Source organism: Enterobacter sp. AG326, assembly GCF_004362415.1.
GTDB classification, from domain to species: domain Bacteria; phylum Pseudomonadota; class Gammaproteobacteria; order Enterobacterales; family Enterobacteriaceae; genus Enterobacter; species Enterobacter asburiae.
The window spans coordinates 587,916-699,101 of sequence record NZ_SNXG01000002.1; the positions used below are offsets into that span (position 1 = coordinate 587,916).

Annotated in this window: 119 protein-coding genes and 1 tRNA gene (1 of these 120 cut by a window edge); 71 read left to right on the forward strand and 49 right to left on the reverse strand. The window is 54.9% G+C overall.

The genetic code is table 11. The features are described 5' to 3' along the window. Positions 1–2: 2 nt before the first annotated feature. Positions 3–90: transfer RNA gene (locus DFO52_RS09785), tRNA-Ser, on the reverse strand. Between the two features lie 232 nt (positions 91–322). On the opposite strand from DFO52_RS09785, the gene ghrA reads away from it, so the two are divergent. From ghrA to DFO52_RS09805, 4 genes are all read left to right on the forward strand, one after another. Continuing rightward, positions 323–1,261, forward strand: coding sequence for a glyoxylate/hydroxypyruvate reductase GhrA (gene ghrA, locus DFO52_RS09790; RefSeq protein WP_133550278.1), 939 nt, complete (start codon positions 323–325; stop codon positions 1,259–1,261). Positions 1,262–1,345: 84 nt separating this feature from the next. Continuing rightward, on the forward strand, positions 1,346–2,083 hold the full coding sequence (locus DFO52_RS09795) for a phosphatase (RefSeq protein ID WP_047648116.1): 738 nt from the start codon (positions 1,346–1,348) through the stop codon (positions 2,081–2,083). Between the two features lie 21 nt (positions 2,084–2,104). Continuing rightward, positions 2,105–2,659, forward strand: coding sequence for a molecular chaperone (locus DFO52_RS09800; protein ID WP_029740002.1), 555 nt, complete (start codon positions 2,105–2,107; stop codon positions 2,657–2,659). A 96-nt stretch (positions 2,660–2,755) separates the two neighbouring features. Then, positions 2,756–3,238, forward strand: coding sequence for a DUF1097 domain-containing protein (locus tag DFO52_RS09805; protein WP_133550280.1), 483 nt, complete (start codon positions 2,756–2,758; stop codon positions 3,236–3,238). A gap of 43 nt (positions 3,239–3,281) precedes the next feature. Here the strand turns inward: DFO52_RS09805 and csgG are convergent, their stop codons facing one another. Genes csgG through csgD form a run of 4 tightly spaced genes read right to left on the reverse strand, consistent with a single transcriptional unit; the run spans position 3,282 to position 5,623 of the window. Beyond that, positions 3,282–4,115 (reverse strand): curli production assembly/transport protein CsgG, encoded by an 834-nt coding sequence (gene csgG / locus DFO52_RS09810; protein ID WP_024908984.1) that lies wholly within the window; start codon positions 4,113–4,115, stop codon positions 3,282–3,284. A gap of 26 nt (positions 4,116–4,141) precedes the next feature. Further along, entirely contained in the window at positions 4,142–4,555 is a 414-nt protein-coding gene (gene csgF / locus DFO52_RS09815; protein ID WP_023311106.1) for a curli production assembly/transport protein CsgF, read from the reverse strand. Positions 4,556–4,578: 23 nt separating this feature from the next. After that, positions 4,579–4,968, reverse strand: coding sequence for a curli production assembly/transport protein CsgE (gene csgE / locus DFO52_RS09820; RefSeq protein WP_133550282.1), 390 nt, complete (start codon positions 4,966–4,968; stop codon positions 4,579–4,581). 4 nt (positions 4,969–4,972) lie between these two features. Then, positions 4,973–5,623: a biofilm master transcriptional regulator CsgD gene (gene csgD, locus DFO52_RS09825; RefSeq protein ID WP_021240790.1), complete on the reverse strand. Its 651-nt coding sequence runs from the start codon at positions 5,621–5,623 to the stop codon at positions 4,973–4,975. 764 nt (positions 5,624–6,387) lie between these two features. Here csgD and csgB point away from each other — a divergent pair. The 5 genes from csgB to ymdB all read left to right on the forward strand — a co-directional run bounded on the left by csgB (position 6,388) and on the right by ymdB (position 8,865). Further along, positions 6,388–6,843, forward strand: coding sequence for a curli minor subunit CsgB (gene csgB, locus DFO52_RS09830; protein ID WP_029739999.1), 456 nt, complete (start codon positions 6,388–6,390; stop codon positions 6,841–6,843). Positions 6,844–6,884: 41 nt separating this feature from the next. Further along, complete coding sequence (gene csgA, locus DFO52_RS09835; RefSeq protein WP_029739998.1) at positions 6,885–7,337, forward strand: curli major subunit CsgA; 453 nt, start codon at positions 6,885–6,887, stop codon at positions 7,335–7,337. Between the two features lie 61 nt (positions 7,338–7,398). Beyond that, on the forward strand, positions 7,399–7,731 hold the full coding sequence (csgC, locus tag DFO52_RS09840; protein WP_029739997.1) for a curli assembly chaperone CsgC: 333 nt from the start codon (positions 7,399–7,401) through the stop codon (positions 7,729–7,731). A gap of 164 nt (positions 7,732–7,895) precedes the next feature. Continuing rightward, complete coding sequence (locus tag DFO52_RS09845; protein WP_047648111.1) at positions 7,896–8,216, forward strand: type 1 fimbrial protein; 321 nt, start codon at positions 7,896–7,898, stop codon at positions 8,214–8,216. Between the two features lie 106 nt (positions 8,217–8,322). Then, positions 8,323–8,865, forward strand: coding sequence for an O-acetyl-ADP-ribose deacetylase (gene ymdB, locus DFO52_RS09850; protein WP_133550284.1), 543 nt, complete (start codon positions 8,323–8,325; stop codon positions 8,863–8,865). Between the two features lie 33 nt (positions 8,866–8,898). On the opposite strand, the gene mdoC is transcribed toward ymdB, so the two are convergent. After that, on the reverse strand, positions 8,899–10,038 hold the full coding sequence (gene mdoC, locus DFO52_RS09855) for a glucans biosynthesis protein MdoC (RefSeq protein ID WP_133550286.1): 1,140 nt from the start codon (positions 10,036–10,038) through the stop codon (positions 8,899–8,901). 254 nt (positions 10,039–10,292) lie between these two features. Between mdoC and mdoG the strand changes: the two genes are divergently transcribed. The 3 genes from mdoG (at position 10,293) to DFO52_RS09875 (ending at position 14,680) form a co-directional block, all read left to right on the forward strand. Continuing rightward, a complete protein-coding gene (gene mdoG, locus DFO52_RS09865) occupies positions 10,293–11,846 on the forward strand; it encodes a glucans biosynthesis protein MdoG (protein ID WP_166642356.1) in 1,554 nt (517 codons plus the stop codon). Continuing rightward, complete coding sequence (gene mdoH, locus DFO52_RS09870) at positions 11,839–14,367, forward strand: glucans biosynthesis glucosyltransferase MdoH (RefSeq protein WP_023311116.1); 2,529 nt, start codon at positions 11,839–11,841, stop codon at positions 14,365–14,367. Before mdoG ends, mdoH begins: the two co-directional genes overlap by 8 nt. An 85-nt stretch (positions 14,368–14,452) precedes the next feature. After that, the gene (locus tag DFO52_RS09875) at positions 14,453–14,680 is read left to right on the forward strand and encodes a YceK/YidQ family lipoprotein (RefSeq protein WP_029740363.1); all 228 of its coding nucleotides are present in this window, start codon (positions 14,453–14,455) and stop codon (positions 14,678–14,680) included. A gap of 6 nt (positions 14,681–14,686) precedes the next feature. Here DFO52_RS09875 and DFO52_RS09880 read toward each other — a convergent pair whose 3' ends face one another. The 3 genes from DFO52_RS09880 to DFO52_RS09890 form a co-directional block, all read right to left on the reverse strand. After that, the gene (locus DFO52_RS09880) at positions 14,687–15,061 is read right to left on the reverse strand and encodes a MysB family protein (RefSeq protein WP_133550288.1); all 375 of its coding nucleotides are present in this window, start codon (positions 15,059–15,061) and stop codon (positions 14,687–14,689) included. A 97-nt stretch (positions 15,062–15,158) separates the two neighbouring features. Then, positions 15,159–16,376 (reverse strand): multidrug efflux MFS transporter MdtG, encoded by a 1,218-nt coding sequence (gene mdtG / locus DFO52_RS09885; protein WP_032658047.1) that lies wholly within the window; start codon positions 16,374–16,376, stop codon positions 15,159–15,161. Between the two features lie 140 nt (positions 16,377–16,516). Beyond that, positions 16,517–17,443: a Kdo(2)-lipid IV(A) acyltransferase gene (locus tag DFO52_RS09890; RefSeq protein ID WP_023311120.1), complete on the reverse strand. Its 927-nt coding sequence runs from the start codon at positions 17,441–17,443 to the stop codon at positions 16,517–16,519. A 221-nt stretch (positions 17,444–17,664) separates the two neighbouring features. On the opposite strand from DFO52_RS09890, the gene DFO52_RS09895 reads away from it, so the two are divergent. Beyond that, entirely contained in the window at positions 17,665–18,714 is a 1,050-nt protein-coding gene (locus DFO52_RS09895; RefSeq protein WP_029740360.1) for a rhodanese-related sulfurtransferase, read from the forward strand. Positions 18,715–18,755: 41 nt separating this feature from the next. Here DFO52_RS09895 and DFO52_RS09900 read toward each other — a convergent pair whose 3' ends face one another. The 9 genes from DFO52_RS09900 to mdtH form a co-directional block, all read right to left on the reverse strand. Then, positions 18,756–19,334, reverse strand: a complete 579-nt coding sequence (locus tag DFO52_RS09900; RefSeq protein WP_033145193.1) for a YceI family protein — start codon at positions 19,332–19,334, stop codon at positions 18,756–18,758. Position 19,335: 1 nt separating this feature from the next. Continuing rightward, positions 19,336–19,902, reverse strand: coding sequence for a cytochrome b (locus tag DFO52_RS09905; protein ID WP_121931783.1), 567 nt, complete (start codon positions 19,900–19,902; stop codon positions 19,336–19,338). A gap of 207 nt (positions 19,903–20,109) precedes the next feature. Then, complete coding sequence (locus tag DFO52_RS09910; protein WP_032638658.1) at positions 20,110–20,223, reverse strand: YceO family protein; 114 nt, start codon at positions 20,221–20,223, stop codon at positions 20,110–20,112. 59 nt (positions 20,224–20,282) lie between these two features. Continuing rightward, positions 20,283–21,401 carry an N-methyl-L-tryptophan oxidase gene (gene solA / locus DFO52_RS09915; RefSeq protein ID WP_133550290.1) on the reverse strand — a complete coding sequence of 373 codons (1,119 nt, stop codon included), beginning with the start codon at positions 21,399–21,401 and terminating at the stop codon, positions 20,283–20,285. 116 nt (positions 21,402–21,517) lie between these two features. After that, on the reverse strand, positions 21,518–21,772 hold the full coding sequence (bssS, locus tag DFO52_RS09920) for a biofilm formation regulator BssS (RefSeq protein ID WP_008500827.1): 255 nt from the start codon (positions 21,770–21,772) through the stop codon (positions 21,518–21,520). A gap of 274 nt (positions 21,773–22,046) precedes the next feature. Beyond that, positions 22,047–22,292: a DNA damage-inducible protein I gene (gene dinI, locus DFO52_RS09925; protein ID WP_008500826.1), complete on the reverse strand. Its 246-nt coding sequence runs from the start codon at positions 22,290–22,292 to the stop codon at positions 22,047–22,049. Positions 22,293–22,366: 74 nt separating this feature from the next. Next, positions 22,367–23,413: a dihydroorotase gene (gene pyrC, locus DFO52_RS09930; RefSeq protein ID WP_033145198.1), complete on the reverse strand. Its 1,047-nt coding sequence runs from the start codon at positions 23,411–23,413 to the stop codon at positions 22,367–22,369. 126 nt (positions 23,414–23,539) lie between these two features. Next, complete coding sequence (locus DFO52_RS09940) at positions 23,540–24,100, reverse strand: lipoprotein (RefSeq protein WP_029740355.1); 561 nt, start codon at positions 24,098–24,100, stop codon at positions 23,540–23,542. Positions 24,101–24,223: 123 nt separating this feature from the next. Next, the gene (gene mdtH / locus DFO52_RS09945; RefSeq protein ID WP_029740354.1) at positions 24,224–25,432 is read right to left on the reverse strand and encodes a multidrug efflux MFS transporter MdtH; all 1,209 of its coding nucleotides are present in this window, start codon (positions 25,430–25,432) and stop codon (positions 24,224–24,226) included. Between the two features lie 236 nt (positions 25,433–25,668). Between mdtH and rimJ the strand changes: the two genes are divergently transcribed. From rimJ to murJ, 4 genes are all read left to right on the forward strand, one after another. Beyond that, the gene (gene rimJ, locus DFO52_RS09950; protein WP_008500822.1) at positions 25,669–26,253 is read left to right on the forward strand and encodes a ribosomal protein S5-alanine N-acetyltransferase; all 585 of its coding nucleotides are present in this window, start codon (positions 25,669–25,671) and stop codon (positions 26,251–26,253) included. 9 nt (positions 26,254–26,262) lie between these two features. Continuing rightward, complete coding sequence (locus tag DFO52_RS09955) at positions 26,263–26,919, forward strand: YceH family protein (protein WP_133550292.1); 657 nt, start codon at positions 26,263–26,265, stop codon at positions 26,917–26,919. 2 nt (positions 26,920–26,921) lie between these two features. Continuing rightward, positions 26,922–27,845: a Gfo/Idh/MocA family oxidoreductase gene (locus DFO52_RS09960; RefSeq protein ID WP_133550294.1), complete on the forward strand. Its 924-nt coding sequence runs from the start codon at positions 26,922–26,924 to the stop codon at positions 27,843–27,845. Positions 27,846–27,974: 129 nt separating this feature from the next. After that, positions 27,975–29,510, forward strand: a complete 1,536-nt coding sequence (gene murJ / locus DFO52_RS09965; protein ID WP_032650837.1) for a murein biosynthesis integral membrane protein MurJ — start codon at positions 27,975–27,977, stop codon at positions 29,508–29,510. Positions 29,511–29,568: 58 nt separating this feature from the next. Here murJ and flgN read toward each other — a convergent pair whose 3' ends face one another. From flgN to flgA, 3 genes are all read right to left on the reverse strand, one after another. Beyond that, positions 29,569–29,994: a flagella biosynthesis chaperone FlgN gene (flgN, locus tag DFO52_RS09970; RefSeq protein ID WP_025755834.1), complete on the reverse strand. Its 426-nt coding sequence runs from the start codon at positions 29,992–29,994 to the stop codon at positions 29,569–29,571. Between the two features lie 4 nt (positions 29,995–29,998). Next, positions 29,999–30,292: a flagellar biosynthesis anti-sigma factor FlgM gene (gene flgM, locus DFO52_RS09975; RefSeq protein ID WP_023311133.1), complete on the reverse strand. Its 294-nt coding sequence runs from the start codon at positions 30,290–30,292 to the stop codon at positions 29,999–30,001. A 93-nt stretch (positions 30,293–30,385) separates the two neighbouring features. Further along, on the reverse strand, positions 30,386–31,045 hold the full coding sequence (gene flgA, locus DFO52_RS09980) for a flagellar basal body P-ring formation chaperone FlgA (protein WP_029740350.1): 660 nt from the start codon (positions 31,043–31,045) through the stop codon (positions 30,386–30,388). 157 nt (positions 31,046–31,202) lie between these two features. Between flgA and flgB the strand changes: the two genes are divergently transcribed. From flgB to flgL, 11 genes are all read left to right on the forward strand, one after another. Then, positions 31,203–31,619 carry a flagellar basal body rod protein FlgB gene (flgB, locus tag DFO52_RS09985; protein ID WP_023311135.1) on the forward strand — a complete coding sequence of 139 codons (417 nt, stop codon included), beginning with the start codon at positions 31,203–31,205 and terminating at the stop codon, positions 31,617–31,619. 3 nt (positions 31,620–31,622) lie between these two features. Further along, positions 31,623–32,027, forward strand: a complete 405-nt coding sequence (gene flgC / locus DFO52_RS09990; protein WP_008500814.1) for a flagellar basal body rod protein FlgC — start codon at positions 31,623–31,625, stop codon at positions 32,025–32,027. An 11-nt stretch (positions 32,028–32,038) separates the two neighbouring features. After that, positions 32,039–32,749, forward strand: a complete 711-nt coding sequence (flgD, locus tag DFO52_RS09995; protein ID WP_029740349.1) for a flagellar hook assembly protein FlgD — start codon at positions 32,039–32,041, stop codon at positions 32,747–32,749. Between the two features lie 26 nt (positions 32,750–32,775). Next, positions 32,776–33,984 carry a flagellar hook protein FlgE gene (gene flgE / locus DFO52_RS10000; RefSeq protein WP_133550296.1) on the forward strand — a complete coding sequence of 403 codons (1,209 nt, stop codon included), beginning with the start codon at positions 32,776–32,778 and terminating at the stop codon, positions 33,982–33,984. Between the two features lie 20 nt (positions 33,985–34,004). Then, a complete protein-coding gene (locus tag DFO52_RS10005) occupies positions 34,005–34,760 on the forward strand; it encodes a flagellar basal body rod protein FlgF (protein ID WP_029740347.1) in 756 nt (251 codons plus the stop codon). Between the two features lie 11 nt (positions 34,761–34,771). Continuing rightward, positions 34,772–35,554 carry a flagellar basal-body rod protein FlgG gene (gene flgG / locus DFO52_RS10010; protein WP_008500810.1) on the forward strand — a complete coding sequence of 261 codons (783 nt, stop codon included), beginning with the start codon at positions 34,772–34,774 and terminating at the stop codon, positions 35,552–35,554. A gap of 57 nt (positions 35,555–35,611) precedes the next feature. Next, positions 35,612–36,310 carry a flagellar basal body L-ring protein FlgH gene (gene flgH, locus DFO52_RS10015; protein WP_024909015.1) on the forward strand — a complete coding sequence of 233 codons (699 nt, stop codon included), beginning with the start codon at positions 35,612–35,614 and terminating at the stop codon, positions 36,308–36,310. A gap of 12 nt (positions 36,311–36,322) precedes the next feature. Continuing rightward, the gene (locus tag DFO52_RS10020) at positions 36,323–37,420 is read left to right on the forward strand and encodes a flagellar basal body P-ring protein FlgI (RefSeq protein ID WP_029740346.1); all 1,098 of its coding nucleotides are present in this window, start codon (positions 36,323–36,325) and stop codon (positions 37,418–37,420) included. Continuing rightward, positions 37,420–38,373, forward strand: coding sequence for a flagellar assembly peptidoglycan hydrolase FlgJ (gene flgJ / locus DFO52_RS10025; RefSeq protein WP_029740345.1), 954 nt, complete (start codon positions 37,420–37,422; stop codon positions 38,371–38,373). Before DFO52_RS10020 ends, flgJ begins: the two co-directional genes overlap by 1 nt. A gap of 75 nt (positions 38,374–38,448) precedes the next feature. Next, positions 38,449–40,089, forward strand: a complete 1,641-nt coding sequence (gene flgK, locus DFO52_RS10030; protein ID WP_133550298.1) for a flagellar hook-associated protein FlgK — start codon at positions 38,449–38,451, stop codon at positions 40,087–40,089. Positions 40,090–40,103: 14 nt separating this feature from the next. Further along, positions 40,104–41,057 (forward strand): flagellar hook-associated protein FlgL, encoded by a 954-nt coding sequence (gene flgL / locus DFO52_RS10035; protein WP_133550300.1) that lies wholly within the window; start codon positions 40,104–40,106, stop codon positions 41,055–41,057. Between the two features lie 75 nt (positions 41,058–41,132). Here flgL and DFO52_RS10040 read toward each other — a convergent pair whose 3' ends face one another. After that, entirely contained in the window at positions 41,133–42,347 is a 1,215-nt protein-coding gene (locus DFO52_RS10040) for an MFS transporter (RefSeq protein ID WP_133550302.1), read from the reverse strand. A 109-nt stretch (positions 42,348–42,456) separates the two neighbouring features. On the opposite strand from DFO52_RS10040, the gene DFO52_RS10045 reads away from it, so the two are divergent. Then, the gene (locus DFO52_RS10045; RefSeq protein ID WP_038417542.1) at positions 42,457–43,395 is read left to right on the forward strand and encodes a LysR family transcriptional regulator; all 939 of its coding nucleotides are present in this window, start codon (positions 42,457–42,459) and stop codon (positions 43,393–43,395) included. 41 nt (positions 43,396–43,436) lie between these two features. Here the strand turns inward: DFO52_RS10045 and rne are convergent, their stop codons facing one another. Then, positions 43,437–46,565: a ribonuclease E gene (gene rne, locus DFO52_RS10050; protein WP_133550304.1), complete on the reverse strand. Its 3,129-nt coding sequence runs from the start codon at positions 46,563–46,565 to the stop codon at positions 43,437–43,439. 572 nt (positions 46,566–47,137) lie between these two features. Between rne and rluC the strand changes: the two genes are divergently transcribed. Next, positions 47,138–48,085, forward strand: a complete 948-nt coding sequence (rluC, locus tag DFO52_RS10060) for a 23S rRNA pseudouridine(955/2504/2580) synthase RluC (protein ID WP_024909023.1) — start codon at positions 47,138–47,140, stop codon at positions 48,083–48,085. Between the two features lie 66 nt (positions 48,086–48,151). Here rluC and DFO52_RS10065 read toward each other — a convergent pair whose 3' ends face one another. Further along, positions 48,152–48,736 carry a nucleoside triphosphate pyrophosphatase gene (locus tag DFO52_RS10065; RefSeq protein ID WP_133550306.1) on the reverse strand — a complete coding sequence of 195 codons (585 nt, stop codon included), beginning with the start codon at positions 48,734–48,736 and terminating at the stop codon, positions 48,152–48,154. A 140-nt stretch (positions 48,737–48,876) separates the two neighbouring features. On the opposite strand from DFO52_RS10065, the gene yceD reads away from it, so the two are divergent. The 22 genes from yceD (at position 48,877) to DFO52_RS10175 (ending at position 67,538) form a co-directional block, all read left to right on the forward strand. Beyond that, positions 48,877–49,398 carry a 23S rRNA accumulation protein YceD gene (gene yceD, locus DFO52_RS10070; RefSeq protein ID WP_014883375.1) on the forward strand — a complete coding sequence of 174 codons (522 nt, stop codon included), beginning with the start codon at positions 48,877–48,879 and terminating at the stop codon, positions 49,396–49,398. Between the two features lie 16 nt (positions 49,399–49,414). After that, the gene (rpmF, locus tag DFO52_RS10075) at positions 49,415–49,588 is read left to right on the forward strand and encodes a 50S ribosomal protein L32 (protein WP_003857964.1); all 174 of its coding nucleotides are present in this window, start codon (positions 49,415–49,417) and stop codon (positions 49,586–49,588) included. Positions 49,589–49,668: 80 nt separating this feature from the next. After that, complete coding sequence (gene plsX / locus DFO52_RS10080) at positions 49,669–50,703, forward strand: phosphate acyltransferase PlsX (RefSeq protein ID WP_059290957.1); 1,035 nt, start codon at positions 49,669–49,671, stop codon at positions 50,701–50,703. Between the two features lie 6 nt (positions 50,704–50,709). Next, a complete protein-coding gene (locus tag DFO52_RS10085) occupies positions 50,710–51,663 on the forward strand; it encodes a beta-ketoacyl-ACP synthase III (RefSeq protein ID WP_008500797.1) in 954 nt (317 codons plus the stop codon). Positions 51,664–51,678: 15 nt separating this feature from the next. Continuing rightward, entirely contained in the window at positions 51,679–52,608 is a 930-nt protein-coding gene (gene fabD / locus DFO52_RS10090; protein WP_133550308.1) for an ACP S-malonyltransferase, read from the forward strand. Positions 52,609–52,620: 12 nt separating this feature from the next. Then, the gene (fabG, locus tag DFO52_RS10095) at positions 52,621–53,355 is read left to right on the forward strand and encodes a 3-oxoacyl-ACP reductase FabG (RefSeq protein WP_008500795.1); all 735 of its coding nucleotides are present in this window, start codon (positions 52,621–52,623) and stop codon (positions 53,353–53,355) included. Between the two features lie 154 nt (positions 53,356–53,509). Beyond that, on the forward strand, positions 53,510–53,746 hold the full coding sequence (gene acpP, locus DFO52_RS10100; RefSeq protein ID WP_003857954.1) for an acyl carrier protein: 237 nt from the start codon (positions 53,510–53,512) through the stop codon (positions 53,744–53,746). Positions 53,747–53,837: 91 nt separating this feature from the next. Continuing rightward, on the forward strand, positions 53,838–55,079 hold the full coding sequence (fabF, locus tag DFO52_RS10105) for a beta-ketoacyl-ACP synthase II (RefSeq protein ID WP_133550310.1): 1,242 nt from the start codon (positions 53,838–53,840) through the stop codon (positions 55,077–55,079). A gap of 120 nt (positions 55,080–55,199) precedes the next feature. Beyond that, the gene (gene pabC, locus DFO52_RS10110; protein ID WP_133550312.1) at positions 55,200–56,009 is read left to right on the forward strand and encodes an aminodeoxychorismate lyase; all 810 of its coding nucleotides are present in this window, start codon (positions 55,200–55,202) and stop codon (positions 56,007–56,009) included. A gap of 2 nt (positions 56,010–56,011) precedes the next feature. Beyond that, the gene (yceG, locus tag DFO52_RS10115; RefSeq protein WP_047648096.1) at positions 56,012–57,034 is read left to right on the forward strand and encodes a cell division protein YceG; all 1,023 of its coding nucleotides are present in this window, start codon (positions 56,012–56,014) and stop codon (positions 57,032–57,034) included. Then, entirely contained in the window at positions 57,024–57,665 is a 642-nt protein-coding gene (gene tmk, locus DFO52_RS10120; protein WP_029739872.1) for a dTMP kinase, read from the forward strand. Before yceG ends, tmk begins: the two co-directional genes overlap by 11 nt. Continuing rightward, positions 57,662–58,666, forward strand: a complete 1,005-nt coding sequence (holB, locus tag DFO52_RS10125; RefSeq protein WP_059346487.1) for a DNA polymerase III subunit delta' — start codon at positions 57,662–57,664, stop codon at positions 58,664–58,666. Before tmk ends, holB begins: the two co-directional genes overlap by 4 nt. A 10-nt stretch (positions 58,667–58,676) precedes the next feature. After that, a complete protein-coding gene (locus DFO52_RS10130; protein WP_121931260.1) occupies positions 58,677–59,471 on the forward strand; it encodes a metal-dependent hydrolase in 795 nt (264 codons plus the stop codon). 297 nt (positions 59,472–59,768) lie between these two features. Further along, positions 59,769–61,202 (forward strand): PTS glucose transporter subunit IIBC, encoded by a 1,434-nt coding sequence (gene ptsG / locus DFO52_RS10135; protein ID WP_023311158.1) that lies wholly within the window; start codon positions 59,769–59,771, stop codon positions 61,200–61,202. Positions 61,203–61,449: 247 nt separating this feature from the next. Then, entirely contained in the window at positions 61,450–61,809 is a 360-nt protein-coding gene (gene hinT, locus DFO52_RS10140) for a purine nucleoside phosphoramidase (RefSeq protein ID WP_006809243.1), read from the forward strand. Position 61,810: 1 nt separating this feature from the next. Continuing rightward, positions 61,811–62,185 (forward strand): YcfL family protein, encoded by a 375-nt coding sequence (locus tag DFO52_RS10145; RefSeq protein ID WP_133550314.1) that lies wholly within the window; start codon positions 61,811–61,813, stop codon positions 62,183–62,185. Positions 62,186–62,195: 10 nt separating this feature from the next. Then, positions 62,196–62,843, forward strand: coding sequence for a penicillin-binding protein activator LpoB (gene lpoB / locus DFO52_RS10150; protein WP_023311160.1), 648 nt, complete (start codon positions 62,196–62,198; stop codon positions 62,841–62,843). Continuing rightward, entirely contained in the window at positions 62,824–63,648 is an 825-nt protein-coding gene (gene thiK, locus DFO52_RS10155) for a thiamine kinase (protein ID WP_133550316.1), read from the forward strand. Before lpoB ends, thiK begins: the two co-directional genes overlap by 20 nt. Before the next feature lie 11 nt (positions 63,649–63,659). Further along, positions 63,660–64,685 (forward strand): beta-N-acetylhexosaminidase, encoded by a 1,026-nt coding sequence (nagZ, locus tag DFO52_RS10160; RefSeq protein ID WP_023311162.1) that lies wholly within the window; start codon positions 63,660–63,662, stop codon positions 64,683–64,685. A gap of 34 nt (positions 64,686–64,719) precedes the next feature. Then, positions 64,720–65,262 (forward strand): alpha/beta hydrolase YcfP, encoded by a 543-nt coding sequence (ycfP, locus tag DFO52_RS10165; protein WP_008500781.1) that lies wholly within the window; start codon positions 64,720–64,722, stop codon positions 65,260–65,262. Between the two features lie 238 nt (positions 65,263–65,500). After that, on the forward strand, positions 65,501–66,805 hold the full coding sequence (locus DFO52_RS10170) for an NAD(P)/FAD-dependent oxidoreductase (protein ID WP_023335290.1): 1,305 nt from the start codon (positions 65,501–65,503) through the stop codon (positions 66,803–66,805). A 193-nt stretch (positions 66,806–66,998) separates the two neighbouring features. Further along, the gene (locus tag DFO52_RS10175; protein WP_008500779.1) at positions 66,999–67,538 is read left to right on the forward strand and encodes a glycine zipper 2TM domain-containing protein; all 540 of its coding nucleotides are present in this window, start codon (positions 66,999–67,001) and stop codon (positions 67,536–67,538) included. 59 nt (positions 67,539–67,597) lie between these two features. On the opposite strand, the gene DFO52_RS10180 is transcribed toward DFO52_RS10175, so the two are convergent. Further along, positions 67,598–68,233 (reverse strand): TetR/AcrR family transcriptional regulator, encoded by a 636-nt coding sequence (locus DFO52_RS10180; RefSeq protein ID WP_029739866.1) that lies wholly within the window; start codon positions 68,231–68,233, stop codon positions 67,598–67,600. Between the two features lie 244 nt (positions 68,234–68,477). On the opposite strand from DFO52_RS10180, the gene bhsA reads away from it, so the two are divergent. Next, positions 68,478–68,735, forward strand: a complete 258-nt coding sequence (gene bhsA / locus DFO52_RS10185) for a multiple stress resistance protein BhsA (protein WP_023616599.1) — start codon at positions 68,478–68,480, stop codon at positions 68,733–68,735. A gap of 74 nt (positions 68,736–68,809) precedes the next feature. On the opposite strand, the gene DFO52_RS10190 is transcribed toward bhsA, so the two are convergent. The 3 genes from DFO52_RS10190 to DFO52_RS10200 all read right to left on the reverse strand — a co-directional run bounded on the left by DFO52_RS10190 (position 68,810) and on the right by DFO52_RS10200 (position 74,593). Next, the gene (locus DFO52_RS10190; RefSeq protein ID WP_047648091.1) at positions 68,810–69,775 is read right to left on the reverse strand and encodes a L,D-transpeptidase family protein; all 966 of its coding nucleotides are present in this window, start codon (positions 69,773–69,775) and stop codon (positions 68,810–68,812) included. A 148-nt stretch (positions 69,776–69,923) separates the two neighbouring features. Then, on the reverse strand, positions 69,924–73,370 hold the full coding sequence (gene mfd / locus DFO52_RS10195; RefSeq protein ID WP_133550317.1) for a transcription-repair coupling factor: 3,447 nt from the start codon (positions 73,368–73,370) through the stop codon (positions 69,924–69,926). A 149-nt stretch (positions 73,371–73,519) separates the two neighbouring features. Beyond that, positions 73,520–74,593, reverse strand: a complete 1,074-nt coding sequence (locus DFO52_RS10200) for an acyltransferase family protein (protein ID WP_047648089.1) — start codon at positions 74,591–74,593, stop codon at positions 73,520–73,522. Between the two features lie 256 nt (positions 74,594–74,849). Here DFO52_RS10200 and lolC point away from each other — a divergent pair, with 256 nt between their 5' ends. The 5 genes from lolC to cobB are packed head-to-tail and all read left to right on the forward strand — an operon-like array spanning position 74,850 to position 79,788. Next, positions 74,850–76,049: a lipoprotein-releasing ABC transporter permease subunit LolC gene (gene lolC / locus DFO52_RS10205; protein ID WP_166642358.1), complete on the forward strand. Its 1,200-nt coding sequence runs from the start codon at positions 74,850–74,852 to the stop codon at positions 76,047–76,049. Beyond that, positions 76,042–76,743 carry a lipoprotein-releasing ABC transporter ATP-binding protein LolD gene (gene lolD / locus DFO52_RS10210; protein WP_010429765.1) on the forward strand — a complete coding sequence of 234 codons (702 nt, stop codon included), beginning with the start codon at positions 76,042–76,044 and terminating at the stop codon, positions 76,741–76,743. Before lolC ends, lolD begins: the two co-directional genes overlap by 8 nt. After that, positions 76,743–77,987, forward strand: coding sequence for a lipoprotein-releasing ABC transporter permease subunit LolE (gene lolE / locus DFO52_RS10215; RefSeq protein WP_029739861.1), 1,245 nt, complete (start codon positions 76,743–76,745; stop codon positions 77,985–77,987). Before lolD ends, lolE begins: the two co-directional genes overlap by 1 nt. A 53-nt stretch (positions 77,988–78,040) precedes the next feature. After that, positions 78,041–78,952, forward strand: a complete 912-nt coding sequence (gene nagK, locus DFO52_RS10220; protein WP_047648087.1) for an N-acetylglucosamine kinase — start codon at positions 78,041–78,043, stop codon at positions 78,950–78,952. 14 nt (positions 78,953–78,966) lie between these two features. Further along, entirely contained in the window at positions 78,967–79,788 is an 822-nt protein-coding gene (gene cobB, locus DFO52_RS10225) for a Sir2 family NAD+-dependent deacetylase (protein ID WP_047648086.1), read from the forward strand. A 45-nt stretch (positions 79,789–79,833) separates the two neighbouring features. On the opposite strand, the gene DFO52_RS10230 is transcribed toward cobB, so the two are convergent. Further along, positions 79,834–81,765, reverse strand: a complete 1,932-nt coding sequence (locus DFO52_RS10230) for a methyl-accepting chemotaxis protein (RefSeq protein ID WP_133550319.1) — start codon at positions 81,763–81,765, stop codon at positions 79,834–79,836. 236 nt (positions 81,766–82,001) lie between these two features. Here DFO52_RS10230 and DFO52_RS10235 point away from each other — a divergent pair, with 236 nt between their 5' ends. After that, complete coding sequence (locus tag DFO52_RS10235; protein WP_133550320.1) at positions 82,002–83,231, forward strand: HDOD domain-containing protein; 1,230 nt, start codon at positions 82,002–82,004, stop codon at positions 83,229–83,231. 46 nt (positions 83,232–83,277) lie between these two features. Here the strand turns inward: DFO52_RS10235 and potD are convergent, their stop codons facing one another. From potD to potA, 4 genes are read right to left on the reverse strand one after another with little or no spacing between them, the layout of a single operon-like run. Continuing rightward, a complete protein-coding gene (gene potD / locus DFO52_RS10240) occupies positions 83,278–84,312 on the reverse strand; it encodes a spermidine/putrescine ABC transporter substrate-binding protein PotD (RefSeq protein ID WP_121931266.1) in 1,035 nt (344 codons plus the stop codon). After that, positions 84,309–85,100, reverse strand: coding sequence for a spermidine/putrescine ABC transporter permease PotC (gene potC / locus DFO52_RS10245; protein ID WP_029739855.1), 792 nt, complete (start codon positions 85,098–85,100; stop codon positions 84,309–84,311). Before potC ends, potD begins: the two co-directional genes overlap by 4 nt. Continuing rightward, on the reverse strand, positions 85,097–85,954 hold the full coding sequence (gene potB / locus DFO52_RS10250) for a spermidine/putrescine ABC transporter permease PotB (protein ID WP_023311177.1): 858 nt from the start codon (positions 85,952–85,954) through the stop codon (positions 85,097–85,099). The genes potC and potB overlap by 4 nt, the downstream gene beginning before the upstream one ends. Next, positions 85,938–87,086 carry a spermidine/putrescine ABC transporter ATP-binding protein PotA gene (gene potA / locus DFO52_RS10255; RefSeq protein ID WP_202760904.1) on the reverse strand — a complete coding sequence of 383 codons (1,149 nt, stop codon included), beginning with the start codon at positions 87,084–87,086 and terminating at the stop codon, positions 85,938–85,940. Before potA ends, potB begins: the two co-directional genes overlap by 17 nt. Positions 87,087–87,323: 237 nt before the next feature. Between potA and pepT the strand changes: the two genes are divergently transcribed. After that, positions 87,324–88,547: a peptidase T gene (gene pepT, locus DFO52_RS10260; protein ID WP_133550322.1), complete on the forward strand. Its 1,224-nt coding sequence runs from the start codon at positions 87,324–87,326 to the stop codon at positions 88,545–88,547. 91 nt (positions 88,548–88,638) lie between these two features. Here the strand turns inward: pepT and DFO52_RS10265 are convergent, their stop codons facing one another. The 8 genes from DFO52_RS10265 to rluE form a co-directional block, all read right to left on the reverse strand. Beyond that, on the reverse strand, positions 88,639–89,760 hold the full coding sequence (locus tag DFO52_RS10265; RefSeq protein WP_047648080.1) for a cupin domain-containing protein: 1,122 nt from the start codon (positions 89,758–89,760) through the stop codon (positions 88,639–88,641). A gap of 92 nt (positions 89,761–89,852) precedes the next feature. Continuing rightward, the gene (gene phoQ / locus DFO52_RS10270; protein ID WP_029739851.1) at positions 89,853–91,316 is read right to left on the reverse strand and encodes a two-component system sensor histidine kinase PhoQ; all 1,464 of its coding nucleotides are present in this window, start codon (positions 91,314–91,316) and stop codon (positions 89,853–89,855) included. After that, the gene (gene phoP, locus DFO52_RS10275) at positions 91,317–91,988 is read right to left on the reverse strand and encodes a two-component system response regulator PhoP (protein ID WP_028019015.1); all 672 of its coding nucleotides are present in this window, start codon (positions 91,986–91,988) and stop codon (positions 91,317–91,319) included. It abuts the gene before it with no gap. Positions 91,989–92,111: 123 nt separating this feature from the next. Next, positions 92,112–93,482 carry an adenylosuccinate lyase gene (purB, locus tag DFO52_RS10280; protein ID WP_008500757.1) on the reverse strand — a complete coding sequence of 457 codons (1,371 nt, stop codon included), beginning with the start codon at positions 93,480–93,482 and terminating at the stop codon, positions 92,112–92,114. A gap of 19 nt (positions 93,483–93,501) precedes the next feature. Beyond that, on the reverse strand, positions 93,502–94,131 hold the full coding sequence (gene hflD, locus DFO52_RS10285; RefSeq protein WP_023311236.1) for a high frequency lysogenization protein HflD: 630 nt from the start codon (positions 94,129–94,131) through the stop codon (positions 93,502–93,504). A 26-nt stretch (positions 94,132–94,157) separates the two neighbouring features. Then, on the reverse strand, positions 94,158–95,270 hold the full coding sequence (gene mnmA, locus DFO52_RS10290; RefSeq protein ID WP_032657963.1) for a tRNA 2-thiouridine(34) synthase MnmA: 1,113 nt from the start codon (positions 95,268–95,270) through the stop codon (positions 94,158–94,160). A 40-nt stretch (positions 95,271–95,310) separates the two neighbouring features. Continuing rightward, entirely contained in the window at positions 95,311–95,784 is a 474-nt protein-coding gene (locus tag DFO52_RS10295) for an NUDIX hydrolase (RefSeq protein ID WP_133550323.1), read from the reverse strand. Between the two features lie 9 nt (positions 95,785–95,793). Beyond that, positions 95,794–96,447 (reverse strand): 23S rRNA pseudouridine(2457) synthase RluE, encoded by a 654-nt coding sequence (rluE, locus tag DFO52_RS10300; RefSeq protein WP_023311239.1) that lies wholly within the window; start codon positions 96,445–96,447, stop codon positions 95,794–95,796. Between the two features lie 117 nt (positions 96,448–96,564). On the opposite strand from rluE, the gene icd reads away from it, so the two are divergent. From icd to DFO52_RS10315, 3 genes are all read left to right on the forward strand, one after another. After that, entirely contained in the window at positions 96,565–97,815 is a 1,251-nt protein-coding gene (gene icd, locus DFO52_RS10305) for an NADP-dependent isocitrate dehydrogenase (RefSeq protein ID WP_032657958.1), read from the forward strand. 77 nt (positions 97,816–97,892) lie between these two features. Then, a complete protein-coding gene (locus DFO52_RS10310; RefSeq protein ID WP_029739846.1) occupies positions 97,893–98,240 on the forward strand; it encodes a DUF1304 domain-containing protein in 348 nt (115 codons plus the stop codon). Positions 98,241–98,314: 74 nt separating this feature from the next. Further along, positions 98,315–98,560: a YmjA family protein gene (locus DFO52_RS10315; protein WP_029739845.1), complete on the forward strand. Its 246-nt coding sequence runs from the start codon at positions 98,315–98,317 to the stop codon at positions 98,558–98,560. Positions 98,561–98,850: 290 nt separating this feature from the next. Here the strand turns inward: DFO52_RS10315 and DFO52_RS10320 are convergent, their stop codons facing one another. Continuing rightward, on the reverse strand, positions 98,851–100,350 hold the full coding sequence (locus DFO52_RS10320) for a cyclic diguanylate phosphodiesterase (protein ID WP_133550324.1): 1,500 nt from the start codon (positions 100,348–100,350) through the stop codon (positions 98,851–98,853). A gap of 205 nt (positions 100,351–100,555) precedes the next feature. On the opposite strand from DFO52_RS10320, the gene DFO52_RS10325 reads away from it, so the two are divergent. From DFO52_RS10325 to DFO52_RS10335, 3 genes are all read left to right on the forward strand, one after another. Beyond that, complete coding sequence (locus DFO52_RS10325; RefSeq protein ID WP_243737942.1) at positions 100,556–102,106, forward strand: cyclic diguanylate phosphodiesterase; 1,551 nt, start codon at positions 100,556–100,558, stop codon at positions 102,104–102,106. A gap of 125 nt (positions 102,107–102,231) precedes the next feature. Continuing rightward, a complete protein-coding gene (locus DFO52_RS10330; protein ID WP_133550408.1) occupies positions 102,232–103,704 on the forward strand; it encodes a sensor domain-containing diguanylate cyclase in 1,473 nt (490 codons plus the stop codon). A 284-nt stretch (positions 103,705–103,988) separates the two neighbouring features. Then, entirely contained in the window at positions 103,989–104,237 is a 249-nt protein-coding gene (locus DFO52_RS10335) for a GlsB/YeaQ/YmgE family stress response membrane protein (RefSeq protein ID WP_006174788.1), read from the forward strand. Between the two features lie 130 nt (positions 104,238–104,367). Here the strand turns inward: DFO52_RS10335 and DFO52_RS10340 are convergent, their stop codons facing one another. Then, entirely contained in the window at positions 104,368–104,466 is a 99-nt protein-coding gene (locus DFO52_RS10340) for a YoaK family small membrane protein (protein ID WP_029739841.1), read from the reverse strand. Positions 104,467–104,511: 45 nt separating this feature from the next. Further along, entirely contained in the window at positions 104,512–105,540 is a 1,029-nt protein-coding gene (locus tag DFO52_RS10345) for a sensor domain-containing diguanylate cyclase (RefSeq protein ID WP_133550409.1), read from the reverse strand. A 310-nt stretch (positions 105,541–105,850) separates the two neighbouring features. On the opposite strand from DFO52_RS10345, the gene DFO52_RS10350 reads away from it, so the two are divergent. Together DFO52_RS10350 and DFO52_RS10355 are read left to right on the forward strand one after the other, a co-directional pair. After that, on the forward strand, positions 105,851–106,105 hold the full coding sequence (locus DFO52_RS10350) for a DUF333 domain-containing protein (protein ID WP_029739839.1): 255 nt from the start codon (positions 105,851–105,853) through the stop codon (positions 106,103–106,105). Between the two features lie 80 nt (positions 106,106–106,185). After that, a complete protein-coding gene (locus DFO52_RS10355; RefSeq protein WP_023311247.1) occupies positions 106,186–106,491 on the forward strand; it encodes a hypothetical protein in 306 nt (101 codons plus the stop codon). Here DFO52_RS10355 and DFO52_RS10360 read toward each other — a convergent pair whose 3' ends face one another. Beyond that, entirely contained in the window at positions 106,492–106,836 is a 345-nt protein-coding gene (locus DFO52_RS10360) for a DUF488 domain-containing protein (RefSeq protein WP_133550325.1), read from the reverse strand. A 101-nt stretch (positions 106,837–106,937) separates the two neighbouring features. Between DFO52_RS10360 and DFO52_RS10365 the strand changes: the two genes are divergently transcribed. After that, on the forward strand, positions 106,938–107,645 hold the full coding sequence (locus DFO52_RS10365; protein WP_133550326.1) for a CTP synthase: 708 nt from the start codon (positions 106,938–106,940) through the stop codon (positions 107,643–107,645). Positions 107,646–107,677: 32 nt separating this feature from the next. On the opposite strand, the gene DFO52_RS10370 is transcribed toward DFO52_RS10365, so the two are convergent. Beyond that, positions 107,678–108,865, reverse strand: coding sequence for a CynX/NimT family MFS transporter (locus DFO52_RS10370; protein WP_133550327.1), 1,188 nt, complete (start codon positions 108,863–108,865; stop codon positions 107,678–107,680). A 99-nt stretch (positions 108,866–108,964) separates the two neighbouring features. On the opposite strand from DFO52_RS10370, the gene DFO52_RS10375 reads away from it, so the two are divergent. Continuing rightward, entirely contained in the window at positions 108,965–109,756 is a 792-nt protein-coding gene (locus DFO52_RS10375; protein WP_133550328.1) for a helix-turn-helix transcriptional regulator, read from the forward strand. On the opposite strand, the gene DFO52_RS10380 is transcribed toward DFO52_RS10375, so the two are convergent. Further along, complete coding sequence (locus tag DFO52_RS10380) at positions 109,740–110,186, reverse strand: DUF441 domain-containing protein (protein WP_059346515.1); 447 nt, start codon at positions 110,184–110,186, stop codon at positions 109,740–109,742. The two genes, DFO52_RS10375 and DFO52_RS10380, sit on opposite strands and share 17 nt — an antisense overlap. A gap of 145 nt (positions 110,187–110,331) precedes the next feature. Here DFO52_RS10380 and yoaI point away from each other — a divergent pair, with 145 nt between their 5' ends. After that, positions 110,332–110,436 carry a small membrane protein YoaI gene (gene yoaI, locus DFO52_RS10385; RefSeq protein WP_010430055.1) on the forward strand — a complete coding sequence of 35 codons (105 nt, stop codon included), beginning with the start codon at positions 110,332–110,334 and terminating at the stop codon, positions 110,434–110,436. Positions 110,437–110,457: 21 nt separating this feature from the next. On the opposite strand, the gene DFO52_RS10390 is transcribed toward yoaI, so the two are convergent. Together DFO52_RS10390 and DFO52_RS10395 are read right to left on the reverse strand one after the other, a co-directional pair. After that, the gene (locus DFO52_RS10390; RefSeq protein WP_029739834.1) at positions 110,458–110,958 is read right to left on the reverse strand and encodes a YbaK/prolyl-tRNA synthetase associated domain-containing protein; all 501 of its coding nucleotides are present in this window, start codon (positions 110,956–110,958) and stop codon (positions 110,458–110,460) included. Between the two features lie 98 nt (positions 110,959–111,056). Beyond that, a protein-coding gene (locus DFO52_RS10395; protein WP_047648072.1) for a YeaH/YhbH family protein crosses the window boundary here: on the reverse strand, positions 111,057–111,186 show its 3' end. 1,154 nt of this gene lie beyond the right edge of the window; 130 of the gene's 1,284 nt are visible here — the last part of the coding sequence; its start codon lies off the right edge, out of view; it ends in the stop codon at positions 111,057–111,059.

A 111,186-nucleotide genomic window follows, 5' to 3' on the forward strand; every position in this document is an offset into this window, starting at 1 on the left:
TATGGCGGTGAGGGGGGGATTCGAACCCCCGATACGTTGCCGTATACACACTTTCCAGGCGTGCTCCTTCAGCCACTCGGACACCTCACCATATTGTCATCCCGTTGTTGCCGGGACGGGCGCTAATGTAAGGAAAAGCCGAACTGCCGTCAACTCACTTTTTCAGTAATTTAGCGCGTTTAGACAAACTTCAGGCAACATGATTCTTAAATGTGCTGAAAGCGTCTTTTTTATCAGCAACACAGTCGCGCTATAAATTTGTTATGCTGACCGTCCAGTGAAAAAGCAAAATAAATCAGCGCAATAAAAGGCAGGAATGACTATGGATATACTTTTCTATCACCCCACGTTTGATACGGCATACTGGATCAAGGCGCTTTCGGCGGCGTTACCCGGCGCACGCGTTCGCGAGTGGAAGCGTGGCGATAATGAACATGCTGACTATGCGCTGGTCTGGCATCCTCCGGTAGAAATGCTCCAGGGCCGCACGCTGAAGGCCGTTTTTGCCCTGGGAGCCGGCGTGGATTCCATTCTGAGCAAACTGAAGGCACATCCTGAAATGCTGCCGGAAGACGTCCCCCTTTTCCGCCTGGAAGATACCGGAATGGGCCAGCAGATGCAGGAGTATGCAGTGAGCCAGGTACTGCACTGGTTCCGCCGCTTCGATGATTATCAGCTATTTAAACAGCAGGCCCACTGGGAACCGCTGCCGGATTACCGTCGCGAAGACTTTACGATTGGCATCCTCGGTGCGGGCGTGCTGGGCTCAAAAGTGGCCGAAGCGCTCGCCCCGTGGGGATTCCCGCTGCGCTGCTGGAGCCGCAGCCGCAAGGATTATCCGGGCGTAGAGAGCTTTGCCGGAACGGATGAGCTTCCGGCCTTTCTGAAAGGCACGCGCGTGCTTATTAACCTGCTGCCAAACACGCCGGAAACGGTAGGGATCATCAATAAAGCCCTGCTCAACCAGCTCCTCGATCAGAGCTACCTGATGAACCTCGCGCGCGGGGTCCATGTCGTGGAAGGCGATCTGCTGAAGGCGCTGGATAGCGGAAAGCTCAAAGGCGCCATGCTGGATGTCTATAGCCGTGAGCCGCTGCCCGTGGAAAGCCCGCTGTGGGCGCACCCGCGCGTCGCGATGACCCCGCACGTGGCTGCCGTGACGCGTCCGGCAGAAGCGGTGGCGTATATCTCCCATACCATCAGCGAAATGGAAAAGGGTAACGCGGTCACCGGACAGGTCGACAGACAGCGCGGCTACTGAGAGAAACCCGGCGTTTGCCGGGTTTTTGCTAATATTCGCCGCTGATAACTGCTATCCTTTGGAAAAACCGCAGAGGAGAGAGAGATGTATCCCGTTGACCTGCATATGCACACCGTCGCCAGCACCCACGCGTATAGCAACCTCCATGATTATATCGCCCAGGCGAAGCTTAAAGGTATTAAGCTGTTCGCGATCACCGATCATGGCCCGGACATGGCGGATGCGCCGCACTACTGGCATTTTGTGAATATGCGGATCTGGCCACGTCTGGTGGACGGCATTGGGATACTGCGCGGCATTGAGGCGAACATCAAAAATACCGACGGTGAGATCGACTGCACCGGCCCGATGCTGACCTCACTTGATCTTATTCTCGCCGGTTTCCATGAGCCGGTTTTCCCACCTCAGGATAAAGAGACCAACACCGCGGCGATGATTGCCACCATTGCCAGCGGCAATGTGCACATTATCAGCCACCCCGGCAACCCGAGGTACCCGATTGATATTCAGGCTGTCGCGCAGGCGGCAGCGAAGCACCGCGTGGCGCTGGAGATTAATAACTCCTCCTTTGTTCACTCGCGTAAGGGCAGCGAAGCCAACTGTCGCGAAGTGGCGGCCGCCGTGCGTGACGCGGGCGGGATGGTGGCGCTGGGGTCCGATTCTCATACCGCGTTTACGCTGGGTGATTTCAGCGAGTGCCTGAAAGTGCTGAATGATGTTAACTTCCCGGAAGCGCAAATCCTGAACGTGACCCCACGCCGCATGCTCGATTTCCTCGAGTCGCGCGGAATGGAGCCGATTGCCGAATTTGCCGATCTTTAATTGTGTAATGGAATCATAAAAATGAACGAGTTTTCCATCCTCTGCCGCGTGCTGGGTACGCTCTATTATCGCCAGCCGCAAGACCCGCTGTTGGTTCCGCTCTTTACGTTAATTCGCGAAGGCAAACTGGCGCAGAACTGGCCGCTGGAACAGGATGATTTACTGGAACGTCTGCAAAAAAGCTGCGACATGCAGCAGATCGCGACGGACTACAATGCGCTGTTCGTTGGTGATGAGTGCCGCGTTTCGCCATACCGTTCAGCCTGGCAGGAAGGGGCAACGGAAGCGGAAGTCCGCGCGTTCCTCTCCACGCGCGGTATGCCGCTGAGCGATACGCCAGCCGATCATATCGGTACGCTGCTGCTGGCGGCATCCTGGATCGAAGACAACGCTGGTGATGATGAGAACGAAGCCATCGAAACCCTGTTCGAAACGTACCTGCTGCCGTGGGTCGGGACATTCCTGGGCAAAGTCGAAGCGCATGCCACCTCGCCATTCTGGAGAACGCTTGCCCCGCTGACCCGCGATGCTATCGCGGCGATGTGGGATGAGCTGGAAGAAGAGAACGAAGAGTGATTTAGATCACATAAATTCTGCAACTCAACATTCCAACTTGCACGTAATGTGCTGCTGATCGCATTTCTATGGTGCGCTTCTGCTAAGATGCGCGCCATGAACATATTACTTTGTATCGCAATAACGACAGGTATTCTCTCCGGGCTCTGGGGATGGGTGGCCGTGTCTCTCGGATTGCTCAGCTGGGCCGGGTTCCTCGGCTGTACCGCCTATTTCGCCTGTCCGCAGGGGGGCGTCAAAGGGCTCTTTATCTCAGGCTGCACGCTGATGAGCGGTGTTATCTGGGCGCTGGTGATCGTGAAAGGCAGCGCGCTGGCGCCGCATCTGGAAATCCTGGGATACGTCATGACGGGTGTCGTCGCCTTTTTAATGTGCATCCAGGCCAGGCATCTTCTGCTTTCATTTGTGCCGGGAACCTTTATGGGGGCATGTGCGACCTTTGCAGGGCAGGGTGACTGGAAGCAGGTAGTCCCTTCGCTGGCGCTGGGGTTGCTGTTTGGCTATGCCATGAAAAACAGCGGTCTATGGCTGGCGTCGCGGCGGGAAAAAGCGCAAAACATCACGGCAGTGAGCGAATAAAAAAAGGCGAGATAATCATCTCGCCTTTTTTATGCGCTTCCTGTCAGGATTCCGGAGGGACTGACATATCGCGGTATTTCACCAGGATCGGGTTTTGCACGTCTGCTTTGTTTTGCAGATCCCACAGCCCGCGGTCTATACCGTCGTTAATTAAGTAGATCACGCCGGTTTCAATGGCTGACATCAGACACATCATCACCGGTTCGTTAGAGGTGTAGCCGATTTCACCTTCCAGCAAACGCTGGTAATCGATGAAGCGGAATACCCCAGCCTGAACTTCATAAGACAGAATGGTTTTGCTGGTGTTCACCGAAGAGAGCACTTCGCCTGTACTGACGTTAACCACACGCAGGTTAACGGCGATTTGGTCGAGCTGATACTGGGTATCCGCACCGATACCGAAGTAACGTGCTCCAGCACCACCCGATTTAACGTTACTTTCGTAGCCAATAATCGATCCTTCAATCATCACGTTCGCTGCTGCCAGAGATTCCAGAGGCGTTCGGTTATTGGCCGCGACGGTACCATTTTCCTGTGCGGCGCGAATGATTTTCCGTTCATTCAACAGGTTCTGAAGACCCTGACGTTCCAGCGGAATAAACCAGTGCGAATCCTTGAGCGCGGTAACCAGCATCGCGGTGGCGCTTTGCGGCACGGCCGTGGAGAAGTTACTTGCCGGGTAAGGTTTAAATTGCCCGGTTTCATCCTGAATGTTGTATACGGAGACAAATATTTTCCCCGTTGGAGCAGGTAAATGCGTTAAATCACGATAACTCTGGGCCCGAGGCATTAATGTAGGTTTTGCAGCTTCTTTAGGTGGAGCAGTTAAACAACCGCTCAATAAGCACACTGCAACAAATATCAGGAAGCGCTGCATGATCGTTGTCCTTATTTAGCTATTGTTTAAAAGTCAGTTGAATTACTTTGTAGACCGGAAACCTGAATGGTGGAGATTCTTCCGGTTTTACGATCGGTCACGTTCAACTGAAGCTGTCCGTCCGTGTTGGCGATATCAACGATAAAGTCGTTGGTCACCATCCGGCCTGGTTTACCGGTATTAATGTTGGTCAGTAACCCGCCTAAAATCTGCGACTGGATAGCCTGAGTGAAGTTATCCAGTGCGGACGGGGTATCAATGCTAAAATCCTTTAAGCTCGGATCCTTATAGGAGTTTTGCGCCTGGGCTTCGTTCAGCAGGAACGCGCCGTTATTAGGGTTACCGCCAAAGTTAGGGTTACGGAACTGAAACGTCATGTTTCCGGCCCAGCTGATGGGTGTTATCAGCATTATCGAAACAACTGCATATGCAATACGCATGACAGCCTCCGCATATCGGTTCGCTAGAACTCGTCTTTTGCTAAATCGCTGGTGCTTAATAGGGCTTTATCTATTTGCAGGCGATTAATAGCGTCTTCTGATTGTTCCAGTGCTAAGACGACGTTTTTATCGAAGTCTATTTTGGTCGGGAATAAAAACGTTTGATAAATAACGTTCTGATTAACCGTTATTGTTATCCAACTTCCCCATCGTGCACTGGGCCGCTCGTTGATTGTTATATTACCCGTATAGGTACTGTCCCATTTGTCACTGAAGGCACGGTAAAAACTGTGCCCGACCGATGAGACAGTGTGGTCTGTTAACAATCCGGGAACTTCGACCTCGACGGCCTTCAGATTCCCGGCAGCGAGCAGGAAACTCGCTGCGGCGATCCAACTCAACGTGCGCTTCATGTGATTAACGCCTGAGGTTATCGTTTGCCCACGAAACAGCCTGAGTTCGGTTTTTCACAGCTATCTTCTTGAAAAGATTATAAAGGTGCGTCTTTACCGTATTTTCGCTGATAAATAACGAACGGGCGATTTCAATATTTGAAGCACCAATGCGTAACTTGTTCAGGATCTCTTTCTCACGGTGCGTGAGCAGGGCTGACTCTGAGCTGTTATAGCGATAATTTCCGGAGTGCGTGATGAGATAGCTGGCAAGCTTTTGCGAAAAATAACATTCTCCGCGTAATATACCTTGCAGCCCCTCTACCACCCGGTCTTCTTCTTCCGTGACGTAGAACACGCCATTGATATGCGGCCAGCTTTCAATATCCCTGAAAGGATATTCATCAGGCGTATTCAACAATAGCACGCGGATATTATTGTTTTTCCTGCTTAAAATATCCTGCCAGTAATGGATAAGCTTTTTATCAGCTTCCATCATATCGAAAAGAATGATGCTGCCAGGTGCAATATCATCAAAAGAACGTTGAATATTATGCAATTTCCCGTTCAATGATAAAGATTGCTTTAAATGTTGTAATAAAGCTGTCGCTTGCAAAGAAGGTTTTGTGATCAACAGTAATGTATGACCATGTAAACTATGGACTTCATTATACATGATGAAACCCCACTTTTTTTTGGCACCTGGCAGCTGTCCTCCTGTTTAAAAGAGGACACCAGAAGTACTGACAGATGTTGCACTGCTGTGTGTAGAATCAGACCATAACCTCCACAGGGAGGTAAATATAAAACCAATTTCGTACATCTAATTTCAATCTAGCTTTTACGAAGTTTAAAGCAAGTGTTAAACGTGTAACATAATGTAAAAATCAATATTAATTTGTTAAAATCACTTGTCGTGAATCGCGATAATTGATGAGAAAGTTGTACACATAAATAGAGGTGCACAGATTTTAAAAATCATACAAATATTTTCATCTATTTGATTTTTATAATTATTTATTATTTTTGTATCGATGTAATTAAGTATGAGTTACCGATTATTTCTAAGCCCGCGAATGAGCTGCTGTCTGGCTTAAGAAAACAGGCTTCGTGTCACGCGATGAAAAAAATGATCTCCAGCCGTTACGTTTAAGCAACGCGGGATGAAGCGTGGACAGCCTTCGTCTCGATGTACAACACTTTCGCATAACGCCTTTAATAAAAAATATAAGCTGGCCTGATTAAAGTGATTTTTGATGTAAATTACGACTTTGTGGTGAGCCGATAAATAAAAATAAGCCGCGCGGGTGAGATATTTAAAATGTTTCAGCGGACATACTCTTCACCGTAACGACGCGTTAACACAGTACGAGTCGTTTTAACAAGTAACATTGTTAAAGGGTTATGGCACGATTAAATAGCCAGGTCCAGGGTGACAACATGAAAAACGCATCGTTAATTATGATGTTTACATTACTGGGTGCGCCTGGATTTGTAACCGCAGCGAATTCAGATTTGGCAAATTCTGAATATAACTTTGCGGTTAACGAATTAAGTCTTTCATCACTAAATCAGGCAGCCATTATTGGTCAACGGGGCGTTTTCAATAACGCTGAGGTTAGCCAGGACGGTTCAAGACTCTTATCCATTGTATCCCAGGATGGGGTAGGTAACAGAGCGAGAGTTGATCAATCAGGGGGTTACAATATTGCCTGGATCGATCAGAGCGGTAACGCGAATGATGCAGGTATTACGCAAGATGGATACGGTAATAGCGCGAAAATTATCCAGAAAGGGTCGGGTAATAGAGCAAATATTACGCAGTACGGTACGCAGAAAACCGCAGTTGTAGTGCAGAAACAGTCGCAAATGGCGATTAACGTTATTCAACATTAGCGCGTTGGCGACGACTTTAATCAATCCGATGGGGGTTTACCATGAAATTTCTCAAAGTGGCAGCGCTTGCAGCAATCGTAGTTTCTGGTAGTGCTATGGCGGGTTCTATTAATCAGGGCGGCTGGGGTCATGGACATGGTCATGGCGGATACAGTGGCCCAAATTCCACCCTGAATATTTATCAGGACGGTGGCGGTAACTCAGCGGTAGCTCTGCAGACAGACGCCAGAAATTCCGTTCTGAATATTAGCCAGAAAGGTGGCGGTAACGGCGCTGACGTTGGTCAGGGTTCTGATGATAGTAAAATCAACCTGTCCCAGAAAGGTTTTGGCAACAGTGCGACACTTGATCAGTGGAACAGTAAAAAATCCGTTATGAATGTTAGCCAGACCGGCGGCTTTAACGGTGCACTCGTAGATCAGACTGCTTCCAACTCGACTGTTAACGTGACCCAGATCGGCTTTGGTAACCACGCGACAGCTCATCAGTACTGATACTGAAATCTGTGCTACAAAAAAACAGGGCTGATGCCCTGTTTTTTTTCGGGAGTTCATCATGAATACCTTAATTCTCCTTGCCGCGCTTTCCAGCCAGATCACCTTCAAAACGTCACAGCAGGAAAATATGACCACCATTATTCCTCAGGTCACTCTGGCGCAGTCGTGCGATTGTCAGGTTCAGATTATTTCTTTACGAGAAGGGCAGGGGGGGCAAAGTTCTTCCCGGCAGCAAAACACACTTTTTATACCCGCTAATCAGACGATTGATTTAATGCGTCTGAGTTTAAATATTAATGCGGGAGACACGGTAAAAATCGTTGTCACCGTTTCAGACGGTAAATCGCTACATTTATCACAACAGTGGTCGCCAGCGGAACGTTCTCTATGAAAACCCATTAAATCAATAGGTTGTGAATGTGGCGGGTCTGAGCCGTTGAGCTATGCTGATATCAGGGACCAGGTCGTTATGTTCCGTAACGTGAAACTTCGTTTGCCCTAATAAATGAAGCGCGTTTACCCCTCATGGACGATTTTCATTGAGGAGTACCTATAATGAACAACTATTTTGCTCGACTCGTGGCAGGTCTGGGTCTGGTCGTTTCTGCTTTGAGTATCCCGGCTTATTCGGCCACGGTTGTTGACGGCGGTGTCATTCATTTTCGCGGTGCCATTGTCGCCGACCCCTGTGAAGTCACTCCCCAGAAGCAACAGTTTGCCATGTCATGTCCAGATAATAACCGTATGCAAACGCGTATGGTCAGCTATGAAGAGGCGCTTAACGGGAAAGTGAGCGACTCAAACGTGGCAACGCTCAATATGAAATACCTTAATCCTGAAAAAACGCTCGCGGTTGTCGAAATCCAGTATCGCTAATGCGCGCTCTCCCGCCCTGGGGTGAAAGAGGATTTTTTCTGATAGTTTTTTCTCCCGGTCTCCTCTGCGATACACTTAAGAAAATGGCGGGTTGCAGAGGGGCTTTATGAAACCGCAAATTGAAATTATTCATGGCGATATTACGACAGTACACGTCGACGTCATCGTCAATGCGGCCAATCCATCCCTGATGGGAGGGGGCGGCGTGGACGGGGCTATCCACCGGGCTGCCGGACCGCAGCTGCTGGAAGCCTGTAAAACCGTGCGCCAACAGCAGGGCGAATGTCCTCCCGGTCACGCGGTGATTACGCTGGCGGGCAATCTGCCTGCGAGAGCGGTAATTCATGCCGTAGGGCCGGTCTGGCATGGCGGGGATCACCACGAAGCGAGTATTCTGGAAGAGGCGTACCGGAACTGTCTGCGGCTGGCCGCCGACAACGGTTATAAAACGATGGCGTTTCCGGCCATCAGCACCGGCGTGTATGGTTATCCTAAGGCCGCTGCCGCAACGATTGCCGTAGAAACGGTTTACCGCTATTTGTCGTTAAAACCGCTGCCAGAGAAGGTAATTTTTGTCTGTTTTGACGACGACACCACGCATCTTTATCAGCGGCTTCTGACTCAGCGCAGACAAGAGCTGGAGAGCTGAAGCAAACGCGGCGCATCGGGTGCGCCGCGTGGTTTATGAGGCTTTTGCCTGCGGTTTTCCTGAAAAGAGGAAGCGCAGGAGCGGGATCCGCAGATGGATTTCGTAGAGTGCGATCGCCACCCCTACAACAAACACCAGCCCGGTAAAGAAGCCCAGGGTGTTGGAGGCGATGTGCGGTGTGATGTAAGCCCCGAAGAAAAGCGTTAACGGGTGATGCACCAGATAGATAAACAGTGACGCATTAACGAAGTAGGTCACGCGACTGGACTTAAAGTTCAGCAAGCGATGGCCCAGCGCGAATACCACGTTCACCATCCACAGCCCCAGCAGCATAGTGATCACGCTTTCCGTTTCATACATCCAGGCATCGCCGCTGCCGTAGCGCTGATTCAGCAGATAGGCCGCGAATGCGAGGGTGGCTCCCAGCGCGCACCACGGTGACGGGGTGACAAACAGCGACTTAAGCTTCGGATGAATAAAAGCCAGCGCGCCGATTAAAAAGAACGGAATGTAGAACAGGGACTGCATCACCACAAAATTAAATAACCCGTCGCTCAGAATCGGCGGGTAGACGATAAGCAGCGTCCGTCGCACGGCGGCATAGGCAATACCCAACAGCAAGAAGAGCACTGACAGTTTGCCCATCGTAACGTTGGCGAAGAAGGTGTCGGCTTTTGTACTCAGATGGCGGCGCAGGCGGCTGAAAATCAACAGGCTCACCGTTGTGAGCACCACCAGCACCAGCAGGAACCACAGGTGAGACACCAGCTCCCAGACCAGCGTATTGTACTTTTCATACAGCGACAGATTCGGCCAGTTCTCCGCTTTGCCTTTGACGTATTGCAACATAATGAACTGAGGCAGCGTCAGCAGTGGAATTGCGGTCAGCATGGGGATCCCCACGCGTTCTACACGCACTTTCCACCAGCGTTTGAGAGGGTATCGCAGAAACAGCATGTAAGAAAAATACCCGGATATGACGAAGAACACCTGCATACGGAAGGCGTGAATAAAGTCATTAAACAGCGTCAGCCACCAGGAGGGCATCTGGCTATTCACATGCCAGGTGTGGCTGGAGTAAATCAGTGAAATGTGAAAGGGGATCCCCAATAGCATCAGCCAGGCCCTGATCGAGTCGAGGAAATATTCACGTTCTGTTGGTGTTGTGCTCATATAACGTTGTGCATTCTCAGACTTTTCGTCTTATCCCTAAGACTCATAATGGTTACATTCGAAGCCAACCCTACACCAAGACCGACACCCTGTCTCCAGGATAAGCACGCAAAGTGAATAGCGGGTTCTTTCATTTGCTTAATCCATGAGCCAGCAGCTGAACAAAGCAGTGATAATGTTGTCGGATTGCCTGAGTTTCCATTAAAATGGATCGGATCGATATAAGCACACAAAGGGGGAAGTGCTTACTTATTATGAAACATAAACCACAGATGATGAAAATGCGTTGGTTGGGTGCTGCAGTGGTGTTATCACTGTATACCTCATCGGCACTGGCCTTTAACATCGACGATGTCGCAAAACAGGCAAAATCGATGGCAGGCAAGAGCTACGAAGCGCCGAAAAGTAACTTGCCCTCCGTTTTCCGCGACATGAAGTATGCGGACTATCAGCAGATCCAGTTCAATCACGACAAAGCGTACTGGAGCAATATTAAAACCCCGTTCAAGCTTGAATTTTATCATCAGGGTATGTACTTCGACACGCCTGTTGCCATCAATGAAGTGACGGCAACCGCGGTACGTAAGATCAAGTACAGCCCGGATTACTTCAATTTTGGCAATGTGCAACACGACAAAGATACGGTGAAAGACCTGGGCTTCGCAGGCTTTAAGGTGCTTTACCCGATCAACAGCAAAGATAAAAACGACGAAATCGTCAGCATGCTTGGAGCCAGCTATTTCCGCGTCATTGGCGCGGGGCAGGTGTACGGGCTTTCTGCGCGTGGTCTGGCTATTGATACCGCGCTGCCATCAGGTGAAGAGTTCCCACGTTTCCGTGAGTTCTGGATTGAACGTCCAAAACCAACGGATAAGCGTCTGACCATTTATGCGCTGCTGGATTCCCCGCGTGCAACCGGTGCCTATCGCTTTGTGATTATGCCGGGTCGTGACACGGTAGTTGACGTGCAGTCCAAGGTTTACCTGCGTGATAAAGTGGGCAAACTGGGCGTTGCGCCGTTGACCAGTATGTTCCTGTTTGGGCCGAACCAGCCGTCACCGGTTACCAACTTCCGCCCGGAACTGCACGACTCCAACGGTCTGTCTATTCATGCCGGCAACGGTGAGTGGATCTGGCGTCCGCTGAATAACCCGAAACATCTGGCGGTTAGCAGCTTCGCAATGGAAAACCCGCAAGGTTTTGGCCTGCTGCAGCGTGGTCGTCAGTTCTCCCGCTTTGAAGATTTGGACGATCGCTATGACCAGCGTCCAAGCGCCTGGGTCACGCCAAACGGTGACTGGGGTAAAGGCAAGGTCGAGCTGGTAGAAATTCCGACCAACGACGAAACCAACGATAACATCGTCGCTTACTGGACGCCGGATCAGCTGCCGGAAGCCGGTAAAGAGATGAACTTCAAGTACACCATTACCTTCAGCCGCGACGAAGATAAGCTGCATGCGCCGGATAACGCGTATGTGATGCAGACTCGCCGCTCAACGGGTGATGTGAAGCAGTCTAATCTTATCCGTCAGCCTGACGGTACCGTGGCGTTTGTCGTGGACTTCACAGGCCAGGATATGAAGAAACTGTCACCGGACACCGCCGTTGCCGCTCAGGCCAGCATCGGTGATAACGGTGAAATCGTTGAGAATACCGTGCGTTACAACCCGGTAACCAAAGGCTGGCGTCTGACCCTGCGCGTGAAAGTGAAAGATCCGAAACAGACCACTGAAATGCGTGCTGCGCTGGTCAGTAACGATCAGCCGCTGAGTGAAACCTGGAGCTATCAGCTACCTGCCAATGAATAATACATCTGAATATATTGATGCCATGCCGCTGACGGATATCGAAAAAGCGGCACTGCCTAAGAGCGACATCCGCGCGGTTCACACCGCGCTGGATGGTGAACATCATACGTTTTCCCGTGATGATGATACGCCGCTCGGGTCAGTCAAGGCGCGTCTGGAGCAGGCCTGGCCGGACTCGCTGGCGGAAGGGCAGTTGATTAAAGACGATGAAGGACGCGATCAGCTTCAGGCGATGCCGAAGGCTACGCGTTCCTCAATGTTCCCCGATCCATGGCGCACCAACCCGGTGGGTCGCTTCTGGGATCGCCTGCGCGGGCGTGATGTGACGCCGCGCTATCTGTCGCGCCTGACGAAAGAAGAGCAGGCGTCCGAACAGAAATGGCGTACCGTCGGGACAATCCGTCGCTATATCCTGCTGCTTCTGACGCTGGCGCAGACGGTCGTCGCGACCTGGTACATGAAAACCATCCTGCCTTACCAGGGCTGGGCGTTTATCAATCCGACGGACATGATGGGCCAGGATCTCTGGGTCTCCTTCATGCAGCTGCTGCCGTATATCCTGCAGAGCGGCATTCTCCTGCTGTTCGCGGTTCTCTTCTGCTGGGTCTCGGCCGGTTTCTGGACCGCGCTGATGGGCTTCCTGCAGCTGCTCATGGGGCGTGACAAATACAGCATTTCAGCGTCAACGGTCGGGGATGAACCCCTCAATCCCGAGCACCGTACCGCGCTGATTATGCCTATCTGTAACGAAGACGTTGACCGCGTATTTGCGGGCCTGCGTGCGACCTGGGAGTCAGTGAAGGCGACCGGCAACGCGGAGCATTTCGACGTTTACATCCTGAGCGACAGCTACAACCCGGATATCTGCGTTGCGGAACAAAAGGCGTGGATGGAGCTGATTGCAGAAGTGCAGGGCGAAGGCCAGATCTTCTACCGCCGCCGCCGCCGCCGCGTGAAGCGTAAAAGCGGTAACATCGATGACTTCTGCCGTCGCTGGGGTAACCAGTACAGCTACATGGTGGTGCTGGATGCTGACTCCGTCATGAGCGGAGACTGCCTGAGCGGTCTGGTGCGTCTGATGGAAGCCAACCCTAACGCGGGTATCATTCAGTCTTCGCCAAAAGCGTCCGGTATGGACACGCTGTATGCGCGCTGCCAGCAGTTCGCCACCCGTGTTTACGGGCCGCTGTTTACGGCCGGTCTGCACTTCTGGCAGCTGGGTGAATCGCACTACTGGGGCCACAACGCCATTATCCGCGTGAAGCCGTTCATTGAGCACTGTGCGCTGGCGCCGCTGCCGGGCGAGGGTTCGTTTGCCGGTTCTATTCTGTCGCATGACTTCGTAGAAGCGGCGCTGATGCGTCGTGCTGGCTGGGGCGTCTGGATTGCCTACGACCTGCCGGGATCGTACGAAGAGCTGCCTCCAAACCTACTGGACGAGCTCAAACGTGACCGCCGCTGGTGTCACGGTAACCTGATGAACTTCCGCCTGTTCCTGGTAAAAGGGATGCACCCGGTTCACCGTGCGGTATTCCTGACCGGCGTGATGTCCTATCTCTCTGCACCGCTGTGGTTTATGTTCCTGGCGCTGTCGACTGCCTTACAGGTGGTTCATGCCCTGACGGAGCCGCAATACTTCCTGCAACCGCGGCAGCTGTTCCCGGTGTGGCCGCAGTGGCGTCCGGAGCTGGCGATTGCGTTGTTTGCCTCCACCATGGTGCTGCTGTTCCTGCCTAAGCTGCTCAGCATCATCCTGATCTGGTGCAAAGGCTCGAAAGAGTACGGCGGTTTCTTCCGCGTGACCCTTTCACTGCTGCTGGAAGTGCTGTTCTCCGTCCTGCTGGCGCCGGTACGTATGCTGTTCCACACCGTGTTTGTGGTCAGTGCGTTCCTGGGCTGGGAAGTGGTCTGGAACTCACCGCAGCGTGACGACGACTCCACGCCGTGGGGTGAAGCCTTTATGCGCCACGGTTCTCAGCTGCTGCTGGGTCTGGTGTGGGCGGCCGGGATGGCCTGGCTGGATCTGCGCTTCCTGTTCTGGCTGGCGCCGATTGTCTTCTCGCTGATCCTGTCGCCGTTTGTGTCCGTGATTTCCAGCCGTTCAACGGTGGGGCTGCGAACCAAACGCTGGAAGCTGTTCCTGATCCCGGAAGAGTATTCCCCGCCGCAGGTGCTGGTGGATACCGATCGTTACCTGGAACAGAACCGCAGTCGCTCGCTCGATGACGGCTTCATGCACGCCGTGTTTAACCCGTCATTCAACGCCCTGGCAACGGCAATGGCGACGGCGCGTCACCGCGCCAGCCAGGTGCTGGAGATTGCCCGCGATCGTCACGTTGAGCAGGCGCTTAACGAGACCCCGGAAAAACTCAACCGCGACCGTCGACTGGTGCTGTTGAGCGACCCGGTGACAATGGCGCGTCTTCACTACCGCGTGTGGTCTGCTCCGGAGAAATACTCTTCGTGGGTGAACTACTATAAGGACGTGAAGCTGAACCCGCTCGCCCTGAAGGCGAAGTAAGTTGTTAAGAAGAGGCGGGTAAGCGAATCGCCACCCGTCAGATAAAATACCGGCTTAATCGCCGGTATTTTTTTAGAGGTTAAAGATGAGAATAATCATCGTCGTTATGATGGCATGCCTGCTCAGCGGCTGCGGCAGTATCATCAGTCGCACCATTCCAGGGCAAGGCCACGGAAATCAGTATTACCCGGGCGTGAAATGGGATCTTCGTGATTCCACATGGCGCTACCTGACCGTGCTCGATCTGCCGTTCTCGCTGATTTTCGACACGCTGTTGCTGCCGATCGATGCCAGCCACGGCCCTTACGAATAGCGTAAATTAACGCTCGTCCCACTCATCGGCAGCGGTTTGACCTTCTTCCGTATCCAGCGGCGGTTCGAGCTGAAACTCACCCTCATCCCACTCGTGCAGGGTGTTCTCTTCCAGCCATTCCTGCCGAAGTTCGATTTCGTCATAGTCGCCATCAAAGACGGCCTGCGCACCTTCACCGCTTAATATCGGTAAACATTCCCCTTCTTCACCTTCATCGGCAAAGAATTCGGCCTGCCACATAATATCCCCATCCTGCAGCACGTATTTTTGGATATTAAGCTGTTGCACGTTAGCATCTTCTTCTTCAACGCCGGGGTTGTCGGCGAGGAACTCTTCACGAGCGGCATCAATAGCTTCTTCCAGCGTGGCGTACATGGTCATTGGTGTCTCCCTGTTTTCCAGAAGGTTTCAGGGAAAGAATAGCTGAATATAAGATTCTGCAAGTATGAATGCGAAAATAAGCTATCAGGCGTTCGTCTTATTCCGTCACGGGCCGCAGCGCGCGGGATAAACTGAACCATGAATAAATGGCATTGAACAATACGACGCCCGCCGTCACGATAAAGACGGCGCGAAAACCGAAGCTGGCGGAGATCCCGGCTCCGAGCAGCGGTCCGGTGACGTTACCGATATCGCGGAATGACTGGTTGTAGCTGAAAATACGCCCGGCGATCTGGTTCGTGGAGTTGTAGACCAGCAGGGTCTGTACGGCGGGCAGCAATGCGCCGTCGGCGGCTCCCAGCAAAAAGCGCAGGACGCCCAGCTGCCATGGCGTTTGCACCATCGACATCGGGATAAGCAGCAGGACGGAAATCACCAGCGCGCAGATCAGTATTTTTTCCGGACCCACCCGGTCCCCCAGTTTTCCGAGCCTCGGGGCGCTCAGCAGCGCCGCCACGCCGGGTACGGAGGCAATCAGCCCGCTGATGAACGCAATATTGCTGACGTTACCCGCCAGGTCGCGAACGTACAGCGTCAGAATAGGGGCAATCGACCCGGTAGCCACCTGGATAATCATTGTCGTCACGAACAGGCTCAGCACCAGTCTGGGATTTTTAAGCGAGGTCAGCACTTCCCTGGCGTGGAGCATCTCTTTCTTCGCAACAGGCGTGAAGTTTTCACGAATACAGAGCAGGGTGACGATAAAGCACAGGAACAACACGCTGGCGGTGATAAAGAAAACTGGCCGCAGGCCATAGTTATCAGCCAGGAGTCCACCGGCCAGCGGTCCCAGCAGGGCACCGCTCACGCCGCCGGTTGAGAGCGTGCCCAGCGCCCAGCCGCTTTTATGGCGGGGAATTTGCGTGGCAATCAGGGCATTCGCGTTGGGAATAAATCCCCCCAGCAGGCCCAGCAGCGCGCGCAGGATCAGAAACTGCCAGACGTTCTGCGCCACGCCCATCAGCGCCATGATAATGGCCATCCCCAGCGCCGAGCGCAGCAGCATGATTTTACGTCCCTTGCGGTCGGCAAGGCCGCCCCAGAACGGTGAGGCCATCGCGGAAAAGAGAAACGTGATGCTGAATACCAGACCGGACCACATATTGAGCGCGCTGTGGCCCGTCACGCCAAGCTGTTCGACGTAGAGCGGCAGGAAGGGCATAACCAGGCTAAAGGCCGCGCCGGTAAGAAAACAGCCAAGCCACGCAACCGTGAGGTTACGTTTCCAGTTTATGGGGGCATCTGAGGGTGACATAACTATCCGCATAATGAGGTGCAGAGCACCTGAAGCATAAAGTAATAAGCCTGCTAATTATGCGCCTGGGTTATGATTGCCGCAATGAGGGGGAGCTTTTAAAGCTAAAACGGCATGCGGCCCTGAGGACCGCATGAGGATTAATAGCGGGACGGCGTGCCTTGTGGCCGCGTTTTAAAACGGCGGTGCAGCCACATGTACTGCTCGGGCGCCAGCATGATGCATTTCTCCACAACGCTGTTCATCCAGCGCGCGGTGGTTTCCGCATCGTCGAGCGGCGGCGCGAGTTCAGGCTCCAGCATCATCAGTTCATAGCCTGAACCATCCGGCTTACGGCGGGGAACAAAAGGCACGATGGCGGCTTTGGACATGCGCGCCAACATCCAGGTACCGGTCGTTGTTGCGGCCTCTTCAACGGCGAAGAAGGGGACAAATACGCTGGCCTGTGGGCCATAGTCGTGGTCGGGAGCATACCAGACCACTTCGCCGGACTTCAGCGCGCGGATCATCCCCTTCAGATCCTTACGGTCGATCATGCTTTTGTTGGAGCGCATGCGGCCGTTGGTCTGGATTAAATCGATGACCGGATTATCGTTAGGACGATAAACGCCAATGCCAGGCGCCTGCATGCCGAACATGCGCGCCCCGATTTCCAGCGTCAGGAAATGGACGCCGATCAGCAAAACGCCCGTCTGGTTGGCCTGAAGCGTATGCACCGGCTCCATGCCGGTTCCCGTCACCTCGCTCCAGCGGGCCATGCGTTTGTCCGGCCAGAACCACGCCATGCCGGTCTCCATAAGCCCCATCCCGACGGATTCGAAATTCTTCGCGACCATATCGTGACGCTCTGGCTCGCTCATCTGCGGAAAACATAGCTCAAGATTGCGGTACGCGATTCTGGCGCGACGCTTCATAAACAGTTGCGCGAAACGGCCCAGAAATTTACCCAACCGAAAAATAACAGGGTAGGGAAGCTGTACCAGAAGCCATAAAAAGCCGATGCCAAGCCAGGTCAACCAATATCGGGGATGCAAAAGGGCGGCAGTAAATTTTGGTAACTGGGTCATGTCTTTCCTGTTTTCAAACGTCCTGTTTTGCTAGTGTCTCATTTTTTGAGACGTAGCCAAAATATCTGCTTTCGAAGCGTGCACGAATACAGCAATTGTTAAGCCTGATTAATCAGGGTGTGTGAAATGTAGCGTAAATTGTGTGGATGTAAATTGGTTTTATTTGCTATATGATGCCGACCGATTTTTCATTCTCTCTAACGATTCCAGGACTGTACACCATGCCAGTGTTACACAACCGCGTGTCGAATGAGATGTTAAAAGCGCGCATGTTGGCTGAAACCGAACCGCGCACAACCATCTCTTTCTACAAATATTTCACCATCAACGATCCGCAGGCGACCCGCGATGCGCTTTATCAGGCGTTCACGGCGCTGAACGTCTTCGGCCGCGTCTACCTTGCCCGTGAAGGCATCAACGCGCAAATTAGCGTACCGGAAAGCAAAGTCAGCGCCTTCCGCGACGTGCTTTATCAGTTCGATCCGGCCCTCGACGGCTTGCGCCTGAACATTGCCCTGGATGACGACGGGAAATCCTTCTGGGTGTTGCGCATGAAGGTGCGTGAACGCATCGTGGCGGACGGTATCGACGATCCTGCGTTTAACGCGGCGGATGTCGGTGAATATCTCAAGGCTGCGGAAGTGAATGCGATGCTGGACGATCCGGATGCCGTGTTCATTGATATGCGTAACCACTATGAATACGAAGTGGGGCATTTTGAGAACGCGATGGAAATCCCGGCCGATACCTTCCGCGAGCAGTTGCCTAAAGCGGTTGAGATGATGCAGGAACATAAAGATAAAAAGATCGTTATGTACTGCACCGGCGGTATCCGCTGTGAGAAAGCCAGCGCGTGGATGAAGCACAACGGCTTTAATAAGGTCTGGCATATTGAAGGCGGCATTATCGAGTACGCCCGCCGCGCCCGCGAGCAGGGTTTACCGGTGCGCTTTATCGGGAAAAACTTTGTCTTTGACGAGCGTATGGGTGAGCGTATCTCGGAAGACGTTATTGCCCAGTGCCACCAGTGCGGCGCACCGTGCGATACCCACACCAACTGCAAAAACGACGGGTGTCATCTGCTGTTCATTCAGTGCCCGGCCTGTGCCGAGAAGTTTAACGGCTGCTGTAGCGAACTGTGCAGCGAAGAGAGCATCCTGCCGGAAGAAGAGCAGCGTCGCCGTCGCGCAGGACGTGAAAACGGCAACAAGATTTTCAATAAATCACGCGGCCGTCTGAATACCAAACTGGGTATCCCTGACCCGGAATGATAATAACGCCCGGCACTGCGAAAGCCTGCCGGGCGAATCTATTATGATTTCTGCTGTACACCTTCAACGGAAATAATCAGCTCAACGTCCTGAGACGCCGGGCCTAAATCCGTTGTGATATTAAAATCTTTCAGGTGAATTTTGCCCGCTGCTTCAAATCCTGCGCGTTTACCGCCCCACGGATCGTCACCCTGACCCAGTAATTTAGCATCAAGCGTGACCGGTTTTGTTACGCCGTTAAGCGTCAGGTTGCCGGTAATATTCAGCTTATCACCCTCTTTTTTCACTTCCGTGGAGGTGAAAGTAGCCTGTGGATATTTCCCGACATTGAGGAATTCTCCGCTGCGCAGATGTTTATCACGTTCAGCATGATTGGTATCCACGCTGTTGGTATTAATGGTCACGTTGACCTTGTCGGCGGCAGGATTTTTCTCGTCAAAGGTGAATGTGCCGTCAAAATCTTTAAAGGTACCGTACAGCCAGCTGTATCCCAGATGCTGAATACGGAAATTGACGAAAGCGTGCTGGCCCTCTTTATCAATTTTATAATCAGCCGCCACGGCGGAACCGGCGGTAAATAACAGAGATCCCAGGGCGATACCCAGCAGGTGTTTTTTCATTTTATGCTCCAGAGTCAACTGACGAGCGGCCAAGCATGCGCTTTAGCGTATCGTCTTTATCAATAAAATGGTGTTTGAGGGCGGCAAGCCCGTGCAGCACGGACAGGATCACGACGCTCCACGCAAGCCAGAGGTGAACGACCCCGGCAGTGTCAGCCTGAGCGCCCGCATCGCTGAGCGTTGCCGGAACGTCAAAAAGGCCAAAGACGCTAATCGGCTTACCGTCCGCCGTTGAGATAAGGTAGCCGCTAATCAGAATGGCGAAGAGCAGGGCATAGAGCGCGATATGCGCGGCAACTGCACCCAGGCGGGTCATTTTGCCGTGGGTCTTCGGCGCGGCGGGCGGCGGGGAAATATGTCGCCAGACCACGCGAAAAACCAGCCCCAGCATCAGGAGGACTCCAATGCTTTTATGTAACTCCGGTGCCTGATGATACCAGCCGTCGTAATAGCTGAGCGTGACCATCCAGAGTCCAAGTCCAAACATACCGTAGACGGCAACAGCAAATATCCAGTGCAAACCTATGGATATTATTCCGTAGCGCCGGGAGGTGTTACGCAGTTGCATCAGAATGTCCATTTTCATATTAACCGAAGGGTAAAAATGAACGGGAAGATGTGACATTGCAACTGAAATAATTGTCTATTGATTTTTATTTTATTTATTTCAGCGCTTTTGAACAGGATCGATAAAGGTAATTCAATGTCTTCGTGCAAGTAAAATAGAGAGTTTCAATAAAGCTAAATAAATGTCAATTATTGTCAGTCAGGGTTTTCAATAAAATACAATGTAAACAAAATCAATAATAGCCAGCAGCGCCCACAATAAGATATAGAGCATGAAGTGCTCGCGAATATTATTCATCAGAAAGCTAACGATCCTGCGCATAACGCCCCGTAATGCAGTGTGAATGAAACGGGCCCCGGAACGTCCGGAGCCCGTGCGGATTATCCGTTAAAACGCGAGAGCGAGAAGGGCGTCAGATCAAACTGCGGCGTGATGCCCTGGGCAAACTGCGCGGCGATTTCACCCAGCACGGAAGCGAACTTAAAGCCGTGGCCGCTCAGCCCGGTGATAAGCAGAGTGTTGTCATGCCCGGGCAGCGTATCAATGATGAAGTCTTCATCCGGCGTGTTGTCGTAGGTACAGGCCGCGCCATACAGCAACCCACCGACGCCCGGAAGAATCGTACGCAGGAACGAGAAGGCTTCCGAACCATCCTGTGGGAAGGCGCCAAAAGGCTTACGCTCTTCAGGGGAGGCGATCGCCTGGCCACCGTTGTGTTTACCGATTTTCAGCGCGTCTTTCTCGGAAGGGAAACCGTAGAACTGATCGCCATTCGGCAATTCGCCGGTGAATGCCGGGAATTTATTCTGTGCGCTGTAGCGACCATCCGACTGGAACCAGGAGAAGACCTTGCGCACCGGCTGGATCGGCAGTTCCGGCAGCAGGCGAGTGACCCAGGTTCCTGCGCTGACGAGCAGGCGGGACGCTGAATAGTCGCCGTCAAGAGTCGTTACCGTGACGCCATTCTCGTCATGGGTGATGGCCTCCACCGGACAGTTAAACAGCTGCGCACAGCCGGCTTTCGCGGCAAGATCGATCCAGGTTTTGATCGCCGCTTCACAATGCAGCACGCCGGAGTGGGCTTCAAAGAGGCCGATGTAATCGTTCGGGACGGTAATTTCAGGCCATCGCGCGGTAATGCCCGTTGCGTCCAGCTTCTCAACATCCAGATTATAGGCTTTTGCACTGCGTTCGACGCTGGCGAGAAAATCAGAATGAGCGGGGCCAAGGTTGATGACGCCGGTACGCTCGAAAATACGCTCTTCGGTCTGTGTCGCAAGTTCATCCCACAGCGTCTGGGCGCGAAGCACCAGCGGTACATAGCGCTCGCCTTCTCCATACGCATGGCGCATGAGGCGGGTATCGCCATGATGGCTGCCCTCCGAATGAGGAGGAAGGTGGGCATCGATCATCAGGACCTTCAGACCTGCCTGTGTTGCGTAATAACCGGCGGCGGAACCCACGGAGCCGCTACCAATAATGATTAAGTCGTATCTCATATGCATCTCGTAAACTGATGTTTTGTTAGCAGAGTAATTAACAACGCGGGGTTAGACAAGGGAGAAATAAATAAGGCACCGCGAGGGTGCCTGTAGAGAGAAAAGTGGGCATAAGCTTAGTGCCGTTTATACTCATTTTCCTGATAGTCGCCAGATTCTATTTTTGCAATACCTGCCTCTAAAATAGAAATAAACTGACGGGCGACGTCTGTTGTTAGCCACAGCGTCTGTCCAACTTCCGCTTCTTCACGGTTGAGTTGATTCGGGGTCTGGTAGTGCAAACGCAGCATCAGCGCATCGTAGCTATCTACGGTACTGATATCCCAGCCAACAAGTGGATGGGTCTGGATCACTTCACTATTCTTTTCCATTATAACCCCCTTAATGCGTGTTAGAAGACAACGGCTCTGAGGTTCAATGCATGTTTTTCTGAAAGCATCTTCAGTATACCAAGTAATAAGGGTTCCAACGGGAAAAATAAACAGGTGGCAACACATTTTTCTGCTTTTTAGGATTGTTCGAACAATAAAACACCATCTCGTTCACGATTTTTAAAGAAGATGCCGAATTAATTTGAACTTGCAGGATTTTTAGACGAAAAAAAGCCGGGGCGACCCGGCAAAAAAACACAATGAGGGAGCAGTGTTAATCTGTGATAAACCAGTCGTCTGCGCTTTCCCACGTTTCCTGCAGGATTTCGCTGATGCGATCTTTATCTTCTTTCGCAGCACCAATGACGGAGAGGTTGTTCGCCGCGGCGTAACGCACCGTTACGGCACCCGCGTTATCGGGAAAGGTGTTGTTAATACGGCGGGATAATTCGCCTGCCAGTGCATCAAGCGCGCCGGCAGGCAGAACGGTTGTTTTGGCTATGGTGACTTCAATACGCATAAATGCCCCCTGTGTAATATACTGTTTATTTATACAGGTATATTATCGGTTTGACAACAAGGGGCATTGATTTTTTAACGTTTTACCGTCCAGTTAACGGTTTCGCCCGCCAGGAATGGAATCAGCGTGTCATCCGTCAGCGCAATGGACTCCTCAACGTGGCTCGCTTTACGCTCCAGTTCGATGAAGGTGTCGTTGACCGGCAGGCCGTAGAAGCGCGGGCCGTTAAGGGAGCAGAACGCTTCAAAATGTTCGAGCGCGTTCATCTCTTCAAAGACGGTCGCGTAGCTGGCCAGTGCCGTTGGGGCGTTGAAGCAGCCTGCACAGCCGCAGCTCGCCTCTTTGCGGTGGCGGGCGTGAGGTGCGGAATCGGTGCCGAGGAACGCGCGGGAGAACCCGCTGGCGACCAGCTCGCGCAGCGCCTGCTGGTGGATGTTGCGCTTGAGAATAGGCAGACAGTACAGGTGAGGACGCACCCCGCCCACCAGCATGTGGTTACGGTTAAACATCAGGTGCTGTGGCGTAATGGTCGCGGCGATAAGATCGTTGCCGTCACGCACATACTCTGCCGCGTCTTTGGTGGTGATATGCTCAAAGACCACTTTAAGCGCGGGCAGGCGCTGGCGCAGAGGCTCCATCACGGTCTCGATAAAGCGGGCTTCACGGTCGAAGATGTCAATCTCGGCATGCGTGACTTCACCATGGACCAGCAGCGGCATGCCCAGTTTCTGCATGCGTTCCAGAACCGGCATTATGGCATCAATGCTGGTGACGCCGTGGCTGGAGTTGGTGGTGGCGTTTGCCGGATAGAGTTTCGCCGCCGTAAATACGCCTTCGTTAAACCCGCGCTCCACTTCGTTCGGATCCAGCGAGTCGGTAAGATAGCAGGTCATCAGCGGGGTAAAATCGTGTCCCGCAGGGACGGCATCCAGGATGCGCTGGCGATAGGCCATCGCGGCATCGACGGTGGTGACTGGTGGAACCAGGTTAGGCATGACAATCGCGCGGCCATAAATTTCGCTGGTATAAGGCACGACGGTTTTCAGCATATCGCCATCACGCAGATGGATATGCCAGTCGTCAGGGCGGCGGATTTTAAGAACCTGGGGTTGTGCAGTCATGGAAGCTCCGGCTTGTCAGGAATCAGTCATAAGGATGGCTGTTTTTGCCGGACACAAATCATAAGCGGAAACGTTTTCGTTTGCACACTTTTCCGTAAAAAAAAGGGTGCCGCAGCGCCCTTCAGGTTAATCGGTGAAAGGAATGATAATTTCTCCCGGTTTCACCTCTATCCCTTTTGCATATTTTTTCGCCAGAGCTTCACCCTTGCTTTTGTCTTCGCTTAAGACGTACGCGGGCTGCTGGTTAAAGTAATTTCGCAGCGACTGGTTGAGATAGGGCATCAGGGTTTGCAGAACCGGTGCCATCTTGTCCGGCGACACCTGCGCATCGACGACTTCCATCTCCTGCAGGAAAATTGCCCCTTTCTCTTTGTTGAAAACGGGCAGGGCCTTCAGCTTGAGCTTAATGTTGGCTTTCTGATTGCCAAAGAGGGATGACATATCGAGAGCCGCGTCACCGGCCAGGGTAACTTTGTTTGGCTCTTCACGACCGATCTGGCTGGTCAGGTTCGTAAGCACGATATGCGCGTCCGCCAGTCCCGGCACGCCAATGTCTTTAGAGAAATTGTTATGTTTTTCCAGCGCCTGATTAATTTCCTGTTCACTGACGGTATATTGCGTGAGCTGGTTACAGCCAACCAGCAGGCCGCTGACAACTAATGCCGCGGCAAAGACAATTTTCTTCATAGTGTTCCTCAACGAAAAATCGGCGCTTCTGTCCTGTTACGCAAGTATGTCAGTGTGAATTGGCAGAAACCAGCAGAAAAAACTGAGAAGTGGGGCGGGAGTGCCTCCCGCCCGAGGGAAAGGCTACGCGCCAGGCTCGAGCATCCCGCTCGCGCTGCGTTTCTGGCTGAACTGCCACCACAGGGCAAGGAGCGTCATAAAGCCCACCGCGCCGAGCATCATCCACGGGAGTTCGGGCTGGTTAAACGCTTTGCCGGCATCAAACAACCAGCCGCCACCGGCGTAACCTAATGCACCGCCAAGCGCCAGCCCCAGCCGGCTGAAACCCATATAGCTGCCGCGCGCACGCGCATCCGCAAGCGAGGCGCTCAACGTTTCACGGGCAGGCTCGGCGATGATTGAGCCAATATAGAACGTGCAAATCAGCGTAAACAGCTGCTGGAGAGAGTTGACCAGGCCGATCGGCATCATGCTCAGCGTCATCAGGAACAGCCCGGCCATCAGGCGATGCTCCAGACGAAAACGCCGCTCGCTCCAGCGGGCAATCGGATAGAGCAGCGTCAGGGAAAGTGCGGCTTCAATGGCGTACATCCATTTAACGGCAGCAGGCGTGCCCGCAATGTCGTTAACCATGATCGGCAGCATCAGCATGACCTGCACAGCCAGCATGTAGTATCCCGTCAGGGTCAGCACATAGGTGACAAAACGCCTGTCGCGCAGGACGCGGCCAAGCCCTTCCCGGACCGGCGCTTTGACCGTCGACAGTTTCCAGGCGGGCAGGAACAGGCCATTAAACAGCGCGCACAGAATAAAGAGCACCGCGCCCGCCGCGCAGACCAGACGGAAGTCATACTGCAGCAGCCAGCTTCCCAGCAGGGCGCCGATAACCGCCCCGGCACTGTCCTGCATCATCAGAATCGAGAAGAAACGGCCGCGGTGCTGAGGGCGAATAAGCTTCACCACCAGCGCGGTGCGCGGCGGATCGAACAGCGTGCCGCCGATACCGGAGAGGAAACAGGAGAACCAGAGCAGCCAGGGCTCCTGGGCGATCGCCATCGTGGCAAAGCCTGCCGCGCGCAGCAGCATACCGGTAACGATCATCGGTTTAGCGCCAAAGCGGTCGGCAATGGCCCCGCCAAAGACCCCCAGACCCTGCTGGACAAACTGGCGTAACCCCAGGGCAATGCCAACCATTAATGCCGCCCAGCCCATCTGATCGACAAAGCGGATCGATATCAATGGAAAAACGACAAAAAAGCCGAGCACGACCAGCATGTTATCGACGAGCAGGAAATATTTACCCAGGCTCCTGGCCTGTGATACGCGGGACATTTTCCCTCCAGGGAAAATAAGAAGGTGAGCACGCTAACATTCTGCGGTGTCGCCGCGTTTTTTCCCACCCCTGGGCGTGACAATATTTTTTTATCAAAAGGGTGCTTTGATAGAGAGTTCTCATCGAAAATAATGAAAAGAGGGCAAAATGGTATGTCACTGTTTTCACAGACGGCGCAGGCGCAGGTATAGTAAAGCTAATGGGTAAGCAGAAGTGACGGGAAGGAGTGGTATCGATGTTTGGCTATCGCAGTAATGTGCCAAAAGTGCGTCTGACAACGGACAGGCTGGTCGTTCGTCTGGTGCATGAGCGTGATGCCTGGCGTCTGGCGGATTATTACGCCGAGAATCGCCAGTTTTTAAAACCCTGGGAACCCGTTCGGGATGAGAGCCATTGTTACCCTTCCGGCTGGCAGGCGCGCCTCAGCATGATTACGGAATTTCACAAGCAGGGCAGCGCGTTCTATTTCGCGCTGCTGGATCCTGAAGAAAAAGAGATTATCGGGATCGCCAATTTTTCAAACGTGGTGCGCGGGTCGTTTCATGCCTGCTACCTCGGCTACTCCATCGGCCAGAAATGGCAGGGGCAGGGGCTGATGTACGAGGCGTTAACGGTGGCGATCCGCTATATGCAACGCACGCAGCATATCCATCGCATCATGGCGAACTATATGCCGCATAATCAGCGCAGCGGCAATTTGCTGGCGCGTTTAGGGTTCGAGAAAGAGGGTTACGCCAAAGACTATCTGCTGATAGACGGAGAGTGGCGCGACCACGTTCTGACGGCGTTAACCACCCGGGACTGGACCGCAGGTCGTTAAGGAGAAAAGATGAAGTATCAGCTAAACGGTACAGAAGCGCGCGTGATTGGGTGCTTACTCGAAAAACAGGTCACCACGCCGGAGCAGTATCCGCTCTCCGTCAACGCCGTAACCATGGCCTGCAACCAGAAGACCAACCGCGAGCCGGTGATGTACCTCAGCGAGCATGAGGTTCAGGACGTGCTGGATGCGTTGGTTAAACGCCACTATCTGCGCACCGTCAGCGGCTTCGGCAACCGCGTGACCAAATACGAACAGCGCTTCTGTAACTCCGAATTTGGCGACCTGAAGCTGAGCAGTGCGGAAGTGGCGGTCATCACCACGCTGTTGCTGCGCGGGGCGCAGACGCCGGGAGAGCTGCGCACGCGCGCTTCCCGTATGCATGAGTTCAGCGATATGCAGGAAGTTGAGCAGACCCTGGAAGGGCTGGCTTCTCGCGAAGACGGCCCATACGTGGTGCGTCTGGCGCGCGAGCCGGGCAAACGTGAAAGCCGCTATATGCATCTGTTCAGCGGCGACGTCGATGTCGCTACCGCTACCGTGGAGAGCGACGCGGGATCCTCAGCAAGTAATGACACTCTTGCCGCGCGGGTAGAAGCGCTGGAAGAAGAGGTCGCCGGGCTGAAACAGCGTCTGGATGCGTTGCTGGCACATTTGGGAGACTGACGGTGAAAAAATTACGCGTAGGCGTGGTGGGGCTGGGCGGTATCGCGCAAAAAGCCTGGCTGCCTGTTTTAGGTGCGGCGACGGACTGGACCCTGCAAGGGGCATGGTCGCCCACCCGAGAAAAGGCAGAACGTATCTGCGAAACCTGGCGCATTCCGTATGCTGCCTCTCTGCAGGATCTGGCCCGCGAGTGTGATGCGGTCTTTGTGCATACCTCAACGGCAACCCACTATCAGGTGGTGAGCGAGCTGCTCAATTTGGGGATTCACGTCTGCGTGGATAAGCCGCTGGCGGAAAATGTTCAGGATGCCGAACGGCTGATTGAGCTGGCCGCGCGCAAAAAACTGACGCTGATGGTGGGCTTCAATCGCCGCTTCGCGCCGCTTTATCAGCAGCTGAAGGCGCAGTCGGGCACGCTCGCCTCGCTGCGGATGGATAAGCACCGCACCGACAGCATTGGGCCAAACGATCTGCGCTTCACCCTTCTGGATGATTATCTGCACGTTGTGGATACGGCGCTGTGGCTGAGCAACGGTAATGCGCAGCTGAAGAGCGGTACTCTGGTGACAAACGATCAGGGGCAGATGGTCTACGCGGAGCACCACTTCGCCGTTGAGCATCTTCAGATTACCACCAGCATGCACCGTCGGGCGGGAAGCCAGCGTGAATCCGTGCAGGCGGTGACCGAGGGCGCGCTGTATGACATTACAGACATGCGCGAGTGGCGGGAAGAGAAGGGCAACGGCGTGGTGACGCTCCCGGCGCCAGGCTGGCAGAGTACCCTCGAGCAGCGCGGTTTCGCAGGATGCGCCCGCCACTTTATCACCTGCGTGCAAAATCAGACGGTTCCTGAAACGTCCGGCGAGCAGGCCATTCTGGCGCAGCGCATTGTGGAAAGGCTCTGGCGCGATGCCATGAGCGAATAACTCGCTGTAACATCTGCGGATAGTAATTCGTTGAAATCCGGTTAGACTAAGCGCCGCTTGTTGGCTTTGCCGGGTGGCGCTTACGCTAATCCGGTCTACAAATCCGTATGGTTCTGGAAATTCACGTTAATGAACTTATTAAAATCGCTGGCGGCCGTCAGCTCGATGACCATGTTTTCCCGCGTGCTGGGTTTTGCGCGCGACGCCATTGTGGCAAGGGTATTTGGTGCAGGGATGGCCACGGACGCCTTTTTCGTCGCGTTCAAATTGCCGAACCTGCTGCGTCGTATTTTTGCTGAAGGGGCGTTTTCCCAGGCATTCGTACCCATTCTGGCGGAATATAAAAGCAAGCAGGGTGAAGACGCGACGCGCGTCTTTGTTTCTTATGTCTCCGGGCTGCTGACGCTGGCTTTGGCGGTGGTGACCGTACTCGGGATGCTGGCCGCGCCGTGGGTGATTATGGTGACCGCGCCCGGTTTTGCCGATACGGCTGACAAATTTGCGCTGACCTCGCAGCTGCTGCGCATCACTTTCCCCTATATTCTGCTCATCTCGCTGGCCTCGCTGGTGGGGGCGATCCTGAACACCTGGAATCGCTTCTCTGTCCCGGCGTTTGCGCCGACGTTTCTCAACGTCAGCATGATCGGTTTTGCCCTGTTCGCCGCGCCGCACTTTAACCCGCCGGTGCTGGCGCTGGCCTGGGCGGTTACCGTCGGCGGCGTGCTGCAGCTGGCGTACCAGCTGCCGCATCTGAAAAAAATCGGCATGCTGGTGCTGCCGCGCATCAATCTCAAAGATGCCGGGGCGATGCGCGTGATCAAGCAGATGGGACCCGCCATTCTTGGCGTCTCCGTCAGCCAGATCTCGCTTATCATCAACACCATCTTTGCCTCTTTCCTTGTGTCCGGCTCGGTTTCCTGGATGTACTACGCTGACCGTCTGATGGAGTTCCCGTCCGGGGTGCTGGGCGTGGCGCTGGGGACCATCCTGCTGCCGTCGCTGTCGAAAAGCTTTGCCAGCGGCAACCATGATGAGTATTGTCGCCTGATGGACTGGGGGTTACGTCTCTGCTTCCTGCTGGCCCTGCCGAGCGCGGTGGCGCTGGGTATTCTGGCTAAACCGCTGACGGTGTCGCTCTTCCAGTACGGAAAATTCACCGCCTTTGATGCCGCGATGACCCAGCGCGCGCTGATTGCCTACTCGGTCGGATTGATGGGGCTGATCGTCGTCAAGGTGCTGGCGCCCGGGTTCTACTCGCGTCAGGACATCAAAACGCCGGTGAAAATTGCCATTGTGACGCTGATTATGACCCAGCTGATGAACCTGGCGTTTATTGGTCCGCTGAAGCATGCCGGCCTGTCGCTGTCTATTGGTCTGGCGGCCTGTCTGAATGCCGGGCTGCTGTACTGGCAGCTGCGCAAGCAGGATATCTTTACGCCGCAGCCGGGCTGGGGAAGTTTCCTGGTGCGTCTGATTATTGCGGTACTGGTGATGTCAGCCGCGCTGCTCGGCATGATGTACGTGATGCCGGAGTGGTCCCAGGGCACCATGCCTTATCGTCTGATGCGGCTGATGGCCGTGGTAGGCGTCGGGGTGGTGGCTTACTTTGCCACGCTCGCGGTGCTGGGCTTCAAAGTGAAAGAGTTTGCCCGCCGTACGGCATAAACGCCAAAAGGGGAGTTCACCTTATGGTGCTCCCCGCTGCATGATTTGTCGCCAGGCGTCAAATCGAAATCTTTTTAACTCCCGCAATACGCGCAGTCGCTGTTTGACCATCCGCACCGTACAGTCCGGTTTCTTTATGCGGTTTCAATACCTCAAGCGCCTGCTGATTACGCTCAATCTGACCTTCCAGTAGCCAGCCGTTGTGCTGGTTAAGGTCGCGCAGGTGCTGGGTTTTTTCGGTAATGGTTTGCCAGCGCTCAACAATATCGTCATTGGCGCTGCGCTTAGGATCCTGCTCAGCGCGGCGCTGCTGCTCCAGATAATCCAGCGTCGCCAGTAGCGAACTTTTATCTTCAGTAATACGCTGCAGCGCGCTGCCGTTGATGTGACCGGAAGAGAGATGCTGCTGTTCAGCGTCCATTACCGTTTTCAGGTCGTTAAGAACAACCGTCATTTGATCCAGTATTTCTGACAGTCGACTCATACGGTTAGTTACTCTGTAAGAAACTCTGTGCTTCCTGAATCAGGGCGTCAGCAATCTTGCTGGTGTCCATTTTCAGCTCACCGTTACGAATAGCCGTTTTCAGCGCTTCAACACGTTCCATATTGATATCGTTGCTGCCTGGCTGCATCAGTTTTGCCTGCGCGTCGCTCAGGGTTACGCTGGTGCTGTTGGACGTTGACGGTTTTTCCAGACGCGTTTTCTGCGCAGGAGCGTCATTCGTTTCGCGAGGTTGTACAGCGCTTACCGGCTTCAGGGCTGATGTACGATCAATGCTCATAGTGTTGTCCTCATCGAGGGTTCGCGGCGTTTGCGCCTGACATCATCATTAGTGGAATATTTATCGGCACGCGCCGCGAAATCTTTAAAAAGATTATAGGTTAATCAGAATATTCCCATCAGAATCGACGGTTCCGCTCACCACCTGGCCTGAGGACATTCTGACGCGGGCGTTTTGCGCCACCGCGGCATTGTTTAACGCTTTCCCTTCACTGTTGATGCTAAAGCCATCTCCGTTGGCCACGACCATCACCTGTTGACCCGCTTTGACCCGCCATGACTGACGCAGCATTGAGAGCTGTATCGGCTGGCCGGGGGCGACATCGCGCAGGCTGACGGCGTCCTGTGCCTGGTTCATTTCCAGCATGGTGCGTGGAGGCAGCTGATCCAGACGGCCGCGTTTTAACGTCACGCTGTTCGTCTGCAGCACGCTGCCGCGCGCAATGGGCACGGCGGCGACAACATAATTGCCCGTCGCCTGAACTGCAACCTGTAAATAGCGTTTTTCGTTGGCGCAGCGTGCCAGCACGTTCACATTTCCCCACAGCCGGGTGGTTCCCGTCACGCTGAATGACGGTTGGTCACAGGTCGGGTACAGATTCGGTGGGGTGCGCACGGTAACGTTAACCTCATCGCTAAAGCCCGCCAGCTTTTCAGCAAAAAAAGCCGTCAGCTGATCCTGTAAGCCTTCAGCCTGCACCAGAGGGCTAAACAGCAAGAAAGTTGCCGTCAGGGCACGTTTTAACGTTTGCATCGCAAGTTCCACCGTTTCCAGAGTTGAATGAATTCTACCTGCAGTGGTTTTGCATCAACGCAATAAATAGCGACGCATTTTGCGCTTATTCCGTCGATAGGGGAGACCGGGTGAGATTTAAGCTGTGAACTGAAATTTTGCCATCAGCGGAGGAGACATGCTCGATAAACTCGACGCCGCGTTACGTTTTCAGCAGGAAGCGCTCAATTTACGCGCCCAGCGGCAGGAGATTTTAGCCGCCAACATCGCTAACGCCGATACCCCAGGGTTTCAGGCGCGCGATATTGATTTTTCCAGTGAACTCAAAAAGGTGATGGAGCGTGGACGTGCCGAAGGAACGGGTGTTGCACTTGCCATGACATCCTCTCGCCATATTCCTGCTCAGGCGATGACCGCGCCAGCGACCGATTTACTTTACCGCATTCCCGATCAGCCCTCACTCGACGGTAACACCGTGGATATGGACCGGGAGCGTACCCAGTTTGCCGATAACAGCCTGAAATACCAGACGGGCCTGACCGTACTCGGCGGACAAATCAAAGGCATGATGAACGTCCTGCAGGGGGGGAACTGATAGATGGCCTTGTTGAATATTTTTGATATTGCCGGTTCGGCGTTAACCGCGCAGTCCAAACGCCTGAACGTGGCTGCCAGTAACCTGGCGAACGCCGACAGCGTAACCGGACCAGACGGCCAGCCTTATCGTGCCAAACAGGTTGTCTTTCAGGTCGATGCTGCGCCGGGCGCGGCGACGGGCGGCGTGAAGGTGTCTGATGTGGTAGAGAGCCAGGCGCCGGACAGGCTGGTGTATGAGCCGGGTAACCCGCTAGCGGATGCCAGCGGATACGTAAAAATGCCAAACGTGGATGTGGTGGGCGAGATGGTGAACTCCATGTCGGCTTCCCGTAGCTACCAGGCCAACGTCGAAGTGCTTAATACCGTGAAGAGCATGATGCTCAAAACGCTCACTCTCGGCCAGTAAAGGAGACATGCATGTCCATCGCCGTAAATGTGAATGATCCTACGAACTCGGGTGTTAATAACACCAAGAGTACGACGGGTTCTAACTCCCTCACCGGGAGCAATGCCTCCGATCTTCAGGGCAGCTTTCTGACGCTGCTGGTGGCGCAGCTTAAGAACCAGGATCCCACCAACCCAATGCAGAACAACGAACTGACCACGCAGCTTGCGCAGATCAGCACCGTGAGCGGCATTGAGAAACTGAATACGACCCTCGGTTCCGTCTCCGGGCAGATCAACAGTGCCCAGTCTCTGCAGGCGGCAAGCCTGATTGGCCACGGGGTAATGATCCCGGGCACCACGATTCTGGCGGGCACCAGCACCACCGAAGGCAACACCACAACCACCACCACGCCGTTTGGCGTTGAGCTCCAGCAGGCGGCTGAGAAGGTCACTGCAACAATCATGGATGCCAATAACGTGGTGGTTCGCACCATTGATATCGGCGAGCTGAAGGCGGGCGTTCACACCTTTACGTGGGATGGCAGCCTGACCGACGGCACTAAAGCACCAAACGGTTCTTACAAAGTAGCGATCAGCGCCAGCAACGGGACGACCCAGCTGGTGGCGCAGCCGCTGCAGTTCGCGCTGGTCCAGGGCGTGATTAAAGGAAGCGACGGCAACAAACTGGATTTGGGAACCTCTGGTTCCACCACACTCGACGAAGTTCGGCAGATTATCTAAGCCTTAACACTTATCAGGAGTAAGTCATGGCCTTTTCTCAAGCGGTCAGCGGCCTGAATGCTGCGGCCACCAACCTGGACGTCATTGGCAACAACATCGCCAACTCCGCGACCTATGGTTTTAAATCCGGTTCTGCTTCATTTGCGGACATGTTTGCCGGTTCCAAAGTCGGCCTGGGCGTGAAAGTTGCGGGCATCACTCAGGACTTTACCGACGGCACCACTACCAACACCGGTCGTGGTCTGGACGTTGCCATCAGCCAGAACGGTTTCTTCCGTATGGTCGATTCCAACGGCTCTGTGTTCTACAGCCGTAACGGTCAGTTCAAGCTGGACGAAAACCGTACGCTGGTTAACATGCAGGGCATGCAGCTGACGGGCTACCCGGTAGCGGGTACGCCATCAAAAGTCCAAACTGGTGCCAACCCACAGGCGATCACTATTCCAACAACGCTGATGGCAGCCAAGTCAACCACTACGGCATCCCAGCAGATCAACCTTAATTCTACCGATACCGCGCCAACAGTGGCATTTGATGCGACTAATCCGGATACCTATAACAAAAAAGGGACTGTGACCGTCTTTGACAGCCAGGGTAATGCGCACAACATGAACCTGTTTTACGTCAAAGATGCTGCACCCGCTAACTCCTGGAAAGTGTATTCCCAGGACGGTAGCGTGGCAGGTAGCGCGGCAACGCTGGCAACTACGCTGACCTTTGATAACAACGGTTCGCTGACCGGCGGTGGAAACATTAACTTAACGACCGCGACCATACCTGGTGCAACCCCTGCGACCTTCGCAATGAGTTTTGCTAACTCGATGCAACAGAATACGGGTGCCAACAACATTGTTGCGACCAGCCAGAACGGCTTCAAGCCTGGCGATCTGGTGAGCTATCAGATCAACGATGACGGCACCGTCGTCGGGAACTACTCCAACGAACAGACTCAGGTTCTGGGTCAGATCGTGCTGGCAAACTTCGCCAACAACGAAGGCCTGAAATCGGAAGGCGACAACGTCTGGTCTGCCTCCCAGTCCTCCGGCGTGGCGCTGCTGGGTACCGCAGGCACCGGTAACTTCGGCAAGCTGACCAACGGCGCGCTGGAAGCCTCCAACGTGGATATGAGTAAAGAACTGGTGAACATGATTGTCGCGCAGCGTAACTATCAGTCGAACGCGCAGACCATCAAAACCCAGGACCAGATCCTCAACACGCTGGTTAACCTGCGTTAAGCGGCTAACAGGAAAGCGCAATGGATCACGCAATATATACCGCGATGGGCGCGGCAAGTCAGACGCTCAATCAGCAGGCCGTTACTGCCAGCAACCTGGCAAACGCCTCAACGCCGGGCTTTCGCGCGCAGCTTAATGCGCTGCGCGCGGTGCCGGTTGAAGGGCTTTCTCTGCCAACCCGTACGCTGGTGACGGCATCAACCCCTGGCGCAGATATGACGCCAGGGCAGATGGACTACACCTCGCGCCCGCTGGACGTTGCCCTGCAGCAGGACGGCTGGCTGGCGGTGCAAACTGCCGACGGCAGCGAAGGCTATACCCGTAACGGCAATATCCAGGTGAGCGCGACGGGCCAGCTGACGATTCAGGGGCATCCGGTGATGGGGGAAGCGGGTCCGCTGACCGTGCCGGAAGGCTCTGAGCTGACTATCGCCGCGGACGGCACCATTTCGGCGCTGAACCCGGGCGACCCGGCCAACACCGTTGCACCCGTCGGACGTCTGAAGCTGGTGAAAGCGGAAGGCAAAGACGTACAGCGTGGCGATGACGGCATGTTCCGTCTGACCCAGGCGGCGCAGGCGACGCGTGGTGCCACGTTACAGGCCGATCCGAGCATCCGCGTGATGTCCGGCGTTCTGGAAGGCAGCAACGTCAAGCCGGTAGCCGCCATGAGCGACATGATTGCCAGCGCCCGTCGTTTTGAAATGCAGATGAAGATCATCAGCAGCGTGGATGAAAACGCGGGCAAAGCTAACCAACTTCTGGCTATGAGTTAACAGGACTCCTTATGATCAGTTCTTTATGGATCGCGAAAACTGGCCTGGACGCCCAGCAAACCAATATGGACGTGATTGCCAACAACCTGGCAAACGTGAGCACCAATGGTTTCAAGCGTCAGCGTGCCGTTTTCGAAGATTTGCTTTATCAAACCATCCGTCAGCCGGGCGCGCAGTCTTCTGAACAGACGACGCTGCCGTCGGGCCTGCAGATTGGTACCGGCGTTCGCCCGGTGGCTACCGAGCGTCTGCACAGCCAGGGCAACCTGTCACAGACCAACAACAGTAAAGACGTGGCAATCAAAGGCCAGGGCTTCTTCCAGGTGCAGCTGCCTGACGGGACCTCTGCCTATACCCGCGACGGTTCGTTCCAGGTCGATCAGAACGGCCAGCTGGTGACGGCGGGCGGTTTCCAGGTTCAGCCTGCGATTACCATCCCGGCGAACGCCCTGAGCATCACCATCGGACGTGACGGTGTGGTCAGCGTAACCCAGCAGGGACAGGCCGCGCCGGTTCAGGTTGGGCAGCTCAACCTGACCACCTTCATGAACGATACCGGTCTGGAAAGCATTGGTGAGAACCTCTACACCGAAACGCAATCCTCCGGTACGCCGAATGAGAGCACCCCGGGCCTGAACGGTGCGGGCCTGCTGTACCAGGGTTATGTTGAAACGTCCAACGTGAACGTGGCGGAAGAGCTGGTGAATATGATCCAGGTCCAGCGCGCGTATGAAATTAACAGTAAAGCAGTGTCGACGACCGACCAGATGCTGCAGAAACTGACGCAACTCTAAGGTGTAGCCCGGTGCGGTAAACGCCGCACCGGCTCCCTGTTTTCGAAGATGAAGGCAATGCAAAAAAACGCGGCGTTTCGTTATCCGATACTGACTGTTCTGGCTGTCACCCTCAGCGGGTGTGCTTTGATCCCGTCTAAACCATTGGTCCAGGGTGCGACGACTGCCCAACCCGTTCCTGGCCCAGCGCCAGTGGTAAACGGCTCCATTTTCCAGACCGCGCAGCCGATTAATTACGGCTATCAGCCGCTGTTTGAAGATCGCCGCCCGCGTAACGTCGGCGATACATTGACCATTGTGCTGCAGGAAAACGTCAGCGCGAGCAAGAGCTCGTCGGCGAACGCCAGCCGCGATGGCAAAACCAATTTTGGCTTCGATACCGTGCCACGCTATCTCGAAGGGCTGTTCGGCAACGCGCGTGCTGATGTGAACGCGTCCGGCGGCAACACCTTTAACGGCAAAGGCGGCGCGAACGCCAGCAACACCTTCAGCGGTACGCTGACGGTCACGGTTGACCAGGTCCTGGTTAACGGCAACTTACACGTTGTGGGTGAAAAACAGATCGCCATCAACCAGGGCACTGAATTCATTCGCTTCTCGGGCGTGGTTAACCCTCGCACCATCAGCGGCACCAACACCGTTCCGTCCACCCAAGTGGCGGATGCGCGCATTGAGTACGTCGGTAACGGCTATATCAATGAAGCGCAAAATATGGGTTGGCTGCAGCGCTTCTTCCTTAATTTATCGCCGATGTAAGCGAGGTGACCCATGTTTAAATCGATCTTCGCCGTGGCGCTTGCGCTGGTGGCAACCTTTGCCCAGGCTGACCGTATTCGCGACCTCACCAGCGTTCAGGGCGTTCGTGAAAACTCCCTGATTGGCTATGGCCTGGTGGTGGGTCTGGATGGTACCGGTGACCAGACGACCCAGACGCCGTTCACCACCCAAAGCCTGAACAACATGCTTTCCCAGCTCGGCATTACCGTGCCGGCGGGAACCAACATGCAGCTGAAAAACGTGGCCGCGGTAATGGTCACCGCGTCCTACCCGGCGTTTGCGCGTCAGGGGCAGACCATTGATGTGGTGGTCTCCTCAATGGGTAATGCCAAAAGCCTGCGCGGCGGTACGCTGCTGATGACCCCGCTGAAAGGCGTTGATAGCCAGGTCTACGCGCTGGCGCAGGGGAACATTCTGGTTGGCGGTGCGGGTGCATCCGCAGGCGGAAGCAGCGTGCAGGTGAACCAGCTGAACGGTGGACGCATCACCAACGGTGCGATCATTGAGCGTGAACTGCCGACCCAGTTTGGCGCGGGCAACACCATTAACCTGCAGCTTAATAATGAAGACTTCACGATGGCGCAGCAAATTGCCGATACCATCAACCGCAGCCGCGGATACGGTAACGCAACGGCACTCGATGCGCGCACCGTGCAGATCCGCACCTCCACAGGCAGCAGCAACCAGGTGCGCATGCTGGCGGATATCCAGAATATGGAAGTAAACGTTCCGGTTCAGGATGCGAAAGTGATCATCAACTCCCGTACCGGCTCGGTGGTGATGAACCGGGAAGTGTCGCTGGACAGCTGCGCCGTGGCGCAGGGTAACCTCTCCGTGACGGTAAACCGCTCCGCGAACGTGAGCCAGCCGAATACGCCATTTGGTGGCGGTCAGACGGTGGTGACGCCGCAAACGCAGATTGATATGCGTCAGAGCGGCGGGTCGCTGCAGAGCGTTCGCTCCAGCGCCAACCTGAACAGCGTGGTGCGTGCCCTGAACGCCCTGGGCGCAACGCCGATGGACCTGATGTCCATCCTGCAATCCATGCAAAGCGCGGGCTGCCTGCGCGCCAAACTGGAAATCATCTAATGCTGACCGATAGCAAACTGTTGACCAGTGCAGCCTGGGACGCCCAGTCGCTCAACGAACTGAAAACCAAAGCAGGTAAAGACCCGGCGGCGAACATCCGCCCGGTTGCCCGCCAAGTGGAAGGGATGTTTGTACAGATGATGCTGAAAAGCATGCGTGAAACCCTGCCGAAAGATGGGATGTTCAGCAGTGATTCAACGCGTCTCTACACCAGCATGTATGACCAGCAGATTGCGCAGCAGATGACCGCCGGTAAAGGCCTCGGTCTGGCTGACATGATTGTGAAACAGACCGAAGCCGCGCAGGGCGTTCAGCCTCAGGATCAGACGCAGCAGGTACCGATGAAGTTCGACCTGGAAACGGTGACCAGTTATCAGAACCAGGCTCTGACGCAAATGGTGCGTAAAGCGATGCCAAAAGCCACGGGCAGCGGCGATGAGCCGCTCTCCGGTGACAGCAAAGACTTCCTGGCGCAGCTTTCTCTGCCAGCGCGTCTTGCCAGCGAACAGAGCGGCGTGCCGCATCACCTGATTCTGGCGCAGGCCGCGCTGGAGTCGGGCTGGGGTCAGCGTCAGATCCGCAAGGAAAACGGCGAGCCGAGCTTCAACATCTTCGGCGTGAAGGCCACCTCCAGCTGGAAGGGGCCAACAACGGAGATCACGACCACCGAATACGAGAACGGTGCGGCGGTGAAGGTCAAAGCAAAATTCCGCGTCTACAGCTCCTATCTGGAAGCATTGTCCGACTACGTTGGCCTGCTGAGCCGAAATCCGCGTTATACCGCCGTTACGCAGGCGGCGACGGCGGAGCAGGGCGCTCAGGCCTTACAAAACGCGGGCTACGCGACTGACCCGAACTATGCACGCAAGCTCACCAGCATGATCCAGCAGCTGAAATCCATGGGCGAGAAGGTCAGCAAAGCCTATAGCACAGATATTGAAAATCTGTTCTGAAAGTTCTCAAGTCCCGGTGGAGGTTGCCGATAACCTTCAACAGGACTCGTGTCTGAACGTATAAAAGGAACCCCCATGTCCAGTTTGATTAACAGCGCCATGAGTGGCCTCAGTGCCGCGCAGTCGGCACTCAATACCGTCAGTAATAATATTTCAAGCTATAACGTGGCAGGTTACACCCGCCAGACCACGGTGCTGGGCGCATCTAACAGCACGCTGACCGGCGGTGGCTGGGTGGGTAACGGGGTTTATGTCTCCGGTGTCCAGCGTGAGTATGACGCCTTCATCACCAACCAGCTGCGCGCCGCGCAGACGCAGAGCAGCGGTCTGACGACGCGCTATCAGCAGATGTCAAAAATCGATGATGTGCTCTCCGATACCACCAACTCGCTCTCCACCACCCTGCAGGACTTCTTCAAAAGCCTGCAAACCCTGGTGAGCAACGCGGAAGACCCGGCTGCACGTCAGACGGTGCTGGGTAAAGCGAGTGGTCTGGTCAATCAGTTTAAAACCAACGATCAGTATCTCCGTGACCAGGATGCGCAGGTGAATACCGCCATCTCAAGCAGCGTGTCTCAGATCAACAACTACGCGACGCAGATTGCGAATCTGAACGATCAGATTTCCCGTCTGACCGGTGTCGGTGCGGGCGCTTCGCCTAACGACCTGCTCGACCAGCGGGATCAGCTCGTGACTGAACTGAACAAAATCGTGGGCGTGGAAGTCTCCGTGCAGGATAGCGGCACGTTTAATATCTCTCTCGGCAACGGTTACAGTCTGGTGCAGGGCAGCAAAGCCAGCCAGCTGGCGGCCGTGAAGTCCAGCGCCGATCCGGCTCGCACGACCATCGCCTACGTCGATGACGTGGCGGGCAATATTGAGATCCCCGAGAAATTTATCACCACCGGTTCTTTAGGCGGTTTACTGACCTTCCGCACGGAAGATCTGGATAAAGCGCGTAACAGCCTGAACCAGATGGCGCTGGCCTTCGCCGACGCGATGAACACGCAGCATGAAGCCGGTTTTGATGCGAACGGTGATGCGGGCGGTAAGCTGTTCAACTTTGGTTCTCCGGCGGTCCTGTCCAACAGCAAGAACGGCGGCTCGGCCGTTGTCACAGCCTCCGTGGCGGACAGTAAACAGGTCCAGGCGACAGACTATAAGCTGCAGTTTAACGGCACTGACTGGACGATCACCCGCACGTCAGACAAAACCAGCTTTACGATGAGCCCGGATGCCAGCGGCAATCTGTCGTTTGATGGCCTTAACGTCAACGTCAGCGGCACGGCAAATACCAAAGACAGCTTCACCGTGAAGCCTGTTTCCAACGTCATCATGAACATGGATCTCGCGATCAGCGACGAGTCCAAACTGGCGATGGCATCGGTGCAGAACGGCGGCGAAAGTGACAACCGTAACGGCCAGAAACTGCTCGATCTGCAAAACGGCAAAGTGGTGGGTGGGAATAAAACCTTCAACGATGCGTATGCCTCTCTCGTCAGTACCGTCGGTAGCACCACGGCGTCACTGAAGGTGAGTAGCCAGACGAAAGCCAATGTGGAAACGCAGTTAATCAAGCAGCAGCAGACCATCTCTGGGGTAAACCTCGACGAAGAGTATGGCAATTTGCAGCGTTATCAGCAGTATTACCTGGCCAATGCCCAGGTATTACAAACTGCCAGTACGCTCTTCGATGCAATTATCAACATTCGTTAAGGTTGAGGTGAACAATGCGTATTAGCACCCAGATGATGTATGAGCAGAACATGCGAGGGATCACCGATTCCCAGAGCAGATGGCTGAGCTACGGTGAGCAGATGTCCACCGGTAAGCGCGTCAACCGTCCTTCGGACGATCCTATCGCCGCGTCGCAGGCCATCGTTCTGTCGCAATCTCAGTCGCAAAACAGCCAGTTCGCACTCGCGCGTACCTTTGCAACGCAGAAGGTCTCGCTGGAAGATAACGTGTTAACCCAGGTGAACACCGCGATCTCAAGCGTGCGCGAGAAGCTGGTTTACGCCTCAAACGGCACATTAAGCGATGACGACCGTCTTTCTCTGGCAACCGATATTCAGGGGATCCGCGATCAGCTGATGAACCTGGCCAACACGACGGATGGTAATGGTCGCTTTATCTTTGCGGGATACAAAACCGAGAGCGCACCGTTTGATGCCGCGACCGGGGATTACAACGGCGGCGCAGAGGCCATCACCCAGCAGGTTGATACGGCGCGAAATATGACCATTAGCCATACCGGACAGCAAATTTTCGAAAGCATTACCAGTAATGCGGAACAGCTGCCGGGCGGTGGATATGGCGAAACAAACATGTTCAAAATCCTGGATTCTGCCATTGCGTCGCTGAAGACACCGATTGAGAACGATCCGGCTGCCGCAACGGCACAAAGCCAGGTGATTGCCAATGCGCAAATCGGCATCAAAAATTCCCAGAACAACGTCCTGACGGTCGTTGCGGATGTGGGAACCAAGATGAACGAGCTGGAAAAACTCGATACGCTGGGTGATGACCGCGCGCTGGGTCAGACCAAGCAGATGAGTGATCTGGTGGATGTTGACTGGAACGAAGCGATTTCCTCTTACACCATGCAGCAGGCGGCCTTGCAGGCGTCTTATAAAGCGTTTAGCGATATGCAGGGCATGTCTCTGTTCCAGCTGAACAAATAACATCTTGACCTCTTAGAACATGTCTTGAAACTGGGCATGTTTTACTGCCCAATCCGTCTGGATTGGGCATTTTTTTTATGCAACTTCTGCCGGTGCGGAGGCGACTCGTGCGCTTTCTATCAGACGGATTGCCAGCGCAATGACGCCACAGACTGTCGCCAGCGCGACCACGCCCGTCCAGCCGGCCAGCGAGTAGATATTGCTGCCTAACGCGGAACCCAGCGCCATCCCGATAAATACTACCGTAAAGAGCAGGGCATTGAGACGACCCCGCGCCTGCGGTTCAAGGCTGTATACCAGGTTCTGGTGAGCGACCAGACTAGACTGCAGGCCCAGGTCGAACCCGACGGCAGAGACGGCGATCAGCATCAGCTGTCCATGAACGCCCAACGCGGGCATCAGGAACATCAGAGCGAATGAGACGGTCACAAGAACTGCACCAAGCTGCGTGACTTTTCCTGCGCCGAGTTTGTCCGCCAGACCTCCTGCCAGCGGGGCAGCTAACGCACCGGCGGCACCTGCAATACCAAAACCCCCCGCGACGGCACTGCCCAGGTGATAGCGTTCCAGCAGCATGACCGCAAGCGTAGACCAGAAGGCGCTAAAGGCAATCGACAGGAAGCCCTGAGCCAGCGCCGCACGGCGCAGCGCCGGATAGCGACGCCACAGATGTTCCATTGAGCGCATCAGCGCGGGGTAGCTCAGCGTGGAGTGAATGGCAAAACGGGGAAGTACAAACCACATCATCACCCCGATGAACGCAATGCTCGCCGCCGCCAGCTGGTACATGACGCGCCAGCCAAACGCTTCGCCCACCACGCCGCTCACGGTTCTGGATAATAAGATGCCCATCAGCAGCCCGGTCATTACCGTGCCCACGGTTTTCCCCTGTTTACCTTCCGGCGCAAGAATGGCCGCGGCAGGGACGATATCCTGTGCCATGGTGGCGGCCATGCCGATGAGCAGGCTTGCCAGCAGCAGAGAATGGATCTGCCCGGTCAGGCTACAGCCGAGAAGAAACAGCGCCAGCGCCGCACTCTTTATCAGGATTAACGTCCTGCGGTCGTGGCGATCGCCGAGCGGTAGCAGGAACAGGATCCCCAGGGCATATCCCGCCTGGGTGAGCGTCGGGACCAGGCCCATTCCTTCGATACTCAGGTGAAGGTCTGCGCCCATCAGCGGCAGCAGAGGCTGGGCATAATAGATAGATGCCACGCTGAAACCTGCACCGATCGCCAGCATTAAGATTACCCAGCGGCTCACCGCATGGGCGGCGGTTGTTGTGTTCATAAGATGTTCCTCATTCGTCGTGTGAGGCTATTTTTTATCAGTACGCCTTGCGACGGTAGCGGGCCCGGTGGTAAAACGCTTATACGTTGAACGTATAAATGAAAATGCAATGAAAAGAGCTGAGCGTATAGACAGGGTGGAGTTAATGCGGACGTTTGTTCGTATTGTGGAGGCCGGTTCCCTCTCAGCGGCGGCACGGCAGCTGGCCACTACCCAGGCCACGGTAAGCAGACGGTTGCAGTCGCTTGAGACCATGCTGGGCGTGCGCCTGATATTGCGCACCACCCACACGACGCGGCTTACGGATGACGGCGAGCGCTGCTATCAGCACGCCCGTCGGGTGATTGACAGCTGGCTGGCGCTGGAAGATGAGGTGGGGCAGACGGAAGATGAGCCTGTAGGCGTTCTGCGGGTGCGCGCTCCGCACGCGTTTGGTCAGGACCAGCTTCTGAAACCCGTAACCGAGTTTTTGCAACGCTATCCGCAGCTTTCCATTGAGTGGATGCTTAACGATCGGTCGGCGGACTTCCTCGGCGATAACCTTGACTGTGCGATTCGGGTGGGCGTGGAAGTCGATCCTGCGACCGTGTCCGTGCTGCTGGCCGAAGTGCCGCGCTCGGTAGTGGCTTCACCGGCACTGCTGGCCCGTTTTCCGACGGTCAACACGCCGGAGGATTTGCAGCAGTTTCCCTGGATAGCGATTAGCTCATTCTACCAGCGCCACGTGGAGCTTTTTCACGATGCATCACCTGCCACCGCGCGGATTGCTATTACGCCACGGCTGAGCACCGACAGCCTGTATGTCGCACGCAATACGGCGCTCACCGGCCTTGGCGTGGCGGTGGTATCCAGCTGGACGGTACAGGATGATATTCGGGAAGGGCGGCTGGTGCATTTGCTTCCAGACTGGCAGCCAGCGGCGTTACCGGTGCATCTGGTTTATCCCTGGTCCCGCTATTATCCGGCACGCTTGCGGCGTTTTCTGGAGTTGATGCGGCAGGTCATGCCAGAGGTGACCGGGATGAGAAAGCCCGTGCAGCAGCCATAAAAAAAGCCGACCCTAAGGTCGGCTTTTTACTTTCAGCGTCGTTATTCGACAGACTGCGGACGCGTCGCCGGTGCAGTCGCCTGATGCGTTGCACTGTGGCCGCCTGCAGCGCCTTTACCGTCGAAGCTGAACGCCGGGCGTACCCAGTCGCTGTGACGCGGGGCTTCAGGCACGTAATCCGGCGCCGGGGCGCGCGTCATTGGTGCTGTCGCCACGTGGGCAGCGGCTGGTGCAGAAACAACCGGCTCAGGTTTCACCTCAGGCGCTTTCGCTTCTTCGACAACCGGTTCAACCTGAATCTCAACGTCCTGAACGACTTCTTCAGCGGTGGTTTCAACGAGGGTTTCTGCGATGTCTTCCACTGCGGCTACAGGTTCAGCCTCTTCAGCCACTTCCTCAGCCACCACGGCATCTTCTTCGGCGATAAGCTGCGGTGCGGCATCAACCGGCGCGGCAATCACTTCTGGATGGGTGGTTTCAACTTCCACTGCGTGAGGTGCTTCAGCTTCAACAACCTGAGGTTCAACCACGGTTGCCGCTTCAGTCGCGACAGCTTCTACCGCGGCTGCGGGTGCAATCACCTCTTCGGTTACAGGCTGTTCTTCAACAACCTGCTCCGGGCGAGCAACCGGGTAGCGGATCCAGACTTTGCCGGAGGCCATTTCTGGCGAAGCACAGGCAATGGTCAGCGGCATTGGCGACTGGGTTGGGTAACGCTCGTCACGATAGCGACGACGGCGCTGGCCGCTGACGCGCAGATGACGTGGAGAACGACGTGAACGGCGCGGCATACCGGCGTTATCACGATTTTCACCGTTATCATCCTGCTCAACGTTGCTTTCAACGACCGCTGGCAGATCAACTTTCGCCAGCTGCGTACCGGTTGCGATCTCGCTGGTTTCAACCGCGATAGCGCCTGACTCTTCGGTTGCTTCAGAGGCGAAGCGAACTTTCTGAGAAAGCTGGCGCTGCTTACGACGCGGCATTACCTGAGTGCGTTCTTCCTGCTCGCCGTCCTGCTGTTCAACAGGCTCTTCGCGGTTCAGGTTTTTGACTTCCTGCTGTGCCTGACGCTTCTCGTCGTTACGGCGACGGCTGCGTTCACGGCGCGGCTGCTGGTCGTCACGCTGTTTGCTCTTCTCAGACTCATCGCCCGCCTGCTGGCGAATTTCACGATCTTCAACGTTCGGCTGTTGTTTCTCGCGACGGTTGCGGCGGTTGTCTTCGCGTTGCTCACGGCCTTCGCCATTCTCAGAGCGGTTGTCACGGTTGTCACGACGCTCGCTGCGGTCATTACGGTCATTACGGTCGCTGCGGTCGTTACGATCGCGGCGGTTGTTCTGACGCTTACGGCGGTCCTGCTGACGCTCTGGTTTGGCCGCTTTAGGCTCTTCTTTCGGCTGTTCTGGCTGAACTTCTTCTTCAGCAAACATCTTCTTCAGCGCGCCAAAGAAGCGGCTCAGCAGACCCGGCTGTGCCGGCTGGGCCTTCGCCGCAGCTGCTTCTGGTTTCTGCGCTTCAGGTTTGGCAGCAGGTTTTTCCAGAGCTGCTTCCGGTGGCGCTTCTGGCATGATGAAGGTCGCTAACGCAGGCTGCTCTGGCAGTTTGCGCTCGGCAGGCTCTTCATCGGATGGCAGAGCCATCTCTTCTTCATGCAGCTTCGGCAGCAGGTAGCTGAGGGTGGTCGTCTCTTCGCCCTTACGCACGCGCAGCACGTGATAGTGTGGGGTCTGCATCTGATCGTTTGGCACGATGATGCAGCGAACGCCACCCTGACGTGCTTCAATCGCACTTACCGCTGCACGTTTTTCGTTAAGCAGGTAAGAGGCAACGGGCACCGGCACAATGGCGTGAACCTCTTTGGTGTTCTCTTTCAGCGCTTCTTCTTCAATCAGACGCAGAATGGAGAGGGACAGAGATTCGTTATCACGCACGGTACCGGTGCCGGAGCAGCGCGGACAAACGTGATGGCTGGACTCGCCGAGAGACGGGCTCAGACGCTGACGGGACATCTCCAGCAGGCCAAAGCGTGAGATATGGCTAATCTGGATACGCGCCCTGTCCTGACGCACCGCTTCGCGCAGACGGTTTTCAACCGCACGCTGGTGGCGAACAGGAGTCATGTCGATGAAGTCGATAACAATCAGACCACCCAGGTCGCGCAGGCGGAGCTGGCGGGCGATTTCATCAGCGGCTTCGAGGTTAGTGTTGTAGGCGGTCTCTTCGATATCGCCACCGCGTGTTGCACGTGCGGAGTTGATGTCGATAGCGGTCAGCGCTTCAGTGGTATCGATAACGATAGAACCGCCGGATGGCAGACGCACTTCACGCTGGAAGGCGGACTCAATCTGGGATTCGATCTGATAGTGGCTGAACAGCGGGATTTCACCGGTGTACAGTTTAATTTTGCTGGTGAAATCCGGACGACCCAGCGCGGCGATGTGCTGGCGCGCCAGCTCAAGCACTTTCGGGTTATCGATCAGAATCTCACCGATGTCCTGACGCAGGTAATCACGGAAGGCACGTACGATAACGTTGCTTTCCTGGTGGATCAGGAACGGAGCAGGGCGACTTTCCGCAGCTTTCTGGATGGCTTCCCAGTGCTTCAGACGGAAGCTCAGGTCCCACTGCAGCGCTTCGGCTGATTTGCCTACGCCTGCGGTACGCACGATAAGCCCCATGCCATCAGGCAGTTCGAGGCTTGCCAGCGCTTCTTTCAGCTCGGTACGGTCATCACCTTCGATACGGCGAGAGATGCCACCCGCACGCGGGTTGTTAGGCATCAGAACCAGATAGCTCCCTGCCAGGCTGATAAAGGTGGTCAGTGCGGCACCTTTGTTGCCACGCTCTTCTTTATCAATCTGAACGATAACTTCCTGACCTTCACGCAGAACATCTTTGATGTTTGGGCGGCCATGGGCGTTGTAGTTTGCGGGGAAATATTCGCGTGCGATTTCTTTCAGAGGGAGGAAACCATGACGCTCAGCACCGTAATCGACAAATGCAGCTTCAAGGCTTGGTTCAATGCGGGTGATTTTACCTTTGTAAATGTTCGCTTTTTTCTGTTCGTGTCCAGGACTTTCGATATCCAGATCGTACAGGCGCTGCCCATCCACAAGGGCGACACGCAACTCTTCTTGCTGAGTTGCGTTGATTAACATTCTTTTCATCGTAACTTACTCGTTATTCTTACATTGACGACAAAGCTGCGGGCAAGGTGACGCTTTCCGGGGTATGAACCGATGGCCTCGTGTCTGTTCACGTCGCCAACCTCACGGTTGTCGCTCGCTTAAGAGGCGCAGAGTGTCGGTTGCCTGTGTTTCATACGGAAACACAGCGCAATTATCAGGGGAATTGCCTGGGTAGAACTCTCCAGAGAACAATCCTTATACCGGGAAGTACTGCAACCCGCAGCCCGCTAACTGCCTGAAAGATCAATACGTCTTACGCCATTGCTGCGTGGATGATCGGTCAGACAAAATTGGTCATTCCGTCAACATCCTTACTTAACCAGGATTTAACACGGAAAACAGCCTCATTATTCCACTGCTCGCCGGGTTATAGCAAGATGACTTTTACCAATTATCACCCGGTTACTCACAGTTTCTTCACTTCAGAATGGCAATTGGTTTAATAACCACCAAATCGGTTGCGCGAAACCGGGAGCTGGCCGGATAAAAGTAAATATAAGCATAGAAAAATGAGTGGCGCTAATGGCTGACGATATTTAGAATCGCCAACCATGAAAACAGAGACTCCAGCCGTAAAAATGGTTGCCATCGCCGAAGATGACGCGGGGCAACGTATCGATAACTTTTTGCGCACCCAGTTGAAAGGTGTGCCAAAGAGCATGATTTACCGCATCCTGCGTAAGGGCGAGGTGCGGGTTAACAAAAAACGCGTGAAGCCCGAGTACAAACTCGAGGCGGGCGATGAAGTGCGTATTCCGCCGGTGCGCGTTGCGGAACGTGAAGAAGAGACCGTTTCACCGAAGCTACAGAAAGTGGCGGCCCTGAGCGATGTGATCCTTTACGAAGATGACCACATTCTGGTGCTCAATAAACCGTCAGGAACGGCTGTCCATGGCGGTAGCGGTCTGAGCTTCGGCGTGATTGAAGGACTGCGAGCCCTGCGCCCGGAAGCGCGCTTCCTTGAACTGGTGCACCGTCTTGACCGTGATACCTCTGGCGTACTGCTGGTGGCGAAAAAGCGTTCTGCGCTGCGTTCTCTGCATGAACAGCTGCGTGAAAAAGGGATGCAGAAAGACTACCTGGCGCTGGTGCGCGGTCAGTGGCAGTCCCATGTAAAAGTGGTGCAGGCGCCGCTGCTGAAGAACATTCTGCAAAGCGGTGAACGTATTGTTCGCGTGAGCCAGGAAGGGAAACCGTCTGAGACGCGCTTTAAGGTTGAAGAGCGCTATGAGTTTGCCACGCTGGTGCGCTGCAGTCCGGTGACCGGTCGTACCCACCAGATCCGCGTGCATACTCAGTTTGCAGGGCACCCAATTGCCTTTGATGACCGCTATGGCGACCGCGAGTTTGATAAGCAGCTGGCGGGGACGGGACTGTCGCGTCTGTTCCTGCATGCGGCAGCGCTGAAGTTTACCCATCCTAATACGGGTGAAGTCATCCGTATTGAAGCACCGCTGGACGAGCAGTTGAAACGCTGTCTTAAGGTTCTGCGCGGGTGATTTTGCTTTCCTCCCTCTCCCTGTGGGAGAGGGCTGGGGTGAGGGCATCAGGCCGCAACGTTTTAGTCACATGGTTAGTGGATTACACTCTTCTCGTCTTAACATCTGACACAAAGCAATTAGCGGTAACCCCACCAGCGCGTTGGGATCGCGTCCGTCCAGCTTGTCGAACAGCGCAATCCCCAATCCTTCACTTTTAAAGCTTCCCGCACAGTTCAGCGGACGTTCCCGGCGCACATAATCCACGATCTCTTGCTCGCTGAGATGGCGGAAGTGTACGTCGAACGGCTCGCATTCGGTTTGCAGATGACCGGTGGCGGAGTTATAGAGCGCCAGGCCGGTGTAAAAGGTCACGATAGTGCCTCGCGCACGCAGAAGCTGCTGACAGGCGTTCTCCTCCGTATGGGGCTTGCCGGTGATTTCGCCGTCCAGCACGCAAACCTGGTCTGAGCCTATAATCAAATGTGCGGGGTAACGTGCGGCCAGCGACTGCGCTTTCTCTTTAGCGAGACGCATCACCAGATGACGCGGTGATTCGCCCGGCTGTGGCGTCTCATCGACCTCTGGCGCGGCGCATTCAAACGGGATCCCGAGCTTTTCCAGCAGCATTCGGCGGTAGGGCGATGTGGAAGCAAGGACGAGATTTGGCATATTTTTATCACCAGATATAGCGTATCGATGCCAGCCATTTTAAACTACAGGCCGCAATGTGTGCGAATAATTGGCAAAAGGCAGCTCTGGTTGCCTTTTTCTTTGACTCTATGACGTTACAAAGTTAATATGCGCGCCCTATGCAAAAGGTAAAATTACCCCTGACTCTTGATCCGGTTCGTACGGCTCAAAAACGCCTCGATTACGAAGGTATCTATACTTCCGATCAGGCTGAGCGTATTGCCGAATCCGTAGTCAGTGTGGACAGTGATGTAGAATGCTCCATGTCGTTCGCTATCGACAACCAGCGTCTCGCCGTTTTAACCGGTGATGCAAAGGTGACGGTAACGCTCGAATGTCAGCGTTGCGGGAAACCGTTTGTACAGCATGTTCACACAACGTATTGTTTCAGTCCGGTTCGTTCTGACGAACAGGCTGAAGCACTCCCGGAAGCGTATGAGCCGATTGAGGTTAACGAATTCGGTGAAATCGATCTTCTGGCTCTGGTTGAAGATGAAATCATCCTCACCTTGCCAGTGGTTCCGGTGCATGATTCTGAACACTGTGAAGTGTCCGAGGCGGACATGGTCTTTGGGGAACTGCCTGATGAAGCGCAAAAACCAAACCCATTTGCCGTATTAGCCAGCTTAAAGCGTAAGTAATTGAGGAGTAAGGTCCATGGCCGTACAACAGAATAAACCAACCCGTTCCAAACGTGGCATGCGTCGTTCCCATGACGCGCTGACTGCAGTTACCAGCCTGTCTGTAGACAAGACTTCTGGTGAGAAACACCTGCGTCACCACATCACCGCTGACGGTTTCTACCGCGGCCGCAAGGTTATCACTAAGTAATCACGCGCAAGCGTGATTAGGCTTAGTGAGGATTTCCCCGTGCAAACGGGGAATTTACCGAACCAGGCTGCGACGATACCTTGACACGTCTAACCCTGGCGTTAGATGTCATGGGGGGAGATTTTGGCCCTTCCGTGACAGTGCCTGCAGCATTGCAGGCACTGAATTCTAATTCGCAACTCACACTTCTTTTAGTCGGCAATCCCGACACAATCACGCCATTACTCGCAAAAGCTGACTTTGAACAACGTTCGCGTCTGCAGATTATTCCTGCGCAGTCAGTTATTGCCAGTGATGCCCGACCCTCGCAGGCCATTCGCAATAGTCGTGGCAGCTCTATGCGGATAGCGCTGGAGCTGGTGAAAGAAGGGCGAGCTCAGGCTTGCGTCAGCGCGGGGAATACCGGCGCGCTGATGGGGCTGTCGAAATTACTGCTCAAGCCTATTGAAGGTATTGAGCGTCCGGCGCTGGTAACGGTGTTACCGCATCAGCAGAAGGGCAAAACGGTGGTGCTCGATTTGGGCGCTAACGTCGACTGTGATAGTACTATGCTGGCTCAGTTTGCCGTGATGGGATCGGTGCTGGCAGAAGAAGTCGTCGGGATCAACACTCCCCGTGTTGCGTTACTGAACATTGGTGAAGAAGAGACCAAAGGCCTGGACAGCATTCGCGAAGCGGCTGAATTGCTCAAACAGGTTCCCTCCATCAACTATATTGGTTATCTCGAAGCCAATGAGTTGTTGACGGGTAAAACGGATGTTCTGGTGTGCGATGGCTTCACCGGAAACGTCACGTTGAAGACCATGGAAGGGGTCGTGCGCATGTTTCTTTCTCTGCTGAAATCTCAGGGAGAAGGCAAAAAAAGCGCCTGGTGGCTAATTTTATTGAAGCGTTGGTTACAAAAGAGCCTGACGCGGCGATTCAGTCACCTCAACCCCGACCAGTATAATGGCGCCTGTCTGTTAGGATTGCGCGGCATCGTGATTAAGAGTCATGGCGCCGCCAATCAGCGAGCATTTGCTGTCGCGATTGAACAGGCAGTGCAGGCGGTGCAGCGACAAGTCCCTCAGCGGATTGCCGCTCGCCTGGAATCTGTATTAGCTAAAAGTGACTGAGCGTACATGTATACGAAGATTTTAGGTACCGGCAGCTACCTGCCAAAACAAGTGCGTACCAACGCCGATCTGGAAAAAATGGTAGATACGTCTGACGAGTGGATTGTCACGCGCACAGGTATCCGTGAACGTCGTATTGCCGCGCCAGACGAAACCGTGTCGACCATGGGTTACGAAGCCGCACAGCGTGCAATCGAAATGGCCGGCATTGATAAAGAACAGATTGGTTTGATCGTGGTCGCCACCACGTCTGCCACGCATGCTTTCCCAAGCGCGGCGTGCCAGGTGCAAAACATGCTCGGCATTAAAGGCTGTCCGGCGTTTGACGTCGCTGCCGCGTGCGCAGGCTTCACCTATGCGCTGAGCGTTGCCGACCAGTACGTGAAATCCGGTGCCGTTAAATATGCGCTGGTGATCGGTGCTGACGTACTGGCGCGCACCTGCGATCCAACCGATCGTGGAACGATCATTATTTTTGGTGATGGTGCGGGCGCGGTGCTGCTGGGGCAGTCCGAAGAGCCGGGTATCATCTCTACGCATCTGCATGCTGATGGCAGCTATGGTGAACTGTTGACCCTGCCTAACGCCGATCGCGTTAATCCGGACAACTCGATTTACCTGACCATGGCAGGGAACGAGGTGTTCAAGGTGGCGGTGACTGAGCTTGCACACATCGTTGATGAAACGCTGGAAGCGAATAACCTTGAGCGTTCTGCCCTCGACTGGCTGGTGCCGCATCAGGCGAACCTGCGTATCATCAGCGCCACCGCGAAAAAGCTGGGCATGTCGATGGATAACGTTGTAGTGACGCTGGATCGTCACGGCAACACCTCTGCGGCGTCGGTACCGTGCGCATTTGATGAAGCGGTACGCGATGGACGAATCAAACGGGGCCAACTGGTCTTGCTTGAAGCCTTCGGTGGCGGGTTCACCTGGGGTTCCGCGCTGGTTCGTTTCTAGTATAAGGAATAAAAAATGACGCAATTTGCTTTTGTGTTCCCGGGCCAGGGCTCTCAAACCGTTGGGATGTTGTCTGAAATGGCAGCAAACTACCCGGTAATTGAAGAGACTTTCCGTGAAGCTTCTGATGCACTGGGTTATGATTTATGGGCGCTGACCCAGCAGGGTCCGGCCGAAGAACTGAACAAAACCTGGCAGACCCAGCCAGCGCTGCTGACTGCGTCCGTTGCGCTGTGGCGTGTCTGGCAGCAGCAGGGTGGTAAAGCGCCAGCGCTGCTCGCGGGTCATAGCCTGGGTGAATACTCTGCGCTGGTGTGTGCTGGCGTGATCGCGTTTGCTGACGCGGTACGTCTGGTTGAACTGCGCGGTAAGTTCATGCAGGAAGCGGTGCCGGAAGGCACGGGCGGCATGTCTGCCATCATCGGTCTGGATGATGCTGCAATTGCAAAAGCGTGTGAAGAATCTGCTGAAGGCCAGGTTGTCTCTCCGGTAAACTTCAACTCGCCGGGCCAGGTGGTTATTGCCGGTCATAAAGAAGCGGTTGAACGTGCGGGTGCGGCCTGTAAAGCAGCCGGTGCTAAGCGTGCGCTGCCGCTCCCGGTCAGCGTGCCGTCTCACTGTGCGCTGATGAAGCCTGCTGCTGAAAAACTGGCGATTGAGCTCGAAAAAATTACGTTTAACGCACCGACGATTTCCGTTGTGAATAACGTCGATGTGAAATGCGAAACCACGCCGGAAGCTATCCGTGACGCACTGGTTCGCCAGCTCTACAGCCCGGTACAGTGGACTAAAACCGTTGAGTTTATGGCAGCGGAGGGCGTTGAGCATCTGTATGAAGTCGGCCCTGGTAAAGTCCTCACCGGTCTGACAAAACGTATTGTTGACACCCTGACAGCCTCGGCGATTAACGAGCCGGAAGCGATGTCAGCGGCACTCTCGCAATAAAAGAGGAATACCATGAGTTTTGAAGGAAAAATCGCCCTGGTCACTGGCGCAAGCCGCGGTATCGGGCGTGCAATTGCTGAAACACTGGTTGCGCGCGGCGCGAAGGTGATTGGTACAGCAACCAGCGAGAATGGCGCTCAGGCCATCAGCGAGTATCTGGGTGCGAACGGTAAAGGTCTGGTACTGAATGTGACTGAACCTGCATCTATCGAATCTGTTCTGGAAAATATTCGCGCAGAGTTTGGCGAAGTGGATATTCTGGTAAACAATGCCGGGATCACTCGCGATAACCTGTTAATGCGAATGAAAGACGACGAGTGGAACGATATCATCGAAACCAACCTGTCATCTGTATTCCGTCTGTCAAAAGCGGTAATGCGCGCTATGATGAAAAAGCGTCACGGTCGTATTATCACTGTCGGTTCTGTGGTTGGTACCATGGGAAATGCTGGTCAGGCTAACTACGCTGCGGCGAAAGCAGGTCTGATTGGTTTCAGTAAGTCGCTGGCGCGTGAAGTTGCGTCCCGCGGTATTACGGTAAACGTTGTTGCTCCGGGCTTTATTGAAACGGACATGACGCGTGCGCTGACTGATGAGCAGCGTGCGGGTACGCTGGCGGCAGTTCCGGCGGGTCGTCTTGGCGACCCTAAAGAAATCGCCAGCGCGGTTGCATTTTTAGCCTCTGACGAAGCGGGTTACATCACTGGTGAGACCCTCCACGTCAACGGCGGGATGTATATGGTTTAACCACGATGAAAAATATTTGCGTTATTAGGGCGAATGGCCTCAAAATAACGTAAAATCGTGGTAAGAACTGCCGGGATTTAGTTGCAAATTTTTCAACATTTTATACACTACGAAAACCATCGCGAAAGCGAGTTTTGATAGGAAATTTAAGAGTATGAGCACTATCGAAGAACGCGTTAAGAAAATTATCGGCGAACAGCTGGGCGTTAAGCAGGAAGAAGTTGTGAACTCCGCTTCCTTCGTTGAAGACCTGGGCGCAGATTCTCTTGACACCGTTGAGCTGGTAATGGCTCTGGAAGAAGAGTTTGATACTGAGATTCCGGACGAAGAAGCTGAGAAGATCACCACCGTTCAGGCTGCCATTGATTACATCAACGGTCACCAGGCGTAAGTGAACATCTCCAGGCGGTCATTCGACCGCCTGAGTTTTATCTTTTTTATTCCCACGAATCTCTTTTTTTATCCCTCCCTGGAGGACAAACGTGTCTAAGCGTCGTGTAGTTGTGACCGGACTTGGCATGTTGTCTCCTGTCGGCAATACCGTAGAGTCCACCTGGAAAGCTCTCCTTGCCGGTCAGAGCGGCATCAGCCTAATCGACCATTTCGATACTAGCGCCTATGCAACGAAATTTGCTGGCTTAGTAAAGGATTTTAACTGTGAAGAGATCATCTCGCGCAAAGAACAGCGCAAGATGGATGCCTTCATTCAATATGGAATTGTCGCTGGCGTTAAGGCCATGCAGGATTCTGGCCTTGAGATTACGGAAGAGAACGCAACCCGTATCGGCGCCGCTATCGGCTCCGGGATTGGCGGTCTTGGCCTGATCGAGGAAAACCATACATCTCTGATGAATGGCGGCCCGCGTAAGATCAGCCCGTTCTTCGTTCCGTCCACGATTGTTAACATGGTGGCGGGTCACCTGACCATCATGTTCGGCCTGCGTGGGCCAAGCATTTCTATCGCGACTGCCTGTACGTCTGGCGTACATAACATCGGCCAGGCCGCGCGCATTATTGCGTACGGCGATGCAGATGCTATGGTTGCGGGCGGTGCTGAAAAAGCCAGCACTCCACTGGGTGTTGGCGGTTTCGGTGCGGCGCGTGCGCTGTCTACCCGTAATGATAACCCGCAGGCGGCGAGCCGTCCGTGGGATAAAGACCGTGACGGCTTCGTGCTGGGCGACGGGGCGGGCATGATCGTACTGGAAGAGTACGAGCACGCGAAAAAACGCGGCGCGAAAATTTATGCTGAAATCGTTGGTTTCGGCATGAGCAGCGATGCTTACCACATGACGTCTCCTCCTGAGAACGGCGCGGGTGCTGCGCTGGCGATGGAAAACGCGATTCGTGATGCGGGTATTACCCCAGCACAAATTGGCTACGTGAACGCGCACGGCACTTCTACGCCTGCAGGCGATAAAGCTGAAGCTCAGGCGGTTAAGTCTATCTTCGGCGAATCTGCCAGCCGCGTAATGGTGAGCTCCACCAAGTCCATGACCGGTCACCTGTTGGGTGCGGCGGGTGCGGTAGAGTCAATCTACTCCATCCTTGCGCTGCGCGATCAGGCTGTTCCGCCAACCATCAACCTGGATAACCCGGATGAAGGTTGCGATCTGGACTTCGTTCCTCACGAGGCGCGTCAGGTTAGCGGTATGGAGTACACCCTGTGTAACTCCTTCGGCTTCGGCGGTACCAACGGCTCTCTGATCTTCAAAAAGATCTGATCCTGACGTCCCGATAGCGTTTAAAAAGGTCCGCTTGCCGGGCCTTTTTTATTAAGCCTAATCTTCTTGTCGGCTGCATGACATCCTGCCAGACTAAACGCCCACGCATAAGGAGCCACCATGTTTCTAATCAATGGCCTTGAGCAGGACACGCTGCCTGCCAGCGACAGGGCGATACAGTTCGGAGATGGTTGCTTTACGACGGCGCGCATTCTGGACGGTGATGTCTGCCTGCTGGAGGCGCACATTCGACGCCTGCAGCATGGCTGTGAAAAGCTAATGATCCCCTTTACGTACTGGGACACGTTGCGTCAGGAAATGTGCCAGCTGGCAACCGGGAAGGACAGCGGCGTACTCAAAGTCATCATCAGCCGCGGCAGTGGTGGCCGGGGTTACAGCGCTGCATCGTGCCTCAACCCAACGCGTATCCTCTCCGTTTCTGCTTATCCCGCACATTATTCTCGCTGGCGAGAAGACGGCATAACTCTGACGCTGAGCCCAGTACGACTGGGACGAAACCCGATGCTGGCCGGGCTTAAGCATCTCAACCGCCTCGAGCAGGTGCTCATTCGTACTCATCTTGAACAGACGGACGCCGAAGAGGCGCTGGTTCTTGACAGCGAAGGGTTCATTACGGAATGCTGTGCGGCTAATTTACTTTGGCGGCAGGGGGAAGAGGTGTTCACTCCGTCGCTGGAGCACGCTGGCGTAAATGGGTTAATGCGCCAGTTTTGTCTGCAACAGCTGGCACGCTCTGGCTTTCGCGTTGTCGAAGTTAGCGCAGGAGAAGCCGCGCTACAGACTGCCGATGAAGTCATCATCTGCAATGCGCTGATGCCTGTTGTACCCGTCCGTGCGTATGGCCAACAACGCTGGTCTTCGCGCGAACTGTTTCAGTTTTTAGCCCCGATATGTGAGCAAACCAGATAGTCATGAAAAAAATGTTGCGCTTTGTCCTTATCCTCATCGTTGCGCTGGGCGTCGCTGGCGGAGCTGGCGTATGGAAAGTTCGCCAGCTGGCAGACAGCAAGATCCTGGTTAAAGACGAAACGATCTTTACCCTAAAAGCGGGAACCGGCCGTCAGGCGCTGGGGGAACAGCTCTATGGCGACAAGATTATTAATCGTCCAAGGGTATTCCAGTGGCTGTTGCGCGTGGAGCCTGAGCTGTCACATTTCAAAGCCGGCACCTATCGCTTTACGCCGGGAATGACCGTCAGAGAGATGCTGCAGCTGCTGGAAAGCGGCAAAGAAGCCCAGTTTCCCCTGCGGTTTGTGGAAGGGATGCGCCTGAGCGATTATCTCAAACAGCTGCGTGACGCGCCGTATATCAAACATACGTTAAAAGACGATAGCTATCAGACGGTGGCAGAAGCACTGAAGCTTGAACATCCGGAATGGGTGGAAGGCTGGTTCTGGCCAGACACCTGGATGTACACGGCAGGCACGACCGATGTGGCTATCCTGAAGCGGGCGCACAAAAAAATGGTTGCCGCCGTAGATGCCGCCTGGGAAGGGCGGATGGAAGGATTGCCTTACAGCGATCCGAACCAGTTTGTGACCATGGCCTCGATCGTTGAGAAAGAGACGGCCGTCGCTGCCGAGCGCGATCGGGTGGCGTCAGTATTTATCAACCGTCTGCGCATCGGCATGCGTCTGCAAACCGACCCTACCGTAATCTACGGCATGGGTGAGAGCTATACCGGCAAGATCTCAAGAAAAGATCTGGAGACGCCGACGGCGTATAATACCTACGTGATTAGCGGTTTACCGCCGGGCCCGATTGCCACGCCGAGCGAGGCGTCGCTTAAAGCCGCCGCGCATCCGGCTAAAACACCGTATCTCTATTTTGTGGCTGATGGAAAAGGGGGGCATACCTTTAACACCAACCTTGCCAGCCACAATCGCTCTGTTCAGGACTATCTGAAGGCACTTAAGGAAAAAAATGCGCAGTAAATACATTGTCATTGAGGGACTCGAAGGGGCGGGTAAAACCACCGCCCGCAACGTGGTGGTGGATACGCTCAAAGCGCTTGGCGTGGCGGACATGGTATTTACCCGCGAGCCGGGCGGCACGCAGCTGGCTGAAAAGCTGCGCAGTCTGGTGCTGGATATCAAATCCGTCGGCGACGAAGTTATCACTGACAAAGCCGAAGTGCTGATGTTCTACGCGGCGCGCGTTCAGCTGGTTGAGACGATTATCAAACCTGCCCTGGCCGAGGGTAAGTGGGTGATCGGCGACCGTCACGATCTGTCGACTCAGGCGTATCAGGGCGGAGGACGCGGCATCGACCAGACAATGCTCGCAACGCTGCGTAATGCCGTACTGGGGGATTTTCGCCCCGACCTGACGCTCTATCTGGATGTGACCCCGGAAGTGGGGCTCAAACGTGCCCGCGCGCGCGGCGAGCTGGACCGCATTGAACAAGAGTCGTTTGATTTCTTTAACCGCACCCGTGCGCGCTATCTTGAGCTGGCCGCACAGGACAGCTCAATTTGTACCATCGATGCGACGCAGTCCCTGGACGACGTCACGCGCGACATTCAGCACACCATTACGCAGTGGGTGCAGGAGCAGCAGGCATGAAATGGTATCCATGGTTGCGCCCACACTTTGAACAGCTGATCGGCAGCTATCAGGCGGGTCGGGGGCATCATGCGTTACTGATTCAGGCATTGCCAGGAATGGGTGATGATGCGTTGATTTATGCCATCACCCGTTTTCTGATGTGTCAGCAGCCGGAAGGGCACAAGAGCTGTGGTAAATGCCGTGGCTGCCAGCTGATGCAGGCGGGGACGCATCCTGACTACTACACTCTTGAGCCTGAGAAGGGAAAAAGCGCGCTCGGTATTGATGCCGTGCGTGAAGTCAGTGAAAAATTGTATGAACATGCGCGACTGGGCGGTGCAAAAGTGGTCTGGCTTAAAGACGCCACGCTGCTTACCGAGGCTGCGGCTAACGCCCTGCTTAAAACCCTGGAAGAGCCGCCGGTTAAAACGTGGTTTTTCCTCTCATGCCGTGACCCGGGACGATTGCTGGCGACGTTGCGCAGCCGTTGTCGTCTTCATCACCTTGCAGTACCTCAGGAATCGTGGGCGCTGAGCTGGCTTGAACGAGAGGTGACAACGTCACCTGAGAGCGCGCTGACCGCCTTGCGCCTGAGCAGCGGCGCGCCTGCTGCGGCGCTGGCACTACTGCAGCCTGACGTCTGGTCAGAGCGAGAAACGCTCTGCCGGGCCGTGGATACGTCGCTGAACAGTCACGACTGGCTAAGTTTACTGCCTGCGCTTAACAGCGATCGGGCCGTTGAGCGTCTGCACTGGCTGGCCTCCTTATTGCTGGATGCGCTCAAAATCCAGCAAGGGGCAACGCTGCTGACCAACCCGGACGCGTGGCCGCTGGTGAATACGCTGGCGAACCGCCTCTCGGGAAAGATTCTTCACGCGATGCTCCATGAAATTTGCCAGAGCCGTGAACAGCTTTTAACCGTGACGGGCCTTAATCGCGAGCTTTTACTGACCGACCAGTTATTGCGCATCGAACATTACCTGCAACCCGGCGTCACACCGCCTGTTTCCCATCTCTGAGAGAGACATTATGTTTTTAGTCGACTCACACTGCCATCTTGATGGCCTGGATTATCAATCCCTGCATAAAAACGTGGATGACGTGCTGGCAAAAGCCGCTGCCCGCGATGTGAAATTCTGTCTTGCGGTAGCAACCACGCTGCCGGGCTACCGCTCCATGCGTGAGCTGGTGGGCGTTCGCGATAACGTGGTGTTCTCCTGCGGCGTGCACCCGTTGAATCAGGACGAGGCGTACGACGTTGAGGATCTGCGCCGACTGGCAGCAGAAGAGGGCGTGGTGGCGATGGGCGAGACCGGGCTGGACTACTTTTACACGCCGGAAACCAAATCGCGCCAACAGGAGTCCTTCCGCAACCATATTCGCATTGGCCGGGAGCTGAACAAGCCGGTTATCGTCCACACCCGCGACGCGCGCGCGGATACCCTGGCAATCCTCCGGGAAGAAAACGTGACGGATTGCGGTGGCGTACTACACTGTTTCACAGAAGACAGAGAAACGGCGGGTAAGCTGCTTGATTTGGGGTTTTATATCTCGTTTTCGGGGATCGTGACGTTCCGTAATGCCGAGCAGCTGCGTGATGCTGCACGTTATGTTCCGCTCGATCGCATTCTGGTTGAAACGGATTCTCCGTACCTGGCACCGGTACCTCATCGTGGTAAAGAGAACCAGCCCGCTATGACGAGAGACGTTGCTGAGTACATGGCCGTACTGAAGGGCGTCAGCATCGATGAGCTGGCCCGCGTGACGACGGAAAACTTCTCCACGCTGTTCCATATCGACCCCGCCCGCCTGCAATCTGTCTGATACACCTGTTTTTTTTAGGCTCGTAATTAATAAGTAAAGCGAGTAAAGTTCACCGCCTCATTTGGGGCGGTGAGGGTGTTTTTAGACACATCCGGACATGCTTTTTGTAAATAACTGAAAGTTTTTCGACCGCCTTAAGCTGAAACGTGATAGCCGTCAAACAAACTCAGAGGGAATTATTTTACTCTGTGTAATAAATAAAGGGCGCTTAGATGTCCTGTCCACGGCACGGTACTCCCCCCGGGCCAATGCGTGAAAGCGTAAAAAAAGCACAAATACTCAGGAGCACTCTCAATTATGTTTAAGAATGCATTTGCTAACCTGCAAAAGGTCGGTAAATCGCTGATGCTGCCAGTATCCGTACTGCCTATCGCAGGTATCCTGCTGGGTGTCGGTTCTGCTAACTTCAGCTGGCTGCCAGCCGTAGTTTCCCACGTGATGGCCGAAGCAGGCGGTTCTGTCTTTGCTAACATGCCACTGATCTTCGCGATCGGTGTGGCTCTGGGCTTCACCAATAACGACGGCGTTTCTGCGCTGGCTGCAGTGGTTGCCTACGGCATCATGGTCAAAACCATGGCTGTGGTTGCGCCGCTGGTTCTGCATTTACCGGCAGAAGAGATCGCCGCGAAACACCTGGCGGACACCGGTGTTCTGGGCGGTATCATCTCCGGTGCGATTGCAGCGTATATGTTTAACCGCTTCTATCGCATCAAGCTGCCTGAGTATCTGGGCTTCTTCGCGGGCAAGCGTTTCGTTCCGATCATCTCTGGTCTGGCAGCGATTTTCACTGGCGTGATCCTGTCCTTCATCTGGCCACCAATCGGCTCTGCTATCCAGACCTTCTCTCAGTGGGCTGCTTACCAGAACCCGGTTGTGGCGTTTGGTATCTACGGCTTCATCGAGCGTTGCCTGGTGCCATTTGGTCTGCACCACATCTGGAACGTTCCATTCCAGATGCAGATTGGTGAATTCACCAACGCAGCAGGCCAGGTATTCCACGGCGATATCCCACGTTATATGGCGGGCGACCCAACTGCAGGTAAACTGTCTGGTGGCTTCCTGTTCAAAATGTACGGTCTGCCAGCCGCTGCGATTGCTATCTGGCACTCTGCTAAGCCAGAGAACCGTGCAAAAGTGGGCGGTATCATGATCTCCGCAGCGCTGACCTCGTTCCTGACCGGTATCACCGAGCCGATCGAGTTCTCCTTCATGTTCGTTGCGCCGATTCTGTACGTTATCCACGCGATTCTGGCGGGCCTGGCGTTCCCAATCTGTATCCTGCTGGGTATGCGTGACGGTACGTCCTTCTCTCACGGTCTGATCGACTTCATCGTTCTGTCCGGTAACAGCAGCAAACTGTGGCTGTTCCCAATCGTGGGTGCGTGCTATGCCGTTGTTTACTACACCATCTTCCGCGTGCTGATTAAAGCACTGGACCTGAAAACTCCGGGTCGTGAAGATGCGACAGAAGACAGCAAAGCTGGCGCTACCAGCGAAATGGCTCCGGCACTGGTCGCAGCGTTCGGCGGTAAAGAGAACATCACTAACCTGGACGCGTGCATCACTCGTCTGCGTGTGAGCGTTGCCGACGTAGCGAAAGTAGACCAGCCGGGTCTGAAAAAACTGGGCGCAGCGGGCGTAGTTGTTGCAGGTTCTGGTGTACAGGCAATCTTCGGTACCAAATCCGATAACCTGAAAACCGAAATGGATGAGTACATCCGCAGCAACTAAGTTGTGACCTGGGGAGACTAAGGCAGCCGAATGGCTGCCTTTTTTATTTGTGTCTTAAAAAACGCCACTGAGACGCGAGAGCGGTCACTCTTCAGTCAGCTGATGAACATTCAGGAAAGAAATCGAGGGAGGAGGTTGAAAGGACAGGAGAAACTCGCTCATACTCTTGGATTGTGTCACACACCGATCCCGGGAGTGTGTTTACAGCGGACGCATTGCGCCAGATTAAACTAAAAAGGAAAAGGTCATGGCTGAAGAAACGATTTTCAGTAAAATTATCCGCCGCGAAATTCCGTCAGATATCGTCTATCAGGATGAACTGGTGACGGCTTTCCGGGACATTTCCCCTCAGGCTCCGACGCACATCCTTATCATTCCCAATATTCTGATTCCGACTGTAAACGACGTAAAAACCGAGCATGAAGTGGCGTTAGGTCGTATGCTGACGGTGGCAGCCAAAATCGCTGAACAGGAAGGGATTGCAGAAGACGGTTACCGTCTGATCATGAACTGCAACCGCCATGGTGGCCAGGAAGTTTATCATATTCACATGCATCTGCTGGGTGGACGTCCTCTGGGGCCGATGCTGGCACATAAAGGTCTTTGACATGCTGAAAGGGCGTATTGCAGCGCTGGTAATGGCGATGATGATTGTGGGGTGCAGCTCGCGTCCGGCGATCCCCGTGAATGATGAACAGGCGCTGGTCATGGAGTCCTCTGTGCTTGCCGCGGGCATCACGGCGCAACAGCCCGCGTTGACTATCAGTGAAATCAACTCATCTGCCTCCTCTACGCTCTTTAATGAAAGACATGAACCTGTGACGGTCCACTACCGTTTTTTCTGGTATGACGTAAGAGGTCTTGAAATGCATCCGCTGGAGGCGCCGCGCAGCGTCACCATTCCGGCCAGGTCGTCGGTAACGCTCTATGGCAGCGCCAACTATCTGGGTGCGCATAAGGTGAGACTTTATCTTTATCTCTGAGGGGTGAACCTTGATTAAAAATTTGAGCCGCTATGCGCTCGTGACAGCTTTCGCTCTGTTTCTTGCAGGGTGTGTGACCCGAACTGAACAGCCTGCGCCTGTGGAAGAGGCTAAACCGGGTACTGAACAGCCGACGCCGCCAACGCAGCAGCAGCCAACCGTGCCGTCTGTACCGTCTATTCCGGCGCAGCCAGGCCCGATTGAACATCCGGACCAGACGTCACAGCCCACGCCGCGCGTGCGCCATTACGACTGGAACGGGGCAATGCAGCCGATGGTCGGCAAAATGCTGCAGGCGCAGGGCGTGACGGCGGGCAGCGTGTTGCTGGTCGACAGCGTCAACAACCGTACCAACGGTTCGCTGAACGCGGGTGAAGCGACGGAAACCCTGCGTAATGCTCTGGCTAACAACGGCAAGTTTACGCTGGTTTCGGCTCAGCAGCTCGCGGTCGCCAAACAGCAGCTGGGCCTGTCGCCGCAGGATAGCCTCGGTACCCGCAGCAAGGCGATCGGCATTGCCCGTAACGTTGGCGCACAGTATGTGCTGTACTCTAACGCCACCGGTAACGTGAATACCCCAGCCCTGCAGATGCAGCTGATGCTGGTTCAGACAGGCGAAATTATCTGGTCAGGTAAAGGTGCGGTTACGCAACAATGACAGCACGCGTGAAGAGATTCTGACGCGCTATTTTCCTCAGTACCGCCTTATCGCGCCGCAGGCCCATTCCGGGCTTGGCGGCGCGAGTTGCATTATAGAGCAGGGCGAACGACGTCTGGTCTTGCGGCAAAATCACGACCCCTTTGCTCCTGCCTCCCATTTCCGTCGTCAGTTTCGTGCCCTGAGACGTCTTCCGTCAGATCTCGTGCCTGCCCCTCGTTTTTTCAGACAGGGCTGGATGGCCGTGGACTATCTGGACGGTGAAGTTAAAAGCGCGCTGCCTGACACGCCGGCGCTCGCGTCGATGCTGTATCATCTGCACCGGCAGCCACGTCTGGGATGGCGAACGACGTTATTCCCTCTGCTGGAACATTACTGGCAGCAAGCCCTGCCTGACAGGCGTACGACAGTATGGCTGGCAAATCTCAAGCGGCTGCGTAAAACGGGCGAGCCGCAGCCGATTCGGCTCGCGCCGCTGCACATGGATGTTCATGCCGGGAATATTGTTCATACGCCAGCGGGCATCAGGCTTATCGACTGGGAGTATGCCGGAGATGGCGATGTGGCGCTGGAGCTGGCGGCAGTCTGGACGGAGAGTGAAGCCGCGCGGCAGATGCTCATCAGGGACTATGCCCGGGTAGCGCATATTGACCCCGACGCGCTGAGGCGTCAGGTCAGACGCTGGCGACCCTGGGTCATCATGTTAATGGCTGGCTGGTTTGAAATGCGCTATCGGCAGTCCAGAGACAAACAATTTATTGCGCTGGCAGACGATGCCTGGCGTCAGTTACAAACTAAAGGATAAGAGAGGTGGATGTGGGTCCAGTCATGTTGGATGTAGAAGGGTTTGAGCTGGATGCGGAGGAGCGTGAAATTCTGGCGCATCCGCTGGTGGGTGGCCTGATCCTGTTTACCCGCAACTATCACGATCCGGCGCAGCTGCGTGAGCTGGTGCGTCAGATCCGCGCCGCGTCGCGTAACCATCTGGTGGTGGCCGTCGATCAGGAAGGCGGGCGCGTGCAGCGTTTTCGCGACGGTTTTACCCGTCTCCCGGCAGCCCAGTCATTCGCCGCGCTGCTCGGCACGGAAGAGGGTGGAAAACTGGCGCAGGAGGCCGGCTGGCTGATGGCCAGCGAAATGATTGCCATGGATATCGACATCAGCTTTGCCCCGGTGCTGGATGTAGGGCATATCAGTGCTGCTATCGGAGAGCGTTCATACCATGAAGATCCGCGTATTGCGCTGGCAATGGCGACCCGGTTCATCGACGGCATGCACGACGCAGGCATGAAAACCACCGGGAAACACTTCCCGGGTCACGGGGCGGTGACGGCGGATTCACACAAAGAGACGCCGCGCGATCCACGTCCGGAAGCGGAGATTCGCGCCAAAGATATGTCGGTTTTTCAGTCGCTTATCACCGACAACAAGCTGGATGCCATTATGCCCGCGCACGTCATTTACAGCGACGTCGACCCGCGTCCTGCCAGCGGTTCTCCGCACTGGCTGAAAACCGTTCTGCGTCAGGAACTCGGTTTCAACGGCGTGATTTTCTCTGACGATTTGTCGATGGAAGGGGCCGCGATCATGGGCAGCTACGCTGAACGCGGTCAGGCATCGCTGGATGCGGGTTGCGATATGATCCTGGTCTGCAATAATCGTAAAGGTGCCGTTAGCGTGCTGGATAACCTGTCGCCGATCAATGCAGAGCGTGTTACACAATTGTATCATAAAGGTTCATTTAGCCGTCAGGAGCTGATGGATTCGGCGCGCTGGAAGACGGTCAACGCCCGGCTTGAAGACCTGAATGAGCGCTGGCAGGCACATAAAGCCAGCCTGTAAACCCTCCCGGAAGGCGTAGCGTGGTGAGAAGACGATGATCATCTATTTACACGGTTTTGACTCAAACAGTCCTGGTAATCATGAGAAGGTGCTGCAGCTGCAGTTTATCGATCCGGATGTACGGTTGATCAGCTACAGCACGCGCCATCCGAAGCATGATATGCAGCATCTGCTCAAAGAGGTGGACAAGATGTTGCAGCTCAACGTCGACGATCGCCCGTTGATTTGCGGCGTGGGGCTGGGCGGCTACTGGGCGGAGCGGATTGGCTTCCTGTGCGACATTCGCCAGGTGGTGTTTAATCCCAACCTGTTCCCGAACGAGAACATGGAAGGCAAAATTGACCGTCCGGAAGAGTATGTCGATATTGCGACCAAGTGCGTCAGCAATTTTCGTGAGAAAAACCGCGACCGCTGCCTGGTGATCCTTTCACGTAATGATGAAGCGCTCAACAGCCATCGGGCAGCAGAGCTCCTGCATCATTACTATGAGATCGTCTGGGACGAAGAACAGACCCACAAGTTCAAAAACATCTCCCCGCATCTGCAGCGTATCAAAGCGTTTAAAACGCTGGGTTAATCAATTACCCGCATGCATCAAAGCCCGGCCGCGAAAGCGTACCGGGCTTTCTTTTTGACCAGAATTGTCTACTTTTAAGCCATCAAAACTTGATGCATATCAATTTTGGTATGACCAATGCGCCTGACGTGGTATTCTCAATGCACCTGAATGGTTTCAGTGCTGTAACCTGTTGTTAATTAAGGGTTATTTTTATAACTTTTAATTAACAATTGGTTAATAATTTGAGGGGGTCACGTTGACTACGCCATTGAAAAAGATAGTGATTGTAGGCGGTGGTGCTGGCGGGCTGGAGCTGGCTACACAGCTGGGCAAGAAGCTGGGTCGCGGTAAAAAAGCCAAAATTACGCTGGTGGATCGTAACCACAGCCACCTGTGGAAACCGCTGCTGCACGAAGTAGCGACCGGCTCTCTGGATGAGGGCGTGGACGCGCTCAGCTATCTGGCGCACGCGCGCAACCATCATTTCCAGTTCCAGCTGGGCTCGGTAGTGGACATCAACCGTGAAAGCAAAACCATCACCCTGGCAGAGCTGCGCGATGAAAAAGGGGAGCTGCTGGTTCCCGAGCGTAAACTGGCGTACGACACGCTGGTCATGGCGCTGGGCAGTACCTCCAACGACTTCAACACGCCGGGCGTGAAAGAGCACTGCATCTTCCTCGATAACCCGCACCAGGCGCGTCGTTTCCATCAGGAAATGCTGAACCTGTTCCTGAAGTACACCAGCAATATGGGTGCGAACGGTAAGGTGAATATCGCTATTGTCGGCGGCGGCGCGACGGGCGTTGAGCTGTCTGCGGAGCTGCACAATGCGGTGAAACAGCTGCACAGCTACGGCTACAAAGGGTTAACTAACGAAGCGCTGAACGTCACGCTGGTTGAAGCCGGTGAACGCATCCTGCCCGCGCTGCCTCCGCGAATTTCCGGTGCGGCGCACAATGAGCTCACCAAGCTGGGCGTGCGGGTGCTGACGCAAACCATGGTGACCAGCGCCGACGAAGGCGGTCTGCACACCAAAGACGGCGAGTATATTAAAGCGGATCTGATGGTCTGGGCGGCAGGTATCAAAGCGCCTGACTTTATGAAAGAGATCGGCGGTCTGGAAACGAACCGCATTAACCAGCTGGTAACCGAGCCAACGCTGCAAACCACGCGCGATCCTGAAATCTTTGCCATCGGTGACTGTGCCTCCTGCGCGCGTCCTGAAGGTGGATTTGTGCCGCCGCGCGCGCAGGCCGCTCACCAGATGGCAAGCCTGGTGCTGCACAACATTCTGGCGCAGTACAAGGGCAAGCCAATGAAAGCCTATGTCTACAAAGACCACGGTTCACTGGTGTCGCTGTCAAACTTCTCTACCGTCGGCAGCCTGATGGGCAACCTGATGCGCGGCTCAATGATGGTAGAAGGGCGCATTGCCCGCTTCGTGTATATCTCCCTGTACCGCATGCACCAGATTGCGCTGCACGGCTATTTCAAAACCGGGCTGATGATGCTGGTGGGCAGAATCAACCGCGTGATCCGTCCGCGTCTGAAACTGCACTAATCTTTCACTCCCTCCGGGCCCTCTGGAGGGAGTTTTTAGCATTTCATGCTGTAGATCACAGTTTGACTGCTTAAGAGTTCTCCTAAATACAATATATCTCCTCTCAACGCCCTTTTTTTGATCCTTTATCTTATTGGCGAAGCGCGGCCTCCATTGCAAAATTGTTACCAATAGCAACAAAGGAGGAAGTCCCGTGAATAAATCAATGTTGGCGGGTATAGGGATTGGCGTCGCGGCTGCGTTAGGTGTGGCTGCCGTTGCCAGTCTCAACGTATTAGATCGCGGCCCGCAGTATGCACAGGTGGTTTCTGCTACACCGATTAAAGAAACCGTGAAAACCCCTCGTCAGGAGTGCCGTAACGTCTCCGTGACGCACCGTCGTCCGGTGCAGGATGAAAACCGCATTGCCGGTTCTGTTCTGGGTGCGGTAGCGGGTGGCGTGATTGGTCACCAGTTTGGCGGCGGTCGGGGTAAAGACGTAGCGACCGTGGTCGGCGCGCTGGGTGGCGGCTATGCCGGTAACCAGGTGCAGGGCGCGATGCAGGATAATGATACCTACACCACGACTCAGCAACGCTGCAAAACCGTCTATGACAAGTCGGAAAAAATGCTGGGCTATGACGTGACGTACAAAATTGGCGATCAGCAGGGCAAAATCCGCATGGATAAAGACCCGGGCACGCAAATTCCACTGGATGGAAATGGCCAGCTGGTTCTGAATAACAAAGTGTAAAAAAGATGTTCTCTGAATTTAGCTCCTCATGCGCTCAGGCTGAGGAGCTTTTTTTTGCTTCAGATTTTCAGTAGCTCAGGCCACAGCCGCAGCGTGGTTTCGCTAATATGCTGCAGTTTTTCCAGCGTGGCCCCTTCGCGGGCGCTGATCGACATCCCCTGCAAAATACAGCTCAGGTATTGTGCCAGCAGCTGAGGGTTGCATTGCGCGGGGATTTCACCGCGCTGCTGGCGCTGAGCCAGAAAGGCGCTGAGCGTCTCTTCCTGCATGGCATGCCGCGATTTCACCGTATTGGCAATCTCTTTGGATGACGCCGCAAGAGTGGCAGAGGTGTTAATCATAAAGCAGCCCGCAGGCGTCTCTTTACTGGTGAAGCAGGTCGCGACGGCGGTGAAATAGTCGCGAAGCGCCTGTTCAACGCTTTTCTCTTCACAGAACAGCTGGGCTTCGTGTTTCGCCGCAAAGCGCGAAATGTATCTGTCCAGCACCGCCCTGAACAGCCCCTCTTTATTGGTAAATTCGGCATACAGCGTCGGCGCTTTGGCTCCGGTGGCTTCTACCAGATCGGAAAGCGAGGTTGCTTCATACCCATGTTGCCAGAAGAGAGTCATGGCCTTATCAAGCGCTGCATCCCTGTCAAACACTTTTGGTCGGCCACGGCTTTTCTTCGCACAACTCGTGACATCGGTTGTCATTTGCCGTTGGTCCTCTGTTGGTTTGGTGAATGACCATTATAAAAATAAACGCAACCCACCACCAGTGCAGAATGCTTAAAAATAAATTAATCATATATGTATGAAAAATAACAATTTTAAAATTAAGTTAACGCTCGTTATAAAATTATGTTGACGCGTGACCTGGATCACATTTATGATTTACCTATCGATCGTTAACTAAATGATTAACGACCTCCAAATTCATCTGCTAAAGGTAAACATCATGAAAAACGTAAAAACCCTCATCGCTGCCGCTGTCCTGAGTTCACTCTCTTTCGCAAGCTTTGCTGCTGTACAGGTGCAATCCACCCCTGCTGACCAGCATAAAGTCGGGACAATCTCTGCGTCTGCCGGTACTAACCTGGGTTCCCTGGAAGATCAGCTGGCGCAGAAAGCGCAAGAGATGGGTGCAAAATCTTACCGTATCACCTCTGTGACCGGTCCGAACACCCTGCACGGCACTGCGGTTATCTACAAATAAGCCGGGCATAAACCCTCATTTATGCCACTGCAATAAAAAACGCCCTGCTTAGCAGGGCGTTTTTTATTTCTGATTTACATCGGCTGCTGGACGACATCGTGATGCCGGGTGACATCGGTCGGCATGCCTGACCGGGCTTCCATCGCACGCTCCATCACCACGCTGTTGGTATTCGCATTCGTTTTGAAGCTTACCATCGCGGCATTCAGGTTAATGGGCAGCGTCTGCGGATCGTCGCCAATGTTTTTCGATAACGGCTGATGAATCTCAACCAGCCGCACGCCGCCGGGCTCTTCTGAAACTTTAATCGGCGTATTGATAATATTCACTTTGGTTCCCGGCGTAACGACGTTAAACAGCGTTTTGATATCGTCATCGCGCAGACGAATGCAGCCGGAGCTGACGCGCATACCGATGCCAAAGTCCGCATTCGTTCCGTGCAGCAGGTAGACGCCGCCGTATGCCGCCAGGCGGATCGCGTGGTGCCCCATCGGGTTATCCGGACCAGCCGGCACCACGGCAGGAAGATCGATCCCCTGGGCCTTATAGCGGGCACGAATGTTGGCCGTCGGGGTCCAGGTTGGATTCGCGCGTTTATCCGAGACGGTGGTGACCATCGTCGGCGTCAGCGTGTCGCCGCCCAGCTGACCAATACCGATAGGGTAGACCGTCACTTCGTTTTTACCCGGCGGGTAATAGTACAGGCGCAGCTCGGCGAGGTTTATCACCATCCCCTCGCGCGGGGCGTCCGGCAGGATGGTCTGTAACGGGATGGTCAGTACGCTGCCCGCGCGCGGGACATACGGATCGACGCCGGGGTTCGCCTGCAGCAGGGCCAGAAAACCGACGTTATATTTTTTGGCAATCGCTTCCAGTGAACCACCATTATTTTCAACCACATGAAAGCGGTTTTCACCCACAACCTTGCTGCCGGGAGGGGGAAGGGGCCAGGTGTTTGCCCGAGCGGGAAGCGCAACCGCGACGGTAGCTGCCAGCGCAAACAGGGTCATCCAGCGAGTAAAACGCGAAGAGGTCATCATTACCATAATCCATATTAATGATAAGGTTATTGTTTTATAAGGCGTTAAACATAATTATGGCGAATGGGTGTGTCGGGAAGATCGGGTGAAGTGCAAAGAGTTTGTAAATTGTCCCCCTGTAACGCTGGGCTAACAGGGGGAAGGAAGGTTATGCGATCGCGTTCTCTTCCAGCTGGCGCATAAAGTTACGCACCCAGTCCATACGGGTTTTGCGCTCCGTCAGCTCCTGGGTAAATTTCAGACGGGTTGGGCCATCCAGACGGAAATGCTGCGGCTGTTTTTGCAGCAGGCCGATCAGCCACATCGGGTTGACGTGATTCTTCTCGGCGAATTCAATCACGCCGCCTTTTTCATTGCCTTCGAGCTTGCGGATCCCCAGCTTTTGCGCCTGCTGGCGCAGTCTCGCGATATCCAGCAAATTTCTCGCCGGATCGGGCAGCAGGCCAAAGCGGTCAATCAGCTCCACCTTAATCTCTTCCAGCTCGTTCTCCTTCTTCGCGCTGGCGATGCGCTTGTAGAACGACAGTCGGGTATTCACGTCCGGAATAAAATCGTCCGGCAGCAGGGAAGGCATACGCAGCTCGACCTCGGTCTGCTGGCTGGTGAGATCTTCCAGCGACGGCTCGCGTCCGGCCTTCAGGGCATCAACCGCGTTTTCCAGCAGCTCCATATAGAGCGAGAAGCCGATGGTCTCCATGGAGCCGCTCTGGTCTTCACCCAGCAGCTCGCCGGCACCGCGGATCTCGAGATCGTGCGTCGCCAGCGCAAAGCCTGCGCCGAGGTCTTCCAGCGAGGCGATGGCTTCCAGACGCTTTTGCGCGTCGGTGGTCATCGCTTTCGGATGCGGCGTCAGCAGCCAGGCGTAGGCCTGATGGTGCGAACGCCCGACGCGACCGCGCAGCTGGTGAAGCTGCGCCAGGCCAAAGTGATCCGCACGCTCAATGATGATGGTGTTCGCCGTCGGAATGTCGATCCCGGTCTCAATGATGGTGGTACACACCAGCACGTTAAAGCGCTGGTGGTGGAAGTCGTTCATTACCCGTTCCAGCTCGCGCTCGCGCATCTGCCCGTGACCGATAGCGATGCGCGCTTCTGGCACCAGCTCCGCCAGCCTGTCAGCCGCTTTCTGGATGTTTTCCACGTCATTGTAGAGATAGTAGACCTGACCTCCGCGCAGCACCTCACGCAGAATAGCCTCCCGCACCACCAGATTATCGTACTCGCGGACAAAGGTTTTCACCGCCAGACGGCGCGCCGGCGGCGTGGCGATAATCGACAGATCGCGCATGCCGCTCATCGCCATGTTGAGGGTTCGCGGGATTGGCGTTGCGGTCAGGGTCAGGATATCGACGTCGGCGCGCATCGCTTTGATGCGCTCTTTATGACGCACCCCGAAGCGGTGCTCTTCGTCGACGATCAGCAGCCCCAGATCTTTCCACTTCACGTCGCTTTGCAGCAGCTTGTGGGTGCCGATCAGAATATCGATTTTGCCTTCGCTTGCCTGTTCGAGGATCTGCGTCTGTTCTTTGGTGCTGCGAAAACGCGAGAGCATCTCGATACGTACCGGCCAGTTGGCGAAACGGTCGCGGAAGTTGTCGAAGTGCTGCTGTGCGAGCAGGGTGGTCGGCACCAGCACCGCCACCTGCTTATTGTTTTCCACCGCAAGGAAGGCGGCGCGCATCGCCACTTCGGTTTTTCCGAAGCCGACGTCGCCGCAGACTAAGCGGTCCATTGCCAGCGGCTGGCACATGTCGCTCAGCACGGCGTTGATGGCCTGGGCCTGATCCGGCGTGGTTTCAAACGGGAAGCTGTCGCAGAACAGCTGGTACTGTTCTTTATCATGCTTAAAGGCGAAGCCCTGTTTAGCCGCGCGCTGGGCGTAGATATCCAGCAGCTCGGCGGCCACGTCGCGTACTTTTTCCGCCGCCTTCTGGCGCGCGCGCGCCCAGGCATCGCCGCCCAGCTTGTGCAGCGGCGCATTCTCTTCGGCACCGCCCGCGTAGCGGCTGATCAGATGCAGGGAGGAGACCGGGACATACAGTTTGGCGTCGTTAGCGTAGGTCAGCATCAGGTATTCACCTTTGATGCCGCCCGCTTCCAGCGTGGTCATCCCCTGATAGCGCCCAACGCCGTGTTCCAGGTGAACAATCGGCTGGCCCGGGTGCAGCTCGGCCAGGTTACGGATCAGCGTGTCCGGGTTGATGGTCCGACGGTTGTCCTGACGGCGGCGCGCGACGCGCTCGCCCAGCAGGTCGCTTTCGCAAATCAGCGCCAGGTTGTTGAGCGTGTCGATGAACCCGTGCTCGGCGGCGCCAATCATCAGATAACGACCGTTTCCGGTCGCTTCACTCAAACGCAGGATGCGCTTCGGCGCCACCTTGATGCGTCCCAGCAGTTCACCTAACGCTTCGCGGCGGCCTTCACTCTCAACGGAGAACACCACCGGGCCGGTGAAGGACTCCAGGAACTTACGCAGATTATCCAGCGGGGATTTCTGCTGCGCCTGAACGGCCAGGTCCGGCAGCGTCCGGAAGGCCAGGTTGGTATTGGCGGCCTTATCGGCAAGCGAATCGGTTTTAAGCTGCATGCGCGGCCAGCGCTTCAGCTCGGCGTTGAGCTCGTCGGTGCGCAGCCACAGCGCTTCCGGCGGCAGCAGCGGACGCATCGGATCAACGCCACGGTTTTCAAAGCGGGCGCGGGTTTCGCTTTCAAAGCGGCTGGCGCTGGCGTCGATATCCCCGGTGTTGACAATCAGCGTATTCGCCGGGAAGTAGCTGAACAGGGCAGGCAGCGGCTCGTTGAAGAACAGCGGCTGCCAGTATTCGATCCCGGCAGGAAGCGTGCCTTTACTGACCTGCTGATAAATATGTTCCGCGTCGCGCTTCACCTCGAACTTATCGCGCCACTGGCTGCGGAACAGCTCGATAGCGGTTTTGTCCGTGGGGAACTCATGCGCGGGCAGTAAATTGATGGACTCTACTTCCTCCAGCGTGCGCTGCGTGTCGGCGTCGAATACGCGCAGGCTGTCGATTTCATCATCAAAGAAATCCAGACGATACGGCTGGTCGCTGCCCATCGGGTAAAGGTCAAGCAGCGCGCCGCGGGTCGCGTATTCCCCGTGCTCCATCACCTGGTCGACGTGGCGATAGCCGGCACCGTCAAGCTGCGCGCGCAGGGCATCACGGGACAGGCGCTGGCCTTTTTTCATCACCAGCGCGTGACCGTGCAGATAGCTGTGCGGACAGACGCGCTGCATCAGGGTATTCACCGGCACAATCAGCACGCCGCGCTGCATGGTCGGGAGTTGATAGAGCGTCGACAGGCGCGAGGAGATAATCTCCTGATGCGGAGAGAAGCTGTCATACGGCAGCGTCTCCCAGTCGGCCAGGCTGAACACCAGGCTATCGGTGAACTGGCGAATTTCATCGTGCAGGCGCAGGGCGTTTTGCATATCCGGGGCAACCAGAATCACCGGGCCTGGATGACGCTCGGCGATTTCCGCCACCAGCGTGGCGCACGCCGCGCCCGTGAGTTCACCCAGCTGGCGCTGGTCGCCCGCTTTGACAGGTAAGGAATAACGATAGTGTTCAGGCATGGCTATGTCAGAGTCTCTTATGGATATACCAACAGTATTGGGGCATATCACTGATACGCAATGTCTTTATTATCCTCGATCGTTTTACATAAGCAAATCGTAACCGCACGGCAGGGCTAAACGCCCCCGAACCGGGGGCGGAGAGTGTATTAACGCGTTGAAGGTGACAGGGTCAGCGTAGACGGAGGAGAAAAGAAAACGTCCCCAAACAGCGCGGTAGAGATTTTACGCACCCCGAGTCCGGCAAGGGTACAGATAAGCAGGCTGGCAAACGGGTAGACCAGCACCAGGGTGAGCTCTGCCCAGACCGGCCAGTAAGCGGCATTCATCTCGCCAATCAGGAACAGGCTAAAGGCCTCAATCAGGATGCGGTGGGTGGTATAAATCGCAATGGTGTTTGAGCCAATCACGTTCAGCAGATTGTTCGGGTGAACGGCATAGCGCTGCTCAAGGCTGTAGAATAGCTTCATGATCAGCACAATCGACAGCAATGAGAGCAGCAGCGGAACGTTAGCAAACCACAGCACCACGGAGACGGCGGCGAAAGCGCCGGTTGGCAGCCAGATGCGGCGCAGGTTGACGTTTTTCATCCACGCCATCAGCTCTGCGCCATACCACGCCCCGAGGCTGTAGTAGATCATGTTGCGTACCACGCTGTTCATTCCCCACCACGGCAGCGGCAGGAAGTTAATCGCGATGCTTGCCAGCGCCAGCAGAGCCAGTACCGGCAGCTTCCAGCGGCTCAGCAGTTTACACAGCGTGAAGTAGACCACCAGAGCATACAGATACCACAGGCTGGTGCTGGCGGTGACCATCCCCAGCACAAAGCCTGAGAACGAGTCGGCGTAGGCCGCGTTCGACGAGGTCGCAAGCTCACGCTCGGGCGCCAGCCAGGCGTTCAGGTGGGTCAACGCCTGCCATTGCAGAACGCCCCACAGCGCCAGGACCCAGACAATGCTCCAGATCCGCTTGTCGAGACTGGTTCGCCAGTCCACCTCGTCAATATAACGACGGATCAGATAGCCGGAGATGAAGAAGAAGACCGGCATACGGAACGGTGCGAGATAGAGGTTAAAATAGACCCAGCATTTGGCGAGAAGGCCGGAGAGCGGATGTTGTAGCCCGATCAGATGCGGATAAAACGTGATAACCGAATGATAGATAACCACCAGGCAGATACACAGCCCTTTTATCTGGTTAATCCATAATGCTTTTTGCTTCATTGTTCGCCACTACCTTATTGCCATAAACGAACGAGCAATTGTTGTAAAACGAAGCCGGGATGTAATGGGTAACAGTCTGTATCCGGTGGTTTTTCGGAAAAGGTGGAGGTTGCGAGGTGTGTTTCCAGACAATAGCACCCTGATTTATCTGAATTTTTCGGAAGAATGATTACCAAAGCTTACTGTTTCAGTCATTTACGCTTAACGGATTCGCTTATATACTCGTGGGTCTGCTATCAGCAAACAGACGGATTTCATGTATCAACCTGTCGCACTCTTCATAGGCTTACGTTACATGCGTGGGCGCGCCGCGGACCGCTTCGGTCGTTTTGTCTCCTGGCTTTCGACTATTGGCATTACGCTTGGCGTGATGGCACTGGTGACGGTGCTTTCCGTCATGAATGGCTTTGAGCGCGAGCTGCAAAACAATATCCTGGGGCTGATGCCGCAGGCCGTTCTCTCATCATCCAACGGTTCGGTTAACCCGCAACAGCTGCCGGAAAGCGCGGCGAAGTTACAGGGCGTCACGCGCGTCGCGCCGTTGACGACCGGCGACGTGGTGCTGCAAAGCGCCCGCAGCGTGGCGGTCGGCGTGATGCTGGGTATCGACCCGGCGCAAAACGATCCGCTGACGCCGTATCTGGTTAACGTGAAGCAGTCCGATCTGGAAGCCGGAAAATACAACGTGATTCTGGGTGAACAGCTTGCCGGCCAGCTTGGCGTCAACCGCGGCGATCAGCTGCGCGTGATGGTGCCTTCTGCCAGCCAGTTTACGCCGATGGGGCGCCTGCCAAGCCAGCGTCTGTTCAACGTGATTGGTACCTTTGCCGCCAACAGCGAAGTCGATGGCTACCAGATGCTGGTTAACATCCAGGACGCTTCACGCCTGATGCGCTACCCGGCAGGGAACATCACCGGCTGGCGCCTGTGGCTCGACGCGCCGCTGAAGGTCGATACCCTCAGCCAGCAAAAACTGCCGGACGGCACCAAATGGCAGGACTGGCGCGAGCGTAAAGGCGAACTGTTCCAGGCCGTGCGGATGGAAAAAAATATGATGGGGCTGCTGCTGAGCCTGATCGTGGCCGTGGCCGCATTTAACATCATTACCTCGCTGGGCCTGATGGTGATGGAGAAGCAGGGCGAAGTCGCCATTCTGCAAACCCAGGGGCTCACGCCGCGCCAGATCATGGCGGTGTTTATGGTGCAGGGGGCCAGCGCAGGCATCATCGGCGCGCTGCTCGGCGCCGTGCTGGGGGCCTTGCTTGCCAGCCAGCTTAATAACTTAATGCCGATCATCGGCGCGCTGCTCGACGGCGCGGCGCTGCCGGTGGCTATCGAGCCGCTGCAGGTGGTCGGTATTGCGCTGGCCGCGATGGTCATTGCGCTGCTTTCTACGCTTTATCCTTCCTGGCGCGCTGCCGCCACTCAACCCGCTGAGGCTTTACGTTATGAATAAGATCCTGTTGCAATGCGACAACCTGTCCAAACGCTATCAGGAAGGCACTGTGCAAACCGACGTGCTGCACAATGTGAGCTTTAGCGTGGGTGAAGGCGAGATGATGGCGATTGTCGGCAGCTCCGGCTCGGGCAAAAGTACGCTGCTGCATCTGCTGGGCGGGCTGGATACGCCAACCGAAGGCGACGTGATTTTCTCCGGCCAGCCGATGAGCAAAATGTCCTCCGCGGCGAAGGCCGAGCTGCGCAACCGCGAGCTGGGCTTTATCTACCAGTTCCACCATCTGCTGCCGGATTTCACGGCGCTGGAAAACGTGGCGATGCCGCTGCTGATTGGTAAAAAGAAACCGGCAGAAATTAACGCTCGCGCCAGCGACATGCTGAAAGCGGTAGGGCTGGGCCATCGCGGTAACCATCGTCCCTCTGAGCTTTCGGGCGGCGAGCGCCAGCGCGTGGCGATTGCCCGTGCGCTGGTCAACAACCCGCGTTTGGTGCTGGCGGATGAGCCTACCGGTAACCTGGATGCCCGCAATGCGGACAGTATTTTCCAGCTTCTGGGCGAGCTGAACGCCTCGCAGGGCACCGCGTTTCTGGTCGTAACCCACGATCTGCAGCTGGCAAAACGCATGGGGCGTCAGCTTGAGATGCGCGACGGCCATCTGAACGCGGAACTGACCCTGATGGGAGCAGAGTAATGGCGTCACCGTTATCCTTACTCATCGGTTTACGTTTTAGCCGCGGCCGCCGTCGCGGCGGCATGGTGTCGCTGATCTCCGTCATCTCGACCATCGGTATTGCGCTGGGCGTGGCTGTGCTGATTGTGGGCTTAAGCGCCATGAACGGCTTTGAGCGCGAGCTGAATAACCGCATTCTGGCGGTAGTGCCGCACGGGGAGATCGAGCCGGTTAACCAGCCGTGGACTAACTGGAGCGATGCGCTCACCAAAGTCGAAAAAGTGCCGGGCATTGCCGCGGCCGCGCCCTACATTAACTTTACCGGGCTGGTGGAGAGCGGGGTAAACCTGCGCGCCATTCAGGTGAAAGGGGTCAATCCCGCCCAGGAAGCGCGTCTCAGCGCGCTGCCAGACTATGTGCAGAACGGCGCGTGGGCCAACTTTAAGGCCGGCGAGCAGCAGATCATCATGGGTAAAGGCGTGGCCGATGCCCTGAAGGTGAAGCAGGGCGACTGGGTATCAATCATGATCCCGAACGCCAGCGCCGACCACAAGCTGCAGCAGCCTAAGCGCGTGCGCCTGCACGTCACCGGTATTCTTCAGCTGAGCGGTCAGCTCGATCACAGCTTTGCGATGGTGCCGATGGAGGATGCGCGCCAGTATCTCGATATGGCCGACAGCGTGACGGGCATTGCCATCAAGGTGAACGACGTGTTTAACGCCAACAAGCTGGTACGCGACGCGGGCAGCGTGACCAATAACTATGTCTACATCAAGAGCTGGATCGGCACTTACGGCTATATGTACCGTGATATCCAGATGATCCGCGCCATTATGTATCTGGCGATGGTGCTGGTGATTGGTGTGGCGTGCTTTAATATCGTCTCCACGCTGGTGATGGCGGTCAAGGACAAGAGCGGCGACATCGCCGTGCTGCGTACGCTGGGGGCGAAAGACGGTCTTATTCGCGCCATCTTCGTCTGGTACGGTTTGCTGGCGGGGCTGTTCGGCAGCCTGTGCGGCGTGGTGATTGGCGTGGTGGTTTCCCTGCAGCTGACGCCAATTATCAACGGGATCGAAAAGCTTATTGGTCACCAGTTCCTGTCGGGTGATATCTACTTTATTGACTTCCTGCCGTCTGAACTGCACTGGCTGGACGTTTTTTATGTGCTGGTTACAGCACTTTTACTGAGTCTGCTGGCAAGCTGGTATCCGGCGCGTCGCGCAAGCCGAATTGATCCGGCGAGGGTATTAAGTGGCCAGTAATTACGTCATGATCTAGCGACTTTCGGGCCGCCAGGTTAAAAGAGGAATGCGTTATGTATTACGGATTTGATATTGGCGGCACCAAGATTGCGCTCGGCGTGTTTGATAAAGATCTCAGGCTACAGTGGGAAACCCGCGTACCCACGCCGCGCGAAAGCTACGACGAATTTTTAACCGCGATTGCCGCGCTGGTGGCGCAGGCCGATGAACGCTTTGGCGTGAAAGGCAGCGTCGGCATCGGCATTCCGGGTATGCCCGAAACCGACGACGGCACGCTGTATGCCGCCAACGTGCCTGCCGCCAGCGGTAAACCGCTCCGCGCCGATCTCTCTGCCCTTCTTGAACGCGACGTGCGTTTAGACAATGATGCTAACTGCTTTGCGCTCTCCGAAGCCTGGGATGATGAATTCCGCCAATATCCGCTGGTGATGGGGCTGATCCTCGGGACCGGCGTCGGCGGGGGGATTGTGATCAACGGGAAGCCAATCACCGGGCGAAGCTACATCACCGGCGAATTTGGTCATATCCGTCTGCCGGTGGATGCCCTGGAAGTCGTGGGGCGCGATTTCCCGCTGACCCGCTGCGGCTGCGGCCAGCACGGCTGTATTGAGAACTACCTCTCCGGCCGCGGGTTTGCATGGCTTTACGAACACTTCTATCATCAGAAACTTGAGGCCCCTCAAATCATTACCTTGTGGGAGCAAGGGGATGCGCAGGCGTGCGAGCACGTCGAGCGTTATCTGGATCTGCTGGCGGTGTGTCTGGGAAATATTCTCACCATCGTCGACCCGGATCTGCTGGTGATCGGGGGAGGGCTGTCAAACTTTACCGCGATTACGGAACGGTTGTCCGGGCGTTTGCCCCGACATTTATTGCCGGTTGCCCGCGTGCCGCGTATTGAACGCGCGCGACACGGGGACGCAGGAGGCATGCGCGGAGCCGCATTCCTTCATCTCACCGATTAGTTTACGAGGTTTCTATGCTGTCGCGTCGCCAGGGTCGACTCAGCCGTTTTCGCAAAAACAAACGCCGCTTGCGTGAGCGCTTGCGCCAGCGGATCTTTTTCAGAGACAGAATGATGCCAGAAGCGATGGATAAACCCAGAGTGGTGGTGCTGACCGGAGCGGGGATCTCCGCCGAGTCAGGAATTCGAACCTTCCGCGCGGCGGATGGGCTGTGGGAAGAGCACCGCGTGGAGGATGTGGCTACGCCGGAAGGCTTTGCCCGCGACCCTGATCTCGTGCAGGCGTTTTACAACGCCCGCCGCCGTCAGCTTCAGCAGCCTGAAGTCGCGCCGAATGCGGCCCATCTGGCGCTGGCGAAGCTGGAAGAGGCGCTCGGCGATCGTTTTCTGCTGGTGACGCAGAATATCGACAACCTGCACGAGCGGGCCGGTAACAAGAACATCATCCACATGCACGGCGAGCTGCTCAAGGTTCGCTGCGCCTGGAGCGGTCAGGTGCTGGACTGGCAAGAGGACGTGCTGCCTGAGGATAAGTGCCACTGCTGCCAGTTCCCGTCGCGCCTGCGTCCGCACGTGGTCTGGTTCGGCGAAATGCCGCTGGGCATGGATGAGATCTACAGCGCGCTGGCGATGGCCGACGTGTTTATTGCCATCGGCACATCCGGTCATGTTTACCCGGCGGCGGGGTTTGTCCACGAAGCGCGACTGCACGGTGCGCATACGGTTGAACTCAACCTTGAGCCAAGCCAGGTGGGCAGCGAGTTTGAAGAGAAACACTACGGTCTGGCAAGTACGGTCGTACCGGAGTTTGTCGACAAGCTGCTGAAAGGGCTGTAGCGGCAATCGCCTGAAAAGGCACCCGTCCAGCGGGTACCTTTTTATTTATGAATGGAAGAACGCCAGCGTCTTCTCGAGCGATTTAGCCTGCTCATCCAGCGAGAGCGCCGCCGCTGAGATCTGCTGAACCAGCGAGGCGTTCTGCTGGGTCGTACTGTCCATCTGGTTAACGGCGGTGCTCACCTGGCTAATCCCCCGATTCTGCTCGTCCAGCGCCTGAACGATATCGTTGATGACCAGATGCACATGCGACACCGCTTCAATCACCTGTTTCATCATCACCCCGGTTTCATTGACCAGCTCAACGCCTTTGCTTACGCGGCCCGAGGACTCGGCAATCAGCTGAGAGATCTCTTTTGCCGCGTTGGCGCTTCGCTGGGCAAGATTGCGCACTTCCCCAGCGACGACCGCGAAGCCGCGCCCCTGTTCGCCTGCCCGTGCCGCTTCAACGGCAGCATTCAGCGCCAGGATATTGGTCTGGAAGGCGATGCCGTCGACAATGCTGTTAATCTCGCCGATCTTACGCGCGCTTTCGTCAATCTCCCCGATCACCACGACCACGTCGTTTACCAGCGTTTCGCCATGCCCGGCGAGGCTTGCGGCGCGATCGGTCAGCGTGGTCGCCTTGTGGGCGTTGTCGGCATTATTTTTCACCGTGACCGAAATCTCTTCCATGCTGGCTGCCGTTTCAACAATCGCAGCCGCCTGTTCCTCGGTTCGCGAGGCGAGGTCAAGGTTGCCCGCCGAAATTTCGCTGGTGCCGCCGTGTACGGAGTGGCTGGCTTCGCTGATATTGTCGACGATGCGCTTGAGCTGCATCTGCATGGTGTGCAGGGCGTAAAAAATGCTGTGGGTATCTCCGGAACGCACCGGGATGGTGTTGTTCAGATCCCCCCGGGCAACGGCCAGGGCGATCCCGGCGGCTTCCGAAGGTTCACCCCCAACCGGACGGTCAACTTTGCGGGTAAAGATCTGCGCCATGACCAGGCTAACCGCCACGATGCTTAACACCATCATGATGATGGCTTTCAGTAAAAATGCGCGCGCTTCGGCCATCACTTCGCTGACCGGCGTGATAATGGCGAGTTTCCACGGCGTCTGGCTATTACCGACGGCGATGTCCTGCCAGGTGATAAACACGTCCTCCTTCAGCAGCGGATCGCTTACCCGGATGACGTCATGACCGGTAATCTGACCGGCGTAAGGCTTGCCTGCCGCGCGCTTGTCCGGGCTGGACACCACGTTATTACCCGCTGAGAGGAGCAGGGCGTAGCCTGTGCCGTTCCAGGGTTTAATCGCGCCGATCGTCGATTGCAGCGTGGCGAGGGAGAAGTCCGAGGTGACCGAACCCAGAAACTGACCGTCACGCATGATGGGGGCGGCAATCGAGGTGAGCATCACGTCCACGCCGTTGTAGGGATAAATATAGGGCTCGATGATCACATCTTTATGCCGTTGTTTCGGCAGCAGATAATAATCACCGCTGCCGGGCGTTTCGATGTCCGTCAGCAGGTGTAATGCCGGTTTGCCGGTGGCGTCCCGGTCGACGTAGCGGGCGTAACGCCCGGCAGGATCTTCACCGCTTTGACCGGCCCAGACGGCATCTTTATCGTCGAACGCGTTAGGCTCAAAGGCCATCGACATGGAGAGAAACTGCGGGTGAGCCGAAAGGTAGTGGATGAGCAGCTGGTTCAGGCTCTGGCGTTCGGATACGCCCGCCTCGCGCAGCGCCAGGGCGCTGTTGCCCATATCCCGGGCGGCAGTCAGGGCAGAATCCAGCTGTTTACTGACCTGCAACGATTGCACCTCGGCAATCTGGCGGATATGTTTTTTGGCCAGAACCTCCTGCTGCGCCATCCACTGCCACATCATAAAACCGATCGTTGCCGTAAAGCCCACCGTTACGGTGAGGAAAATGGACAATAGCATCAACGTCTTGACTCTTATTTTTTTTCTTCGGACCATGGCGTCTTTCATTCTCATCTCCCGTAATATCGTGCATGTCGGGCAGGCACATATTCCTTATCGGATATTTTCTCCTCTTTCTGTAGAGCGTCAGGAATATTTAATTTAAATTTTGATTCGTAAATCCAGTTAATTAGTGTGGATGCTTTTATTTTGTGCATTCAATCAAAATAGTGCTCGATAAAGCTCGTTATCGTCGTGTAGAAAGAGGATGCTAATAAATATAAAGTTGTAGAGGAGGATGGGATATGTACGGATTTATTGCGCGACAACCCATTTTTAACCCTGAGATGAAGACGGTGGCCTACGAGCTGCTCTTCAGAGATGGGATGACAAACCGTTTTCCGGATGTGTCGGCGGAATATGCCACCTCCAGGATGATCTCAGATCAGTTTTTATGCGTGCCGTCCCAGCGCATCGCCGGGGCACATACGTCGTTTATTAATTTCCCGTCGCGAATGGTCATAGACCGCAGTGGAGAAGCGCTGGATAAAGAAAGCGTGGTCATTGAGATCCTGGAAGATGCTGTGCCGGGAGCGGAGCTGCTGCAGGCCGTCAGGGAGATGAACGCGCATGGTTATCAGTTTGCGCTTGATGATTTCACGCTTGCGCCAGAATGGGATGTTTTTTTACCCTATATTTCAATACTGAAATTTGACGTCAGAAATTATACCTTAGCGCAAATTAAACAGTATCTGAAAGAGCGTAAACATTTAACCGGGCATATTAAATATCTCGCTGAAAAAATTGAGACTAAAGAGGAATTCAGCCAATACCGGGAAGAGGGATTCTCGCTGTTTCAGGGCTATTTTTTCTGCCGTCCGGAGGTCATTAAATATAAACGGCTATCGCAAAATCAGCTGGCGATTTTTCGGCTGCAAATGGAGGTCGGACGCAATAAACCCGATTTTCGGATCGTCGAGTCGTTGATTAAAACCGATCTCACCCTGTCCTATAAGATTATGCGCTACATGAAACACACCGCATTTAAACATATCGGTGCCTGTAATTTCAGTAAGTTAACCCTGAGCGAAGTGCTGAGATACCTGGGGGAAAACCAGCTGAGGCGGTTTGTTGCCGTCGTGGTCCTCGCCAGTGCGGGCAATGACACCGTCAGCGAGCTTTACCCGCTGAGCATGATGCGCGGCAAGTTCTGCGAACTGATAGCCGAGACGATGAACGAACCGACGCTGGCTGAAAATGCCTTCATGTGCGGCCTGTTTTCTCTGCTCGATACCCTCCTAGAACAGCCGATGGCCGAGTTGATGAAGCAAATTGCGGTCCCGCAGAGCGTGAGCAATGCGCTGTGCCATCAGGAGGGACGGTTAGCCGATATGGTGAGCCTGTGCCGTTACTATGAACAGCAGCAGTGGGACGAGGCTACCCGGGTTCGTAAGGCGCTGGGTCTGTCGGATGAGGAGGTGGTTGAGGCGATGAGAAAGGCGACAATCTGGGCAGGGGAGAATGCGGTCAGTTAATCCTTCCTCACGCCGTACGGGCGGCGTGAGGAAGAACGCGATACCGTTACCGGCCCGCTTTTAATTTCTGATAATACTCTTCGTAGAGACGGCTGGCGTCACCGACATCGTTCTGCCATTCACCTTTGCTGATGGTTTCGGCATCCGGATAGAGCGATTTATCGTTAGCTACCTCAGGCTTCAGCAGCTTGCGTGCTGCGAGGTTTGGCGTCGGGTAGCCAATCGTCTCGGCAACCTGTTTCGCCACGTCCGGGCGCAGCAGGAAGTTAATCAGCTTGTGCGCCCCTTCAACGTTTTTCGCGTTGGCGGGGATCGCAAGGCTGTCCATCCAGAAGATCCCGCCTTCTTTCGGCCAGACCACCTCAAGCGGCGTCCCGGCCTGACGGGCGACATACGCGGAGCCGTTCCACACCATCCCCAGATTCACTTCGCCTTCCATATACGGGTTTGCCGGGTTATCAGAGTTGAACGCCGCCACGTTAGGCATCAGCTTTTTCAGCTCGGCATATGCCGCTTCGATCTCTTTGGGATCCGTCGTGTTGCCCGAGTAGCCCAGCTTGCGCAGCGCGACCTGGAACACTTCACGCGCGTCGTCGGTTAACAGCAGGCTCCCTTTGTATTCCGGTTTCCAGAGATCGGCCCAGCTTGTCACCGTTTTCGGATCGACGGCCTCGCTGTTCACGCCAATCGCGGTTGCTCCCCAGATATATGGAATGGAGTAGTCGTTATTTGGGTCGAACGGCTTGTTGAGCATCTCAGGATCGAGGTTTGAAAAATGGGTTAGCTTCGTTTTGTCGATCTTCTGGATCATGCCCTCTTTGCGCATTTTGTCGACAAAGTAGGTGGAAGGAACGACCAGATCGTACGCGCCGTCTTTGTAGGTTTTCAGCTTGGCGTACATGGTTTCATTCGACTCGTAGGTCGAGTAGATAACCTTGATGCCCGTCTCCTTTGTGAACTGTTCCAGCAGGCCCGGCGGCACGTATTCGGTCCAGTTGTAGAAGTAGAGCGTTTTGCTGTCATCAGCGTGCGCGGCACCCATGCCAAGCACCAGCGCCGCAGCGGCGAGCATTTTTTTCATTTCATTGTCCCCTGAGATTTTGTTTTATCACGAGCAATAACCTGGCTGGCGATCACCAGAACCAGCGAAAACACCAGCAGAATGGTCGCCAGCGCGTTCACCTCCGGTGAGACGCCGACTTTCACCATTGAATAGATCTTCAACGGCAGAATTTCATAGCTCGGACCGGTGACGAAGGAGGACACGACCACGTCATCCATCGACAGGGTGAAGCTAAGCAGCCATCCGGCCGCCACTGCAGGCATCGCCAGCGGCAGGATGATTTTGCGCAGGATGATCATCTCGCTGGCACCCAGATCTTTCGCCGCCTCCAGCATGCGCACGTCGAACCCTTTCAGGCGCGCGAAGACGGTCACCACCACAAACGGCAGGCAGAAGGTGATGTGCGAGAACAGCAGCGACCAGAAGCCAAGCTGTACGCCCAGCAGCATAAACAGCACCAGCAGCGAAATGGCCATTACGATGTCCGGCGACATCATCACCACAAACAGCATGCCGCTGACAAACGGTTTGCCGCGAAAGCGATAGCGGTACAGCGCCACGGCGGTGAGCGAGCCAATTAGCGTTGCGAAGGTGGCGGAGAAGATCGCCATCGTCAGCGAGTGCTGAGCGGCCTGCAGCAGGCTGTCGTTGTTCATCAGCAGGCTGTACCAGCTGGTGGTAAAGCCCTGCCAGTTAATCCCGAAGCGTGAACTGTTAAACGAGTTCACGATCAAAATAACGATCGGGATATAGAGATAGGCATAAATGGCGGTCATAAAACCGCCGCGAAGCAGTCGACCGATCATTCGAGTTCCACCTTCTTATTCAGCAAGCGTGAGGCGCGCCAGTAGACCAGCAGCATCAGGCCCATGACCACCGTCAGCGTAATGCTGGTCGCGGATCCGAACGGCCAGTCGCGGATGTTGAGGAACTGGCTCTTGATGACGTTACCGATCAGCAGGTTTTTCGCGCCGCCCATCAGATCCGACACGTAGAACAAACCCATCGCCGGGAGCATAACCAGCAGACAGCCCGCAATAATGCCGGGCATGGTCAGCGGGATAATAATGCGGATGAAGGTCTGCAGCTTGTTAGCGCCCAGATCTTTCGCCGCCTCCAGCAGCGGTTTATCCAGCTTCTCGATGCTGGAGTAGAGCGGCATCACCATAAACGGCAGCAGGATATAGACCAGGCCGACAATCACCGCGCTCGGGGTAAACATGATGCGGATCGGCGTATCAATCACTCCCAGCCACAGCAGAAACTCGTTGAGATAGCCTTTAGTGCTGAGGAAGATCTTCAGCCCGTAGATGCGGATTAACGAGTTGGTCCAGAAGGGAACAATCAGTAAAAACAGCAGCAGGGGCCGCACCTTTTGCGGCAGGCCCGCGAGGAACCATGCGAAGGGATAACCCAGCACCAGACAGGCGAGGGTAGCAATCAGCGCCATATTGAGCGAGTGCAGCAGCACGTCAAAATAGAGCGGATCGAGCAGGCGCGCATAGTTGTCCAGCGTAAAGACCAGCGAAACGAAGCTAGCGTCGTCGCGGGTCAGAAAGCTGGTGGCAACGATCATCAGGTTGGGCAAAAAGACAAACAGCACAAGCCAACCGACGATCGTGGCAATCACCACATTCTGGAATTTACTTGTGTTCTTCATCAGCCAGCACAACCTCCCAGCTTTCTACCCAGTTGATAACCATTTTCTGGTCGAGAGAGTGGTCGAAGTCAGGGTCGTCTTCGTTAAAGAATTCGCTGACCATTACCATCTTGCCGTTCTCAAGCTCGACAACGGACTCCAGCGTCATCCCTTTGTAGTTGCGCTCGCGGATATAGCCGATTAACCCTTCGGCCTCGGTATTGCCGTGAATTTCATCAACGCGCAGATCTTCCGGGCGTAGCAGAACGTTGAGCTTTTGTCCCTTTTCGACGGGGAAAGTCACCGTGATATTGCACTCGCGTCCTTCGACGCTGGCGCGCACGCGCTGGTCGTCCAGACGCTCAATCACCGTGGCGTCGAAGATATTGATCTCGCCAATGAAGCTGGCGACAAACAGATTCTTCGGCTCTTCGTAGATTTCGCGTGGCGTGCCGTCCTGCTCGATTTTGCCGTCGCGCATCACCACGATGCGGTCGGACATGGTCAGGGCCTCTTCCTGATCGTGGGTGACGAAGACAAAGGTAATGCCAAGCTTGCGCTGCAGGGCTTTGAGCTCGTTCTGCATCTGCTTGCGCAGCTTGTAATCCAGCGCGGAGAGGGATTCATCCAGCAGGAGCAGACGCGGCTTGTTGACCACGGCGCGGGCGATGGCCACACGCTGCTGCTGGCCGCCGGAAAGCTGATGGGGTTTACGCTGGGCAAACGTCTCAAGCTGCACCATGCGCAGGGCGTCGGTGACGCGCGGTTCGATCTCCCTCGCCGGAGTTTTTTGCATCCGCAGGCCAAACGCCACGTTTTCAAACACGGTCATGTGCGGGAACAGGGCATAGCTCTGAAAGACGGTATTGACGTGGCGATCTTCGGCGGGAACCTGCGTGATGTCCTGGTTCTCAAGATGGATATGGCCGTTATCGACGCTTTCCAGCCCGGCGATAAGGCGCAGTACGGTTGTTTTGCCGCAGCCAGAGGGGCCAAGCAGCGTCAGAAACTCACCGTCATTGATGGTGAGCGTGAGGTCGGAAATGACATCTTTGCCATCAAAGCTTTTACGAATTCGTTCCAGTTGCACCAGCGGTGAACGTGAACGGGATTGTGTATTCAATTTTTGCGCTGTCCCATATAGACGCCTCAGGCAGCAGACTGAAGCGGGGTTTGTGTGTAACCACCTTGGTGACTCGTAATGAGGGCGAACATTCTACGGCAATCCCCTGCGATCGCCAATCCTTGTCACTGATTCATAAGCTACATTTATTAACGCATAACGATATAAACGGAAAATATTCTCGTTTGCGGGATAAAAGTGACCTGACGCAATATTTGCGTTTTGATGCTTATTGATAATGTTGTCACAAAAAGTGAGGGTGACTGCATGGATAAATTACTTGAGCGTTTTTTACAGTACGTTTCGCTGGATACCCAATCTAAGCCGGGTGTTCGCCAGGTGCCGAGCACCGAAGGCCAGTGGAAGTTGTTAAACCTGCTAAAAGAGCAGCTTGACGCCATGGGGCTGGTCAACGTCACCTTAAGCGAGAAAGGCACTGTGATGGGAACGCTGCCGGCAAATGTGCAGGGCGATATTCCGGCGATTGGCTTTATCTCCCATGTCGACACCTCTCCGGATTTTAGCGGTAAACATGTGAACCCGCAGATTGTGGAAAACTACCGCGGCGGCGACATTGCGCTGGGTATTGGCGACGAAGTGCTCTCGCCCGTGATGTTCCCGGTGCTGCACCAGCTGCTGGGCCAGACGCTGATCACCACCGACGGCAAAACGCTGCTGGGGGCGGATGACAAGGCGGGCATTGCGGAGATCATGACGGCGCTGGCGGTGCTGAAGGGCAAAAACATCCCGCACGGGGATATCCGCGTGGCCTTTACGCCGGATGAAGAGGTGGGCAAGGGCGCAAAACATTTCGACGTAGAGGCCTTCAATGCGCAGTGGGCCTATACCGTCGACGGCGGCGGCGTCGGTGAACTGGAGTATGAAAACTTCAATGCCGCGTCCGTCACCATCAAAATTGTCGGCAACAACGTTCACCCCGGCTCGGCGAAAGGCGTTATGGTGAACGCGCTGTCGCTGGCGTCACGAATCCATGCGGAAGTCCCGGCGGAAGAGAGCCCTGAACAGACCGAAGGATATGAAGGTTTCTATCACCTGACCAGCATCAAAGGCATCGTGGACAGCGCGCAGATGCACTACATCATCCGCGATTTCGACCGCAAAGCCTTTGAGGCGCGCAAGCGTAAGATGATGGAGATCGCCAAGAAGGTCGGTAAAGGGTTACACCCTGATTGCTATATTGAGCTGATCATTGAAGACAGCTATTACAACATGCGCGAGAAGGTGATGGCGCATCCGCATATTCTCGATATCGCCCAGCAGGCGATGCGCGACTGCGATATCGAACCGCAGCTGAAGCCGATTCGCGGCGGCACCGACGGTTCTCAGCTGTCGTTTATGGGGCTGCCGTGCCCGAACCTGTTTACCGGTGGCTACAACTACCATGGTAAGCATGAGTTTGTGACGCTGGAAGGGATGGAAAAAGCGGTGAAGGTGATAGTGCGGATAGCGGAGTTGACCGCAAAGCGGTAGCTGCTTTAAGCCGGGTGGCGGCTGCGCCTTACCCGGCCTACGTTCGGATTGTAGGCCCGGTAAGCGAAGCGCCACCGGGCATTAAGGCGACTCAGTCCTCAAAGAACCAGTACCCGCTGTTGACCAGCGCGGCCAGCATCGCGAGGAAGGAAGGATCTTCCAGCGCATCGCCAAAGGTGTCGGCAGTGAGCACCAGATGGCTGGCAATGGCTTCCAGCGCCGGACGGTGCGGAGAGTCCAGCTTCTCGCCGTTGACGAACACCTCTTCACCAATGCGCAGCACGCGCAACCCGCCCAGACGCGTCAGCTTGTCGCCCTGCTGAAGCGCATCATAAATCTCGTCCGCCTGATACGGCGGCTCCGGTGGCGCAACGTCCAGCTCATGACGAGACTGGCTGATAAACTCACCAAACCACTGTTTGAAATGCTCCGGCTCGTTGATCAAATCCAGCATCATGCCGCGCAGCTTATCGAGTTCTTCTGGCACAATATCCGCCGGATGCTCGCGCGCAGGCACATCAGGATCGCTGTAACGATAGCTGCCCAGTTCGCGCTGCAGAACATAGTCGGCAAATCCGCTGATCATCTCGCGGCCGCTCGGCGCCCGGAACCCCACAGAGTAGTTGAGTGAGTTTTCCAGGGAGTAACCTTCGTGAGGGAATCCCGGCGGAATGTAGAGAATATCACCCGGCTCCAGCTCTTCGTCGATAATCCCTTCAAACGGGTCAACCTGGAGCAGGTCAGGATGCGGGCAGTGCTGCTTCATTGGCACTTTTTCACCCACGCGCCAGCGGCGGCGGCCTGTACCCTGAATGATAAACACGTCGTACTGGTCAAGATGTGGGCCTACGCCGCCGCCCGGCACGGAGAAAGAGATCATCAGATCGTCCATGCGCCAGTCGGGCAGGGCGCGGAACGGGCGCATTAATGCGGCAGTGGGCTCATGCCAGTGGTTGACCGCCTGCACCAGCAGCGACCAGTTGTTTTCACCGAGGTGATCGTAGCTTTCGAAAGGACCGTGGCTAACCTGCCATTTCCCGTCCTGGTGGCTGACCAGACGGCTGTCGACTTCGTTTTCCATGGCCAAACCGGCCAGCTCGTCAGGCGAGATAGGGTCGACAAAATTGCTGAATCCGCGTTTCAGAACCACCGGGCGTTTTTGCCAGTAGCGTTCAATAAACTCGGGCCAGTTAAGCGTTAAGTGATAATCCATAATTTTTTTATTCCGCAGGCTCTTACTGACTCGGATTATAACGGAAGCTCAGCCCCCCGGCTGCGAGATCCTCGCATTTTTCACATAACGGGTTAACTATCGTTCAATGTGGGCTGCTGGCGACCAAAAATAACCTCCATTCTGGCGCCGCCCAGCAGGCTTTCACTGGTTTCTATTTTCCCGTCGTACTGGTCAACAATCTCACGGGCGACGGCCAATCCAACGCCCTGGCCAGGACGTAGCGTATCGGCGCGCTGACCGCGATCGAACACCACGTCACGCTTATTGCGCGGGATACCCGGGCCATCATCCTCAACGATAATATGCAGTTCTGTTTCCGTCTGGCGCGCTGACACTTCCACGAACTCCAGACAGTATTTGCAGGCGTTATCCAGCAGGTTACCCATTACTTCCATGAAATCATTTTTTTCACCCACAAAGCTTATCTCTGGCGAGATGTCGAGGCTGATGTTTACCCCTTTACGCTGATACACCTTGTTGAGGGCGGACGTGAGGTTATCCAGAAGCGGGGCTACCGGGTGCAGCTCGCGGCTCAGAAGCGCGCTTCCCGAACGCATGCTGGCGCGGTGCAGGTAATAGCCAATTTGCTGGGAAATACGGCTGATCTGTTCCAGCATCACCGGCTCGGCATCATCGACGCTCAGCTTCGAACTGCGCATTGAACGCAGGGTACTTTGCATGACGGCCAGCGGTGTTTTCAGGCTGTGGGTCAGATCGGTAAGGGTGGTACGGTATTTATCGTAGCGTTCGCGTTCACTTTTCAGCAGGCGGTTGAGGTTACGCACCAGGCTGGTGAGCTCACGGGTGGTTTCCGGGTTCAGCTTCTCGCGATGATGTTCTTCCAGCTCACGAACCTCTTTCGCCAGTGACTCAATGGGGCGCAAGCTCCACCACGCCGCTACCCACAGCAGCGGGATCACCAGCAGGAGATTCGCAGCCAGAACGTAGATGAACCAGCTCCAGACCATATAAGAACGCTTCAGCTCGACCGGAATGGTGTCGATCACCACAATGGTCAGCTGCGGCATGTTCAGCGTCGCCGGATAGAGGTTAATCGCGACGGAGTGCGTCATCTCCGTTTCGGCGTTGTCGGCGCGGATCTCGTTCAGCTTTTGCTGCAGGGAGCGATCTTCACGGATCAGCGAGCTGGTGGTGTTGAGATCGGCTTCAATTTCATGAAACCCGTTGGTTTTGAGCCAGTCCGGACGAATGCTTTTAACCAGCCAGGGGATATCACGCTGCGCCCACAGTAATTTCCCTTTTTCATTATAAATCAGTGCCAGCGTTGGACTCTGCTGGTTGAGGTTTTCCGGCATTTCGACGGTGATTCGGTTGTTTTCCCACTTCGCCAGGGTATAAAACAGATTGCTTTCGCCGCGCAACAGTCGAAAGGTGGTTTTATCAAAGCTGACGCTGTAGCCTACCAGGGCCACCATGCCGTAGGAGAGCGACAGCACCAGCACGACGGCGGCTGTTGCCAGTAAGAAACGAACCCGCAGCGAGAGGGGCAGAATGTGGCGCAAAATCCGTCTCATTTAGCGTAATTCGAACAGGTAGCCCTGGCCACGGACGGTGGTAATCACATCCTGCGGATACTGCGCCTGAATTTTCTTACGTAAACGTCCCATCAGCACGTCAATGGTATGGCTCTCGCGCAGTTCAGCATCAGGGTAAAGCTGGAGCATCAAGGAATCTTTGCTTACCACTTTGCCATTGTTACGGATCAGCGTTTCCATAATGGTGTATTCGAAGGCGGTGAGCTTAATCACTTCATCATTGATCGCTAATTCCCGGCGGGAGAGATCGACCTGGAATGGCGGGATGGAGATAACCTGTGACGCCAGCCCGCTGTTGCGGCGTAACAGCGCCTGCATGCGCGCCGCCACCTCTTCAATATGAAACGGCTTGGTGACGTAATCGTCTGCACCCGCGCTGAGCACTTCGACCTTATCCTGCCAGCCTTCACGGGCGGTCAGAACCAGAACCGGCAGGGAGACATCGTGGCTGCGCCAGCGGCGAATTAACGACAGACCGTCTTCGTCAGGCAACCCTAAATCGACAATGGCGATATCCGGCAGGTGTTCATTGAGATAATAATCGGCTTCTTTTGCATCTTCAGCATCGTCCACCTGATGTCCCATCTCCTGAAGCTGAACCTTCAGGTGATGGCGTAGCAATGCGTTATCCTCAACAACCAGTACGCGCATCATCTCTTCTCCCTAAATAATTGGTATGAATAGTTTAACGCTGATTATGTTGTTGTGGGGATAAACATTGAGTAAACCGGGGAAAAGCATCCCCCTTTTCGGGCGAAAAGGGGGAGAGGGGCGTTACTTCAGCTCGTCGACCATGGTGATGGCGCGACCAATGTAGTTCGCCGGGGTCATCGCCTTCAGGCGCGTTTTCTCTTCTTCCGGCAGCGCCAGACCGTCGATAAACTGCTTCATGCCTTCGGCGTCAACGCGTTTGCCGCGGGTCAGCTCTTTCAGCTTCTCGTACGGTTTTTCGATACCGTAACGGCGCATCACGGTCTGGATTGGCTCCGCCAGCACTTCCCAGTTGTGGTCCAGCTCGTCCAGCAGACGGTCACGGTTCACTTCCAGTTTGCTCACGCCTTTCAGGGTGGACTGATACGCGATCAGCGCGTAGCCAATGCCCACGCCCAGGTTACGCAGTACGGTGGAGTCGGTCAGGTCGCGCTGCCAGCGGGATACCGGCAGTTTGCTCGCCATATGCTGCAGCACGGCGTTCGCCAGGCCCAGGTTGCCTTCGGAGTTTTCGAAGTCGATTGGGTTTACCTTGTGCGGCATGGTGGAAGAGCCGATTTCACCGGCAATGGTTTTCTGCTTGAAGTGGTTCAGGGCGATGTAGCCCCACACGTCACGATCGAAGTCGATCAGGATGGTGTTGAAGCGCGCGATGCAGTCAAACAGTTCGGCGATATAGTCGTGCGGCTCAATCTGGGTGGTGTACGGGTTCCACTGAATGCCCAGAGAGGTCACGAACTCTTCGCTGAACTGGTGCCAGTCAACTTCCGGATAAGCGGCGATGTGGGCGTTATAGTTACCGACCGCGCCGTTAATTTTGCCGAGGATCTCAACCTGCTCCAGCTGACGGTACTGGCGCTCCATACGGTACGCGACGTTCGCCATCTCTTTACCCATCGTGGATGGGGTGGCTGGCTGACCGTGGGTACGGGAGAGCAGCGGAATGTCGCGGTATTCCACGGACAGCGCTTTTACCGCGTCGATGATTTTACGCCAGTATGGCAGCACGACCTCTTTGCGCGCGGTGGAGAGCATCAGCGCATGAGACAGGTTATTGATGTCTTCAGAGGTACAGGCGAAGTGAATGAACTCAGACACGGCATGCAGCGCAGGGACGCTTTCCACTTTCTCTTTCAGGAAGTACTCAACCGCTTTCACGTCGTGGTTGGTGGTGCGTTCAATGGTTTTAATGCGCGCGGCGTCTTGTTCGCTAAACTCAGCAACGATTTTATCAAGGTAATCGTTTGCCTTTTCGTCAAAAGCAGGAACTTCCTTGATTGCTGCCTGGGCGGCCAGCTTTTGCAGCCAGCGTACTTCAACCTGAACACGGAACTTCAGCAAACCATATTCGCTGAAGATCCCGCGCAGCGCGCTGACTTTATCGCCGTAGCGTCCATCGACAGGGGATACGGCGGTCAGTGAGGATAATTCCATAATTCGCAACTCCGGGAGGTTAACAATGAGCAAGAATTTGTTTTGCCTGAGTGGTCAGGCGATTACGAGAAAACATTAACTGCAGGCGGCCACCGCCAACCTGGTGCCACAGCACGGCGGCGCGGATCCCTGCCAGCAGGGACGCGCGCACTTTTGCCTGTACCTGCGGACTTTGCAGCACGGCAGGGGATCCGGTGACCTGAATACGCGGGCCCAGCGGGCTGATGACGTCGACATAAATCCCCGCCATTGCGCTCAGCAGCGTTTCCGACTGCAGGTCAAAATGATCGAGCTGACGCTGCAGCCCGGCAATGCGATCGCCCAGCGTATTCATTGCGCCTTTTGCGGCGTTCAGCTTACGTTCCAGCACCATCAGGCTTAACGTGTAGCGGGTCAGCTCCGCGTTTAATCCCTGACGGCTGCTGGCGTTAAGCACGCCGAGCAGGGTTTCAAGACCGAGACGAAGATTGGTTTCACTGCCGCCGAACACGCCCAGTGTCGAGCCGGGGTTGAGATCGATAACGCTGTTCAGCGAAACGTGCAGGGCATCTGCGTCGCAGTGACCCTGATGCGCCAGCTGTTGCACCAGACGGGCTGACTGGCAAATTCCCGCCAGCGCCAGGGTGATGTCATAGTAGTTCTTCGCCACACGGTCTCCTTTATGTGTGAATCGTATTAAACAGCAGGCAGCGGCAGGCGCTGTTCAATGATCCCGCCGCCCAGACAGATTTCGCCGCTGTAGAAGACAGCAGACTGACCCGGGGTGACGGCGGCGACCGGCTCGTCGAAACGCACGTCAATGCGATCGTCATCGAGCGCGGTAATGGTGCAAGGAATATCGGTCTGACGGTAGCGTGTTTTTACCGTGCAGCGCAGCGTGCCTTTCAGCGGCTCACGATCGACCCAGTGCAGCTGCTGTGCAATAAGACCAACGGACATCAGACGCGGATGATCGTGACCTTGGGCAACAACCAGAATATTGTTTTCGACATCTTTGTCGACAACATACCATGGATCTTCGCTACCTTCTTTGGTCCCGCCAATACCCAGGCCTTTACGCTGGCCGAGCGTGTGGTACATCAGCCCCTGATGCTGGCCAATCTCTTCCCCGTCGACGGTGACAATTTTACCCGGCTGAGCAGGCAGGTAACGCCCCAGGAAATCGCGGAATTTGCGCTCGCCGATGAAGCAGATGCCGGTAGAGTCTTTTTTCTTCGCGGTGATCAGGTCCAGCTCTTCGGCGATTTTACGCACCTGCGGCTTTTCCAGCTCGCCGACCGGGAACAGGCTCTGGGCGATTTGCTCGTGGCTCAGCGTATAGAGGAAGTAGCTTTGATCTTTGTTGCCGTCCAGACCGCGCAGCAGCTGGCTTTTGCCATTCACATCTGCGCGACGCACGTAGTGACCGGTCGCAATATAGTCTGCGCCCAAATCTTCCGCGGCGAATTCCAGGAAGGCCTTAAATTTGATCTCTTTGTTGCACAGAATATCCGGGTTCGGCGTGCGGCCCGCTTTGTACTCTTCCAGGAAGAGTTCAAAAACGTTATCCCAGTATTCTGCGGCAAAGTTAACGGTGTGCAGTTCAATGCCGAGCTTATCGCATACGGCCTGCGCGTCGGCGAGATCCGCTGCGGCGGTGCAGTATTCCTCGCCATCATCTTCCTCCCAGTTCTTCATGAACAGGCCCTCCACCTTATAGCCCTGTTGCTGTAACAGGTAGGCGGAAACGGAGGAATCGACACCGCCGGACATGCCGACGATCACTTTTTTCTGGCTGTTATCTGACATGGAATACTCACGACATTGAACTTCAAGGCGGCGTATTCTATCACGCCCCCCCACCGTTGACACCCTCTGTAAACGGCCAGTTAAATGCGCCGATGACATCCAGCGGCAGACGTGCGCCTGACTGCCAGCAGCGAATGCTTTCCGCAACCAGCGGCGAGCGCAGGTTTGGCGCGTTCAGGATCTCGTCGGCAGTGACCCACAGACAGCGGTCGATATCGTCATCCTGCGGCTCTGTGGCGCACGTTTCGCTAAGCTCAACGGAAAATAAAAAGCGCAGGAACGGGGTGTGATCCGGCGCGATCCACTGGTGCATACGGATGAAGTGCTGGGGCTCAGCGTGTATCCCGGTCTCTTCCCACAGCTCGCGTTTTGCTGCCTGCAGCAGGGTTTCATTAGCTTCAAGGTGTCCGGCAGGCTGGTTCCACAGCGCTTTGCCGTTAATGCTCTCTTCGACAACAAGGAATTTACCCCTGGCGTGGACCACGCAGGCAACCGTGACATGAGGTTTAAACATAGTGACTCCTTAAGGGGTGACGTCGCGCCATTCGCCGTTTGCCAGCGTTTCCAGGGTGTAGCTGCCCATGGCGTAGCGAATCAGACGCAGGGTAGGGAAGCCGACGTGCGCGGTCATGCGGCGAACCTGGCGGTTGCGGCCTTCATAAAGGGTTATTTTGAGCCAGCTTGTTGGGATGGATTTGCGTTCGCGAATCGGCGGGTTGCGCGGCCAAAGCCACTCCGGTTCATTCACGCGTTCAATACCCGCCGGCAGGGTTGGGCCGTCGTTCAACGTCACGCCGCTGCGTAACGCTGCAAGCGTCGCGTCATCCGGCTCGCCTTCCACCTGGACGAAGTAAATTTTCCCGGTGCGTTTGCCCGGCTGCGTGAGCTTCGCCTGCAACGCGCCGTCGTTGGTTAAGACCAGAAGGCCTTCGCTGTCGCGGTCCAGGCGCCCGGCCGCGTAGACTCCCTGCACGGGAATATAGTCCTTCAGCGTGCTGCGCCCGGCTTCATCGGTAAACTGCGGCAAAACATCGTAGGGTTTATTGAACAAAATAACCCGCTTCGGCTGGGTTTCCTGCGGTCTTCTGGCGGCTTGTCGCGAGCTGAATCGCTCAACCCGGTGTTTTGTAAAAGAAGTTTTCTTCATGGTATTTTCAGGCGTTATCAATTGCCGCATTATAGCCTAATAACGAAGACCTTTCATGGCGCAGGACAATCAGGTACTATCGAAGGGCTCATTACAATTTATTAACATAAGATCAGTAACAACCAGAAGCGCTCGAAGGAGAGGTTAATGGAAAGCAAAGTAGTTGTTCCGGCGGAAGGTAAAAAGATCACCCTGCAAAACGGCAAGATTAACGTTCCTCACAATCCGATTATCCCGTTCATTGAAGGTGACGGTATCGGTGTAGACGTTACCCCGGCGATGCTGAAAGTGGTTGATGCCGCTGTTGAGAAAGCCTACAAAGGCGAGCGTAAAATTTCCTGGATGGAAATTTACACCGGTGAGAAATCTACTCAAGTTTATGGCCAGGACGTCTGGCTGCCAGCAGAAACGCTGGACCTGATCCGCGACTACCGCGTTGCTATTAAAGGCCCACTGACGACGCCAGTTGGCGGCGGTATCCGTTCCCTGAACGTGGCACTGCGTCAGGAGCTGGACCTGTACGTGTGTCTGCGTCCGGTTCGTTACTATCAGGGCACCCCAAGCCCGGTTAAGCATCCTGAACTGACCGATATGGTTATCTTCCGCGAAAACTCAGAAGACATCTACGCGGGTATCGAATGGAAAGCGGACTCTGCTGACGCAGAAAAAGTGATTAAATTCCTGCGCGAAGAGATGGGCGTGAAGAAAATTCGCTTCCCTGAGCATTGCGGTATCGGTATCAAGCCGTGCTCTGAAGACGGTACTAAACGTCTGGTGCGTGCGGCCATCGAATACGCGATCACCAACGACCGTGACTCTGTGACCCTGGTTCACAAAGGCAACATCATGAAGTTCACCGAAGGCGCGTTCAAAGACTGGGGCTACCAGTTGGCGAAAGAAGAGTTCGGCGGTGAGCTGATCGACGGTGGCCCATGGCAGAAGATCAAGAACCCGAACACCGGCAAAGAGATCATCATTAAAGATGTGATCGCCGATGCGTTCCTGCAGCAGATCCTGCTGCGTCCTGCAGAATACGACGTGATTGCCTGTATGAACCTGAACGGTGACTACATCTCTGACGCCCTGGCAGCACAGGTTGGCGGTATCGGTATCGCCCCTGGCGCGAACATCGGTGACGAGTGCGCCCTGTTCGAAGCGACCCACGGTACTGCACCAAAATACGCGGGTCAGGACAAAGTGAACCCAGGCTCTATCATCCTGTCCGCAGAGATGATGCTGCGCCACATGGAATGGTTCGAAGCCGCAGACCTGATCGTTAAAGGTATGGAAGGCGCGATCAACGCGAAAACCGTAACTTACGATTTCGAACGTCTGATGGAAGGCGCTAAACTGCTGAAATGCTCAGAGTTTGGCGACGCGATTATCGCGAACATGTAATCCAGATTCTGGGTTAAACAAGAGCGGGGGCCTGATGGTTCCCGTTTTTTTTGCCTCTGCCTGTGGGAGACAACACGATGTTAGCCACTGTCCTTATCGCTGTCGTTGCATTCATCCATCTCTACATTCTTGTGCTGGAAATGTTCCTGTGGGATACGAAAACGGGCCACAAGGCCTTTAATCTGCGTCCTGATTTTGCGCGCGACACCCGCGTGCTGGCCGCAAACCAGGGGTTGTATAACGGTTTTCTGGCGGCTGGTCTGCTCTGGAGCCTCTGGCTTGGCGAAAAGGGGATTCAGGTGGCCATCTTCTTCCTGACCTGCGTATTGATCGCAGGGCTCTTTGGCGCAGCCACCGCCAGCCGAAAAATTTTGTATGTACAGGCCGCGCCCGCTCTCGCAGCGCTGCTTGCGTTACTCATCTGAAGCAATGCTTTGGTTGAGATAAGGCGTCCGATATACTGATGGCTTTACCCGTAAAGATTAGCGACGAGACAGTTATGAACAACGATATCCCACTGAAATATTATGACATTGCCGATGAGTACGCGACGGAAGCCGCTGAGCCGGTCGCTGAGTCAGAGCGCGACGCGCTGGCACATTATTTCCAGCTGCTGCTCACCCGTTTATCGAATAATGAGGAGATTAGCGAGGAAGCCCAGCAGGAGATGGCCACTGAGGCCGGGATCCGTGCGGGTCGCATCGATGATATTGCGAACTTCCTCAATCAGTGGGGAAATGAATAGTCTGCTTCAAAAACCGTTATGCTGATGCTTTGCGATACAGCTCAGCATCACGCTATCGGACCACATGCATTTTTTCCGCAGAATATGTGACGCGGGGGCGTCGATAAACAGCGCGAAAATAACGGTCAGACAAAAGAGTACCACTGGTAATAGTAAGGATAATTTCACGTTTTTAACCAAAATATGAGTGTGCTTCAGGGTAATCTACCGTCTGAATGTGACGACTATATGTTTTTGCGTAAAAAATAGAAATGCCCGACTGGAAAAAAACGGACGCGCAAGGCTACGGGTTACGGTGCAACCCCGGTGAGTCGCTTCGCCAGCTCGCTTCGGGTGAGTGCTTTTGAAAAATACCATCCCTGAATCAGCGCATCGGGATATCTGCTTGCAATAAAGCGATATTGAATTTCATTTTCCACGCCCTCGAAAACAAGCGTTTTATTCAATCTTGCAAGGGCATCGCTGAAGATTACAAAGATGTTTTGCTTATAATGCTCGCTGATGCCGTCCACCAGCGACTTATCGATTTTGATTTCATCATATTCAAGCAGCGACAGGCGGGCGAGATTCGAGTTTTGCACGCCAAAATCATCTATTGATATTTTAACGCCGAGCGATTTCAGCTCCTGACAGAATCCCTCGAGAATATCTGCCGTGGAAACGGCTTTCTCAGAGAGTTCGACCTTCATCAGGGAAAGGGGAAGGTGATTGGCAAAACACGCACGACGCAAAATAGTAATGAACTGTCCATCTTCAATTTCCTTGTGCCCAACGTTTATTGAGACTATCAGCTGGTGTTTTATCGCCAGAGGGGCAATTTCGGAAAGGGATTTTTCGATAATATTACTGTAATATTTTTTATACAGACCGATCTTCTTAATTAATGGGATAAACAGCTCCGGAGAGACGTCCCCGTGCTTTTGATCGCGCCATCTCGACAGAACTTCGACGCCCACGATTTTTTGATCGTGAATGCGAATAATGGGCTGATAGTTAACGCTGATGGTATTCGTGATGACGGCTTTTATCAGCGTACGTTCCAGAGAAAAACGGTCTTCATAGATACGGAAGATAAATAACGTTATCGCAATCCAGATAAAACAGAGAATGACCGCGAGAAGCGCAAAGATAAACGGAGGTAGCGAGGCCAGCCCGGCGTCGTGATGCTTCACGATGACGCACAGGTCCCAGAAGGTGCTGCACTGTGTCAGAGTCAGGGTAAACAACGTCGAATGCAGCCAGCTCTGCTGATTTAGCTCCGTGGCGGCCGAAAAAAAGACTCTGCCGAAGTCTTTGGTGGTAGCACTGAGCGAATAGCTTGCGGTAACCGGGGTGAATTTATCGTAAGCATAGCGGGAGGTGAAGATAATAATATTATTATAAATTGCCGCATTGCCCGTGAAAAAGTCTTTTCTCGAGAACTGGGCCAGGAGAAAGCCCCTCGGCGTTTTATGCAGTTCTGCAGGAAGTGCAACGGGCGTCGCGAGTTTTCCCCAAAAAGCGGTACAGACAATTTTTCCCTTATCAATAAAGCCGATATCGGCAAAATAAAGATTATTAAGCTTAATTTGTCTGTAGCGATCGAGGTTGGTTTTGTCACATCCCTGCGCCGTGATGCTTTTGAGACCCAGCGCCACGCTTTGGGACACGTCTTCTGAATAATGTAAAAGGGTACGGGATATTTCAAGCTGTTTGCTCTTCTGCTGACCGATGATTACAGCATTGACCGCATAAAGAGACAGGAAGACCAGAAGCGTTGAAACAATAGCAACGGCAATGAGCTTTTTCATTTTCCAGATATCCAGTCCGCTCCCTGATTTCACAAATCTTAACACAGCCAGGGCAAGGAACAAGCCTGATAGTCACGTCATGTGAGTAAATGTCGGCAGATGAACTCATACGAAAGTATCAGTTTTTTAAGACAATTCTCAGCTAAGCTATTTTCATTGTTATAAGCAATACCGGGTTAGCACAGGCTCTTCAACCAGAACATCCATGCTTGATTTTTCTATTAAGGAAAACATCGTGCGCAACGTGATGATCCCTATTCTTAGCGCTCTGTTTCTTTTTCTGAGCGGCATTTTGATTATTAACTGGCAGCTATGGCAGATGGCGAAGCTGAGTAATAGTCATACCGCCACGGCCAGCACCCAAAAAATAGAAAACATTCTGGCTGAAGCAGTCAGTGCGGCCAGCACGGCAAAGCGCGTTGCGGCCGAAGGGTGTACCAGTAGCGGACAGCTGGCGCTGGGGACAGAGGCAGCGCTAAAACCGCATCTGCGCGCCATCATGATCGAGCAGCAGGGTAAAATCATCTGTACTTCCCTTCCCGGGAATGGCGTGTTGATTATTCATCCTGAGACGTTACCTGCCGAAAAATTGATGCTGTTACCCGGCAGTCGACTGGTGAACGGCATTCCGGTGCTTGTCTTTCAGATGCCCATCGCGGGAGGGCGCGTCATCGTCAGCATCAGTGACGCGCATTTGCAGGACGTCATTGCAAGCGCATCGAACAGCATGGATCTGGGGCTGGTTGTCGGCGAAAGCATGCTTGTTCGCAACGGTGCCGTGAGGGGTTGGAAAGCGGCCTCCTGGAAGGGGGCGCTTACGGCATCAACGCAATTTCCCTTTAGCATCGCCTGGCAACCTCCTGCCTTTTTCAGCCTGACGCGGCTTTTGCAACAGGGATGGAGCCTGATACTGCTTATTCTTGCGCTATCGGTGGCGGTGGGCATTTTGATCCGCCGATACAAGGGGAAAAGTACCTCATTTGAAGATGACTTACGTAAGGCCATTTTGCAGGGGGAGATCGTGCCTTATTACCAGCCGATCGTGAACGGCGATACCGGCGGGTTATACGGCGTTGAGGTCCTGGCAAGATGGAAGCATCCAAAGTCAGGCTTTATCCCGCCGGATGTCTTTATTCCGATTGCCGAACGTAGCGGGTTGATTATACCGCTGACCAAAGGGTTGATGGCAAAAGTGGTGACCCAGCTTAAGCCGCTTTTGCCTAAGCTACCGGACGGGTTTCATATCGGGGTAAACATCAGCGCCAGACATATTAATGCGCCTTCATTTATCGGTGACTGCCGCGTCTTCGGGAAGGGGTTTCAGGGTAAAGAGGTCAAACTGGTTCTCGAAGTGACCGAGCGTGAACCGCTGATCGATAATCCTCACCTCGTGGAAAACCTTAACATGCTCCATAACGCCGGCTTTGTTATTGCCCTGGATGATTTTGGTACGGGTTATTCCGGGCTGTCATGCCTTAATGCGCTGGCCATTGATTATATTAAAATTGATAAAAGCTTTGTGAACCGGGTTTCAGAGGAAAAGGACTCAACGATCCTGCTGGACTGCGTCATTGACCTGGCGAAAAAACTCTCTTTGCGCATTGTAGCTGAAGGCGTAGAAACAAAAGAGCAACTGGAGTATCTCAACCGTAATGAGATAACCCTGTTACAGGGATATTATTTTGGTAAGCCCGTCTCCTATATCGATTTTATTAAAGTCATTTTATCTAAACCCAGGGAGACCGTTAGTTTGTAAAACGAAATAAAGACGAGCTTCTGTTGTATGCTTAAGTGCAATTCATTTTCCTCTTATCCCGAGCTTTGTTACAGTGACAAGAGTTGTCAGCCAGGGATGTCAGGCGTGATAAGGTGGAAAAGCTCGTGCATGTGAAAAATACTTTTTACACAACAACCATTACCGTCATCATTGTCTCATTGATCATCTCGCTGTCGCTTGCCGTCCAAATTGCCACGTCCAGACAGCAGTCAATTAAGCAAATTAATACCAGCGTTGCTAACCTGAGCCATACCCTTGATGTCTACACCGAGGGGATCATGCGCCAAAGCGAAATGTTAATTACTACCGTTTCCGACATAATCGAAATTTATGGCATGACGCCGCAACAGGCGACCAATATTCAGTGGATGATAAATAATCAGGATAATCTTCTTACCCAGATTAATAATGTGGTTGTTTACGACGCTCAGGGCGATATCTTTACCGCGTTGCACGAAACGTTTACAGGCCCACGCAAAGGATCGGACAGGTCATTTTTTATCTATCACAAGGAAAATAAAAATCAGCAGATTTTTATTGGTGAGCCCGTGGTAAGCAGAACCAATGGAAAATGGGTCATTACCATTAGTCGTCGCCTTGAAACCCACTCCGGGGCATTTAACGGTGTCGTAGTGGTGACGCTGGGTATCGAGAATTTTCTCGCGCTTTACGGGCAGATTAATATTGGTCACCTGGGCGTCATTGGCTTAACGACACAATCCGGCGTGCTGCTGGTCCGTCACCCCTTTAAAAATACCTACGTCGGCACGATTTTTTCTGATTCACCCCTCTTCAGGAAATACCTGAAGGTACAAAATACCGGGATAGCCAGTTCCGTTTCGCGGTTTGATAAAATCGAACGCATTTACGCCTATGAGAAAAACCGACGCTACGGGCTGGTGACCACCGTGGCCGTCAGCATTGATGAAGCGCTCGCACCGTGGCGCAAGCAGGCTATTCAGCTGGCGCTACTCATTTTCGTTTTCACTGCGATACTTATCGTCGCGTCATACTTCCTGTATTCCGACTTATCCAGAAAAACCAGAGATAATAAGGCGCTGAAGATTATCGCTTCCGAGGATGCGTTGACCGGGCTGTACAACCGTCGCATCTTTGATGAAAAAATCCTCTCGGAAATCGCGACTTGTGCCGCACATGACGCAGCGATTTCGATACTGATTGTGGACGTGGACTACTTCAAAAAATACAACGATAACTACGGCCATCCGGAAGGGGACCGGTGTCTGGCGCTGCTGGGAAACAGTCTCCGGGAGAGCCTTACCTGTGATAATCAGATTGTGGCGCGCTACGGCGGAGAGGAGTTTGCGCTGATATTACCTGATACGGATATCCAGGAGGCGCTTCGACTGGCGCAGACGATTATTCGCAACGTGTTTTCCCTGCAAATCGCGCATGCTTTTAGCCCCTTCGGACGGGTGACGGTAAGCGTCGGGATTTCCACCGCGCGTGCGGTCGACATCGCGGGCAGCCAGCAGAATATCATTATTGCCGCTGACCAGGCGCTCTACCAGGCAAAACGCGCAGGACGTAACCGGTACGCGTTTGTTGGGGTATGAACAGAAAAAAAGCCCACTCAGGAGTGGGCAAAAAATACTGGAAGCAATGTGAGCAATGTCGTACTGAATACCTGAGTGTTACGCTCAACTATTCAGTGTTGAGAAAGATAATCTTTCTCAACAAAAGATGCAACCCCACAGTTTATGCGGCAGGCTCTTTTTGTTGGTGAATAATTGCGCACTCTCTCATTGTGATGCCTATCACAAATTTCCTTTCTGAAATCCTGTGCTATTCTTTTTTGTGTCGTTGATTTAATGACAAAAACCATACAGAGAGGAAAGTTATGGGAATTTTATCCTGGATTATCTTTGGGCTTATTGCGGGTATTCTGGCGAAGTGGATTATGCCGGGCAAAGATGGCGGTGGTTTTATCGTCACCGTAATACTGGGTATTATCGGCGCGGTAGTCGGCGGCTGGATCAGTACGCTGTTCGGTTTTGGCAAGGTCGATGGTTTTAACTTCGGCAGCTTTGCCGTCGCGGTCATCGGTGCGCTGGTTGTTCTGTTTATCTACAGAAAAATCAAAAGCTAAGGCTTAAAAGCGTTAAAAAAGGCTGCCAGATGGCGGCCTTTTTTACGTGGTAGGTTTACCACCAGCCAAGCTGCGCGCCGGCAAACGCCGCGATGGCAACGATCAGCATAATGAGGGTCGTTTTTCTCATTTATGCCCCAGGCGCCGCGTAACCACCGACAAAAAACCATGCTAAAAAAATCACCGCCGTTATAAAAATAACGACCGGGAAGAGGATCCCTATTCTCATATCATCACCTGTTTCGGTTCTTGTAACGCCGTAGAGTGTACGGGGTTAATCCATAGTGAGAAAGCGTGTTTTGCTTTTTCCTTTCTTATCCTGATACATCGCGACATCCGCGTCGCGTAATGCGCTGTCCGGATCGGTTACCCGAGGGTCCACTTCGATAACGCCGACGCTGGCCCCGGGGTAAATGAGGTTGACGCTACCCAGCCAGTATTCACCGGCAATACAGGCGCTGAGGCGCGTTTTGACCAGAGTGACCTGCGCGTTATCTCCTTCGCTGTGGGATGTGCTCAATGACGCGACCAGAAACTCATCGCCGCCCAGTCGGCCAATGATATCGTCCTGCTGTTTTTCTTCCGTCAGACGCTTGCCCACTTCAATCAGGAACTGGTCGCCAGCCTCGTGTCCGTAGCGATCGTTAATCAGCTTGAAATCATCCAGATCGATGAACGCGATGACGGTGTTACGTTTAAGGTGCCGCGCCAGGGAAAACAGCGTGGTCAGATCTTCAAAAATGGCGCGACGGTTGGGTAAACCGGTAAGGGCATCCGTGTAAGAGTGGGCGATGAGGGCCGCATTGGCTTCGCGAAGCTGGGTTACCAGCGACTCTTTCTGAATGGACTGGGCAATCAGCCCGGCGAATAACTTCAGAACCTGTTCACCGCGCTCGCTAAGCGGCTTTCTGGCCGTGCTGGTGGCACAGAGCGTTCCGTAGAGTGAACCATCCGCAAGATGGACAGGAATACTCATGTAGGTCGTAATGCCGAGCGCTTTCGCCGCCTCGCACTCCGGCCAGCGTTCGGGAACGTCGTTGCTGAATACGGTGTCGCTATCCAGCGCGCGCTTACACAGTGTTTCATCCCACGGGACGCTCAGCCCCTCAGGGATTGTCATCTGCTTGCTGTTGCGGGCGTAGAGGATATGCTGCAGTCGGGCTTCGATATCTACCTTGGTGAGGTAAGTCGACTCCATGTCAGTCACAATCTCCAGCATCTCCAGCAGCTGACGAACGAGACCTTCAAGGGAATGTTCAGTGGCGAGGGTTTCTGAAACACGGGCAAGGATAATATCCGACATGACGTAGAATGACTCCCAGGCAGAAGACGTCTGCATCTGCATGTTATGCTGAGTTTTTAGACTTCAGGCATAGTAAAACATGAATATAGAAAATTTAATATATGCAGGGAGAGGGCAGCAGGAGAGAAAAAAAGGCCCCGTTGTTGAGACCGGGGCAAAGACATCTTGATTACGGAATGATGTTCTCTGGTCATATCGAGAACATGCAACACTATAGTGTTGAAAAGTGCAGTTAAAATGGAGAAATCATGGAGAAAGCGGCGATGACCCGTTACCCTTAGACTGTCATGATGTCACAAGGATCAATGAGATGAGATTTCTTCTTCTGGCGCTGGCGCTTCCCCTGGCAGCCTGCACCGCGAAAACAACCCCACCCGATGCGCCGAAACCGCCGCACGCTATCGGTATGGCGAACCCGGCCTCCGTGTACTGTCTGGAGAAAGGCGGGGAACAGATCCCGGTTCAAAGCCCGCAGGGCGTACGCACGGAGTGCAAACTACCGGGGGGCGAAGTGATTGATGAATGGACGCTCTACCGTCGCGATCATCCGCAACCCACCAGGTGACAGACGTATATTGCCTGCGATACACTTCTCTTTAGGATTATTCTTAGCCAGCCCCTGGCTACCGTTACCGTGAGAGAAGTATGTTTCAGCTTAAACCGGGCAGCATGGCGATGATCATCGGTGCCCGCACGGCGTCAGGCCGTCGCAATATTGGTAAATCTGTTGAGCTGTTTGGCCTGTGTCAGCCCGGCCTGCGTTTCGTTAACCCGGTCAACGGCGTAATGACGCAATTACCCGCTACCGCCGATCGCGCGCTTTGGCTGGTGACTGGCGATGTTTACGCCTTTGACAATCAGCACGGCTTTGCCTTTGTCCGCGCCGAACATCTGATGCCGCTCACCCCCGATGAAGCGCCGCAAATGCTTGACGAGCTGGCGATCGGCTGATCAGAGATGGCGCAGCCAGTCGGCTAATACCAGGGCGTGATTCTGCTTTGTGTCTTTTGCAGCGTAGAGCAGGGTGACGGTCTGCCTGTTCGCCAGCGTCGCAAGACGCATTCCCTCGTCAGCATGCTGCGCCAGCTCTTCCCTATAGGCCTTACTGAAGGCGGCGAAATCAATGGTTTCGCTATGAAAGGCCTTACGTAATTCATTCGAGGGCGTGAGTGCTTTACACCATTCATCATAGGCAAGGTCCGTTTTTTTAATCCCGCGCGGCCACAGCTTGTCCACCAGCACCCGATAGCCGTCGTCCGGGCCAGCCTGCTCGTATACGCGTTTGCATTGAATCATAATTCCACCCTCCCAATTTAAGGTATTGTGATAATTGCAGAAGATCGGTAGTCTGAGGTTCCTTATGTTATCTGATAATACTCTGGCATAAGGAACCTTTCATGGAACACCTCCCGGTTAAAACGACGCTGCGCATTGCGCTGGTTGGCGATTACAATCCCAGTGTTATTGCGCATCAGGCGATCCCGCTAGCCATTGATGACGCCGCCGCAGTCCTTGACCTCACCGCCGATTACGACTGGCTTGCCACCACTGAGCTGACAAGCCCAGAGGATCTGGTGGGCTACGATGCCATCTGGCTGGTGCCTGCCAGCCCCTATAAAAACACCGAGGCGGCCTTTATCGCCGCGCGCTACGCCCGTGAAAACGGCATTCCATTCCTTGGCACCTGCGGCGGATTCCAGCATGCGCTGATTGAGTATGCCCGCAATGTGTTGGGCTGGGCCGATGCGGCACATGCCGAGACGGATACAGAAGGCACCATGGTGATTGAGCCGCTGGCCTGCTCGCTGGTGGAAAAAACCGATGCCATTGAGCTTCGCAAAAATACGCTGATCGCGAAAGCGTACGGCAAGCCGGAAATTGAAGAGGGTTATCACTGTAACTATGGCGTGTCGCCGGCGTTTTCCCAGGCGCTGGAAAGCGGTGACATGCACGTTACGGGCTGGGACGAACAGGGGGAAATTCGCGCCGCAGAGCTGGTTACGCATCCGTTCTTCGTGATCACCTTATTCCAGCATGAGCGTGCTGCGCTGGAAGGCCGCCCGGTCGTGCTGGTGCAGGCGATGCTGCGCGCGGCGCGCGGGTAAGAAAAGGCAGGCCCAATGGTCTGCCACACCATTTAACGGGGCGCGATCTCCCGGTCTCGCCCGGCAAGCACGCCGCAGAGTGCCATTATCACGGCGGCCAGGGCGCAGCCCAGGAGCGGAATCCGCCAGTCTCCCGCGCTATCGTGAATTTTCCCCATCAGCGGAGGGCCGCAGGCGGCGAGCAGATAGCCAATCGACTGCGCCATGCCGGAGAGCGCCGCAGCCTGGTGCGCGGAGCTGGCGCGCAGACCGATGAACGTCAGGCCGAGGATCATCGTTGCCCCTGTGCCAAAGCCAAACACCAGCGTCCACATCACCGCCATGTCAGGCATAAACCATAGCCCCGCCGCGCTTACCGCGCACATCAGTGCCACCGCACCTGCGATCCCCCGCTGATCTTTCAGACGGTGGAGAACCAGCGGAACGGCAAGCCCCGGCACGGCCGTGGCCAGCTGCAGCAGCCCGTGCACCGAGCCGGCCTGCGCTTCGCTGTAGCCGTGGCTGAGCAATATCGCCGGCAGCCAGCCGATGATGACGTAGTAAATCAGCGAGTTAATCCCCAAAAAGAGCGTCACCTGCCAGGCGAGAGCCGAGCGCCAGATGGCGCGATTATGCAGCGCGCCAGCGCCCGTTACCGTCGCAACGTGTTTCTGACGCCACTGCGGCAGCCAGAGCAGCAGCGCGACCAGCGGAAACGCCATCAGCATCAGCAGCGCGCCATGCCAGCCCGCGCTACCCTGCGCCAGGGGAACAATCATCGCTGAGCCAAACGCCGCCGAGACGCCCATCGTCAGAGAATAGGCCCCGGTGAGTCGGGCTACCTGGCCCGGGAAGTCACGTTTAATTAATCCGGGTAACAGCACGTTCCCGAGCGCAATCCCGCAGCCGATGACCGCCGTTCCGATGAAAAGCAGCGCGGCGGAAGGTAGAGAGCGAAGTGCAATCCCGGCGCAAATCAGCAGCAGGGCGACAAACAGGCTGCGCTCCATGCCGATACGTCGGGCAACGCCTGCGGCGAGGGGTGAGACAAGGGCGAAAGCCAGCAGGGGCAGGGTGGTCAGCAGACCGGTTTGCGCCGTGCTTAAGCCATAATCAAGACGAATAGTGTCGAGCAGCGGAGCTGCGCCGGTAAAGGTGACGCGAAGCGTAGTGGCAATCATCAGGATGCCTGCAATCAACAGCGCGCCGTGTTTTCCTGAGGTGCGAATAGCAGTAGTCATTATGTTCTCATACGTTCAAGCGAGCGCACACAATACCGATTTTCCCAGCGGTTGAAATCAGGCTAAAATGACAGTTTATCGCTAAAATCGGACAAACTGATGATTGGTCTGGGACTGGACGGCTATGATCCCGATAGCCAGCACGATGCGGCCGTCGCATTTCGCATCCGCGTGGTGGCGGAGGAACAGTATATTCCCCGACATCATCACCGTAAGGGGCAGCTCATTCTCGCCCTCGGCGGCGCGATCACCTGCGAAGTGGAAAATGCCATGCTGATGGTTCCACCCCAGTACGCCGTCTGGATCCCTGGCCAAATGCCGCACAGCAACAGGGCCACGCCGGGCGCGCAGCTCTGCTTTTTGTTCATTGAACCGGGTGCGGCAAGCTTGCCCGACCGCTGCTGCACCCTAAAAATCTCCCCTATGGTGCGGGAGCTGATTTTATCCCTGGCGGAAAAATCGCGTGAACAGCTCTCTCTTACGCCCACATCGCGCCTGGTGCACGTTCTGTTTGACGAGCTGCCGCTCCAGCGTCAGGAGCATCTGCAGCTGCCCGTCTCCCCCCATCCTAAAATTCGGCTGATGAGCGAGAAAATGGCGGAAGAGCCTGCCGCATGGCAGACGCTGACGCAGTGGGCGAGCCACTTTGCCATGAGCGAACGCAGCCTGGCGCGACTGGTGGTGAAAGAGACCGGCTTAAGCTTTCGCCGCTGGCGCCACCAGCTGCAGCTGATCGTGGCGTTACAGCATTTGATCGGTGGGAAATCGGTACAGCAGGTGGCACAGTCACTCGGCTATGACTCTACCACCGCGTTTATCACCATGTTCAGGAAGGGGCTGGGCCAGACGCCGGCGCGTTATATGGCCAGCCTGACTACGACTTCCCAATAAACAGAGAGACAAGGCCCGCCGCAATCAGCGGCCCCACCGGAACGCCGCGAAAGAGCGCCACCCCCAGCACGGTGCCCACCAGCAGACCCGCCACCAGCGAGGGCTGGCTGCTCATCAGCGTAACGCCGCGCCCGCCCAGCCACGAAACAAAAATCCCCACCGCGATCGCCACCAGTGATTTCCAGTTTACAAACGAGTGCAGCAGGGTTGAGGCGGGAAGCGTGCCGCTGGCGATGGGCGCCATTACCCCGATGGTTAAAATGATGATCCCAATGGTGAGGCCTTGTTTTTCTATCCACGGGAAAAAGGTATTTAACGGGGTCACGCGAATAATAATCAGCACCAGAATCGAGATGGCGACGGTGGTGTTATGGCTGACAAAGCCGAGCGCGGCGAGTGCCAGAAGAATGAGCAGAGTAGGGTCAAACATAGGGAATCCTTGCCAAAATAATTAACCTGCTTACAGTACGCGCAAACGCGACGCAGGACAGTTTTAAAAAGATTTTATTGTTGTCATAACCTTGTCATTTACGCGGATTAAAACGGAGGCAGATATCGCAAAAGGGGTCGCCATCATGAACGATCACATGTTTGTTGAAACGCTGATTATCTCCTCATCGTTTTTCGCTATTGCCGTTATTCTCGTCGCCTCCGTGCTGTTCCTGGAAAGAAAAGGCTGACAGGGTCGCCAGCCATAGCGGTTACGCTTTATGGAAGTTCACAAGCTCAGGACGGGCGATGCGCAGGTAATCCTGGGTATCCATAATCACGGATTTCTCCAGCAGGCCGGCGTTAAACGCGATTTCGTCAAAACGCTCGAACAGCAGCGGGTCGGCAACCAGTGCCAAATCAGGATGGAAGCTAAAGGGCGGGATAGCGCCGAAAACGCAGGCGGTCAGGGTATCGACCTCCGCCGGGCTGGCGAGCGAGGCCTTCAGCCCGCCAAAATGGCTGGCAAGCTGGCTCAGGTCAGCCTGCAGGTCGGCGGCGAGGATCGCCAGAACGTGTTTTTTTACGCCGTTTCCCTTCACCTTGCAGACCAGGGCCTTTGCGCCTTGCCGCAGATCGGTCCCGCGAATTTCACTTACCGCTTCACATTTCCCGACCGCCTCGTGCTCCATGACGCGAAACCGCGCGCCCTGCTCGGTGAGTAAGGTAATCAGCTGCTGGTGGGTTCCTGCCCCAATAACGTCGTCAGTCATAACGATTTCCCGGTGATAATCCTGTATGCAGGGTTCTACATTAGCACGGGATGGGCGGGGTCGAAAGAAAACAGCCAGCGCGTTCGCTGGCTGTTGGATTATGCGTTGCTGGTAGCAGATTGCTTGTGGAACAGCTCCCTGAACACCGGATAAATATCATCCTGGTCACGGATATGCTGCATGGCAAAATTATCGAACATTGCTTGCAGATGTTCATACTCCCGCCAC

What these genes read in the sequence shown, in the direction of transcription:
- flgH (WP_024909015.1), top strand. Translation starts at nt 35,612, where the DNA reads ATGCAAAAAAACGCGGCGTTTCGTTATCCGATACTGACTGTTCTGGCT.
- phoP (WP_028019015.1), bottom strand. Translation starts at nt 91,988, where the DNA reads ATGCGCGTACTGGTTGTTGAGGATAACGCATTGCTACGCCATCACCTG.
- DFO52_RS09905 (WP_121931783.1), bottom strand. Translation starts at nt 19,902, where the DNA reads ATGCAACTGCGTAACACCTCCCGGCGCTACGGAATAATATCCATAGGT.
- DFO52_RS10230 (WP_133550319.1), bottom strand. Translation starts at nt 81,765, where the DNA reads ATGAAAGACGCCATGGTCCGAAGAAAAAAAATAAGAGTCAAGACGTTG.
- ycfP (WP_008500781.1), top strand. Translation starts at nt 64,720, where the DNA reads ATGATCATCTATTTACACGGTTTTGACTCAAACAGTCCTGGTAATCAT.
- mdoG (WP_166642356.1), top strand. Translation starts at nt 10,293, where the DNA reads ATGAAACATAAACCACAGATGATGAAAATGCGTTGGTTGGGTGCTGCA.
- ptsG (WP_023311158.1), top strand. Translation starts at nt 59,769, where the DNA reads ATGTTTAAGAATGCATTTGCTAACCTGCAAAAGGTCGGTAAATCGCTG.
- DFO52_RS10355 (WP_023311247.1), top strand. Translation starts at nt 106,186, where the DNA reads ATGTTTCAGCTTAAACCGGGCAGCATGGCGATGATCATCGGTGCCCGC.
- lolE (WP_029739861.1), top strand. Translation starts at nt 76,743, where the DNA reads ATGGCGTCACCGTTATCCTTACTCATCGGTTTACGTTTTAGCCGCGGC.
- DFO52_RS09890 (WP_023311120.1), bottom strand. Translation starts at nt 17,443, where the DNA reads ATGACCCAGTTACCAAAATTTACTGCCGCCCTTTTGCATCCCCGATAT.
- csgG (WP_024908984.1), bottom strand. Translation starts at nt 4,115, where the DNA reads ATGCAGCGCTTCCTGATATTTGTTGCAGTGTGCTTATTGAGCGGTTGT.
- rimJ (WP_008500822.1), top strand. Translation starts at nt 25,669, where the DNA reads ATGTTTGGCTATCGCAGTAATGTGCCAAAAGTGCGTCTGACAACGGAC.
- csgD (WP_021240790.1), bottom strand. Translation starts at nt 5,623, where the DNA reads ATGTATAATGAAGTCCATAGTTTACATGGTCATACATTACTGTTGATC.
- potD (WP_121931266.1), bottom strand. Translation starts at nt 84,312, where the DNA reads ATGAAAAAAATGCTCGCCGCTGCGGCGCTGGTGCTTGGCATGGGTGCC.
- lolD (WP_010429765.1), top strand. Translation starts at nt 76,042, where the DNA reads ATGAATAAGATCCTGTTGCAATGCGACAACCTGTCCAAACGCTATCAG.
- DFO52_RS10145 (WP_133550314.1), top strand. Translation starts at nt 61,811, where the DNA reads ATGCTGAAAGGGCGTATTGCAGCGCTGGTAATGGCGATGATGATTGTG.
- DFO52_RS10335 (WP_006174788.1), top strand. Translation starts at nt 103,989, where the DNA reads ATGGGAATTTTATCCTGGATTATCTTTGGGCTTATTGCGGGTATTCTG.
- DFO52_RS10340 (WP_029739841.1), bottom strand. Translation starts at nt 104,466, where the DNA reads ATGAGAATAGGGATCCTCTTCCCGGTCGTTATTTTTATAACGGCGGTG.
- lolC (WP_166642358.1), top strand. Translation starts at nt 74,850, where the DNA reads ATGTATCAACCTGTCGCACTCTTCATAGGCTTACGTTACATGCGTGGG.
- bssS (WP_008500827.1), bottom strand. Translation starts at nt 21,772, where the DNA reads ATGGAAAAGAATAGTGAAGTGATCCAGACCCATCCACTTGTTGGCTGG.
- mdtG (WP_032658047.1), bottom strand. Translation starts at nt 16,376, where the DNA reads ATGTCACCCTCAGATGCCCCCATAAACTGGAAACGTAACCTCACGGTT.
- DFO52_RS09910 (WP_032638658.1), bottom strand. Translation starts at nt 20,223, where the DNA reads ATGCGCAGGATCGTTAGCTTTCTGATGAATAATATTCGCGAGCACTTC.
- DFO52_RS10040 (WP_133550302.1), bottom strand. Translation starts at nt 42,347, where the DNA reads ATGAACACAACAACCGCCGCCCATGCGGTGAGCCGCTGGGTAATCTTA.
- flgJ (WP_029740345.1), top strand. Translation starts at nt 37,420, where the DNA reads ATGCTGACCGATAGCAAACTGTTGACCAGTGCAGCCTGGGACGCCCAG.
- fabD (WP_133550308.1), top strand. Translation starts at nt 51,679, where the DNA reads ATGACGCAATTTGCTTTTGTGTTCCCGGGCCAGGGCTCTCAAACCGTT.
- flgL (WP_133550300.1), top strand. Translation starts at nt 40,104, where the DNA reads ATGCGTATTAGCACCCAGATGATGTATGAGCAGAACATGCGAGGGATC.
- DFO52_RS10315 (WP_029739845.1), top strand. Translation starts at nt 98,315, where the DNA reads ATGAACAACGATATCCCACTGAAATATTATGACATTGCCGATGAGTAC.
- DFO52_RS10190 (WP_047648091.1), bottom strand. Translation starts at nt 69,775, where the DNA reads ATGATGACCTCTTCGCGTTTTACTCGCTGGATGACCCTGTTTGCGCTG.
- flgG (WP_008500810.1), top strand. Translation starts at nt 34,772, where the DNA reads ATGATCAGTTCTTTATGGATCGCGAAAACTGGCCTGGACGCCCAGCAA.
- csgE (WP_133550282.1), bottom strand. Translation starts at nt 4,968, where the DNA reads ATGAAGCGCACGTTGAGTTGGATCGCCGCAGCGAGTTTCCTGCTCGCT.
- pabC (WP_133550312.1), top strand. Translation starts at nt 55,200, where the DNA reads ATGTTTCTAATCAATGGCCTTGAGCAGGACACGCTGCCTGCCAGCGAC.
- murJ (WP_032650837.1), top strand. Translation starts at nt 27,975, where the DNA reads ATGAACTTATTAAAATCGCTGGCGGCCGTCAGCTCGATGACCATGTTT.
- DFO52_RS10365 (WP_133550326.1), top strand. Translation starts at nt 106,938, where the DNA reads ATGGAACACCTCCCGGTTAAAACGACGCTGCGCATTGCGCTGGTTGGC.
- yceG (WP_047648096.1), top strand. Translation starts at nt 56,012, where the DNA reads ATGAAAAAAATGTTGCGCTTTGTCCTTATCCTCATCGTTGCGCTGGGC.
- DFO52_RS10345 (WP_133550409.1), bottom strand. Translation starts at nt 105,540, where the DNA reads ATGTCGGATATTATCCTTGCCCGTGTTTCAGAAACCCTCGCCACTGAA.
- rne (WP_133550304.1), bottom strand. Translation starts at nt 46,565, where the DNA reads ATGAAAAGAATGTTAATCAACGCAACTCAGCAAGAAGAGTTGCGTGTC.
- hinT (WP_006809243.1), top strand. Translation starts at nt 61,450, where the DNA reads ATGGCTGAAGAAACGATTTTCAGTAAAATTATCCGCCGCGAAATTCCG.
- DFO52_RS10375 (WP_133550328.1), top strand. Translation starts at nt 108,965, where the DNA reads ATGATTGGTCTGGGACTGGACGGCTATGATCCCGATAGCCAGCACGAT.
- mdoC (WP_133550286.1), bottom strand. Translation starts at nt 10,038, where the DNA reads ATGAGCACAACACCAACAGAACGTGAATATTTCCTCGACTCGATCAGG.
- mdtH (WP_029740354.1), bottom strand. Translation starts at nt 25,432, where the DNA reads ATGTCCCGCGTATCACAGGCCAGGAGCCTGGGTAAATATTTCCTGCTC.
- DFO52_RS09880 (WP_133550288.1), bottom strand. Translation starts at nt 15,061, where the DNA reads ATGACCATGTACGCCACGCTGGAAGAAGCTATTGATGCCGCTCGTGAA.
- csgC (WP_029739997.1), top strand. Translation starts at nt 7,399, where the DNA reads ATGAATACCTTAATTCTCCTTGCCGCGCTTTCCAGCCAGATCACCTTC.
- pepT (WP_133550322.1), top strand. Translation starts at nt 87,324, where the DNA reads ATGGATAAATTACTTGAGCGTTTTTTACAGTACGTTTCGCTGGATACC.
- DFO52_RS10310 (WP_029739846.1), top strand. Translation starts at nt 97,893, where the DNA reads ATGTTAGCCACTGTCCTTATCGCTGTCGTTGCATTCATCCATCTCTAC.
- yceD (WP_014883375.1), top strand. Translation starts at nt 48,877, where the DNA reads ATGCAAAAGGTAAAATTACCCCTGACTCTTGATCCGGTTCGTACGGCT.
- DFO52_RS09900 (WP_033145193.1), bottom strand. Translation starts at nt 19,334, where the DNA reads ATGAAAAAACACCTGCTGGGTATCGCCCTGGGATCTCTGTTATTTACC.
- DFO52_RS10350 (WP_029739839.1), top strand. Translation starts at nt 105,851, where the DNA reads ATGAGATTTCTTCTTCTGGCGCTGGCGCTTCCCCTGGCAGCCTGCACC.
- phoQ (WP_029739851.1), bottom strand. Translation starts at nt 91,316, where the DNA reads ATGAGACGGATTTTGCGCCACATTCTGCCCCTCTCGCTGCGGGTTCGT.
- tmk (WP_029739872.1), top strand. Translation starts at nt 57,024, where the DNA reads ATGCGCAGTAAATACATTGTCATTGAGGGACTCGAAGGGGCGGGTAAA.
- DFO52_RS10265 (WP_047648080.1), bottom strand. Translation starts at nt 89,760, where the DNA reads ATGGATTATCACTTAACGCTTAACTGGCCCGAGTTTATTGAACGCTAC.
- ymdB (WP_133550284.1), top strand. Translation starts at nt 8,323, where the DNA reads ATGAAACCGCAAATTGAAATTATTCATGGCGATATTACGACAGTACAC.
- yoaI (WP_010430055.1), top strand. Translation starts at nt 110,332, where the DNA reads ATGAACGATCACATGTTTGTTGAAACGCTGATTATCTCCTCATCGTTT.
- flgC (WP_008500814.1), top strand. Translation starts at nt 31,623, where the DNA reads ATGGCCTTGTTGAATATTTTTGATATTGCCGGTTCGGCGTTAACCGCG.
- flgD (WP_029740349.1), top strand. Translation starts at nt 32,039, where the DNA reads ATGTCCATCGCCGTAAATGTGAATGATCCTACGAACTCGGGTGTTAAT.
- csgF (WP_023311106.1), bottom strand. Translation starts at nt 4,555, where the DNA reads ATGCGTATTGCATATGCAGTTGTTTCGATAATGCTGATAACACCCATC.
- cobB (WP_047648086.1), top strand. Translation starts at nt 78,967, where the DNA reads ATGCTGTCGCGTCGCCAGGGTCGACTCAGCCGTTTTCGCAAAAACAAA.
- rluC (WP_024909023.1), top strand. Translation starts at nt 47,138, where the DNA reads ATGAAAACAGAGACTCCAGCCGTAAAAATGGTTGCCATCGCCGAAGAT.
- DFO52_RS09800 (WP_029740002.1), top strand. Translation starts at nt 2,105, where the DNA reads ATGAACGAGTTTTCCATCCTCTGCCGCGTGCTGGGTACGCTCTATTAT.
- DFO52_RS10005 (WP_029740347.1), top strand. Translation starts at nt 34,005, where the DNA reads ATGGATCACGCAATATATACCGCGATGGGCGCGGCAAGTCAGACGCTC.
- solA (WP_133550290.1), bottom strand. Translation starts at nt 21,401, where the DNA reads ATGAGATACGACTTAATCATTATTGGTAGCGGCTCCGTGGGTTCCGCC.
- nagK (WP_047648087.1), top strand. Translation starts at nt 78,041, where the DNA reads ATGTATTACGGATTTGATATTGGCGGCACCAAGATTGCGCTCGGCGTG.
- potB (WP_023311177.1), bottom strand. Translation starts at nt 85,954, where the DNA reads ATGAAGAACACAAGTAAATTCCAGAATGTGGTGATTGCCACGATCGTC.
- flgA (WP_029740350.1), bottom strand. Translation starts at nt 31,045, where the DNA reads ATGCAAACGTTAAAACGTGCCCTGACGGCAACTTTCTTGCTGTTTAGC.
- icd (WP_032657958.1), top strand. Translation starts at nt 96,565, where the DNA reads ATGGAAAGCAAAGTAGTTGTTCCGGCGGAAGGTAAAAAGATCACCCTG.
- rluE (WP_023311239.1), bottom strand. Translation starts at nt 96,447, where the DNA reads ATGCGGCAATTGATAACGCCTGAAAATACCATGAAGAAAACTTCTTTT.
- DFO52_RS10020 (WP_029740346.1), top strand. Translation starts at nt 36,323, where the DNA reads ATGTTTAAATCGATCTTCGCCGTGGCGCTTGCGCTGGTGGCAACCTTT.
- DFO52_RS09955 (WP_133550292.1), top strand. Translation starts at nt 26,263, where the DNA reads ATGAAGTATCAGCTAAACGGTACAGAAGCGCGCGTGATTGGGTGCTTA.
- flgB (WP_023311135.1), top strand. Translation starts at nt 31,203, where the DNA reads ATGCTCGATAAACTCGACGCCGCGTTACGTTTTCAGCAGGAAGCGCTC.
- DFO52_RS09940 (WP_029740355.1), bottom strand. Translation starts at nt 24,100, where the DNA reads ATGAAGAAAATTGTCTTTGCCGCGGCATTAGTTGTCAGCGGCCTGCTG.
- DFO52_RS10235 (WP_133550320.1), top strand. Translation starts at nt 82,002, where the DNA reads ATGTACGGATTTATTGCGCGACAACCCATTTTTAACCCTGAGATGAAG.
- holB (WP_059346487.1), top strand. Translation starts at nt 57,662, where the DNA reads ATGAAATGGTATCCATGGTTGCGCCCACACTTTGAACAGCTGATCGGC.
- DFO52_RS10295 (WP_133550323.1), bottom strand. Translation starts at nt 95,784, where the DNA reads ATGTTTAAACCTCATGTCACGGTTGCCTGCGTGGTCCACGCCAGGGGT.
- DFO52_RS10045 (WP_038417542.1), top strand. Translation starts at nt 42,457, where the DNA reads ATGAAAAGAGCTGAGCGTATAGACAGGGTGGAGTTAATGCGGACGTTT.
- DFO52_RS10325 (WP_243737942.1), top strand. Translation starts at nt 100,556, where the DNA reads ATGCTTGATTTTTCTATTAAGGAAAACATCGTGCGCAACGTGATGATC.
- dinI (WP_008500826.1), bottom strand. Translation starts at nt 22,292, where the DNA reads ATGCGTATTGAAGTCACCATAGCCAAAACAACCGTTCTGCCTGCCGGC.
- pyrC (WP_033145198.1), bottom strand. Translation starts at nt 23,413, where the DNA reads ATGACTGCACAACCCCAGGTTCTTAAAATCCGCCGCCCTGACGACTGG.
- csgB (WP_029739999.1), top strand. Translation starts at nt 6,388, where the DNA reads ATGAAAAACGCATCGTTAATTATGATGTTTACATTACTGGGTGCGCCT.
- flgN (WP_025755834.1), bottom strand. Translation starts at nt 29,994, where the DNA reads ATGAGTCGACTGTCAGAAATACTGGATCAAATGACGGTTGTTCTTAAC.
- DFO52_RS10360 (WP_133550325.1), bottom strand. Translation starts at nt 106,836, where the DNA reads ATGATTCAATGCAAACGCGTATACGAGCAGGCTGGCCCGGACGACGGC.
- DFO52_RS10130 (WP_121931260.1), top strand. Translation starts at nt 58,677, where the DNA reads ATGTTTTTAGTCGACTCACACTGCCATCTTGATGGCCTGGATTATCAA.
- DFO52_RS10370 (WP_133550327.1), bottom strand. Translation starts at nt 108,865, where the DNA reads ATGACTACTGCTATTCGCACCTCAGGAAAACACGGCGCGCTGTTGATT.
- ghrA (WP_133550278.1), top strand. Translation starts at nt 323, where the DNA reads ATGGATATACTTTTCTATCACCCCACGTTTGATACGGCATACTGGATC.
- DFO52_RS10200 (WP_047648089.1), bottom strand. Translation starts at nt 74,593, where the DNA reads ATGAAGCAAAAAGCATTATGGATTAACCAGATAAAAGGGCTGTGTATC.
- DFO52_RS10085 (WP_008500797.1), top strand. Translation starts at nt 50,710, where the DNA reads ATGTATACGAAGATTTTAGGTACCGGCAGCTACCTGCCAAAACAAGTG.
- DFO52_RS09845 (WP_047648111.1), top strand. Translation starts at nt 7,896, where the DNA reads ATGAACAACTATTTTGCTCGACTCGTGGCAGGTCTGGGTCTGGTCGTT.
- rpmF (WP_003857964.1), top strand. Translation starts at nt 49,415, where the DNA reads ATGGCCGTACAACAGAATAAACCAACCCGTTCCAAACGTGGCATGCGT.
- fabG (WP_008500795.1), top strand. Translation starts at nt 52,621, where the DNA reads ATGAGTTTTGAAGGAAAAATCGCCCTGGTCACTGGCGCAAGCCGCGGT.
- acpP (WP_003857954.1), top strand. Translation starts at nt 53,510, where the DNA reads ATGAGCACTATCGAAGAACGCGTTAAGAAAATTATCGGCGAACAGCTG.
- DFO52_RS10065 (WP_133550306.1), bottom strand. Translation starts at nt 48,736, where the DNA reads ATGCCAAATCTCGTCCTTGCTTCCACATCGCCCTACCGCCGAATGCTG.
- DFO52_RS09795 (WP_047648116.1), top strand. Translation starts at nt 1,346, where the DNA reads ATGTATCCCGTTGACCTGCATATGCACACCGTCGCCAGCACCCACGCG.
- DFO52_RS10320 (WP_133550324.1), bottom strand. Translation starts at nt 100,350, where the DNA reads ATGAAAAAGCTCATTGCCGTTGCTATTGTTTCAACGCTTCTGGTCTTC.
- DFO52_RS09805 (WP_133550280.1), top strand. Translation starts at nt 2,756, where the DNA reads ATGAACATATTACTTTGTATCGCAATAACGACAGGTATTCTCTCCGGG.
- flgK (WP_133550298.1), top strand. Translation starts at nt 38,449, where the DNA reads ATGTCCAGTTTGATTAACAGCGCCATGAGTGGCCTCAGTGCCGCGCAG.
- bhsA (WP_023616599.1), top strand. Translation starts at nt 68,478, where the DNA reads ATGAAAAACGTAAAAACCCTCATCGCTGCCGCTGTCCTGAGTTCACTC.
- DFO52_RS10390 (WP_029739834.1), bottom strand. Translation starts at nt 110,958, where the DNA reads ATGACTGACGACGTTATTGGGGCAGGAACCCACCAGCAGCTGATTACC.
- DFO52_RS10180 (WP_029739866.1), bottom strand. Translation starts at nt 68,233, where the DNA reads ATGACAACCGATGTCACGAGTTGTGCGAAGAAAAGCCGTGGCCGACCA.
- potC (WP_029739855.1), bottom strand. Translation starts at nt 85,100, where the DNA reads ATGATCGGTCGACTGCTTCGCGGCGGTTTTATGACCGCCATTTATGCC.
- purB (WP_008500757.1), bottom strand. Translation starts at nt 93,482, where the DNA reads ATGGAATTATCCTCACTGACCGCCGTATCCCCTGTCGATGGACGCTAC.
- DFO52_RS09895 (WP_029740360.1), top strand. Translation starts at nt 17,665, where the DNA reads ATGCCAGTGTTACACAACCGCGTGTCGAATGAGATGTTAAAAGCGCGC.
- mnmA (WP_032657963.1), bottom strand. Translation starts at nt 95,270, where the DNA reads ATGTCAGATAACAGCCAGAAAAAAGTGATCGTCGGCATGTCCGGCGGT.
- flgM (WP_023311133.1), bottom strand. Translation starts at nt 30,292, where the DNA reads ATGAGCATTGATCGTACATCAGCCCTGAAGCCGGTAAGCGCTGTACAA.
- flgE (WP_133550296.1), top strand. Translation starts at nt 32,776, where the DNA reads ATGGCCTTTTCTCAAGCGGTCAGCGGCCTGAATGCTGCGGCCACCAAC.
- DFO52_RS10380 (WP_059346515.1), bottom strand. Translation starts at nt 110,186, where the DNA reads ATGTTTGACCCTACTCTGCTCATTCTTCTGGCACTCGCCGCGCTCGGC.
- DFO52_RS09875 (WP_029740363.1), top strand. Translation starts at nt 14,453, where the DNA reads ATGAGAATAATCATCGTCGTTATGATGGCATGCCTGCTCAGCGGCTGC.
- mdoH (WP_023311116.1), top strand. Translation starts at nt 11,839, where the DNA reads ATGAATAATACATCTGAATATATTGATGCCATGCCGCTGACGGATATC.
- mfd (WP_133550317.1), bottom strand. Translation starts at nt 73,370, where the DNA reads ATGCCTGAACACTATCGTTATTCCTTACCTGTCAAAGCGGGCGACCAG.
- csgA (WP_029739998.1), top strand. Translation starts at nt 6,885, where the DNA reads ATGAAATTTCTCAAAGTGGCAGCGCTTGCAGCAATCGTAGTTTCTGGT.